Origin of the sequence: Luteibacter sp. UNCMF331Sha3.1, assembly GCF_900109915.1 — a bacterium.
Taxonomy (GTDB): Bacteria; Pseudomonadota; Gammaproteobacteria; order Xanthomonadales; family Rhodanobacteraceae; genus Luteibacter.
On sequence record NZ_FOBU01000001.1, the window covers coordinates 1,555,689 to 1,671,031 of the forward strand.

At 63.3% G+C, this 115,343-nt stretch carries 89 protein-coding genes and 1 pseudogene (2 of these 90 cut by a window edge); 35 read left to right on the forward strand and 55 right to left on the reverse strand.

Annotated features, from left to right (window positions below):
• Nucleotides 1–304: the 3' portion of a class 1 fructose-bisphosphatase gene (locus BMX32_RS06890; RefSeq protein ID WP_089976054.1), read on the forward strand. The gene continues 722 nt to the left of window position 1, outside the view; 304 of the gene's 1,026 nt are visible here — the last part of the coding sequence; its start codon lies off the left edge, out of view; it ends in the stop codon at nt 302–304.
• A 107-nt stretch (nt 305–411) separates the two neighbouring features.
• Nucleotides 412–1,335, forward strand: coding sequence for a patatin-like phospholipase family protein (locus BMX32_RS06895; protein ID WP_089976057.1), 924 nt, complete (start codon nt 412–414; stop codon nt 1,333–1,335).
• On the opposite strand, the gene BMX32_RS06900 is transcribed toward BMX32_RS06895, so the two are convergent.
• Nucleotides 1,336–1,920 (reverse strand): TetR/AcrR family transcriptional regulator, encoded by a 585-nt coding sequence (locus BMX32_RS06900; RefSeq protein WP_089976060.1) that lies wholly within the window; start codon nt 1,918–1,920, stop codon nt 1,336–1,338.
• 263 nt (nt 1,921–2,183) lie between these two features.
• Between BMX32_RS06900 and BMX32_RS06905 the strand changes: the two genes are divergently transcribed.
• Nucleotides 2,184–4,565, forward strand: a complete 2,382-nt coding sequence (locus BMX32_RS06905) for a hypothetical protein (protein WP_089976063.1) — start codon at nt 2,184–2,186, stop codon at nt 4,563–4,565.
• The gene (locus tag BMX32_RS06910) at nt 4,565–5,896 is read left to right on the forward strand and encodes a hypothetical protein (RefSeq protein ID WP_139206686.1); all 1,332 of its coding nucleotides are present in this window, start codon (nt 4,565–4,567) and stop codon (nt 5,894–5,896) included. The genes BMX32_RS06905 and BMX32_RS06910 overlap by 1 nt, the downstream gene beginning before the upstream one ends.
• Before the next feature lie 114 nt (nt 5,897–6,010).
• Here the strand turns inward: BMX32_RS06910 and BMX32_RS06915 are convergent, their stop codons facing one another.
• The 3 genes from BMX32_RS06915 to BMX32_RS06925 are packed head-to-tail and all read right to left on the reverse strand — an operon-like array spanning nt 6,011 to nt 10,073.
• Nucleotides 6,011–7,315, reverse strand: coding sequence for a c-type cytochrome (locus tag BMX32_RS06915; protein ID WP_089976070.1), 1,305 nt, complete (start codon nt 7,313–7,315; stop codon nt 6,011–6,013).
• Complete coding sequence (locus tag BMX32_RS06920; RefSeq protein WP_089976073.1) at nt 7,312–9,582, reverse strand: xanthine dehydrogenase family protein molybdopterin-binding subunit; 2,271 nt, start codon at nt 9,580–9,582, stop codon at nt 7,312–7,314. The genes BMX32_RS06915 and BMX32_RS06920 overlap by 4 nt, the downstream gene beginning before the upstream one ends.
• Nucleotides 9,579–10,073, reverse strand: coding sequence for a (2Fe-2S)-binding protein (locus BMX32_RS06925; RefSeq protein WP_089976076.1), 495 nt, complete (start codon nt 10,071–10,073; stop codon nt 9,579–9,581). Before BMX32_RS06925 ends, BMX32_RS06920 begins: the two co-directional genes overlap by 4 nt.
• A 253-nt stretch (nt 10,074–10,326) precedes the next feature.
• Here BMX32_RS06925 and BMX32_RS06930 point away from each other — a divergent pair, with 253 nt between their 5' ends.
• Nucleotides 10,327–11,175, forward strand: a complete 849-nt coding sequence (locus BMX32_RS06930; protein WP_089976079.1) for a hypothetical protein — start codon at nt 10,327–10,329, stop codon at nt 11,173–11,175.
• Nucleotides 11,176–11,541: 366 nt separating this feature from the next.
• Complete coding sequence (locus tag BMX32_RS06935; RefSeq protein WP_089976082.1) at nt 11,542–12,963, forward strand: chitinase; 1,422 nt, start codon at nt 11,542–11,544, stop codon at nt 12,961–12,963.
• Here the strand turns inward: BMX32_RS06935 and BMX32_RS06940 are convergent.
• Nucleotides 12,941–13,810 carry a LysR family transcriptional regulator gene (locus tag BMX32_RS06940; RefSeq protein ID WP_089976087.1) on the reverse strand — a complete coding sequence of 290 codons (870 nt, stop codon included), beginning with the start codon at nt 13,808–13,810 and terminating at the stop codon, nt 12,941–12,943. The two genes, BMX32_RS06935 and BMX32_RS06940, sit on opposite strands and share 23 nt — an antisense overlap.
• A 98-nt stretch (nt 13,811–13,908) precedes the next feature.
• Here BMX32_RS06940 and BMX32_RS06945 point away from each other — a divergent pair, with 98 nt between their 5' ends.
• Nucleotides 13,909–14,910, forward strand: a complete 1,002-nt coding sequence (locus BMX32_RS06945) for a zinc-dependent alcohol dehydrogenase family protein (protein ID WP_244511444.1) — start codon at nt 13,909–13,911, stop codon at nt 14,908–14,910.
• On the opposite strand, the gene BMX32_RS06950 is transcribed toward BMX32_RS06945, so the two are convergent.
• The 4 genes from BMX32_RS06950 to BMX32_RS06965 form a co-directional block, all read right to left on the reverse strand.
• On the reverse strand, nt 14,911–15,906 hold the full coding sequence (locus tag BMX32_RS06950; RefSeq protein ID WP_244511445.1) for a glycoside hydrolase family 43 protein: 996 nt from the start codon (nt 15,904–15,906) through the stop codon (nt 14,911–14,913).
• Nucleotides 15,907–16,033: 127 nt separating this feature from the next.
• Complete coding sequence (locus tag BMX32_RS06955; protein WP_089976091.1) at nt 16,034–18,142, reverse strand: TonB-dependent siderophore receptor; 2,109 nt, start codon at nt 18,140–18,142, stop codon at nt 16,034–16,036.
• A 202-nt stretch (nt 18,143–18,344) separates the two neighbouring features.
• The gene (locus BMX32_RS06960) at nt 18,345–19,004 is read right to left on the reverse strand and encodes a M24 family metallopeptidase (protein ID WP_089976093.1); all 660 of its coding nucleotides are present in this window, start codon (nt 19,002–19,004) and stop codon (nt 18,345–18,347) included.
• A gap of 67 nt (nt 19,005–19,071) precedes the next feature.
• A complete protein-coding gene (locus BMX32_RS06965) occupies nt 19,072–20,100 on the reverse strand; it encodes a CDP-glycerol glycerophosphotransferase family protein (protein ID WP_089977097.1) in 1,029 nt (342 codons plus the stop codon).
• 79 nt (nt 20,101–20,179) lie between these two features.
• Here BMX32_RS06965 and BMX32_RS06970 point away from each other — a divergent pair, with 79 nt between their 5' ends.
• Entirely contained in the window at nt 20,180–20,947 is a 768-nt protein-coding gene (locus BMX32_RS06970) for a glycosyltransferase family 2 protein (RefSeq protein WP_089976096.1), read from the forward strand.
• A 6-nt stretch (nt 20,948–20,953) separates the two neighbouring features.
• Here BMX32_RS06970 and BMX32_RS06975 read toward each other — a convergent pair whose 3' ends face one another.
• Nucleotides 20,954–22,027 (reverse strand): NAD(P)H-dependent flavin oxidoreductase, encoded by a 1,074-nt coding sequence (locus BMX32_RS06975; RefSeq protein WP_089976098.1) that lies wholly within the window; start codon nt 22,025–22,027, stop codon nt 20,954–20,956.
• Nucleotides 22,028–22,201: 174 nt separating this feature from the next.
• Between BMX32_RS06975 and BMX32_RS06980 the strand changes: the two genes are divergently transcribed.
• The gene (locus BMX32_RS06980) at nt 22,202–23,968 is read left to right on the forward strand and encodes an FAD-binding oxidoreductase (RefSeq protein ID WP_089976101.1); all 1,767 of its coding nucleotides are present in this window, start codon (nt 22,202–22,204) and stop codon (nt 23,966–23,968) included.
• Between the two features lie 108 nt (nt 23,969–24,076).
• Here BMX32_RS06980 and paoC read toward each other — a convergent pair whose 3' ends face one another.
• Genes paoC through paoA form a run of 3 tightly spaced genes read right to left on the reverse strand, consistent with a single transcriptional unit; the run spans nt 24,077 to nt 27,869 of the window.
• Nucleotides 24,077–26,275 carry an aldehyde oxidoreductase molybdenum-binding subunit PaoC gene (gene paoC / locus BMX32_RS06985; protein ID WP_089976105.1) on the reverse strand — a complete coding sequence of 733 codons (2,199 nt, stop codon included), beginning with the start codon at nt 26,273–26,275 and terminating at the stop codon, nt 24,077–24,079.
• Nucleotides 26,272–27,231 (reverse strand): FAD binding domain-containing protein, encoded by a 960-nt coding sequence (locus tag BMX32_RS06990; RefSeq protein ID WP_089976108.1) that lies wholly within the window; start codon nt 27,229–27,231, stop codon nt 26,272–26,274. The genes paoC and BMX32_RS06990 overlap by 4 nt, the downstream gene beginning before the upstream one ends.
• Nucleotides 27,228–27,869, reverse strand: coding sequence for an aldehyde dehydrogenase iron-sulfur subunit PaoA (paoA, locus tag BMX32_RS06995; RefSeq protein ID WP_089976112.1), 642 nt, complete (start codon nt 27,867–27,869; stop codon nt 27,228–27,230). Before paoA ends, BMX32_RS06990 begins: the two co-directional genes overlap by 4 nt.
• A gap of 279 nt (nt 27,870–28,148) precedes the next feature.
• On the opposite strand from paoA, the gene BMX32_RS07000 reads away from it, so the two are divergent.
• Nucleotides 28,149–28,559 (forward strand): hypothetical protein, encoded by a 411-nt coding sequence (locus BMX32_RS07000; RefSeq protein WP_139206687.1) that lies wholly within the window; start codon nt 28,149–28,151, stop codon nt 28,557–28,559.
• A 96-nt stretch (nt 28,560–28,655) separates the two neighbouring features.
• Here BMX32_RS07000 and BMX32_RS07005 read toward each other — a convergent pair whose 3' ends face one another.
• Complete coding sequence (locus BMX32_RS07005; RefSeq protein ID WP_089976119.1) at nt 28,656–29,522, reverse strand: alpha/beta fold hydrolase; 867 nt, start codon at nt 29,520–29,522, stop codon at nt 28,656–28,658.
• Between the two features lie 126 nt (nt 29,523–29,648).
• Between BMX32_RS07005 and BMX32_RS07010 the strand changes: the two genes are divergently transcribed.
• On the forward strand, nt 29,649–30,260 hold the full coding sequence (locus BMX32_RS07010; protein WP_089976122.1) for a CGNR zinc finger domain-containing protein: 612 nt from the start codon (nt 29,649–29,651) through the stop codon (nt 30,258–30,260).
• 75 nt (nt 30,261–30,335) lie between these two features.
• Entirely contained in the window at nt 30,336–30,776 is a 441-nt protein-coding gene (gene trxC, locus BMX32_RS07015; protein WP_089976125.1) for a thioredoxin TrxC, read from the forward strand.
• Between the two features lie 2 nt (nt 30,777–30,778).
• Here trxC and BMX32_RS07020 read toward each other — a convergent pair whose 3' ends face one another.
• The 5 genes from BMX32_RS07020 to BMX32_RS07040 all read right to left on the reverse strand — a co-directional run bounded on the left by BMX32_RS07020 (nt 30,779) and on the right by BMX32_RS07040 (nt 36,992).
• Nucleotides 30,779–31,879 (reverse strand): two-component system sensor histidine kinase NtrB, encoded by a 1,101-nt coding sequence (locus tag BMX32_RS07020; RefSeq protein WP_089976128.1) that lies wholly within the window; start codon nt 31,877–31,879, stop codon nt 30,779–30,781.
• 162 nt (nt 31,880–32,041) lie between these two features.
• Nucleotides 32,042–32,812, reverse strand: coding sequence for a DNA/RNA non-specific endonuclease (locus BMX32_RS07025; protein WP_244511446.1), 771 nt, complete (start codon nt 32,810–32,812; stop codon nt 32,042–32,044).
• Between the two features lie 147 nt (nt 32,813–32,959).
• A complete protein-coding gene (locus BMX32_RS07030; protein WP_089976132.1) occupies nt 32,960–34,426 on the reverse strand; it encodes an efflux transporter outer membrane subunit in 1,467 nt (488 codons plus the stop codon).
• The gene (locus tag BMX32_RS07035; RefSeq protein ID WP_244511447.1) at nt 34,423–35,934 is read right to left on the reverse strand and encodes a DHA2 family efflux MFS transporter permease subunit; all 1,512 of its coding nucleotides are present in this window, start codon (nt 35,932–35,934) and stop codon (nt 34,423–34,425) included. The genes BMX32_RS07030 and BMX32_RS07035 overlap by 4 nt, the downstream gene beginning before the upstream one ends.
• Nucleotides 35,931–36,992: an HlyD family secretion protein gene (locus BMX32_RS07040; protein WP_244511448.1), complete on the reverse strand. Its 1,062-nt coding sequence runs from the start codon at nt 36,990–36,992 to the stop codon at nt 35,931–35,933. The genes BMX32_RS07035 and BMX32_RS07040 overlap by 4 nt, the downstream gene beginning before the upstream one ends.
• A gap of 196 nt (nt 36,993–37,188) precedes the next feature.
• On the opposite strand from BMX32_RS07040, the gene BMX32_RS07045 reads away from it, so the two are divergent.
• Genes BMX32_RS07045 through BMX32_RS07060 form a run of 4 tightly spaced genes read left to right on the forward strand, consistent with a single transcriptional unit; the run spans nt 37,189 to nt 41,447 of the window.
• Entirely contained in the window at nt 37,189–37,740 is a 552-nt protein-coding gene (locus BMX32_RS07045) for a TetR/AcrR family transcriptional regulator (RefSeq protein ID WP_244511449.1), read from the forward strand.
• Nucleotides 37,737–38,276, forward strand: a complete 540-nt coding sequence (gene mug, locus BMX32_RS07050) for a G/U mismatch-specific DNA glycosylase (protein WP_089976142.1) — start codon at nt 37,737–37,739, stop codon at nt 38,274–38,276. Before BMX32_RS07045 ends, mug begins: the two co-directional genes overlap by 4 nt.
• 58 nt (nt 38,277–38,334) lie before the next feature.
• The gene (locus tag BMX32_RS07055; RefSeq protein WP_244511450.1) at nt 38,335–41,160 is read left to right on the forward strand and encodes a 2-oxoglutarate dehydrogenase E1 component; all 2,826 of its coding nucleotides are present in this window, start codon (nt 38,335–38,337) and stop codon (nt 41,158–41,160) included.
• Nucleotides 41,161–41,198: 38 nt separating this feature from the next.
• Nucleotides 41,199–41,447 (forward strand): hypothetical protein, encoded by a 249-nt coding sequence (locus BMX32_RS07060; protein WP_089977107.1) that lies wholly within the window; start codon nt 41,199–41,201, stop codon nt 41,445–41,447.
• Here the strand turns inward: BMX32_RS07060 and BMX32_RS07065 are convergent.
• From BMX32_RS07065 to BMX32_RS07075, 3 genes are all read right to left on the reverse strand, one after another.
• Nucleotides 41,444–41,845 carry a DoxX family protein gene (locus tag BMX32_RS07065; RefSeq protein WP_089976149.1) on the reverse strand — a complete coding sequence of 134 codons (402 nt, stop codon included), beginning with the start codon at nt 41,843–41,845 and terminating at the stop codon, nt 41,444–41,446. The two genes, BMX32_RS07060 and BMX32_RS07065, sit on opposite strands and share 4 nt — an antisense overlap.
• Nucleotides 41,846–41,919: 74 nt before the next feature.
• On the reverse strand, nt 41,920–43,176 hold the full coding sequence (locus BMX32_RS07070) for an ABC transporter permease (RefSeq protein WP_089976153.1): 1,257 nt from the start codon (nt 43,174–43,176) through the stop codon (nt 41,920–41,922).
• Between the two features lie 10 nt (nt 43,177–43,186).
• The gene (locus tag BMX32_RS07075) at nt 43,187–44,506 is read right to left on the reverse strand and encodes an ABC transporter permease (RefSeq protein ID WP_089976156.1); all 1,320 of its coding nucleotides are present in this window, start codon (nt 44,504–44,506) and stop codon (nt 43,187–43,189) included.
• Nucleotides 44,507–44,822: 316 nt separating this feature from the next.
• Between BMX32_RS07075 and BMX32_RS07080 the strand changes: the two genes are divergently transcribed.
• Together BMX32_RS07080 and BMX32_RS07085 are read left to right on the forward strand one after the other, a co-directional pair.
• On the forward strand, nt 44,823–45,026 hold the full coding sequence (locus BMX32_RS07080; protein ID WP_089976160.1) for a hypothetical protein: 204 nt from the start codon (nt 44,823–44,825) through the stop codon (nt 45,024–45,026).
• 864 nt (nt 45,027–45,890) lie between these two features.
• Nucleotides 45,891–47,150: a hypothetical protein gene (locus BMX32_RS07085; protein WP_139206688.1), complete on the forward strand. Its 1,260-nt coding sequence runs from the start codon at nt 45,891–45,893 to the stop codon at nt 47,148–47,150.
• A gap of 46 nt (nt 47,151–47,196) precedes the next feature.
• On the opposite strand, the gene BMX32_RS07090 is transcribed toward BMX32_RS07085, so the two are convergent.
• Nucleotides 47,197–48,051, reverse strand: coding sequence for an NmrA family NAD(P)-binding protein (locus BMX32_RS07090; RefSeq protein ID WP_089976168.1), 855 nt, complete (start codon nt 48,049–48,051; stop codon nt 47,197–47,199).
• Between the two features lie 143 nt (nt 48,052–48,194).
• On the opposite strand from BMX32_RS07090, the gene BMX32_RS07095 reads away from it, so the two are divergent.
• The 3 genes from BMX32_RS07095 (at nt 48,195) to BMX32_RS07105 (ending at nt 51,367) form a co-directional block, all read left to right on the forward strand.
• Nucleotides 48,195–49,094, forward strand: a complete 900-nt coding sequence (locus tag BMX32_RS07095) for a LysR family transcriptional regulator (protein ID WP_089976170.1) — start codon at nt 48,195–48,197, stop codon at nt 49,092–49,094.
• 585 nt (nt 49,095–49,679) lie between these two features.
• Nucleotides 49,680–50,240 carry a hypothetical protein gene (locus tag BMX32_RS07100; protein ID WP_089976179.1) on the forward strand — a complete coding sequence of 187 codons (561 nt, stop codon included), beginning with the start codon at nt 49,680–49,682 and terminating at the stop codon, nt 50,238–50,240.
• A 212-nt stretch (nt 50,241–50,452) separates the two neighbouring features.
• Nucleotides 50,453–51,367 carry an AraC family transcriptional regulator gene (locus BMX32_RS07105; RefSeq protein ID WP_170843582.1) on the forward strand — a complete coding sequence of 305 codons (915 nt, stop codon included), beginning with the start codon at nt 50,453–50,455 and terminating at the stop codon, nt 51,365–51,367.
• A 329-nt stretch (nt 51,368–51,696) separates the two neighbouring features.
• On the opposite strand, the gene BMX32_RS07110 is transcribed toward BMX32_RS07105, so the two are convergent.
• From BMX32_RS07110 to BMX32_RS07130, 5 genes are all read right to left on the reverse strand, one after another.
• The gene (locus tag BMX32_RS07110; RefSeq protein ID WP_089976185.1) at nt 51,697–52,749 is read right to left on the reverse strand and encodes an aldo/keto reductase; all 1,053 of its coding nucleotides are present in this window, start codon (nt 52,747–52,749) and stop codon (nt 51,697–51,699) included.
• Between the two features lie 15 nt (nt 52,750–52,764).
• Complete coding sequence (locus BMX32_RS07115; RefSeq protein WP_089976188.1) at nt 52,765–53,433, reverse strand: response regulator transcription factor; 669 nt, start codon at nt 53,431–53,433, stop codon at nt 52,765–52,767.
• Between the two features lie 16 nt (nt 53,434–53,449).
• Nucleotides 53,450–53,806: a response regulator gene (locus BMX32_RS07120; protein WP_170843583.1), complete on the reverse strand. Its 357-nt coding sequence runs from the start codon at nt 53,804–53,806 to the stop codon at nt 53,450–53,452.
• A gap of 99 nt (nt 53,807–53,905) precedes the next feature.
• Complete coding sequence (locus BMX32_RS07125) at nt 53,906–55,846, reverse strand: PAS domain-containing sensor histidine kinase (RefSeq protein WP_170843584.1); 1,941 nt, start codon at nt 55,844–55,846, stop codon at nt 53,906–53,908.
• Nucleotides 55,847–55,939: 93 nt separating this feature from the next.
• Entirely contained in the window at nt 55,940–56,821 is an 882-nt protein-coding gene (locus tag BMX32_RS07130) for a helix-turn-helix transcriptional regulator (protein ID WP_089976197.1), read from the reverse strand.
• Between the two features lie 247 nt (nt 56,822–57,068).
• Between BMX32_RS07130 and BMX32_RS07135 the strand changes: the two genes are divergently transcribed.
• From BMX32_RS07135 to BMX32_RS07145, 3 genes are all read left to right on the forward strand, one after another.
• Nucleotides 57,069–58,100: an alpha/beta hydrolase gene (locus BMX32_RS07135; RefSeq protein ID WP_089976200.1), complete on the forward strand. Its 1,032-nt coding sequence runs from the start codon at nt 57,069–57,071 to the stop codon at nt 58,098–58,100.
• 132 nt (nt 58,101–58,232) lie between these two features.
• A complete protein-coding gene (locus BMX32_RS07140) occupies nt 58,233–58,973 on the forward strand; it encodes an SDR family oxidoreductase (protein ID WP_089976202.1) in 741 nt (246 codons plus the stop codon).
• A 38-nt stretch (nt 58,974–59,011) separates the two neighbouring features.
• Entirely contained in the window at nt 59,012–59,914 is a 903-nt protein-coding gene (locus BMX32_RS07145; RefSeq protein ID WP_089976209.1) for an SDR family oxidoreductase, read from the forward strand.
• 440 nt (nt 59,915–60,354) lie between these two features.
• On the opposite strand, the gene BMX32_RS07155 is transcribed toward BMX32_RS07145, so the two are convergent.
• The 4 genes from BMX32_RS07155 to BMX32_RS07175 form a co-directional block, all read right to left on the reverse strand.
• The gene (locus tag BMX32_RS07155; protein WP_089976214.1) at nt 60,355–61,212 is read right to left on the reverse strand and encodes a PA0069 family radical SAM protein; all 858 of its coding nucleotides are present in this window, start codon (nt 61,210–61,212) and stop codon (nt 60,355–60,357) included.
• A gap of 160 nt (nt 61,213–61,372) precedes the next feature.
• Nucleotides 61,373–62,722 (reverse strand): AAA family ATPase, encoded by a 1,350-nt coding sequence (locus BMX32_RS07160; protein ID WP_089976217.1) that lies wholly within the window; start codon nt 62,720–62,722, stop codon nt 61,373–61,375.
• Between the two features lie 142 nt (nt 62,723–62,864).
• Nucleotides 62,865–66,620: a hypothetical protein gene (locus BMX32_RS18420; RefSeq protein ID WP_139206689.1), complete on the reverse strand. Its 3,756-nt coding sequence runs from the start codon at nt 66,618–66,620 to the stop codon at nt 62,865–62,867.
• Nucleotides 66,621–67,086: 466 nt separating this feature from the next.
• Complete coding sequence (locus BMX32_RS07175; protein WP_089976225.1) at nt 67,087–68,169, reverse strand: PA0069 family radical SAM protein; 1,083 nt, start codon at nt 68,167–68,169, stop codon at nt 67,087–67,089.
• Nucleotides 68,170–68,313: 144 nt separating this feature from the next.
• Between BMX32_RS07175 and BMX32_RS07180 the strand changes: the two genes are divergently transcribed.
• Complete coding sequence (locus BMX32_RS07180) at nt 68,314–69,852, forward strand: recombinase family protein (protein WP_089976228.1); 1,539 nt, start codon at nt 68,314–68,316, stop codon at nt 69,850–69,852.
• 1,321 nt (nt 69,853–71,173) lie between these two features.
• On the opposite strand, the gene BMX32_RS07185 is transcribed toward BMX32_RS07180, so the two are convergent.
• From BMX32_RS07185 to BMX32_RS07205, 5 genes are all read right to left on the reverse strand, one after another.
• On the reverse strand, nt 71,174–71,581 hold the full coding sequence (locus BMX32_RS07185; RefSeq protein WP_089976231.1) for a hypothetical protein: 408 nt from the start codon (nt 71,579–71,581) through the stop codon (nt 71,174–71,176).
• Nucleotides 71,578–72,675: an RHS repeat-associated core domain-containing protein gene (locus tag BMX32_RS07190; protein ID WP_170843585.1), complete on the reverse strand. Its 1,098-nt coding sequence runs from the start codon at nt 72,673–72,675 to the stop codon at nt 71,578–71,580. Before BMX32_RS07190 ends, BMX32_RS07185 begins: the two co-directional genes overlap by 4 nt.
• Entirely contained in the window at nt 72,672–77,942 is a 5,271-nt protein-coding gene (locus BMX32_RS18425; protein ID WP_139206690.1) for a hypothetical protein, read from the reverse strand. The genes BMX32_RS07190 and BMX32_RS18425 overlap by 4 nt, the downstream gene beginning before the upstream one ends.
• A 1,339-nt stretch (nt 77,943–79,281) precedes the next feature.
• Nucleotides 79,282–79,845, reverse strand: a complete 564-nt coding sequence (locus BMX32_RS07200; protein ID WP_089976237.1) for a hypothetical protein — start codon at nt 79,843–79,845, stop codon at nt 79,282–79,284.
• Between the two features lie 1,794 nt (nt 79,846–81,639).
• Nucleotides 81,640–81,993 carry a hypothetical protein gene (locus tag BMX32_RS07205; RefSeq protein WP_089976240.1) on the reverse strand — a complete coding sequence of 118 codons (354 nt, stop codon included), beginning with the start codon at nt 81,991–81,993 and terminating at the stop codon, nt 81,640–81,642.
• 82 nt (nt 81,994–82,075) lie between these two features.
• On the opposite strand from BMX32_RS07205, the gene BMX32_RS19010 reads away from it, so the two are divergent.
• The gene (locus BMX32_RS19010; RefSeq protein WP_089976243.1) at nt 82,076–82,300 is read left to right on the forward strand and encodes a helix-turn-helix domain-containing protein; all 225 of its coding nucleotides are present in this window, start codon (nt 82,076–82,078) and stop codon (nt 82,298–82,300) included.
• 479 nt (nt 82,301–82,779) lie between these two features.
• Here BMX32_RS19010 and BMX32_RS07220 read toward each other — a convergent pair whose 3' ends face one another.
• The 6 genes from BMX32_RS07220 to BMX32_RS07245 form a co-directional block, all read right to left on the reverse strand.
• Complete coding sequence (locus BMX32_RS07220; protein ID WP_139206691.1) at nt 82,780–84,801, reverse strand: hypothetical protein; 2,022 nt, start codon at nt 84,799–84,801, stop codon at nt 82,780–82,782.
• Entirely contained in the window at nt 84,798–86,654 is a 1,857-nt protein-coding gene (locus BMX32_RS07225; protein ID WP_089976251.1) for a hypothetical protein, read from the reverse strand. The genes BMX32_RS07220 and BMX32_RS07225 overlap by 4 nt, the downstream gene beginning before the upstream one ends.
• Before the next feature lie 21 nt (nt 86,655–86,675).
• On the reverse strand, nt 86,676–87,971 hold the full coding sequence (locus BMX32_RS07230) for a tyrosine-type recombinase/integrase (protein ID WP_089976254.1): 1,296 nt from the start codon (nt 87,969–87,971) through the stop codon (nt 86,676–86,678).
• Nucleotides 87,972–88,116: 145 nt separating this feature from the next.
• Nucleotides 88,117–88,356: a radical SAM family protein gene (locus BMX32_RS07235; protein ID WP_244511451.1), complete on the reverse strand. Its 240-nt coding sequence runs from the start codon at nt 88,354–88,356 to the stop codon at nt 88,117–88,119.
• Between the two features lie 161 nt (nt 88,357–88,517).
• Nucleotides 88,518–89,312 (reverse strand): ABC transporter permease, encoded by a 795-nt coding sequence (locus BMX32_RS07240; protein ID WP_089976258.1) that lies wholly within the window; start codon nt 89,310–89,312, stop codon nt 88,518–88,520.
• On the reverse strand, nt 89,309–89,965 hold the full coding sequence (locus BMX32_RS07245; RefSeq protein WP_089976261.1) for an ABC transporter ATP-binding protein: 657 nt from the start codon (nt 89,963–89,965) through the stop codon (nt 89,309–89,311). Before BMX32_RS07245 ends, BMX32_RS07240 begins: the two co-directional genes overlap by 4 nt.
• Before the next feature lie 334 nt (nt 89,966–90,299).
• On the opposite strand from BMX32_RS07245, the gene BMX32_RS07250 reads away from it, so the two are divergent.
• Entirely contained in the window at nt 90,300–91,310 is a 1,011-nt protein-coding gene (locus tag BMX32_RS07250) for a glycosyltransferase family 9 protein (protein WP_170843586.1), read from the forward strand.
• 136 nt (nt 91,311–91,446) lie between these two features.
• On the forward strand, nt 91,447–92,220 hold the full coding sequence (locus BMX32_RS07255) for an alpha/beta fold hydrolase (protein ID WP_089976266.1): 774 nt from the start codon (nt 91,447–91,449) through the stop codon (nt 92,218–92,220).
• A 141-nt stretch (nt 92,221–92,361) separates the two neighbouring features.
• Here BMX32_RS07255 and BMX32_RS07260 read toward each other — a convergent pair.
• Both BMX32_RS07260 and BMX32_RS07265 read right to left on the reverse strand, forming a co-directional pair.
• A pseudogene (locus tag BMX32_RS07260) lies at nt 92,362–94,026 on the reverse strand (MFS transporter); the annotation flags it as partial.
• A 12-nt stretch (nt 94,027–94,038) separates the two neighbouring features.
• On the reverse strand, nt 94,039–95,511 hold the full coding sequence (locus tag BMX32_RS07265) for a hypothetical protein (RefSeq protein ID WP_343123850.1): 1,473 nt from the start codon (nt 95,509–95,511) through the stop codon (nt 94,039–94,041).
• A gap of 186 nt (nt 95,512–95,697) precedes the next feature.
• Between BMX32_RS07265 and acs the strand changes: the two genes are divergently transcribed.
• Both acs and BMX32_RS07275 read left to right on the forward strand, forming a co-directional pair.
• Nucleotides 95,698–97,638, forward strand: coding sequence for an acetate--CoA ligase (gene acs, locus BMX32_RS07270; RefSeq protein ID WP_089976271.1), 1,941 nt, complete (start codon nt 95,698–95,700; stop codon nt 97,636–97,638).
• A gap of 3 nt (nt 97,639–97,641) precedes the next feature.
• Nucleotides 97,642–98,307: a response regulator transcription factor gene (locus BMX32_RS07275; protein WP_029213684.1), complete on the forward strand. Its 666-nt coding sequence runs from the start codon at nt 97,642–97,644 to the stop codon at nt 98,305–98,307.
• Nucleotides 98,308–98,402: 95 nt separating this feature from the next.
• Here the strand turns inward: BMX32_RS07275 and BMX32_RS07280 are convergent, their stop codons facing one another.
• On the reverse strand, nt 98,403–101,885 hold the full coding sequence (locus BMX32_RS07280; protein WP_170843587.1) for a hybrid sensor histidine kinase/response regulator: 3,483 nt from the start codon (nt 101,883–101,885) through the stop codon (nt 98,403–98,405).
• 240 nt (nt 101,886–102,125) lie between these two features.
• On the opposite strand from BMX32_RS07280, the gene BMX32_RS07285 reads away from it, so the two are divergent.
• Together BMX32_RS07285 and BMX32_RS07290 are read left to right on the forward strand one after the other, a co-directional pair.
• Entirely contained in the window at nt 102,126–102,746 is a 621-nt protein-coding gene (locus BMX32_RS07285; RefSeq protein ID WP_170843588.1) for a 4'-phosphopantetheinyl transferase family protein, read from the forward strand.
• A gap of 141 nt (nt 102,747–102,887) precedes the next feature.
• Nucleotides 102,888–103,631, forward strand: a complete 744-nt coding sequence (locus BMX32_RS07290) for a pyridoxine 5'-phosphate synthase (RefSeq protein ID WP_089976276.1) — start codon at nt 102,888–102,890, stop codon at nt 103,629–103,631.
• Between the two features lie 139 nt (nt 103,632–103,770).
• Here the strand turns inward: BMX32_RS07290 and BMX32_RS07295 are convergent, their stop codons facing one another.
• From BMX32_RS07295 to dnaA, 9 genes are all read right to left on the reverse strand, one after another.
• Entirely contained in the window at nt 103,771–104,175 is a 405-nt protein-coding gene (locus BMX32_RS07295) for an ExbD/TolR family protein (protein WP_029213933.1), read from the reverse strand.
• Nucleotides 104,176–104,180: 5 nt separating this feature from the next.
• Nucleotides 104,181–104,600 (reverse strand): ExbD/TolR family protein, encoded by a 420-nt coding sequence (locus BMX32_RS07300; protein ID WP_029213932.1) that lies wholly within the window; start codon nt 104,598–104,600, stop codon nt 104,181–104,183.
• Between the two features lie 13 nt (nt 104,601–104,613).
• On the reverse strand, nt 104,614–105,384 hold the full coding sequence (locus tag BMX32_RS07305) for a MotA/TolQ/ExbB proton channel family protein (protein ID WP_049808741.1): 771 nt from the start codon (nt 105,382–105,384) through the stop codon (nt 104,614–104,616).
• A 60-nt stretch (nt 105,385–105,444) separates the two neighbouring features.
• A complete protein-coding gene (locus tag BMX32_RS07310; RefSeq protein ID WP_029213930.1) occupies nt 105,445–106,107 on the reverse strand; it encodes an energy transducer TonB in 663 nt (220 codons plus the stop codon).
• Between the two features lie 198 nt (nt 106,108–106,305).
• Nucleotides 106,306–107,610, reverse strand: coding sequence for a tetratricopeptide repeat protein (locus tag BMX32_RS07315; protein WP_029213929.1), 1,305 nt, complete (start codon nt 107,608–107,610; stop codon nt 106,306–106,308).
• A 281-nt stretch (nt 107,611–107,891) separates the two neighbouring features.
• Nucleotides 107,892–110,336 carry a DNA topoisomerase (ATP-hydrolyzing) subunit B gene (gene gyrB, locus BMX32_RS07320; protein WP_089976279.1) on the reverse strand — a complete coding sequence of 815 codons (2,445 nt, stop codon included), beginning with the start codon at nt 110,334–110,336 and terminating at the stop codon, nt 107,892–107,894.
• A 68-nt stretch (nt 110,337–110,404) separates the two neighbouring features.
• Nucleotides 110,405–111,487 carry a DNA replication/repair protein RecF gene (recF, locus tag BMX32_RS07325; protein ID WP_089976283.1) on the reverse strand — a complete coding sequence of 361 codons (1,083 nt, stop codon included), beginning with the start codon at nt 111,485–111,487 and terminating at the stop codon, nt 110,405–110,407.
• Nucleotides 111,488–111,575: 88 nt separating this feature from the next.
• Nucleotides 111,576–112,676: a DNA polymerase III subunit beta gene (gene dnaN, locus BMX32_RS07330; RefSeq protein WP_029213561.1), complete on the reverse strand. Its 1,101-nt coding sequence runs from the start codon at nt 112,674–112,676 to the stop codon at nt 111,576–111,578.
• A 212-nt stretch (nt 112,677–112,888) separates the two neighbouring features.
• Nucleotides 112,889–114,244, reverse strand: coding sequence for a chromosomal replication initiator protein DnaA (gene dnaA / locus BMX32_RS07335; protein ID WP_029213560.1), 1,356 nt, complete (start codon nt 114,242–114,244; stop codon nt 112,889–112,891).
• Nucleotides 114,245–114,435: 191 nt separating this feature from the next.
• On the opposite strand from dnaA, the gene rpmH reads away from it, so the two are divergent.
• From rpmH to yidC, 3 genes are all read left to right on the forward strand, one after another.
• Nucleotides 114,436–114,570 carry a 50S ribosomal protein L34 gene (gene rpmH / locus BMX32_RS07340; protein WP_008211413.1) on the forward strand — a complete coding sequence of 45 codons (135 nt, stop codon included), beginning with the start codon at nt 114,436–114,438 and terminating at the stop codon, nt 114,568–114,570.
• Nucleotides 114,571–114,584: 14 nt separating this feature from the next.
• Nucleotides 114,585–114,965 carry a ribonuclease P protein component gene (gene rnpA / locus BMX32_RS07345; RefSeq protein WP_029213559.1) on the forward strand — a complete coding sequence of 127 codons (381 nt, stop codon included), beginning with the start codon at nt 114,585–114,587 and terminating at the stop codon, nt 114,963–114,965.
• 65 nt (nt 114,966–115,030) lie between these two features.
• Nucleotides 115,031–115,343: the 5' portion of a membrane protein insertase YidC gene (gene yidC, locus BMX32_RS07350; protein ID WP_089976289.1), read on the forward strand. Its footprint extends 1,385 nt past the window's final position; the window shows 313 of its 1,698 coding nt (coding positions 1–313); the start codon lies at nt 115,031–115,033; its stop codon lies off the right edge, out of view.

Here is a 115,343-nt window from a genome sequence, read left to right on the forward strand (position 1 = left end):
CTGGGTCGCTTCGATGGTGGCCGACGTGCATCGCATCATCACGCGCGGCGGCGTCTTCATCTATCCGCTCGACGCGAAGATCACCGCCAAGGGCGGCACCGGCAAGCTGCGTCTGATGTACGAGGCCAATCCCATGGCCTTCATCGTCGAACAGGCGGGCGGCGCGGCCACCACGGGTCGCGAGCGGATCATGGACCTGCTCCCCACGGCGCTCCACCAGCGCGTGCCGGTCTTCCTCGGATCGAAGAACGAGATCGAGATCGCCACCCGTTACCACACGGAAGCCGACCAGACCCGCGGTTGATGCCTCCCCGGCCGGGCGGCGCCGCCGCCCGGCTTCCGCCATGAACCGGACACGTGGCCGCCGCGGCCGTGCCCGATGATCCGTCAGCCTCCGACACGGTAGTCCCCATGCGTTCTCGTTCTTTCCGCTTCTGGCTCCCCCTGGTGCTGGCCGCGTGCCTCGCCGGCTGTTTCGGTGGAACCCGACCGGACACCCGTCCCGATACCGCCCTGCCCGTGCTCGCCGCGAAGCCGCGGATCGGTCTGGCCCTGGGCGGCGGCGCAGCCAAGGGTTTCGCGCATATCGGCGTCATCAAGATGCTGGAGGCCAGCGGCATCCATCCGGATGTCGTCTCGGGCACCAGCGCGGGCAGCGTCGTGGGCGCGCTCTATGCGAGCGGCATGGACGCGTTCCGCCTGCAGGAGCAGGCGTTCTCGCTCGACGAAGCCAGCATCCGCGACATGCGCCTTTTTTCAGGCGGCCTCGTGCAGGGCCAGAAGCTGCAGGATTACGTGAACCAGCTCGTCGGCAACCGCCCGATCGAAAAGCTGCGCATTCCCTTCGCGGCCGTGGCCACGCAGCTGGAGAACGGCGAGCGGGCCACCTTCGTGCGCGGCAATACCGGCCAGGCCGTGCGCGCGTCGAGCAGCATCCCTGGCGTATTCGAACCCGTCGACATCTCGGGCCGGCATTTCGTCGACGGCGGCGTCGTCAGCCCCGTGCCCGTCGATGCGGCGCGCCAGCTCGGCGCCGACATCGTCATCGCGGTGGATATCTCCGCGCGGCCCGATGGCAAGAACCCGGACAGCATGGTCGGCATCGTCGGTCAGTCGATCACCATCATGGGTCGCAAGCTCGCCGAGCAGGAGCTCGCGCGTGCCGACATCGTGATCCGTCCGAAGGTCGGCCAGATCGGCCCGACGGACTTCGATCAGAAGAACGTCGCGATCCTGGAAGGCGAGCGCGCGGCGCTCGCCGCGATGCCCGCCATCCGGGCGAAGATCGCCGAGAAGACGGCCGCCATGGGCAAACCGCCCGTCCCGGCACACTGACTACCCCGCTTGCACGAGCTCCAGGGCCGATTGCCGGCCCAGCGAGAGGATTTCGTCCGACAGACCGTCATCGACCACGGCGCGCGACAGCGACAACGAGCCCACCAACGACGCGAAGACTGCCATCGCGAGCGTGCGACGGCGCTTGCCACGCACGCTGGCGGGTAACGTCGATGCGATCAGCTCGACCATCTCCCCGTAGCCGTCGGTGAACGCTTCGCGCGTCTCCACCGGGCGGCGCGCCATTTCCGCCGACAATGCCGCGGCCACGCAGCCGCTTTCCGGCGTGTCGCGATGGTCGGCCGAGAGATAGGCGTTGATCAGCGCCCTGTAACGTTCGCCGCGCGACGCCGTGACTTTCGCGGCCATGCGCTCCATGGCGCACGTGGCGGCCACGGTCACGCTCTCGCGCACCAGATCTTCCTTCGACTCGAAGTGGTTGTAGAACCCGCCCTGGGTGAGACCCACATCGCCCATCAGGCTGACCACGCCGACGGCGTCGATGCCGTCCGCGCGAAAACGCTGTGCCGCTGCCTCGACGATCCGTTGCCGGGTCTGTTCTTTATGACCTTTCTCGTAACGCATGCTGCTTTCGCTCCCACGGGGAGTTCCCCCTGCCCGGGATCGATTGTAGCGAATCCTTGCGTATTGAAATGTCGGTATTTCGGCTATTGTCACGAGGGTTCGTCATGTGCATCGGTTGCGAATTGCCTCATGCCACCACCGCGCGAACGGTCGTCGATGCATTGATGTAAATCCCGCGTTTCCCGGCATTTCCCGATCGGAACGACGATTCGCGAAACGCGCCGTGCCACCATCCGCGCCCGGATGGTAGTCAAGGAAAAGGCATGAAGCCTTGGTGGTGGCGCCGCTTCGCGGTGCTGATGGGCGTGGGCGCCCTTGTCGTTTCGCCGTGGCTGGCAGGAGTGGGTATCCTCCTTTCGATCGGCGTGTCGCTCGATGAACTGCGCTACGGCATCGCATGGGACTATGCGCAGGTGCTCGAACAGCCCGGTTTCCGGCCAGTTGCCACACGCATGCGTGTAGCAGGGGCGTTCGGTGTGCTGGCTCTTCCTGCCATCTGGGTGGCCTGGCTATGGCGCGAACGCGAGAGCTGGCGCTCGGTGCGTGACCGCCCACGTTCACCGTATTTCCTGCGGCCCGACGAGTTGCCTCGTGACGGTACATGGTCGTATCCCGCGCAGCCGCCGCTCGCCCGCCGTGGTTTCCGGCACCTGCGCCAGCCGGCCGAGACGTCGCTGCTGATCGTCGCCGATCCGGTCGGCATCGCGGTGCCGACGCTGGGCGAGGCCGTGCTGGCGGCGACCGGACCGCTGCTGGTCGTCGACTTCGATGACATCCTCTACCGCCAGACCTCTGCGCGACGCCGACGCGAACACGAAATCGTCCGGCTCGCCCCGTTCGGCGGTGGCCTGCCGTGGAACCCGCTGGCGGCGGTGTGGACGGCGCAAGGCATCGACGACCTCGCCCTGAGAGCGCTGGCCGACTGCTGGTTTCCGGAGCGGCGGCGCATGGAGCGGGCGTTCGCGAGTCAGGTGCACGCCGCGTTCGCCACACTCGTGCACGCGGTGGACGAGACGCTGCGCGCGGACGGCGAACGCGTGCCACCCGCACCGGGCGATCTGTGCCGCCTGCTCGCGCCATGGGCAGGGCTGAATGCGCGAATGCTGGAAGCGCTGGCCGCGTTGCCGGCTCGGCGACCCGCCACGCGCGACGCCTTGCGATCACTCGCCGAGCTCGGCGACGAGCAGCTGAAGCCGATCAGCGATCGGCTGGCGGAATCGCTGCGCGTGTTCGCCTGCGACGATCTCGACGCGGGTACGCGTGGCCACGGCTTTACTTTTGCCGCGCATCGCGACAGCACCATCTACCTGCACGTCCCGCTCGCGCGAAGCGGCGACGCCGTGCCGGTGATCGAGGCGTTCGTCGCGCAATGGCGTGCGGCGGTGCACTATGCGGACGCTGCGGTCGTGATCCATGCACTGGACGTGTTCCCGCCGCTGCCCTGCGCCACCGCGCCCGACGACAAGCTGCGTTACCTCGCCTCGACCAGCTCGCTTGCGGGCCTGTTCATGCACGACGGCGACGCACCCGCGATCAGCCGACGCTTCGCCTGCCTGGCGTGGCACGCCGGAAGCGACCTCAAGCGCGCGCGTGTCGAAGCGAACGCGCTGCAGACGTACACGAGCCATCGAAGCACATCGCGCGAGGCGAAGTGCCCCGAGCCACCCGGTGCCGACGACCTGCGCAAGCTTCGTCGAGGCGAGCAACTGATCTTCGCCCCCGGCCTTTCGCACGCCGTGCGCTGCCCGAGGCCCGTCTTCTATCGCCGCTCGTTACCCGCACCCACACCCGAACAAGGAGCGTCCATGCCCTTTCCCAAGTCACTCGCCACCCTCGTGGCGACGCTGATCACCGCCTGCTCGTCGCCGGCGCAGACCGAAGAGGCGCCGGTGGCCTCGTCCAAGGCCGATGCGTGCCGGATGGTGCCCTTCGCCGAGCGCACGTCGGTATCGGTGCGTGGCGCCAACCTCGGACCGAAGCGATTTTGTTTGCTGGAGCGGTTGTTCAACGGCCCGTGGCGACCGACAGGGAACACGATCGGTTTCATGCTCAATTGGCCGACGCTGGAACCGCCGCCGCTGAACTTCGACTACATGGCAAATCAGGAGGCCTTTCTGTCGACGCTGGGCGTCAGCGTCGACTGGATCGAACGCCTCTCGGACGAGGCATATCGGCAGTATCCAAGGAACTGGATCGAGCCGCTCTTCCCCAATGACCCGAACGATCTGGTGCGTCCCATGGACAACCTGCACCTGCGTAATAAAGGCGCACCGATGCACGGACTAACACCGTACTACGCCGATCTTCCTGCCATCAGGAGTTACTTTGAAGACCGCGATGGCCCCGATACAACGGCGGGCAGGCCCGAACGCCAGCTCGACTGGTTCGTCGACATGGGACCCGAAGACATTCCGCGCACGGTGATCAAATGTTCGGTCAAGGAAGTTCCTGACGGTGTGCGACTCGAACATGGCCGCCTGGTCCATCAGCCGGAGGTGTTCCGCCGAGCGACCTGTGACCATTACTTCCTGCTGCCGGAGTACAAGGCGACCGTCAACCTGATGTATCAGCGGATCATGATGCCGGACTGGAAGCGCATCGAAGACCGGATCCGCACCTTGCTGCGTAACGGAGAACTCAACTGATGCACGGACGCCCCGGATTGACCGCGAAGGATATGTATGTCCTTCGCCATTACGCGGATCACGGCAATCGCGAGCTTTACTGGAATTACCTTGCCCAGCAACCGGGCAACGACGGCTACGGTCAGCTCGCGCTGGGCGTGGTGCGCAACGACAACATGCCCGGCGCCACGGCCAATGTTTATGCGCAGAATTACGCCCGCGATTATCATCAGAAGACCTTCACCGAGCGCGAGTGGGACAACTTCGGCATCGATCTCATTCAGCGCGACCTCGCGTTCCGGCAAAAACATCTGGAAAAGGATGAAAGCGAGAAGGCACTCAACCTTCCCGCCGATGAGGTGCAGAAGGCGCACGAGGGGGCTTTCAACAATCTCGGCATCGACGCTGACGCATGGACCCCGAACAGACTTATGAACGCTGCCCGCCAGAAGGGCGAAGCCGAAGCGACTCATCGCATTGCCATCATCGAGAGCTACGGCGGGCGCATCCCCGATCCGGAGGCGTTCACGAAGCACGTCATCGACGAGCACCTGGAAGCAGTCTGGTCGAACATGCTCGATAACGGATGCGAAGGGATCCCGCGCGCTGTCAGTACAACAAGAACCACCATCGGCGCAGACGCAATGTCCTGGGGTGGTACCGCGTCGTATCTATGGGATATGGGCCAAGCCTACCGAGGCGCCGCGAGCGAACTCCCCAACACCAATCCTCACGACATCGGGCGCGCCAACCGCCATTTCGTGCGCAGTCATGAGCATGGCGATTGGGTCGAGACGCATCCCACACCCGCGCTGGGCATGGAACCGCGTGTGACGATCCCTATCGACGAGCCGACGCGACGATGGCTGGAGGACACCCATCAGCTCCGCCACGAACGCGAAGCCGCACACGACGCCTTCCACCCGGACGACCCCGGCAAGCACATCCCGTCGCCGCACCCGCTCGCGTCGACGGGACCACGTTCAACCTTACCCGTCGCGGGCGACGATCCGATCTACGCCGCGATCCGCCATCAGCTGCCCATCGAGGTCACCGACGACAAGGCCGCCGAAGCCGCGCTGATGGCCCGCCGCGCCGGTATCCACGACGCGGATCACCTGCCACTCGTCGATCTGGATGCCAACGACATGATCGTCTGCGGCACCTGGCAGGGACGCCCCGTCTTCATGCTCGATGCCGCGAGCCCGGCACCGCCGCGCGAAGAGAGCCTCGAACAGGCCGCGCAACTCGATCAGCAGGCGCAGATGCAGCAGGACATGCAGATGCAACAGCAGATGCAGATGGACATGCAGGCCGTCGCGCAAGGGCCTTTGCTGAGTCTGAGCCTTTGAGTCGATGGTTTCTGTCGCGCAGCGACCAGCGTCGAGACCATCGGCGGTCGTGCTCGCTCATGGGTGGGTCGCTGGCGAGCACCCTTCGCGCACGAGTGCGCTCCCACAGGCTGCCTAGTTTTCGCGACGCTTCGCGACGTCGGCGGGCGTTACCTCACCCGTCTTTCCACCGAAGTGCCTGATCACGTAGTTCGCCAGCGCCGCGACCTCGGTATCGCTATAGGCATGGCCGAAGGCCGGCATGTAAACGTCGTTCTCGCCGATACGCATCTTCACGCCTTCGAGGATCGCCTCCGTGACGTTGGCGCCCTTCGGGTCGTTGACGCCGCGCGTGCCGGCGAGGCTCGCGTAGGCGGTCTGTTGTCCCGCGCCGTTGAACTGGTGGCAGCTCGCACAGGCACCCTCGAAAAGACGCAGACCGTCCGCATCGGCCATGGCGTCGTCGGCGCCCGGCGCCACGGCGCTCGATGCCGCCATCGTCTTCGGCGCCGGGTCGACGACGATCGGATCGTCGCCTTCGCGGGCCGGCACGGTCCGCAACCACGTCACCAGTGCCGCAGTGTCTTCCGGTTTCAGATACTGCAGGCTGTATTCGATCGCCTCGCCCATGGGGCCGGCGGCCGACGCGTGCCCCTGGGTGTGACCCGTGCGCAGGTATTGCGTGAGCGCCTCGTCGGACCATTTGCCGATGCCGTGCGTGGGGTCGGACGTGATGTTGTACGCGCGCCAGCCCTGCACGACCTCACCCGCCAGCGCTTCGCCGTGCTTGAGCGCGAAACCGAAGTTGCGCGGCGTGTGGCACTCGGCGCAGTGCCCGAGCGGACCGGCGAGATACGCGCCCGCGTTCCATTCGGGCGATCGCGACGCGTCGGCCTGGAAGCGCTGGCTGCGGAAGAACGCCGCATTCCAGAAGCCCATCGCCCAGCGCTGATTGAAGGGGAAACCAAGCTCATTGGGGCGTTCGGGCTGGCGGACGGGCGGCAGGCTGAAGAGATACGCCTTGATCGCCAGCACGTCGGCACGGCTCAGCTGGGTGTACGCCGTATACGGGAATGCGGGATAGAGGTGCTTGCCGTCCTTGCGGATGCCCTCGCGCACGGCGCGCACGAATTCGTCGTCGCTCCAGTCGCCGATGCCGGTTTCCTTGTCGGCGGTGATGTTCGACGAGTAGATCGTGCCGAACGGCAGCTTGAACGCGAGACCGCCGGCGAATGGCTTACCGCCGTCGTGCGACGTGTGGCAGGCGACGCAGTCGGCCGCGCGCGTCAGGTACTCGCCGCGTGTGACGGGGTCCGCGTTGGCTGGCGCCCCCGCCAGTACCGGTGCCGTACCGTCGTCGTGATCCGTGCGATTGAGGAAGACATACAGACCGGCGCCAACGATCAGCAGGACGACGACGAGGATGAGGAAACGTTTCATGCGATGCCCTCCTCGCCGGAGCGCGTACTCGCCACGCGCTCGAGCGCGTCGGGCGACGCGGCCAGCTGCGCCAGTGCCACCGGGAGTCGCCGCAGGCGAATGCCCGTGGCCGCGAAAATGGCGTTGGTCAGCGCCGGTGCCGCGATCGCGGTACCCACTTCGCCGATGCCGCCAGGGATCTCGTCGTTCTCGATCGAATGGACTTCGACCTCGGGCACCTCGTTGATGCGCAGGCTGCGGTAGTCGTGGAAGTTGCTCTGCTGGACGGCGCCGTTCTTCAGCGTGATGCCGTTATAGAGGGCGGCGCTCAGTCCGAACAGCACGCCTCCCTGCATCTGTGCCTGCACCGAGCTTGGGTTGATGGTGATGCCGTTGTCGATCGCGACGACCACCTTGCGCAGGCGCACCTGGCCTTGCGCGGTCACTTCCGCCTCGACGATCGCGCACACGTGACTGCCGAACGGCGATCCGACGGCGATGCCCCGCCCGACGCGGGCGGGAAGGGCCTGGCCACCCCAGCCGATCTTTTCGGCGGCGAGGTTCATCACGCCCAACGCGCGGGAGCCGGGTTTCATCAGCGATCGCCGGTATTCGAGAGGATCCTTGCCCGCCGCGTGCGCGAGTTCGTCGACGAAGCTCTCGACCACGAACAGGTTGTGCGTGGGTCCGACGCCGCGCCACCAGCCCACGATGAGGCCGGGGGGCATCTGATAACGCACCCACTCCACCAGCACGTTGTCCATCTCGTACGGTAGGTCGGCGGCCGATTCGATGGCGTCGCTGTCCATGCCGTCCTTGCCCATCGCCGCGGGCAGCCAGCGACCCAGCACGGTACCGCTGGTGATCCGGTGCTTCCACGAGGTAGGTTTCCCGTCATCGCCCAGCGTGGCCGAGATGCGATCGAAGTACAGCGGCCGCACGCGGTCGTGCTGGATATCCTCCTCGCGGCTCCAGATCACCTTCAACGGGTAACCGACCTGCCGGGCGAACGCCACGGCCTGTTCGACCTGATCGGTTTCGAGACGACGACCGAATCCGCCGCCGAGGTACGCGCCGTTCACCACGACGGCGTCGGGCGCGATGCCGCAGATACGGGCCGCTTCGGTCACGCAACGCGTGGGCACCTGCGTGCCGGTCCATATTTCGCATCGACCGGGCGTCACGTGCACGGTGGCGTTGAGGGGCTCCATCGGCGCGTGCGCCAGCATCGGCGAAATGTACGACGCTTCCACCAGCTTGCCTCCGGCCGTGGCTTCGCCCTTGGGTTTGCGGCCGACCAGCGCCGGTCCGTTACGGGAGGCTTCCTGCAGGCCGGCGATCAGCGTCTCCGTATCGAGCGTCGCGTTCACCCCGGGCGTCCACGTGATGTCGAGCGCCTCCAGGCCCTTTTGCGCCAGCCAGTAATTGCTCGCGACGACCGCGACGGCGTCGTCGAGCTTGAGCACGTCCACCACGCCCGGAATCGCCCGCGCCTTCGTTTCGTCCACGTGGCCGAGCTTGCCGGCGAGTTCGGGGCTCGTCTTCACCGCGGCGAACTTCATGCCCGGCACCTTCGCGTCGATGCCGAACTGCGTGCCACCGTTGACCTTGTCCGGCGAATCGACGCGACGCATCGGCTTGCCGATCAGCGTGAAGTCCTTGCGCTGCTTCAGCGTGACGGTGGCGGGCTGGGGCAGCTTGCCCGCCGCATCGGCGACCGCGCCGAAACCGAGCGTGCGACCCGACGGCGTATGCGTGATGACGCCGCGTGCCACCGTGCAGCTCGTGGGATCGACGTTCCACTGCGCCGCGGCGGCCGCGACCAGCGTCTCGCGCGCGACGGCGCCGGCCTCGCGCAGCGCCTGCCATTGGCCGCGCGTGCTCGTGGAACCGCCGGTGATCTGACCGCCGCCCAGCAAGGGCTGGCCGTAGAGCGCGTCGCTCGGCGGCGAGTGCTCGACACGGATCTGGTCCAGGCCGACGCCGAGTTCTTCGGCCAGCATCATGGATATGCCCGTATAGATCGCCTGGCCCATTTCGACCGAGGGCATCACGAGACGGACCGCGCCGTCGGCGTCGACGCGGATGAACGCGTTCGGGGCGAAGGCAGGGTTGCCGTCGGCGGCCGCGGCGGCGGCATCCGCCGGCTGGCGGCGCGCGTTCATCTGCGCGACGGCGGGACCCATGCCCGCGGTCCAGAGGAACGCGACGGCCAGGCCGCCGCCCGCGAGGCGCAGCGCGTTGCGCCGGCCTTCGTCGATCGTGTCGTCGCTCGCGCGGGCGTTCATGCGGCGCTCCCGTCGACGATCACCTGCAGGCCGTGCACGTCGCCCGTGGCCGCCTGCTTGATCGCTTCGCGGATGCGCACGTAGGTCGCGCACCGGCAGATGTTTCCCGACATGGCGACGTCGATGTCGCGGTCGGTGGGGTTCGGCACGCGTGCCAGCAACGCGGCCGCGGCCATGATCTGGCCCGACTGGCAGTAACCGCACTGCACGACGTCGACGGCGAGCCACGCCTGCTGCACCTTCGCGCCTTCGGCTGTCTGTCCAATCGCTTCGATGGTGGTGATCGCGCGGTCGCCCACCGCGGAGACGGGCAACTGGCACGACCGTACCGGCTGTCCGTCGAGGTGCACGGTGCATGCGCCGCACTGGGCGATGCCGCAACCGAACTTGGTGCCCGTCAGACCGACGATGTCTCGCAAGACCCAAAGCAGAGGCATGTCGCCGGGCACGTCGGCCTGCCTGTCCTCACCATTGATGCGCAACGTGACCATGTCGGGTTCCCTGGGCTGGGCGGCGCGTCGCAGGCGCCGCTGGCGTGATCGTGGCACGGGCAGCTTACGACGATCGCGCGGCGTCCGGTTTTGCCTAAGCCCGCGAAATTGCAGAAAACGACTGCCTTGTCTTCTCTGGTGGAAAACCGGTCCGGCGTTTTCGGACCAGTCCGATATCGCCCTGTCGAACCGACCGGGTACCTTGCGCGCGTGCCACGTCAGGTACATCCCCAACCTTCTGTAAGGAAACTCCATGCCAAACGTTTCAGGCGGACGCGCGTTCGTTCGCTCCACGCTCGCACTCCTCGCGTTGATCGTAACGACGAGCGCTACCGCGAGCCCTGCCGTGGCCGCCACCACCGGTGCCGAGGTCGCGATGCGGCTGCAGGCGAGATTCGACGAGACGGTCACGTCGTGCGCATCGAACGAGCCGGCCGTCGCCTGTTCGGGACTCCTCATCCACCAGAGTGGCGACGCGATGTCGTCCGTGCGCCGGCCGTGGCAGCTCAATCCGACGACGACCAAGGGCGGTGTGCACTTCGCCTGGCTGCGCACGGATACCGCGTTCTACACGTCGTTCGCCAACGGCTTCGTCGTCTTCCCGGCCCTGGCCAACCCGGGTTACCAGCAGCTGATCGCCCGCTGCGCCTACGTGCTGCCCACCTCGTGGTTCAACACGGATAGCTGTGGCACCCCTTGCCACGTCAAGGGCATCCTGACCGGCATGGACTGGGCCCTGGCTCACGTCCCGCCTGGCGAACGGCGTTGCGCCTTCGGTATCGCGGGTCCCAAGGCCGCGCCGGACCCGGCATTCGCCTGGATGCAGATGATCGAGGCGCGCAAGCTGTGGGGCAGCACCCTCTGGAACACGATCATCGTGACGCCCTGGGCCCCCGGCTCCGAAGGCGATCTTCCGATCGAAGCGTTCTACTACGTCGTCGACGGTCGCCCGGGCACCGGGCTCGAGGACGCCCGCCAGGACCAGCTGGACTTCATGGAGGACACCGGCCGTTGGGTGCCGATCGTCCGCTGGAACGTCACGCCGGAACTCGTGCACCTGTTCACCTATGAGGCAGCCGACCAAGCCATCGCGACGCCCTAAGCGGTCTTGATCGCCTCGTCGACCTCCGTCACCCGTGCGCGCAGGCGCGGACGGTGGCGGAGGTCGACATGCCGTCCCGTCACGCGTCCCGGCCCGGTGGTTCCCCGCTGCGATCGGCTGCAAGGCCGCCCCGCGATCGGGCGCCTTCGACGTTTTGGTATGGCCGGAAGGGGCGCACCCGAAGACATCGATGGCGGGTTCCATCCGCGGAAAGCGACGTATGTGGTGGATTCGTTGCGGTAGGCCTCTGCGCACAGGAATGCGGCGCTTTTTCAGATCAGTCTGATATTCGGTCGCCCACGCGATGGATACCTTTTGCCTTGCCGCGACCGCGGCACAGCACTCACATCCCGCCATGGAGGCCCAATGACTTCGATACCCCTCTCGCGTCGCGCAGGCGTGGCGCTCGCACTCCTCGCCGCGGCGACCGCGCTCTCTGCTCGCGCCTCCGACTACGACCCTGCGGCCACCTACACGGCCCATTGCGTCGTGACCTATAAAGACGAACTTTTCCGGGCCCGCTGGTGGGCGGGTCCCGGCGATTCCCCAGCCGCCGTCGCCAGCGCCGTCCATCCCTGGGACACGCCGTGGGAACGTGCCGCAGCGGGCACGCCCGTGGGCTGCCCGGACACGGGCGGTGGCGAGGGCGGCGGTGGCGAGCCGCCGGTGGCGCCCGGCAAGGTACTACTCAGCATGCTGCTTGCCGACGAAGCGCGGCTGACGTCCGATCCCCTCATGGCCGCGGTGCGGCAATCCATCCGCACGCTCGACAACGCGACGGTCGAGGCCGTCACGCCGGGCCGCTCGCAGAATCCTGCCAACGTGCGACGTGTCGAGGCCATCGTCGACAACGCGCGCTTCGAGCACCTGTTCCCGCTTCGTGCGCCCGAGTACACGTATCGGGGCCTGCTTCAGGCGGTCGCGAAATTTCCGGCCGTATGCGGCGATTACGCCGACGGCCGCGACGCCGAGGCGATCTGCCGGAAGACGCTGGCCACGATGTTCGCGCACTTCGCCCAGGAAACCGGCGCGCACGAATCATGGCGGCCAGAAGAACCGTACCGCCAGGCACTGGCCTACGTACGCGAGATGGGCTGGAACGAGGGCGACCGCAACGGCTACAACGGCGAGTGCGGCGGCGCCGGCTGGATCAGTGAGACCTGGCCGTGCGGCACCTACCCCGACGGCTCGTACAAGAGCTACTTCGGTCGTGGTGCCAAGCAGCTCTCGTACAACTACAACTACGGGCCGTTCTCCGAAGCCATGTATGGCGATGTGGGCGTGCTTCTCGATGCGCCCGAGCGGGTCGCGGATACGTGGCTCAACCTGGCGAGCGCCACGTTCTTCTTCTCGTACCCGCAACCACCGAAGCCCTCGATGCTGCACGTGATCGACGGCACGTGGGTCCCCAACGCGGCCGATCTTGCGGCCGGCCTCGTACCCGGCTTCGGCGTCACCACGCAGATCATCAATGGCGGCGTGGAATGCGGCGGCACCGCCGAGCACGCGCAGTCGGCCAATCGCATCGCGTACTACCGGGCGTTCGCCGCGAACCTCGGTGTGCCCGTGCCCTCCGACGAAGTGCTCGGCTGCAAAGGCATGAAGCAGTTCGCCGAAGGCGGTGCGGGCGCGCTGCCGATCTACTGGGAAAACAACTGGACGGAAACGCCGGGGTGCAAGCTGGTGGGCTACCAGACCGCGTTTTCCGGCTTGAAGCCTGGCGATTACGTGCAGTGCGTCCGGAAGGCGTTCCCGAACGTCGAGATCATCGACGACGTGACCCCGTAAGCCCCGGCACGACACCGTCGTCCAGCAGCCGATCGACCTCCGCCACGAACGCACGCAGACGCGGCACGTGGCGGAGGTCCCTGTGGTAGCCGAGCCACATGTCGCGTTCGGGCGGCGTCCCTCCGAGGTCGATGCGGCGGATGCCCGGCGTGGAATCGCCAAGCGGCGTGGGCAAGACCGCGATGCCGACGCCGAGCGCGCAGGCGCGGGCCTGCGCCTCGCGACTGTTGCTGCGAAAGGCCACGACCGCGCCGGATCGTCGTGCACGCAGCCATGCAACGTCCGGCATCGTGCCAAACGCGGTATCCATCGTGATCAGCGCCGGTACGCCGTCCGGCAGGTCGTCGGCGACATACGCCGCGTAGGGCATGGAAAGCAGTAGCCGCTGAGCGATGTCGGGTTCGTCGAAGGGCGCGATGCGGAACACGAGATCGGCTTCGCGCCGGGCGAGGCTCACTAGGCGCGAATCTGTGACGAGCTCCACCGACACACCGGGGTGTCGCCGGCGCATCGACGCCACCGCGTGCGTCAGCACGTGCGCGCCGAACCAGTCCGACGACGACACACGCAACATGCCGTCCAGCGCGCCACCCTGCCCGCTCGCCTCGCGCGCGATCCCCAGCGCATGCGCCTCCATCTGCTCGGCGTGGGCCAGCACGGCACGGCCTTCGTCGGTGAGCACGAAGCCCTCGCTGGTGCGCTGGAACAGTGCCAGTCCCAACGAGGCCTCCAGTGCGCGAATGCGCCGCCCCATCGTCGGCTGCGTCTGCCCGAGCTCGCGCGCCGCCGCGCCTAGCGTGCCGTTTCGCGCGACTGCCAGGAAAATCCGGAGGTCACTCCATTCCATACGGCACTATGCATTTATGCATGGTCGACGTGCAAGCTAGGGCGTTCTCATGCAATGAAGCATGGCCTATCGTCATAGGCAACTCACGGGAGCTCGCCATGACCACCGACACCACGATGACCGCCCTTCGCTTCGAACAGCCCGGCACCCCGCTCATGCGGGTGCAGGTCCTGCGTCCCGAGCCTGCCCCCGGCGAGGTGCTGGTGAAAATCGTCGCGGCGGGCATCAACCCGCTCGACACCAAGATCCGTGCCGGTCAGGCCACCCACGCGCGCCAGCCTGCGCCGTCGATCCTCGGCCTAGATATGGCGGGCATCGTTGAGGCCGTCGGCGAAGGTGTCGAGGAATTCGCACCTGGCGACGCCGTGTATGGCATGACTGGCGGCGTCGGCGGCCATCCTGGCGCGCTCGCGCAGTACGTCGCCGCGGATGCCGCGCTCCTGGCACATGCGCCGACGACCCTGCCACTCGCCGACACCGCAGCGCTGCCGCTGGGCTTCATTACGGCATGGGAGGGACTCGTGGATCGTGCCCGCCTGGCTACCGGTCAGATCCTGCTGGTGCATGGCGGCGCTGGCGGTGTCGGCAGCATGGCGGTGCAACTGGGTGTCGCGCTCGGTGCACGGGTGGTCGCCACCGGCAGCGCGTCGCAGCGCTCGGTCATCGAATCGCTCGGCGCCGCGTTCGCCGACTACCGGGAGATCCCGATCGACGCGCTCGTCGACGCGCATACCGGCGGCGAAGGCTTCGACGTGGTGTACGACACGTTGGGCGGTGCCACGCTCGACGCCTCGTTCGCCGCCGCGCGTCGTTACGGTGGCCACGTGGTCAGCAGCCTGGGCTGGGGCACCCATGCGCTCGCCCCGCTGTCGTTCCGTGCCGCGACCTACTCCGGCGTCTTCACCCTCATGCCGCTGTTGACCGGCAAGGGGCGCGAGAACCACGGCCGCATCATGGCCGAAGCCACGCGCCTCGCCGACGCGGGCAAGCTTCGTCCCGTGCTTTCGACGCGGCGCTTCCCGCTCGAAGACGGCAACGCCGCTCTCGATCTGGTCGAGAGCGGCCGTCCGGCCGGCAAGGTGATCGTCGATATCGACTGATCAGCGCAACGGGTGCGCTTCGACGCCATCGGTGGTCATGACGACGGGGAGAATCTTCCCGTCGTTGTCGAACACCATCTTTTCGATCGCCACCTGGCGGTGATTACCGACTTTGTCGCCCAGCGGGTGCCGGTGATACACGATGTACCACGCGTCGTCCTTCGCGACATGGAACACCGAGTTGTGGCCCGCACCGGTCGCCACCGTGGTGTCCTGCTGGAGGATCTTGCCGATGCGCTTGAACGGCCCCATCGGCGAGTCGCCGATCGCGTATGCCACGGAATAATCCGGACCGGTCCAGCCACCTTCCGACCACATGAAGTAGTACTTGCCGTTGCGCTTGAACATCAGCGGGCCTTCGACGTATTCCTTCGCCGGCGTGATTTCCTTGAACACCGTGCCGTCGGCCATCGGCTCGACACCGGTGAAGTCCGGCTTGAGCTTGACGATGTTGGCATGCTTCCAGCCACCGTAGATCATGTAATAGGTGCCGTCGTCGTCGCGGAACACGAACTGGTCGATCGGCTGCGCACGGTTATGGAACGCGTCGATCAGCGGCTTGCCGATGAGATCGCGATACGGGCCATCCGGCTTGTCGGCAACGGCGACGCCGATGCCGCCGACTTCCTTGTCGCTCTGGATGTCGTTGGCTGCGAAGAAGAAATAGTACTTCCCGTCCTTCTCGATGACGGCAGGTGCCCAGAGGGCTTTCTTCGCCCACGCGATGTCCTTCATCGCCAGCACGTTGGCGTGCTTCGTCCAGTGGACGAGGTCGGGCGACGAGAACGCGTCGAAACCGACCTGCTCGGAGTACCGCAGCGACGTGGTCGGGTAGATCCAGTAGGTGTTGTCGAAAATGGCGGCCTCGGGGTCCGCGTACCAGCCCGGGAACACCGGATTGCCCGCGTGACCCGGCGGCGGCGCCGCCAACGCGGCCGTGGACACGATCGCGGCCAGCACCGCACCCCCGAGCAACTTGCGAATCCCCATCGACATCGACCCCATCGCCTTCGAATGAAGGGTCGATCCTACCGGTTTTGGACGTCCAGAAGCCAATGGTGGGAGCCCGCCTGCTGGCGACGAGTGCCTGCCACGGGCACGCGTCGCCAGGATTCGTGCGCTTTTAGAACCGATAGCGAGCCGACCCGACGATGCTGCGGCGCGGGCCGTAGAAACAGTCGCCGCGTGCGAGGCAGCTCGCGTTGTAGCGCTGATCGGTGACGTTGGCCGCGTTCACCGCGAACCGCCATGGGCCCTGCGTGTACGCCACCATCGCATCGAACAACGTCTTCTGCGGCACTTTCAGCACGCCGGTTTCGTCGTAGTTGGTGCCGATGTAACGCGCACCGGCACCGAAGCTGAAACCGTCGCCGTCCGCGTCGTTCACATGATAGACGCCCCAGACCGATCCCTGGTTCTTCGGCAGGCCCGCGACGATCGTGCCATCGTCCGGCCGCGCCTTCGTCCACGTGTAGGTGCCGATGAGGTCGACGTGGCTGGCGATGCGCGTCGACGCTTCGAGTTCGACGCCGCGCGTCTTCGCCTTGCCGGCCTGGATCTGGTTGAGTGGATTCTCGGGGTCGGGCGCGAGACGGTTCTCTTCGCGCAGGTCGTAATACGTGGCCGTGAGCAGCGTGGCGGTGCCAACCGGCTGGTATTTCACACCCGCTTCGTACTGCTTGCCGCGCAGCGGCTCGTACGGGCGGTTGTAGACGTCGAGGCTGTCCAGCGGCTGAAACGACTCCGTATAACTCACGTACGGGACGAGACCGCTGTCGAAGCGATACATGAGCCCGAAGCGCGACGTGGTGGCGTTGTCCACGGAACGGTCGTCGCCGGTGGTCAACGTGGCGCGATCGTGACGCACGCCGACCGTACCGATCCAGTGCTCGCCGATGGTGATCTGGTCCTGCGCGTACAGACCCGTCTGACGCGTGTGACTCGATGCGATTGGCGTCACGTCCGGCGGCAGGAAGCCGTTCCGGTAGACCGGGTCGAAGAGATCGAACGGCACGGCGTCGAAGCCGTTGCCTTGGCGGCTGTCGGTGTGCGAATAGCCGATGTCGAGGCCGATCAGCAGGCGATGGTGTGTCGACGCGACGTCGAAATCGGCTTGGGCGTGCGTGTCGGTCACGAAGCGCTTGTGCCGGTCGATCGACACGTAGCTGTAACGCGCGACGGTGCGCTGGGCGTCGTCGAGGAACGGGTACGCCGGATTCGAGTACACATCCGGATACAGCGTGCGATAGTCCACGTTGTCATGCGAGTAGCGCATGCTCTGGGTGAACGTCCAGGTATCGTCGAAGCGATGCTCGAACAGCGAAGTGACGGAGCGCTGCTGCGTGTCGTAGCGATCGAAGCCCGGTTCGCTGACGAAACGCTGCGTGGGAATGTGCCCGTTCGGGTTCGGCAGCAGCGTACCCGCGTGCGGCAGGAAATTGAGCGACGTGCCGTTGTGGTCGAACTGCAAGTTCGCCAGCAGCGTCCAGCGCGTGTCCTGGTCGGGCATCCAGGTGATGGATGGCGCGATCGCCTTGCGATCGTCGGCCACGTGGTCGATCTGCGAATCCGAATCGCGATAGACGCCGATCAGGCGGTACGCCCAGTGCCCCGCGGTGTCGAGCGGGCCAGTGAAATCGAACGCCAGCTGCTTGCGTGCGTTGTTGCCCACCTGGGCTTCGATCTCGTGCGACGCCGTGAACTGCGGGCGCTTGGAGGTGAGGGCGATCAGGCCACCGGTGGTGCCCTGCCCGTACAGGACGGACGACGGGCCGCGCACGATTTCGATGCGGTCGAGGAAATAGGGCTCGGTGCGGGCGTACGCGTAACCGAAGTTCTGGCGCAGGCCGTCGAGGTATTGGGTGAACGAAGTCCCACGCACGAAGGCATCGTCGCCGCGACTATCCACGCCATAGGCGTCGGCACGCACGCCCGCGGAGTAGCGCAGCGCATCCTGCACGGTCAGCACGCCCTGATCGCGCATCTGGGCATTCGAGATGACCGAGATCGCCTGCGGCGTCTCGATGATCGGCGTGTCCGTCTTGGTCGCGCCGCTGGCGTCCGATCGCGTATAGCCGGCATCGACGCTGACACCACGCACCGCCACGGGCGCGAGTTGAACGGCCTTGTCACCTCCCCCCTGCTGCGCGGACCCCGCGTCCTGTGCGGGGGCGGCGAACGGGAGCGACGCGCTGGCGAGCAGCAACGGCAGTGTCTTCCTGCGGAGGATCATGGCGTATTCCTGGGGCTGGGCGGCGCGTCGCCCTTACGACGCGCCGTTATTGCGAATGACTCTCATTACATGATGCCCAGAAAGTCCGTCCCGCGCAATATTGCGAATGGCTCGCATTTGCGGTTGCATGGATGCAGGAATTCGCCGTCGTCCTGGCGCGTCGCTGCGGCGGCGTGGAGGCGATTGTCGCGAATCGCCCTGGTCAGGCGATGAGGAGGTCTTCGAAGAACGCGCCGATGGGCCGGTCAGGATGCGCGATCTGAATTTCCAGTATCCAGAGGCCCGGCACCGGGGTCGCGTCGAGATCGCCGAGGTTACCGGCCTTGTGCACGGCGTGCGGATAGTCGCCCACGCGGTGCCCCTTGGTCGCGTGATTGAGCCGCCAGCCCATCGCCCGCGCCTGTTCGTCGGCGAACGCGTAGAGCGCGGTTCCCGTCACGCCCTCGCGCCAGCGAGCCGCCGTGAGATCGAAGAGCTCGCGCGCCGCCGTAGCGCATGCCGTCATCTGCGCATCGCCACCCGTCACGAAGGTATCGCCCACGTCACCCTCGTGACCGTCGAACACGGGGCCAAGGTCGACGAAGAAGATGTCGTGGTCGCCCAGCCGCGTGTCGGGCGCCGAACGCTGGCGAAAGGTCTTCAGCGTGTTCGGCCCGAACCGGATGATGCTCGGATGCCAGATGCGCTGCATACCGGCGGCCGCGAGACATTCGCTGGCGACCGCCGCGGCGTCCGTTTCCGTCATGCCCGGTACGATGCGCGCCGCGATGGCACCCAGCGCGGCCCACGAGCGCTCGCGCGCGGCGAGCATGGCCTGCCGGGAAAACCTGGCACCCACGTTCTGTGCGGTTTCGGCGGTCATGACCTGTCTCCTGCGAGCGTCGCCATATCGTACATCGGCACATGTCCCATGATTCCGGACTCCGTGCTCAGCGCAGATCGAGGAGTTGCCCGATATCCCGCAGCGCCTTGAAGCGTCGCACCAGATTCAGCGGCTTGCGTTTGAGCGTGCCGATATCGCCGCGCTGGAACGCGGCGACCGCGTCGAGCACGCGTTCGCTGGACCGGCCGTCGCGATACGGATGGATGTCGTCGCCGTGCGCACGGATCGCCGCCATCAGCTCGGGCGGATGCGTGAGGGCGAGATCGATCGCCGCGTCGACGTAGTCGGGTGTCGGTACGTCGAGCATGAAGGGCTGCGGTACGCGGTTGGCGATCGTGACCACGGGCTTTCCCATCACCGCGAACTCGTGCACCACGGACGACGTGTCGCAGACGAGGACGTCCGCCGCGCGTTCCATCTCGATGAGCCGTTCGGACGTGAAGAAGCGGGCGTTCGGCGCTTCGAGTCCGCGATAGGCCGCGAACAGCTCGTCGGAGCACTTCGGATGCAGCGTGAGCAGCCACTGGCGGTCGCCGCGCGCGATCATCCGGCGCAGGGGCTCGACCATCGCGGGTGCGCTGCTCAACCGGTGACTGAACGTGGACGCGTACATCACGACCGGGCGGCCGTCGCGTGCGGGCATGTCACCGTCCACCGCCGGGCCGAACAGCGGATCGAGCTTGGGCCAGCCCGTTTCGCGAACGGCGAAGTAGCCGTGTTCGCGCGCGAGTGCCGCGAAGGGCCCCGTCGTGGACGGTCCCTGCGTGGCATAGAGATCGAAGAAGCCACGGATGGCGAAATGGCCACGATCCGGCTCGCGCTTCTGCGCGTTGAACCCGTGGAACACCTGCACCTTGATGCCGGGCAGCGCGGGCGATACCCAGTTGGCGGCGCAATACACGGCATCGGGCTTCATGGCCCGTGCGTCGCGCAGGCTGCGCACGCGGCGCTCGTCGGCGGCCAGATGCGATGCCATCGCCGCGGGCACGATCCAGCCGACGTCGATGCCTCGCGCGCGCGCCGCGGCCGCGAGCGGGCGCAGGATGGGCAGGGCATAGGTTTCGGTGGCGAACATCAGGCACGCGGCCAAGGGCGGCACTCCGCGGTGGGCGACGTGGCATTATGACGGCTCGGTACCCCTTATCCGCATACCCATGACCCGACGGCCCATTTCCCTGTGCGTGATCACCCAGAACGAGGCGGATCGCATCCGGGATTGCCTGGCATCGGCGGCGCCGTTCTGCGACGACCTCGTCGTGGTCGACGGCGGCTCGACCGATGCGACGGTCACGATCGCGGAAGAGGCCGGCGCACGTGTCGTGCATCGCCCGTTCGACGGCTTCCGCAGCCAGAAGGCCTTCGCCGTGGCGCAGGCGAAGAACGACTGGGTGCTATGCCTCGACGCCGACGAGCGCGTGGGGCCCGAACTTCGCGCGGCCATCGAGCAGGCGTTCGATGCGGGCTTCGCGGCGCCGGGCTACCGGTTCCATCGCCGCAACGATTTCTTCGGACGATTCATGCGCCACGGTAACGCGGGCGCGGACAAGGTACTGCGCCTGTTCGACAGGCGCCGTGGCGGATGGCGCGGGCCACGCGAAATCCACGAGTCGGTCACGGTCGACGGCGACGTCCGCATGCTGCAGGGCTTCCTCGACCACTACCCCTATCGCTCGCTGTCCGAACTGATGGGCAAGCAGGAGCGCTACGCGCACATGATGGCGACGGAGGAATTCGCCGCCGGCAAGCGCGCCACGCTGGGCCAGATCATCGTCAGTCCGATGTGGCGTTTCTTCCGCGGCTACGTACTCCGTGCCGGCTTCCTCGACGGTTGGCGTGGCATCGTCTACGCCCTGCTGCGCGTGGAATACGTGCGCCGCAAGTACGTGAAACTCTGGCTGCTTCAACACGGCCAGAAGGCCTGAGCCTTCTCAGAGACGAAGCACGCGCGCCGCCCCGTCGACGATGTCGCGCGCGATGTCGAAGGCCGACACCTCACGTGCCATCGATGCCGATTGTCCCGCCCATAGCGGCTGGAAGTCGCCGCGTCCCTGCGCCTCGGTGACCTTGCGCAAGGGCGCCAGCGGACCGCCAGCCAGAGGAAAGGGCAGCGCATCGGGCGACATCGGCCCGAGCTCGCGCATCACCCGGTTGACGATGCCCCTCGCCGGCCGGCCGGTCAGCACGTTGGTGATCGCCGTGTTGTCGTCGCGTGCCGTGCGCAGGGCCTGGCGATGCACGTCGACACTGGTGGATTCGGTGGAGAGCAGGAAGGCGCTGCCCACCTGCACCGCGGACGCGCCGAGGCACAACGCGGCCGCCATGCCGCGCCCATCGCCGATGCCGCCCGCTGCGATCACCGGCACGTGGAGCGCGTCGACGAGCTGGGGGACCAGCGCGATCGTGCCCGGTTGCTCGGACATTTCGTCGGTCAGGAAATTGCCGCGATGGCCGCCGGCCTCGTAGCCCTGTGCGATCACGGCGTCGCAACCGCGCTCCTCCAGCCAGCGCCCTTCGGCCACGGTCGTCGCCGTGGAGAGGACGACGGCCCCGGTGGCCTTCACGCGGGCGAGGAGCGGCTCCGGCGGCAAGCCGAAATGGAAGCTCACGACCTCGGGGCGTACCGCCTCGACCATGGCGCACATGGTCTCGTCGAAAGGCGCGCGGCCGCCGGCGGGCGGAAGGTCGTCGCCGTCCAGACCGAACTCCGCGTAGTACGGCGCGAGGCGTGCCTGCCAGCGTGCCATTTCCACGGCATCCGGCGTGCGCGGCCGGTGGGCGAAGAAGTTGAGGTTGATCCGCGCCGTCACCGCCGCCCGGAACGTCGCGACTTCCTCGGTCGCCTTGTCGACGCTGATCGACGAGCAGGCGATGGACCCGAGGCCCCCGGCACGCGCCACGGCGATCGCCATCGCGGAAAGCGCGGAACCCGCCATCGGGGCGAGGAGCAAGGGCTGCTCGATGGCGAGCAGGTCGAGAAGGCGGCGGTCGGTCCAGGCGTGCACGATGGTCTCGGGATGAACAGCGGCGGGGAGCCACCAGCATAATCCGACCGCCGGCGCGCTGCGTGCGGATTTCGCCCGGGAGCCGTCGATGATCGTGTGCCGGGTCCCTTGCCACGAGACAGGGGGCCATTCGTTGGCGCAGGATCGGCCCACCCTCCGAAGCGAACGCATCCCATGGACCGACGCACGCTGCTCAAGAACGCCCTCGCCCTGCCCCTGCTGCCCTATGCGCTGACGACGGATGCGTTCGCCGCGGTGCCCTTCGTGCGTGCGCGGCCCGGCATGAAGGGCTGGCCCTCCGACGACGACTGGGCCGCGCTCGGTCGTAAAGTGGGCGGCCGCCTTTCCGTGCCGCGATCGCCGTTCCTCGGCGACAACGCGACGCGCGCCGAAGCCATCGCCGAGGCCGGCAATCCGTTCTATATCGGCGATCAGCCGGCGCTGACCCAGACTAGCGGCTGGTTCGGTGCGTGGGACTCGCGACCCAGCGCCTGGGCACTGACCGCCGAGAACGCGCAGGACATCGCCGCGGCGGTCGAATTCGCCGGGCGCCACCGCGTTCGTCTGGTGGTCAAGGGCGGCGGCCACAGCTATCAGGGCACGTCGTGCGGCGCCGACACCCTGCTGGTCTGGACCCGCCGCATGAACGGGATCGCGTTGCACGACGCGTTCGTGCCGGCGGGGGCCCGTCCGGGTACGGTGCCGGAACACGCGGTGAGCGTCGGCGCGGGTGCGATGTGGATCGATGCCTACGATGCGGTGACCACCCGCGGGGGCCGATACGTGCAGGGCGGCGGATGCACCACCGTGGGGGTGGCGGGACTCGTCACGGGCGGTGGCTTCGGCAGCTTTTCGAAGGCGTTCGGCAGCGCCGCGTCGCAGCTGCTCGAGGCGGAGGTCGTCACCGCCGACGGGCGCATCCGCGTGGTGAACGCCTTTCGCGATCCGGACATCTTCTGGGCACTCAAGGGCGGTGGCGGTGGCAACGTAGGTATCGTCACGCGCCTGACGCTGCGTACGCACGATCTGCCCGGGCGTTTCGGCGGCGTGTCCGCCGCTATCGAAGCGGACTCCGACGAGGCGTATCGCGCGCTGGCGACCGAAGCGCTGCGCTTCTATCGGGACGCGTTGTGCAACCCCACGTGGGGCGAACAGATGCGCTTCGGCCACGATCGGACGCTGACGATCTCGATGGTCTTCCAGGGCATCGACAAGGCGACCGCGGAACGAACGTGGGCACCGTTCCTGGCATGGGTCGCCGCGCGCCCGGCCTATGCGCTGCGGCGTCCACTGCGGACCCTCGATGTCGAGGCGCGACACTTCTGGGATGCGGCGTTCTTTCGCAAGTACGCGCCGCAGCTCATCGTCCAGGATGACCGCGCCGGCGCCTCCGAGCGGCATTTCGTCTGGAAAGGCGATCGGGATCAGGTTGGCTGGTACATCCACGCATACGCGTCGGCGTGGCTGCCGGGCCGCCTCCTTGCCGACGCGACGCTCGACGCGCTCGCACGGGCCCTCGTCGAGGCGGCGGCGCAATCGAGCGTCGAGCTGCATTTCAACAAAGGCCTGTATGGCGCTCCTCAGGAAGCACTCGCCGCCACGCGCGATACGGCGACGCATCCCGCGGTGCTCGATGCGTTCGCGCTCGCCATCGTGGGGCATAGCGGCGCGCCCCACTACGAAGGTCTGCCCGGCGCGACAGTCGACACCGCGCAGGCGAAGCGCGGGGCCGCGTCCGTGAGAGCCGCCTACCAGCGGCTGCGACGCGTCGCGCCCGGTGCGGGATCGTACGTTTCGGAAAGCGATTACTTCCAGGCCGACTGGCAGGACGCGTTCTGGGGCGACAACTACCGGCGGCTGCTCGCCACGAAGCGCAGGCACGATCCCGAACGGGTGTTCGTGGTGCATCACGGGGTGGGGAGCGAGGACACGAACACCTGAAGCCACCATGTCAGTCCGTCTGTGGGAGCGCGCTTGCGCGCGATGGGTGCTTGCCGCGAGCACCCATCGCGCGCAAGCGCGCTCCCACACAAGACCCCTGCCAGCGGCTTAACCGATCGGCGGAAGCTTGCCGATGATCTTGTCGAGCGTGACAGGATAATCGCGCACGCGTACGCCCGTCGCGTTGTAGACCGCGTTCGCCACCGCCGCACCGACGCCGCAGATCCCGAGTTCGCCGACACCCTTGGCCTTCATCGGCGAGGTCGTCGGATCGGTTTCCTCGAGGAAGACGACCTCCTGATGCGGAATGTCCGCATGGACGGGCACCTCGTAGCCTGCAAGATCGTGGTTCACGAAGAAGCCGAGGCGCTTGTCGACCACCAGTTCCTCCATCAACGCCGCACCGACGCCCATCGTCATGGCCCCGATCACCTGGCTGCGCGCCGCCTTCGGGTTGATGATGCGCCCGGCCGCGCACACGGCGAGCATGCGCTCGACGCGGATCTCCGCGGTGGCGGCGTCGACACGCACCTCGACGAAGTGCGCGCCGAACGTCGACTGCTGGAACCGTTTTTCCAGATCGCCGTATTCCATCGTGTCCTCGCCGACGAGCTCGCCGTCCGCCGCGACCCTGGACAACGCCACCGTCTTCCCGCCGGCAACGACGTTCCCGCCCTCGAACGTCGCTTTCGACGGATCGACGCCGAGCTTGCGCGCCACCGCCTCGCGCAACTTCATGCCGGCGGCGTAGACGCCGGCGGTCGAGCTGTTGCCGCCCCATTGGCCGCCGGAACCGGCCGAGATCGGGAAGCTGGAGTCGCCCAGCTTCACGTCCACGCGATCGAGCGGCACGCCCATCATTTCGGCGGCGGTCTGGGCGATGATGGTGTAACTGCCCGTACCGATGTCGGTCATGTCGGTTTCGACGGTGACCCGGCCGTTGCGCTCGAGGCGCATGCGGGCAGCCGACTTCATGTTCATGTTGTTGCGGAACGCGGCGGCGACGCCCATGCCGACGAGCCATCGGCCATCGCGCGTCGAGCCCGGCTTCGCGACGCGCTTGTCCCAGCCGAAGCGCGAGGCGCCGGTGCGCAGGCATTGCACGAGCTGACGCTGTGAAAACGGCCGCTCCGGTTTTTCCGGGTCCACCTGCGTGTCGTTACGGATGCGGAACTCGACGGGGTCCATCCCGAGCTTCTCGGCCATTTCGTCCATCGCGATCTCCAGCGCCAGCATGCCGGCGGCTTCGCCCGGTGCGCGCATGGCGTTGCCCTCCGGCAGGTCGAGCACGGCGAGCCGAGTCGCGGTCATGCGGTTCGCGCCCGCGTAAAGCAGGCGCGTCTGCTGCACCGCCGTCTCGGGGCCGCCGCCCGGGAGGTCGCCCGACCAGCTCTCATGCCCGATCGCCTGGATGGTTCCGTCCTTCGACGCGCCGATGCGGATGCGCTGGATGGTGGCGGGGCGGTGTGTCGTGTTGTTCATGATTAGCGGTCGTTGCAGCGCGACCGCGACGGCACGGCCCGCGGCGCGCGCGCCGAGGGCGGCCATCACGGCATCCGCGCGCACGAAGAGCTTCCCGCCGAAGCCGCCGCCGATGTACGGCGACACGAGCCGGACGTTCTCTTTCGGGATGCCGAGGGTCTTCGCCATGTCGCCCTTGCTCCAGGCGATCATCTGGTTGGCCGTCCACACCGTGAGCTTGTCGCCTTCCCACGACGCGATCGTCGCGTGCGGCTCCATCATCGCGTGCGACTGGTCGGGTGTGGTGTACGTCGCGTCCAGCGTGACCGCCGAGGCGGCGAACGCACCCGCGAAGTCGCCCTTCGCGCTGTCCGGATCGCCGTCCTTCGGCTTCGCCGCCTTGTCCTTCGCCGTCTTCAGGTCGAACGCGCCCGGCGTGCGCTCGTAGTCGACTTTCACGAGCTGAGCGGCGGCGCGTGCCTGCTCGAACGTTGCGGCGACGACGATGGCGACGGCCTGGTGGTAGTGCTGGATCTCGGGCCCGCCGAGCAAGGCGGCCGTGTTGAACTGACCCTTGCCGAGCTTGCCTGCGTTTTCCGCCGTGACGACGGCGAGCACGCCCGGTGCGCTCTTCGCGCGCGCGGTGTCGATGCTACGGATGCGGCCCTTGGCGATACCCGCGCCGACGATGACACCGTAGGCATGGTCGGGCGCCACGTCGTGGCGTTCGTACGCATAGCGTGCGGTACCCGTGGTTTTCAACGGACCCTCGACGCGATCGACAGGCTTGCCGACGACCTTGAGCTGGTCGATGGGGTTGGTGGTGGCTGGCGTATCGAACTTCATGCCGACGTCTCCTTCGCTTCGGCGAGCGTCGCCGCGAGCGCGCGCTCCACCAGCGTCACCTTGAACGCGTTGTCGTGCGTGGTCTCCGCACCGGCGAGCAGCGCGTCCGATGCCGCTTTCGCTCCCTTCGGCAGCGCCGCATCCGCGTCCGACTTGCGCCATGGCTTGTGCGCCACGCCGCCCAGCGCCACGCGGCCGCCGCCATCGGGCTGCAGGATCAACGCGACGGACACCAGCGCGAACGCGTAGGACGCGCGGTCGCGCACCTTGTGATAAAGCTGCACGCCACCGACGGGCCTGGGCAGCGTCACCGCGGTGATCAACTCGCCATGGGCAAGCACGGTCTCGACGTTCGGCGTGGTGCCGGGCAGCGTGTGGAAGTCGGCGATCGCGATGCGACGGGTGCTGCCATCCGGACGCACGGTTTCGACCGTGGCGTCGAGCGCGCGCATCGCCACCGCCATGTCGCTCGGGTGGGTCGCGATGCAGGACTTGCTGACGCCGACGATCGCGTGCTGCCGACTGAATCCGCCGATCGCCGCGCAACCGCTGCCCGGAAGTCGCTTGTTGCACGGCTGGTTCGTATCGTAGAAATACGGGCACCGCGTGCGCTGGAGAAGGTTGCCGGCGGTCGTCGCCTTGTTGCGTAACTGACCCGATGCGCCGGCGAGGAGGGCACGCGAGAGCAGCGGATAGTCGCGTCGGATGCGTGTGTCCGCGGCGAGTTCCGTGTTGCGGACAAGGGCGCCGATCCGGACGCCGCCATCGTCGGTCGCCTCGATCGTATCGAGTTTCAGGCCGTTGACGTCGATGAGGTGCACCGGCTCCTCGACACCGATCTTCATCAGGTCGAGCAGATTGGTGCCGCCGGCGATGAACTTCGCACCGGGCGTCTTCGCGGCCTTTGCGGCGGCATCCTTGGGCGACGAGGCGCGCTCGTAGGCAAAGGGTTTCATGCCGTGCCTCCGGCGACTTCTTCGATCGCATCGTGGATGTTGGAGTACGCGCCGCAGCGGCAGATGTTGCCGCTCATCCGCTCGCGAACCTCCATGCGCGTCACCGCGGCCTTCGCCTTCAGGTCGCCCGTGACGTGGCTCGGGATGTCGCGCTCCATTTCATCGAGCACCGCTACCGCCGAACAGATCTGTCCGGGTGTGCAGTAACCGCACTGATAGCCATCGTGTTTGACGAAGGCGGCCTGCATCGGATGCATCTTGTCCGGTGTGCCGAGGCCTTCGATCGTCGTGACCTTCGCGCCTTCGTGCATCACGGCCAGCGTCAGGCAGCTGTTGATCCGTCGACCGTCCACGATCACGGTGCACGCGCCACACTGGCCGTGATCGCAACCTTTCTTCGTGCCGGTCAGATGCATGTGCTCACGCAGCGCGTCGAGCAACGTCGTCCTCGTATCCAGATCGAGCGCCTGCGGCTTGCCATTCACCTCCATCGCGACCTTCGCCATGACGGGAGGGCTCACGGGCCCGGTCGCGGCCGGTGCAGCCATCACGCGCGGGATGGCCAGCGCGCTCATCGATACGGCGCCGAGCTTCAGTACGTCTCGGCGCGTGAATTTCCATTCGCTCGTGGCAACCATGAGGAATCCTCAGCGCTGTTGGGTTTGGCCTGGACAGGCGGGGCCCGATGATTAAGCCATCCCGTATGTCGACGAACCGACATGGCGTCATGGAAAGATGCGCTATGTATGTAGACTCATAACGGCAAGCCTGACTGCTACCCATCGGCCGGCCGCGGCAGAGTCCATGTGCCACGCGAACGCATATCGGCATTGGCCCGATAGGAGCCGTTCTACCGAGCAGGCAAGCTTCGTTCGCCGGCCAGAATCGAGGTCGGCTCAACGACATGGAGGTGCAACATGCTGGACGATCTTTCAAGGCTATTCGGTGGGACGCCTACAGCTGAGACGGCGCACGCGGGTCGCACGTTGCAGGAAGCGGCGAATCAGCAGACGTCGAGTGCTGCGGAGGCGAACGGTTACATGGCAGCCGTGCAGCAAGCCGGCAATCAGTACGAGAACGATATCAACAGCTATTTCGCCAAGAACTATGGCTCGAACAAAGGTCCTGTACAAAGCGCGAGGCAGTACATATCGGAATGCCTCAAGGGCGCCGTGATCGAGCGTTACAAGCTGAATGACCCGAGGGTCATCAAGGGCATCGCGGAGCTCGCGCTGGCATTCGCCACATCGGGCTGGGAGGGTAAGGACACCACGGGAACGACGATGGGGAACTTCAAGGGTAGCTGGCCGGGCGGTGGTTTCGCCTGAGCCCGCGATCATCTGAACGCGAATAACGCCTGTCTCATGGCGAACCGGGGCGCCGCCACGGCGCCCCGGCTTTCTTCCTGACCGCACAAATTCGCGCTATGCATCCACCTCGTTCTCGAAGAACGTCGTTATCGCGTGAGCGATTTCGACCGCATGCGTTTCGAGAGCGAAGTGACCCGTCTCCAGCAGGTGCACTTCCGCGCTCGGGATATCGCGCTTGTACGCTTCGGCACCCGCGGGGAGGAAGAACGGATCGTGCATGCCCCAGATCGCCAGCAGCGGCGGCTGGTGGTCGCGGAAGTATTTCTGGAACGTGGGATACAGCGCGACGTTTGACTTGTAGTCGCCGATGAGGTCGAGCTGCACCTCGTCCATGCCTGGGCGCGCCAAATAGTAATTGTCCAGCGCGATACCGTCGGGCGATACCATCGACTCGTCGGGCACACCGTGCACGTACTGCCAGCGCGTCGTTTCAGGCGTCTGCATCGCGCGCAGCGCGTCGCGATTTTCCTGCGTCGGATCGTTCCAGTATGTCTGTACCGGGGTCCACGCGTCGCTCAGCCCTTCCTCGTAGGCGTTGCCGTTCTGCGAAATGATTGCCGTGATGCGTTCCGGGTGCGCGGTTGCGATGCGGAAGCCGGTAGGCGCGCCGTAATCGAAGACGTAAACGGCGAATCGGTCGAAGTTCACTACCTCGGTGAAGCGACCGATCACCTTCGCCATGCTGTCGAACGTGTACGCGAAGGTGTCGCGCGGCGGCATATCCGATTGGCCGAAGCCCGGCAGATCCGGCGCGATGATGTGGAAGCGATTGGCCAGCAGCGGGATAAGGTCGCGGAACATGTGGCCGGAGGTCGGGTAGCCGTGCAGGAGCAGAAGCTTCGGCGCACCCGGCTGGCCGGCCTCGCGATAGAACACATTGAATCCGTCGACGTCGGCGGTGCGGTACTGGATGGCCGTCATGGCAATTCCTGGTGGGAGGATTGATATAACCGTCTAGTGGTTGATTGAGAGGTTACGAATCGCCATGTAACTTGTCAATAGGCCTCTTGCCGGTTATTTTCGAGCTTCGCCTCCCGGACACCCACCATGACCCGCCCCTCCCCCGCCATCTTCGTGGCCGATGCCCCTGGTCTCGACTTCCTCAACTCCATCGCCACGCCGGTGGACGAGCCCGTGGACGCCATCCACGACGGCGAAGGCCTGCTGGACTGGCTTGCGCAGTCCGGCATGGTGCCGGCCGATGTGCTCGTAGCCATGCGCGACGCCGCGATGCCGGGCGAGCTGGACCGCCTTGCAGCGCAGGCCCGGAGCCTGCGCGAGTGGTTCGCCGGATTTGTCCGGAAGCACATGGGCGAGTCGCTCCCTGCTGCGGCGCTCGATCACCTCGAGACGCTGAACCGGTTACTTGCGCGCGACGAGGCCTTCGAGCGGATCGTCGCTGACGGGGATGCGCTGCGCGTCGAGCGGACGCGCCGCTGGGGCTCGCCTGAGTCGCTGCTGATGCCGATCGCCGAAGCCATGGCGGCGCTGGTGACCACGGAAGACTTCTCCCATGTGAAGGCCTGCGAAGGACCGACGTGCACGCTGCTGTTCGCCGACCACACGCGGGGCCATGCCCGCCGCTGGTGCAGCATGGCGTCGTGCGGCAACCGCGCGAAGCAGGCGGCGCATCGCGAGCGACTGAAGTCGCGTACGTGATCCCGCGAACCGGGTTCGTCCAAGTCGGCGAACCTGGCGTTCGGTCAGAATGATGCCCTTTCCGGAGACCCGATCATGGCCGCAGAACCCATCGTCTTCGCCTGCCCGCACTGCGGTGCGATGAACCGCGTGGCGCAGGATCGGCTCGCCGAGGGTCCGAACTGCGGCCGCTGCCACCAGGCACTTTTCACCGGCAAGCCCTTCGCGCTGAAGACGGACGCGTTCGATGCGTATGCACTTCGTAGCGGCGTGCCTCTGGTCGTCGATTTCTGGGCGACCTGGTGCGGACCGTGTCTCGCCATGGCGCCCCAGTTCGAAGCCGCGGCGAAGCAGCTCGAACCGCGCGTGCGGCTGGCGAAAGTCGATTCCGATGCCGAGCCGGCCCTGTCGTCGCGCTTCGGCATCCGCAGCATTCCTACGATGATTCTCTTCGCCGGTGGCCGCGAGGTCGCGCGGCAGTCTGGCGCGGTGAGCACATCGCAGATCGTCGGCTGGGTGCGCGCCCATCTGCCATGAGGTCAGCCGGCGCGATTGAACACCGGCAGTTCCACGACGAACCGCGCGCCCCATCCCTCGTTACGCGGGGCCAGGCGGATCATCCCGCCGTGCCCGTGCACGATGGACTGCGAAATCGGCAGCCCCAGGCCCATGCCGTCGGCCTTCGTCGTGTGGAAACTCTGGAACAGGGTGTGCGCGTCGGCGGCGTCGATGCCGGGACCGGTATCTTCCACGCATAGCGCGACCCAGCCGTCCACCGATGCGCGGGTGGTGACGCGAAGGCGGCGAACGTCGCTCGTCGCCCCGGTCATGGCCTGGACGGCGTTGAGGGCGAGGTTCACCAGCACCTGCTGCAACTGCACGCCGTCGCCGAACACGACCGGCTCCGTCGGATCGAGGCACGCCTCGACGTCGATGTCCCGCAGCAGGAACTCGTGGCGCAGGAAGCGAAAACTGTCCTGCACGACGGTATTGATGGCGACGGGCTGCATCGAGGTCTCCGCGCGCGATGCCATCGTGCGGATGCGACCGAGCACGTCGGCGGCACGCGTCGCCTGCTCCGCCGTGCTCTTCGCCAGTTCGCGCAGTTCGTCGAGGTTGGGAACGTCCCGTGCGAGCCAGCTGAGCATGCTCGCACTGGTCAGGGCGATGGTCGACAGGGGCTGGCTGACCTCGTGGGCGATCGACGCGGTGAGTTGCCCCAGCACCGCCACGCGTGCGGCGTGCGTACCGTCGAGATGGCCCGCCTGGTCGGTCACGAATTCGACGATGCGCGCGCCTTCGCCGTCGCTGCCACGCATCTTTCGGCGGATCACATGCACGAACCGTGGCGAGCCGTCCCGCGCCTCGCGACGCAGCCACCCGGACCAGTCGTCGAGCAGGTCGTCGCGACGGAACCCGGGGGCACGCTCGCCCGTGAGGCGACAGGACAGCCGCTCTCCGAGGTGTTCGCCCACCATGTCGTGCCTGTCCCAGCCATACAGCTGCTCGGACGCTTTGTTCCAGCCAAGTACGTGACCGCTCGAATCGAGCAGGACCACGCTATGCGGCGCGTGGTCCAGCAAGTCGTTGTCGAACGATTCCGCGCAACCGCTGCCCGTCGGGCGCGCTTTCATCGTCATCAGTGCCTATCCCATCAGAATCCAGCATGCGGGTTCGTAAACCCTCCGTGGAAGCGGTGGTTTACAGCGCGTCACTGGCGCGCCCGCAACGTCTATCGTGACGGGTGCGGACCATGACGTTCTTGCACGCTGCGGACAAATTGGCATTTTCGCGCATGGGATTCAGCGCGGCAGCGGCAGCGACAATGCCCTTGCGCGCATGCCTGCATCGAGCGCCGGAAACGGCGCGACGCCCGTGGCACGCGTCAGTTGATCGATGGACACCACCGCGCAATCGGGATTGTCCACATTCGTGCAACGCCACGCGGCGGCGCCGCGACGCGACGGCACGTAGACGGCCTTCCACGTGAAGTCGGGTACCGCGACGTCGTGGGGGCCGATACGGCGAGGCGCCCCCGAATCGAAGCCGGGGCCGGTGATCACGAAGACTTCGCCTTCGCGCATCGCCAGTTCGCGCAGCCCCGACTCGATGCGCTCCCACTTGCGACCGTTCAGCGTGCGATTCTGGGGAACCACATTGGCGAGCGAGAAACTCTGCTGTTGCGCCGTATACGTGGGCTGGTCGCCCGAAGGCGCCATGTGGCCGCGATCGTAACCACTACGCTTGTAGTCGACGAGCTGCGACCGGTCTTCGTCGGGGATGCGCGGCTCGGGGTGAAAGTTGCCTTTGCGCGGCGTGTCTTCCGCCTGGCGCACCTGCGCCGCCGTCAGTCGCTCGGCGGACCACAGCGGGCCTTTCGTCACGCCGGACGCCGCAAGGGCATACGCGTCGAAGCACAGACGCGTGGTGCGTCGCGCGAGCGTCGCATCCACGAAGTCGGGCGCCTTGCCGCCGACGAAGAACTGCGGACATGCCGTGCCGGACGCGTGCGCCGCGCCGGTGATGAACAGCAACGCAAGGACGCACCAACGGCGTCCGGGAAGAAACATCATGGAGCTTACCGACGGAAAACGGGATCGTGCATTGTTCCGATGCCCGTCCGATCGTCAAGCCCCGACGCGTTTCACCGTACGTGCCCGGTCCGTACGCCCGTTCCGCGATATGTTGCGTTTCGTGCACTGGTTCTCTCGCTCATCCGGTCAGTGCGCATCGGCGGTCGCCACCCGCCGCTCAAACGCGCCACCCGCGTTGCCGCCAAGCGCAACGGCGAGCTCCGTCGTATCGAGGTACTGCGCCGTGCGCGCGCGAATCTGGCCGATCAGGGCCCGCTGGTAGGCGCGCTCCGCGTCCAGTACCTGGAGCACGCTGGTCTCGCCCGCTCCGTATCCCGCACGACTCAGGCGGGCGCCCGTGTCGGCGGCGTCGAGGGCACGGGTCTGGGCAGCATACTCGTCGCCGTCGTGATCGATCGCCTGCAGCACGTCGGCGACCTGCCCCAGCGACACGATCACCGTTTGCCGGTAGTCGGCGAATGCCGCCTTGTAGCCATCGACGGCGCCGCGACGGTTCGCCTGCAGCTCGCCCCCGTGGAAGATCGGCCCCGTGAGCGCCGCGGCGATGCCCCAGAGCGATGCCGGTCCCGGTCCCGTCTGCGTCAACGCGGCGGAGAGTTGCAGGCGCGGGTAGAGATCGGCCGTCGCGACGCCGATCGCGGCGCTCGCGGCGTGCAGCCGCGCCTCGGCTTCGAGGATGTCCGGACGCGTGCGCGCCAGCTCCGACGGCAGGCTGACGGGCAGCTTCGCAGGCAACGTGAAATCGGCCAGTTCGAAATCCGGCGGTATCCAGTCCGCAGGACCTCTGCCAGCGAGGATCGACAGTGCATGGCGCGCCGCGTCACGCTGCTGCGCGAGCGGTGGAAGGAGCGTCTCGTCCTGCGCGAGCTGGTTCGTCGCGAGTGTGATGTCGACCTGCGTGGCGCTGCCGTAACGATGCGCCGTGCGGACGAGCTCCAGGTTGCGCCGGTCGTTCGCGATCAGCGCCTGCACCGCGTCGATCTGCGCGCGCGCCGACGCAAGGAGAATGGCCTGCGTGGCCACGTCACCGGTGACCGTGAGCCACGCGGCGTCGTAACGGTGTCGCTGCAGGGTCGCCAGGGCCTCGCGCTCCTCGACCTGTCGTTTCGTCCCACCGAACAGGTCGAAGTCGAAAGCGACCCGAGGACCGACAGAGTAGACGTTACTCGTGTGCGCGCCGAGTGAGCCGCCGCGTTGCCGACCGGCCTGCGCATCGAAGTCCACCCGTGGTTTCAGCGCGCCGCCTGCCGCGACCGCGGCTTCGTCGGCTTGAGCGATGGACGCGTCGGCGGCGTCGAGATCCAGATTGCCTGCGATGGCGCGACGCATGACGTCGTCCAGCGTTTTCGATCCGAAGACGGACCACCAGTGGCCGTCGATCGCCCGGTTCAGATCGACGTGCGGCTTGCCGCTCGCGCTGGCGTCGCCAGCGAGGTCATGCTCCGCCTGGACGTCGTAGTGCGTCGACGCGGGCGGCGAGGGACGCGCGAAGTCGGGGCCGACCATGCACGCGGCCAACAACGTGGGGGCGAGTGCGGCGAGCGCGGCCGTGCGGACGGCGTGTCCGATGAACGATGGACGCCAGGATGTCATGGGGAGGACCTGCGGGTGTCGACGGCTGCCCTGGGGTGATGCAGGAACAGCGCGAGAGGAGTGACGAGGAGGAGAGCCAGCATCAGGAGCTTGAACTGACCGATGACGGCGATGAGCGCGGCCTGTCCCGTGACCAGTTCATTGAGGGAGGCAAGGGCCGCACCCGATGACGATCGGGCCGCGCCGTAGGGATGAAGATGCTGCGCCAGGGCGAGGTGCATGCTCTGGGTGTTGCCGAAGAAGAAGATCTGCACGATCGCGATGCCGATGGTGCTGCCGTACAAGCGAGACAGGTTGAAGAGCAGCGTGCCCTCCGGCCGCAACGACGGCTCCAGCGTGCTGAACGCCGCGCGCGTGAGGCCGGGCATCGTGAGCCCCAACCCGGCGCCCTGCAGCACGCCCGCGAGCACCACGACGTTCCAGTGCATCTGCGGCGAGTAGTCGAGCATGCGCCACGTGCCGTACACCGCCAGCCCCGCGCCCGTGAGGAACAGAACCCGCGGGTCGAGCCTCGCCGGCGCGTGCCACGCGAGCAGCAACGCGCCGATCAGCGCGACGCCGCGCGGAATCATCAGAAATCCCGTGGTGTCGGCCGGATAGCGGAAAATCTCCATCAGCATCGGCGACGTCAGTGCCAGAGTCGGCAGGAGAACGAAGCCGACGGCGAAGAAGATGATCGTGGAGAGGCCAAAGTTCCTGTCCCTGAACAACGCCTTGTCGAGAAAATGCTTCTCGCGCGTCGCGATGTGCACGACGAAGAGGTACATGCCGAGCAGCGCGGCGAGGCCTTCGATCCAGATTTCCGGCGACGCGCTCCATTCCAGGCGTTCGCCGCGGTCGAGCATCATCTGCAGGCCCGCCACGCCCATCGAGAACGTCGCGAGGCCGAAGAAATCGAAGGTGGGTCGCTGTGCCGCCTTCTTCTCGGGAAGAAACAGCGCGAGCGCCAGCATGATCACCGCGGTGAGCGGCAGGCTCACCCGGAAGATCGACGGCCAGCCGTGGTACTCGGACAGCCAGCCGCCGATACCGGGGCCGCTCAACATGCCGGCCAGCGACGTCACCGTCCACACCATGCCCGTGCGCGCGTGGCGACGCGGCGGCAGGATATCGAGGAGGATCGCGAGCGACAGCGGACCGAGTGTCCCGCTCGCGGCGCCCTGCAGGATCCGGGCGTAGACGAAACCCAGCGGCGTCGTGGCACGGGTGACGAGGATCAGCGCCACCGCGAACACGCCCAGCGAGACGAGCAGCACGCGCTTCCGGCCGAAGCGCGCGCCGAGCCACTGCGCGACCGGCATCACCAGCGCGCCGGCGGTGAGGTACGACGAGAAGATCCAGCCGACCTGATCGTCCGACATCGACAGCGTGCCCTGCATGTGCAGCAGCGCGGCGTTGGGGATCGAGATGTTCACGGCCTGCATGAATGTCGCAAGCAGCGTGGCCACGACGAGCATGCCCGTCTGCGAGCGATCCGGATCGCGATGGTTGTCTGCCGCGCCGGTCACGGCCGCGATCCCCCCGTGTCGCCGCCGTCGATGTCCACGCGAGCGACGACACTGATGCCCGAGTAGAGGGCATGGCTGCCTTCGGCGGCGTCGAGCTCGAGTCGTACAGGCAGACGCTGCACGACCTTGACCCAGTTACCCGTCGCGTTCTCCGGCGGCAGGATCGAAAACTGCGATCCCGTGCCGGGGCTCATGCTGACGACGTGGGCCCGAAAAGGGTGCCCCGGGTAGGCGTCGACCTCGATCGTCGCGGGCTGGCCTGGGCGCATGTGGGTGAGATCGGTTTCCCGGAAATTGGCGTCGATCCAGATGTCACGATGGGACACGAGGGAGAACACGGTCGAGCCGTTCGACACGAAGTCGCCGACCTGCAACTCGTCGACCTGCGTGACCACGCCGTCGTCGGGCGCGACGATGTCGGCGTAGGAGAGGTCGAGCTTCGCCCGATCCAGTTCGGCGCGTGCCTCGCGCACCGCCGGGTGCTGGTCGACATCGATATCGGGATCCCCGTTCAGGGCGGCCAGGGTGTTCGCCGCTTCGTGCTGGGCGGACACCACATGCTGCCGCGCCACCTTCATGTCGGTTTCGGCACGCTCGAACGTGGACCGCGAGGCGAAGTCGGAGGCCAGCAACGCCTTCTTGCGCGCGAACTCGCGCTGATCGAAATCCCCGGCGTCCCGCGCCGACTGCAGCGCGGCCTGCTGCTGGCGGTAGGTGGCTTTCAGCGCTTCGATCTGCAAGCGCGCCGTGTCGAGGCGTGCCTGGGCACGGTCCACGGCGATCCGGTACGGCGCCGGGTCCATGCGGAACAAGAGCTGGCCCTTCCTCACCGGCTGGTTGTCCCTCACGGCGATCTCGACCACCTGACCGGACACCCTGGCGTTGATCGAGTCCTTCGCCGCATGGACGAAGGCGTCGTCCGTGGACACATAGCGCCGGTTCTTCACGTAGTGACAGGCGCCGCCAAGCGCGAGCAGGGCCGGGAGAGCGAGCATCAGGAACCAGCGGAGCCGGTTCCGGCCACGGGCGTCGATAGCGGAAATGTCTCGATTAGTCATGAGCTTGGCGTCGGTTGAAGGGATACGGATCCGTCCTGGGGACGTTCGCCCCCGGGCCTTGATATTTTTGTTCGGGCTCGCATAATATTCGGGCGCACTTCATGGGTTCAAGTTTTTTATGCAAGGTCGAACAAAATTGGATCCGCCGGGTAAAAAGGCCCGTGGACGGCCACGGGCTTACGACCCGAAGGAGGCGATGGCGCGTGCCGCGGAGGTGTTCTGGCGGCTTGGCTACGCGGCTACCTCGCTCGACGACATCGCGGCCGCCACGGGTATGAACCGCCCGAGCCTTCGCGCGGCGTTTGGCGACAAGCACGCGATCTACGTGCGTGCGCTGACCGACTACTGGACGGCGAAATTCGCGGCCATGCGCGACGCGCTCGATGAGAACGTGCCCTTGTCCGAGGCTTTGATGCGCGCGTATGACGCGGCGCTGTCGATGTATTTCTCGCCAGAAGGCGAGGCGCGCGGCTGCTTCGTGGTCGGCACCGCGGTCACCGAGGCCTACGACGATCCGGACATCCGGCGCATCGTGGCCGAAGGCTTCCTGCGGCTCGATGCCGCGTTCGAAGCCCGCCTTTCCTCCTCGCGGCATGCTGGCGAGGTGCGTTCGGGCATGGATACGAAGGGCCTCGCCGTTCTCGCATCCGCCGTCATGCACACCATCGCCCTGCGTGCGCGTTCGGGCACGTCGCGGGAGGATCTGCGCAAGCTCGCTGTGAGCGCCGTCGAGGTGATCTGCCAATGAACGCCGACGGGCATGGGCAGCTGCGGGACATCGTCGCGCCCCGGCTCGACGTGCTCTTTTGCGGTATCAACCCCGGCCTTCTCGCGATCCGTAGCGGTCATCACTTCGACGGCCGCGGCAATCGTTTCTGGCGCGTGCTGCACCTTGCGGGATTCACGCCCGAGACCTTGACGCCCGATCGGGACGCGTCGCTCGTGCGCTTCGGCTACGGCATCACCGCCGTCGTCGGACACGCCACCGCCGGTGCCGACGAACTCCGCACGGCGGATTTCATCGCGGCACGCCCCGCCTTCGAAGCGAAAATCGCGCGTCTCGCGCCCCGTGTCGTGGCGTTCCTCGGCAAGGCCGCTTACGTGGGGCTGTCCGGTCGGCACGACATCGCGTGGGGCCGACAGGCGGCGACCATCGGATCCTCACGCGTCTGGATACTGCCGAATCCCAGTGGCAGGAACCGCTCCTTTTCCCTCGAGCAACTCGTCGCTGCGTATGGCGAGTTGCATCGGGCCGTTCGCCAGGACCTCGACACCGTGGCCTGACACCCGACCCTTTCGTTATCGCGACTTCTCAACGCAGCAACGCTGCAGGACATGTCCCGTGAACGCCGTACCCCGCGCCACCCCTCTCCGCCATTTCTTCTCGCAGACCTCGTACCTCGACGCTGGCAACGCGACCTATATCGAAGATCTCGCGCAGCGCTATGAACGCGATCCCGCATCCCTTCCCCCGGAGTGGCGGAACGCGCTCGGAAACATCCCGCCCGGGCCCGCGCCGACGACGCCGCAACGAGCGCCGGTGGCATCGCCCGACGGCACGGGCGCCGTCAAGGATGCCGTCCGCGCGCAAGCGATGATCCAGGCATTCCGCACACGCGGACATTTCGGCGCGCAACTCGATCCGCTCGGGCTGAAAGCCCCCCTGCCGCACGCCGGCCTCGATCCTGCGGAACATGGTTTCGCCAACGCCGACCTCGATCGCAGTGTGTTCGTGGACGGCGCGTTCGGTCGCGAATCGATGACGCTTCGCGAACTGGAGGGCGCGCTGCGGCAGCGCTATACCGGCAGCATCGGGTACGAGTACATGCACATCGTCGATCCGGCTCGCCGCGAGTGGCTTCGCCAGCGCATCGAGCACGCGGAACCGCCAGGCGCGCTCGCACGCGACGAAAAGCTCGCCCTCTTGAAGAAGCTCGTGGAGGTGAAGGGCTTCGAACGGTACCTCGACAAGAAATTCGTCGGTACCACGCGCTTCGGTGCCGATGGCGCGGAAGCCACGATCCCCGCGCTCGAAGCCATCGTGCAGATGGCCGCGCGGCACGGCGTGACTGACATCGTGATCGGCATGGCGCACCGTACCCGCCTCAACGTGATGAGCCAGGTACTGAATAAACCGCATCGGGCGATCTTCAGCGAGTTCAGGGGCGGATCGTTCATCCCCGAGGGCATCGAGGGATCGGGTGACGTGAAATACCACGCCGGTGTGTCCGCCGACCGCGAAATCGACGGTCGCACGATGCACCTCTCGATGGCCGCCAATCCCTCGCATCTGGAAGTCGTCGATCCGGTGGTGCTGGGCAACGTACGCGCGAAACAGGATCGCAACGGGGACAGCGTGGCACGCTCCACCGTGCTGCCCTTGCTGATTCATGGCGACGCGGCCTTCGCGGGGCAGGGCGTCGTTGCCGAGATGTTCGGTCTCTCGGGGCTGGAAGGCCATCGCACCGGCGGCTCGGTTCATTTCATCATCAACAACCAGATCGGATTCACCACGAATCCCGTCGACTCGCGGTCGACGGCGCATCCGTCCGATCTCGCACGGATGGTCGACGCGCCGATCTTCCATGTCAACGGCGACGATCCGGAGGCGGTGATCGCCGTGTCGCGTCTCGCCTTCGAATACCGCCAGACGTTCGGCATGCCGGCCGTCGTCGACATGGTGTGCTTCCGTTTCTACGGTCACAACGAAGGCGACGAGCCGGCATTCACGCAACCGGCGATGTACGCGGCCATTCGCGCCCATCCCTCCACGCTCGAGATCTACGTGGAACGCCTGCGCGGCGAAGGCATCGTGACCGACAAGGACGTCGACACGATGAAGGCCGAATGGGTCGCCCACCTCGATGCGGAATTCGAAGCGAGCGACGCGTACCGTCCCGAGCGCGCCGACTGGCTCGAAGGCCGCTGGAAAGGCATCCGTTCCACGCAGGATCCGAAGGCGGACACGATCGGCGACACGGCGGCCCGAAGCGACGCGCTCGTCGATGTCGGCAGCACGCTGACGCGGGTGCCGGATGGGTTCCAGGTGCATCCCACCGTGCGCCGCTTCCTCGACGCGCGTCGCAAGACGCTCGACGAACGCGAGGGCATCGACTGGTCCACGGCGGAAGCGCTCGCGCTCGGTACGCTGCTCGCCGAGGGGACGCGGGTGCGGCTGGTTGGACAGGACAGCGAGCGGGGCACCTTCACGCAACGCCATGCCGCCATCACGGATCAGGCGACCGGCGCCCGGCACGTGTCGCTCGGCGCGGTGGCGGCCGGACAGGCACCGTTCGAAGTGATCAACTCGATGCTGTCCGAGGAGGCCGTGCTTGCCTACGAGTACGGCTACAGCACCGCCGACCCGCACGCGCTGGTGCTGTGGGAGGCTCAGTTCGGCGACTTCGCCAACGGCGCGCAGGTGGTGTTCGACCAGTTCCTCGCCTCCGGCGAACGGAAATGGCTGCGCATGTCGGGGCTAACGTGTCTCCTTCCGCACGGCTTCGACGGTCAGGGACCGGAGCATTCGTCGGCGCGGCTGGAGCGCTTCCTGCAGAACTCGGCCGAGGACAACTGGCAGGTGGCCAATTGCACCACGCCCGCCAACTATTTCCACATCCTGCGCCGGCAAGTGCGCCGCGACATTCGCAAGCCGCTCATCCTGATGACGCCGAAGAGCCTTCTGCGCCACCGCCGTGCGAAATCGATGCTGGACGAGATGGGACCCGGTACGGCCTTCCAGCCGGTGCTCCGCGACGACGCGGATACGACGGGCCGCACGCCGGGCCTGCTTCCGGATGCCGGCATCCGCCGCGTTCTCATCGGTTCCGGCAAGGTCTATTACGACCTGCTTGACCAGCGCGAGAAGCTCGGCCTGCAGGACGTCTACCTTCTTCGCGTCGAGGAACTCTATCCGTTCCCGGCACGGCGCATCGCGGAAGAAATGGCGCGCTTCGCCAACGCCGAGTGGGTATGGTGCCAGGAGGAGCCGGAGAACATGGGCGCCTGGACATACATGGCGCCGCGGCTGCGCGACCTGCAACGCGAGCTCGGCGTCACGGAGGGCGTTCGCTATATCGGCCGCGCGGCCGCCGCTTCACCGGCCGTGGGATCGAGCACGCGACACAAGGAACAGACGCTGGCCCTGCTGACGGAAGCTTTCGCCTGACGCCCGTGGGCCATGAATCCATGCAAGAGGACACGACGATGATCACAGCGGTCTTCATCTACACCGGGAGCGACATCCGGACGGCGCACGTCGAGGAGGCGCCGCTCCTGGTCGAGCGAGACGGGTTGCAGTTCTCGCTACAGGCGCCACCGCGCGTACCCCAACCGAACCCGCTCACGAGCGAGCCGGTGGCGGTGTACGCGCTGGACGATGAAACGGAGGAGGAGTTCCAGGACCTCTTCGAACTCGCCCAGAAGAACGAGCCGTTGCTCCGACTGAAGTACTAGCGGCGCCGCGCGTCGAGGCTCCAGGCACCGCCACCGAACGCGACGACCTGGAGCAGGCCGCCTGCGATGGCAAGGTTCTTCAGGAAGTGGATCAGCTGGTTCTGATCGGCGAAGTGGTTGTGGAAGAACACAGCCGCCGCCAGCGTGAACAGGCAGAGCACCGCCGCGACAGGGCGCGTGCGGTAGCCAACCAGAAGCAGTGCCCCACCCACCACCTCGACGAAGGCCGCTACGCCGTAAGAGACAGACGGCAGCGGAAGCCCTGCGGACGCGATGTACGCGATGGTCGCGGCGGGCGCCGTCAGTTTGCCGATGCCGGATGCAAGGAAGAGCACGCTCAGCAGCAGCCGACCGAGCGCGGGCGCCCACGTCGTCGATGCGTTGTTTCGGTTGTCCATCGTCTGTCCCCCGGTCGTCGTGTGGCCGCACTGTGCCACAGCGCGGACAGGGGCGCTTGTAACGACCGGCGGTCTTAGCCCGCCCGCGTCGCCGCCACCGGCGGCACGTTGGACGCACGCCTCGCAGGCGAAAGCACCGACAGTTGTCCCAGCACCAGCACCGCCACGATGCCGACGCCGATCCAGGGCAACGGCAGGCGCGCCATGTCGAAGTTCCGCATCAGCCAGAAGTTGATGACGATGGCCAGCAGCGTGCCGATGGCTGCCCCGCCTCCCGCGATGGCGAGGTTCTCCATCTGGAAGTACATGAGGATGTCGACCTTGCGGGCGCCGAGCGCACGCCGCACGCCGATCTGCCGATGGCGCTGTCCGACCCAGAAGCTCGTGAGGCCGACGATGCCCGCCGCGGTGACGCCGATCAGGATCACGCAGACCGCGCCCATCAGGATCGCCATGCTGAGGTCCGACTGGTAGGCGTCGCGCCGCACGGCCGCGAACGATTTCACGCTGTACTCGTCGAGCACGCGCATGGGGTTCGTCTTGTAGAGCACGTCCGGCGTCGCCTTCATGGCCGCGTCGAGCCTGCCGGGTTTCGCGCGCACCGCGTAGCGGGAGAAGAACGAGTTCAGCCGCACCGGCATGAGCACCGTGTTCCAGGGCACCTTCGTCACGTTCGCGGGTGCCTGGAGCGTATCGAGAACGCCCACGACGGTGATCGGATCCGTGGTGCCGTCAATATAGAGTGCCTTGCCAAGCGCACTGCCATCAGGGACCAGCTTCCGCGCCAGTGCCTTCGAGATCACCATCACCTTCGCATGGCGCGCATCCGTGCCGCCGACATGGATGACCTCGTCCGCGTGGAAGAACCGTCCCTCGACCAGTTTCGCTCCGAGCACGGCAAGGGCCTGGTCGTCGACGTCGTAATAGGACACGTAAGCGGTGCCGGGCGTGCTGCCGTCGTACTCGCCGTTGCCGGGTTTCAGCGACACCGAACCCGTCCACGAGGCGTTGTAAAGCGGAACGGAATTGGTTGGGGTCACGGCGGCGACGTCGGGCATGTTGCGCAGAGCGGCGAGGTCTTCGCGTTGCAGGGCGTCGAGCTTCGCCACACTCGCATCGTCTTCGGCGTTTTCGACGCCGACCCATTGCTGGCTGACGATGTACACGTCGCTCTCGTCCATGCCGCTCTCCCGCCCGATGGTCTGGACGCGCTGGCCGATGATGAAGATGGCGTTGCAGACGATCGCGAGCGTCAACGCGATCTGTAGTGCGATGAGCACGACGCCGGCCTTGTGCCTGCGAAGGGCCGCGAACATGGGATGCAGTCTCATGCGGTGCGCCTCAGTTCGACTTCAGCTGCCACGCCGGCTGAACCTGCGAGGCGCGCAATGTGGGATAGAGCCCGGCAAGCACGGCGGACACCACCGCCACGACCAGGGTCAGGAGCAACAGGGGCATGTCGATGCGTGCCAGCGAAGCGATGTTTCGCGGCAGCATCGATCCCATCGCCAGCACGCCGACGCCGGTGAGCAGGAGGCCGAGCAGGCCGCCCGCGAGACCGACGATGCTCGCCTCGGTGAGGAACTGCGCGTAGATCGCCGACCGCGGCGCGCCCAGCGCGCGGCGGATGCCTATCTCGCCGCTGCGGCGCAGGAACTTGGCGAGCAGCAGCCCGACGGTGTTCACGAGACAGACGATGAAAAGGCCCAGCGCGACGACGGCGGAGATCTTGGTATCCCGCGGCGCCACCTGCTGCACGGCCAGCCAGGCATTGACGTCGTACAAGCGACCGTTCGGGGCCCAGGCGAATCGCCCCGCCCGTTGCTGGTCACGCGCGTAGCCATCGAGGTATTGCCGGTAAGACGCCACGGCGGCCATGTCGTCCAGCTGCACGAGGTACGACACCCAGACACACGACGACTGCTGCAGGCTGACGAAGCCCGGATCCTTCGGGGATACGTTGCAGCTGGTACTGCCGTCCCTCGTCACGCCCGTCTCGATCGCCCGGTCGAACGGGATGAACAGGTCGTCCTTGTCCGTGGAGAAGCCGCCGCTGTTGAAGACGTCGTAATAGCGGGGCATCGGATTCCAGTCGCCCAGCACGCCGACGATCCGATAGGCCTTGCCTGCGACATTGATGGTCCGGCCGACACTGTCGGCCCCGCCGAAGAGCTTCAGGTTGAGCCGCTGGGTGATCACCGCGACCGCGGCGCGGCGCTTGTCGTCGTCCGCGCTCCAGCCGCCGCCATGCAGGAACGGTGCTTCCACCATCGGGAAGAACTCGTTATAGACCGCGTGCCCCGTCACGTTGAGCGGGTGCTTGCCCGAACCTTCGGGAACGATGGACGGCGCGATCATGTAGATCGCCGATTGCAGCCGCGCGCGGTGGTCACGCATCAGCGCCATCGCGTCGATGTAGGTCAGGGCGTCCGGCGGTTCAGTGTTACCGTCGCGCCGACCGCCCGGTCCCCATGCGTCGATCTGCGGCACGAACAGCCGCGACGACTTCCAGGGGATGGGGTCGCCCGACACCGCGCGCAGCACGGAGTAGGTCGTCATCGACGCCCCCACGCCGAAGCCGATGGCAAGCACCATCAGCACCGTAAGCCCCGGGCTGCGCTTGAGGCTGCGCAACGCCAGTTCGAGGTAATAGCCGAACATGCTTCGTTCCTTCGGTCGAGGATCCACCCTGTCCCCGGGATGCACGCCGGGGCTGGCCGCGTCGTGCGGTCGAAGACTCGCATTGCACGTGGCGTGCCAAGGGTAGCCCACCTCCTCCGCAGCCTGCCGCGCGGGGGATCGGGGACATCGTCGCCGAACAAAGTGTCCGCGGACATCCGGAAATCCGGCGAGCCGGACAGTCCGGCCCTCTACAGCGGGAGGGTCAGCACGTCGTCGGGTGAGGCCCAGGAAAACGCACGGGTAGAACGAGTGCTTACGTTGTTCCTCGGTGAGGCAATGATCCCGGTGGATCGGTGTGCCGCTCGTATACGTCGCGATGCAGGCGCCGCGCCGGCAATCGGACGCCAGCCACGCGCCGTACGCCTCGATCTTGTTTTTTCATCCCCAGGCGGCGATGGTCTTTGACGGGCGCGGCAGGCCGCTCAAACGCATGGTGTTCAGCGCGAGCGTGGACAACGTAAACACGCAAAAACCGTCGCAACGCATTTCGAACAGGTGAGGACCCTCGCCGACCGCGTAGGGGCAAGCGGGCCGAGAAAGAACGACTGACCACGTCGAAAGTCGCTCGATATCCGTCGGGTCTCAAGAGCTGCGCCATGCCCTCTGCCTTCTCAGCGTGAGATCGAATCCTTCCGTTGACGATGAGTTCCCCCGTCGCGCCACGGGCAATCGGCGCTTACACCAGGAAGGTAACGCAGAAGCGCAGCGCACCTTTCAGCTCATGCAGTTCATCAGAATGAGCCGCTTCCTGGAATTTCCTGACGCTGGTTTCATCGAGTTTCCCTTCGATCATGCTCTGCGTGCTCAACGCGTCGCGGTATCACTCCAGATCACCGTTCCGTTAACCCCAAACGTAACGGAACTCACGCTGGGAGGGACATCGATTGCGTAGTCGAAGCTACCCGACAAGCCGGGCCTCGTGGGAACAAGGAGAATTCGGAGATTCAGTACTGCCCCATCTTGGTTCCGCTCCAGACGCTCCACGGCAAGCGCGCTATGGAAGGCCAGTCCGGAAAGTCGAAGGCGCGTGTGCCCGCCAGCGTGAACCACCGTGGTTTCGAATGACTGCACGTGGTTAGCCTCGAGGACCGTCGGCTGATCGGCGAGAACGACGCCACCTACGAAAAGCGCCACGGCCAGCACACCCCAGACGGCGTGTGCTCCCCACCGGCGGGACTTTCGCGGCGCAACCTGCACTTGTGCCGATTCCATGAATACGCGTCCCTGTGGGATTTTGGCTGGATGGTAGCAGCGATCGCGACCAGGGTTGCGTCGCGATGGCCGCCCGCTCGCGGGTCTTGCGACGCTCTCGCCACGGACCGCCTGCTCTGCGTAGAATCTCCCGATCTTGAGGGGGATAAACATGGACGTCAGGATTCCTGGCCGCAGTTCGTCACAAGCCACCCATGTGGTCGCGCGACCACATGTGCCGGCATACTTCTGGTTCGGCAGCTGGGCGCTGATCCTCGCGCTTATGGTCGTTCTCGTGTTGCGCATGGCTCGTTGGGACGGCAGCCCGATGATGCTCATCCCCATCGGCCTTCTACTGGCGTTCGGTGTCCCACTGTATCTGGTGATCCGCAATCTCACCGCGGTCGCCATCGTGGATAGGGATGGCATCGAACTGCGCCGCTTCGCGAGGTACGCCTGGCGTCTTTCCCGACAGGATGTGATCGAGGCTAGGCCGACCCCGGGCATGGTCGAAGGACCTTTGTTGTTATTGAGTTCGACATCGGGCGATCGTGCGATTCCCGGCTTCCTGCTTCGGGGAATGCGCGGCACCTGGGTTGACGATCTTCGCCATGGAAGGCTCCGCCCCCGTCGAGCGAATCCTGTGTCCGCCAGACCTATCGAGACAAGTCAGTCGGCCGGCCGTTTCCCTGTCGGGGATAAAAAAGCGGCCGAGGCGTCGATCGACGGTCATGTGACCATGCTGGCAAGCATGCCATGGCAAACCCGTGTCGCCTCTTGTGTCGGTGCCGCGCTCTTGGTTGCAAATCTTTTTTTTCCGCTCGACCGTGTACTGTGGATGCTGAATGCACTATTCGCTGCTAGCACTCTCGGCATAGCGGTTGTCACTCAGGTCAGACATAACAAGATCGTGCATTCCGACAGGGCCGTCAGCCTGGTGTGTATCGGTCTGCTTCCAGGCGTTTTCTTCATCAACCAGCAGTTTGACTGGCAGACTCTCGGTCCGGGTTTTGCCAGGGTATCGCTCTGTTCAGGAGCTGCGATCCTCTTGTTGACGCTATGTTCGACATGGCGAGGATCGCCCAAGGAAAAGGCAAGAGCTGTGATCATGTCGCTATGCGCAGCTGGCGGGTTCGCCTATTGGATCAACGGGATGCTGTCCTTCGCCAATATGCGTTTCGATGAGGCCGCGCCGCAGAGCATCGAATCCGCCATCGTCCTGAGCTCGGGCCGGGACGCCACCTCGCGGTACAGGCCACCTACACGAACCGCGGAATTGGGAAGCACACCGTCGTTCGACAAGGGGCTGACTGCTCGATTCACAGACGGAACACTGCCTGCAGGAAAGCTCGTAGCGGGTTCACAGTGTGTGTTGCTGATACGCCCTCGTCTGCTTGACGTTCGCTGGGTGCAGGTCGCCGTCTGCCATTAGTTAGGAAGCGCAGCTTGCAGCAACACTCGCCGACGAGAAGGAGCGATTATCGCGCGACAAGCGCTCCGACGACGTCATCGAGTCCTGTCGTGCCTTTCGTCGCGTTGGCGCCGAAGTCGATCCACCCTTCGTTGAAGCCGTCCAGCATCCGCATGCGTGGGGTCGGGTTCTTCATGCCACTGGCGGCGAAGCGTGCAGCCCAGGTGTCGCGGGAGACTTCGCGCGCACGGACGTCGTGTCCCAGCGCCTTCGCGAGCGAGGCGGCGATATCGTCGGGGCTGACTCGTTCGGGGCCTTCAAGCTCCACGACGCGAACACCTTCACCGGTTTGATCCAGCAGGCGCGCGGCGAGTTCTCCGACATCCTTCGTGGCGACCATCGCGATTTTCCGATCGAGCGGCGCGAGGAAGCTATCGATGATGCCGTGCTTATGCGCCGATGCGATGTCCCACTGCGTGTTTTCGAGGAACCAGCCGGCGCGAAGGAAAGTGACGGGCATGGGCAGATCGCCGAGCACAGTTTCCATGCGGCCGAGCCGCGAAAGGAGATTCGGTTGCATGGCATCGGCACCGATCGTCGACAACGCGACGACGCGTGCCGGGCGGGCCGCCAGCAATGCCTCGTGGATGGATGCGATGACCGGATCGGGCGCGGTCAGGAAATCCGACGCGGGGTCGAAGTCGGGTGGCAGGAGGATGAAGACCGCCTCGGCACCTTCGAACGCACGGGTAAGCGCGGGCGTGTCGTCGATGGCAGCCACGGCGACTTCCGCACCGCGCGCCGCGAACGCCTCGCCTTTGGCGGCGTCGCGTACGACGGCGCGAAAAGGCCGGCCGGCGTCGACGAGTGCTTCGGCGAGCGCGGTGCCGACCTGACCGGTGATACCTGTGATGGCGTACATGGGTGTTTCCTGGTGATGGGTGACCGACGAGGACGATAGGCGCGTGGAAGTCGTGACTGAAGCGACCATTAGTCAGCACTTTAATGACACCGGATCATGAGTCAGACTGATACCGTGCGCTCATCGTCTTAGGGTACCCAGCCATGTCCGCCGACGGCCGCCTTCTCGGAAACCTGTCCGTCCTTGTGGCGGTCGTGGATACCGGCAACTTCGCCCGCGCCGCGGAAGCACTGAACCTGTCGCCCTCCGGCGTCAGCCGCGCGATCTCCCGGCTGGAAGCGCGGCTCAACGTGCGCCTGCTACACCGTACGACACGCTCCGTCACTCTGACCGACGAAGGCCAGCGGCTGTACGCTGAAGTGAACCCGTTGCTTTCGAGCCTGGAGGAAGCCGCACTCTCCGCCGCCGGCGATGCCCACGCGGTGCGCGGACGCCTTCGCGTCAGCCTCGACCCGATGTTCTCGTGGCAGGTGATCGCGCCGCGCCTCGGCGACTTCCTCTCGCGCTACCCGGACCTCGACGTGGAGATCGTCGCGCGAGACGACCTCGGCGATCTCATCGCCGACGGCATCGACGTCGCCGTTCGCTTCTGCGAGCCGCCGTCATCGTCGCTCGTCGCGCGCAAGCTGCTCGACACGCGCGTGCTCACCGTCGCGACGCCGTCGTACCTCGCCGCACATGGCACCCCAAAGACGCCGCGGGAGCTGACGCACCATCGATGTCTGCAATTTCGCGACCCCATCACACGTCGCCCGTTCGCATGGGAATTCCATCGACGCGGCAACGTCGTCACCGTGGACACTAAGGGCCCACTACTGGTGAACGACTCGGGCACGATGAGCGCCGTCTGCCTCGCAGGCGTCGGCATCGCGCAGGTACTCGCCGTGAGCGTGCGCGACGCGATCGCCGATGGACGTCTGGTCGAACTGTTCCCCGACTGGTCGGGCGAGACGTTTCCGCTTTATGCGTTCTACCCGTCCCGGCGGCATGCGCCACCGAAGGTGCGGGCATTCGTGGACTTCTGTGTCGAGGTGGCGGTTTGATTCTTATCTGTCAGCCGCCGCCATTACTCGCCACCACGTGACTTTCTAACATGTAGCTGACTCAAACCGGCCGAATCGAAAGGCGACGTTATCCGAAGAACGAGAGAAGAACTGCAAGCGAAGCCAGATGCGATATTCCAAAGGTGATGAGTCTGCGGACGCGCTCTGCCCACGCATGTGCTTGCCGATGCTGACGTCGTCGTCCTGATGATGTGCGCAGCGCGGTAGGGTTGGCCGACGACCACCGCGGTATGGCACATCACTTCTTCGGGTGGATGACACACGCCGAGTTCGGGCAAGCAAATGAGCCGGACGCATCGATTGATCGTTTTGTCTGGAATGGATCGAAGGTACGTGGCGTTCCAAAGTTGCACGGATGCGCAAAAAGACGTCGATTCGACAAGACCTTCGTATGAGGCCGCTGAACCAAATCGCCACCATCGAGCATACGATGAGATATCTGGCGGCGCGGCGGCGCCGAACCGATAGTTTCGACACACTCCTCTCGACGATCAGACCGAGCCCGGAGTGCGCCAAAACGAAGCCCGTTCGGGCACGCATCGGTTCCAGCCAAGAGGATTTTCCATGTCAGACGTCATCATCACCGACAAGCAGCTTTCGTCGTCGGCCTATTCCGCTGTCATCAACGCGCCCATCGAGAAGGTCGATATCGCCGAGTGGCTTTTCAGCCTCCCCGAGGCCGAGTATCAGCGTTGCTGCGCCCCCGATCACATCTCGGCCGGCAGCACGACCACGGACGACGGTAAGCGGATGTCGATCAACGTCGAAATGATCGGCCAGACCCTGATGGTGCAGCACTACGTTGCCGAGGTCGCCACGCCCAGTCTGTGCAAGATGGTATCGACCTCCGACGCCTTCACGCCGAACGGTCGCACGCGCGTCCAGGTCATCTGGACCCTGAGCGTCAGGAAGATCGACGACAAGACCTGTGAATACACCAACAGCGTCGTGGCCCATCCGACCGAGGAGTTCCTCGACTTCATCGCCAGGCACGGTACACCGTTCGAAGTGGCCGCCGACGCGCGTCAGCGCGATGGTGGCGATCACAACAGCCGCGAGACGCCGATGTTCGCCGCGAGCATCGAACGTCGCGCGCTCGCGCGAAACGCCTCCAGGGCGGCCTGAAGCCTTCACGGTACGGCGCATAGAGCTTCTCCCCAGAAGATGCTCCTTGCGTTCTTCAGCGAGGCGCCTCGGCGATGACCGCCGGGGCCAACCTCGTTGCACGACTCCGAACGGCATCGCAGGCGGTGAGCGAGCCAGGTCTTGAACTGCACGGTGCGACGCGAGTAACGTTTTCATCTACGTCGTTGGTACCGCAGTTCGAAGGCCGTCACATGTCCGCACAATTGAACCGGTCGATGCGCTACCTGCGTGTCGCAGATACGCAGCCGCTGAAAGCGACGGCCATGAACCGGAGCGGCGTGAGCGTGACCCGGCTGACGTGTCCAGGCGGCGGCCTTGGCCCTACCGATCCGCACGCGTTGGAAAGCGCGGTCATGATCTCGCTGCAACTCCAGGAGTATCAGGGCGAGCTCTGGCGCAATGGCCGCTGGATCCCCATGAGCACATGGCACGCGGGTGAGTTTTCGGCGTATGACTACAGGGATCGCTGGAAGGCGAATCTCCTGAGCGCGTTCGACTGCATCAATTTCCATATTCCGATGGGCGCCTTCGATGCGACCTCGCTCGGCCTTCGCCACTCTGTGGAACATCTGAACGTGGCGCCCGGACAGAGCATCGGCGATCCGATCGTCGACGGGCTCGCCAGAGCGCTCGCTCAAGCCGCGACGAGCCCTCAGACGACGAGTCGTCTATTTACCGATCACGTCGAGTTGGCTCTACTGACGCATCTCGCCACACGCTACGGAAGTTCGTCGATCGATGCCCGTCGCGCCAGCGGAGGCCTCGACCCCGTCACCCTGAACCGCGCGAAGGAGCTGCTCTCCGCCGATCTGTCGGGTCAGCTACCGATCGCCGAGCTTGCAGCGGCGTGCGGCGTGTCGAGTGGGTATCTCATTCGGGCGTTCAGGACATCGACCGGCCTGCCCCCGTACAAATGGTTGCAGCGCCGTCGCGTCGAAGTCGCCATGGAGCAACTGTCAGGCACGGCCCAGCCAATGAGCAGAATCGCGTGCCTGTGCGGCTTCGCCGATCAGAGTCATTTCACACGAGTGTTTCAGAGCATCGTCGGCATGACGCCAGGAGCCTATCGTCGGTTGCATGGGCCGGGCTCAGCTGCCAGGGGTTGATGCGGGTTCGGTGCATTGCCTGTCGCGCGTTCAGAGACACGTCAGAAGAGTTCCCCTTGCGGCGAATGCACCCGCGGCGCTACGAACTTCGACGTATTCAGTACCGTATCTCATCCCGATGCAGGGCTGCTCGTCGCACTCCACGCGCACACGCTTGCAGATGGTGTCCGCGAAGACACCCTGCCCACACATGCGTGTGGCGAGGTTCGAATCGCAGTCCTTGCCGCCGTTTATCTCCTGGATAAGGCTGAAGATGTGCGATGCACGGTCCGGCTAACGTCGGCAACCAATTGGCGTCCGACAGTCTCGATAGTGCAAGATCGCGTCGTTCAACGTGCTTTGCCAGCCCACAAGTCCACTGGACCGAGGCGATCCGCACCCTGCGTTTCCAGCATCCAGCCCGGATATTCTCGGGGAAGCTCGCTTGCTTCGGACAGCGATACAAGTTCGTCCTCCGTTAGCTCGATGTCGACGGCGGAGAGGTTGTCCTCGAGCTGGCTGAGCCGCTTCGCGCCAACGATCACCGAAGTCACAACATTCCGCGAAAGCAGCCAGGCCAAGGCGATCCGCGCGATGCTGCAGTGTCTGGAGCGGGCGATAGGCTCCATGGCGTCGATCACGTCCCACGCCCGGTCCTTGTCCACGATAGGGAAGTCGAAGGCCGATCGACGGGATCCCTCGGGGTTCTGATTCACGCGACTGAACTTTCCAGACAACAATCCACCGGCCAGCGGACTCCAGACCAGTAAACCGAGCTTCTGATATTCCATCAGGGGGACGAGTTCCCGTTCGAGGTCGCGCCCCGCAATGGAGTAATAAGCCTGCACTGTTTCGAATCGCGCATAGTCTTTGGCGGTCGCGATGCCGTTGGCCACCGCGATACGCCAAGCAGCCCAGTTGGACACCCCGATGTAGCGCACCTTGCCCTGTGTGACCATGTCATCGAGCGCACGCATCGTTTCCTCAATCGGCGTCAGGACGTCAGTCGCGTGGATCTGATAAAGATCGATGTGATCGGTCTGTAGCCGTTTCAGACTGGCATCGACGGCATCCATGAGATGACCCCGGGACGCACCTACGTCATTTCGACCGTTGCCCATGCGGCTGTAGCCCTTGCTTGAAAGCACAACCTCGTTGCGGGGTACGCGTAAATTTTTCAATGCCTGACCAAGGGTTTTCTCACTCTCGCCGGCGGAATACACGTCAGCCGTATCGAAAAAGTTGATCCCTCCATCGAGACAGGCTTTCACGAGCTCGTCGGCGCCTGGCTGATCGACATTGCCGATATGCTTGTAAACACCACCCGCGCCGCCGAACGTCATGGTGCCGAAGCACAGTCGCGAGACCAAAAGTCCGGTGTTTCCTAGCTGCTTATATTTCATGATTTTCACCCGTTATCAGTCAATGGATTGCGCTCGGCCGTAGCGGCTCTGGTTTTCGCGCGCACCGAGCTTCTCTGCCATGCGGACAAGATCGGCGAGTGAGTCCGCCTTCATCTTTCTCATGGCGTTACCACGATGAATCTTCACGGTAATCTCGCTGATGGCGAGTTGCCCCGCGATCTGCTTGTTCATCAGTCCTGCGGCGACCAGGCCAAGAACGTCGCGCTCGCGTGGCGTCAGCGTGACAAAGCGATTGCGAAGTTCGGCATGAGCGCCTTCATCCCTTCGTCGAAGTTCCCCGATGCCAATCGCTTCTCGGACCGCCGCAAGGAGTTCCTCTTCGCGAAACGGCTTGGGAAGAAACGTGATCGCACCGGCACGCATCCCACGTACCGTCATGGGCACATCGCCATGGCCGCTCATCAGCACAATGGGAATTGAATGCTGGCTCTGCAGGAGTTCTTCCTGAAAATCGAGGCCGTTAGCGCCCTTGAGCCTGACGTCCAGGATCAGGCACGCTACGGCCCGGCAGCCATTGCGGCCTTTGAACTCCGCGGGGCCACTGAATGTTTCGACCACGTGGCCACACGAACGCAGCAAGTTTGCGATGGACGATCGCACGTCCTCGTCATCATCGATGATGCATACCGGCACGTCGATTTCGTCGTTCTCGGAATCCGTCATGCTGTCCGCCCTTTCGCTATTGGTTTGCCGTGTCACCGACCAAGGCGGTGCGTATGAGAACCAGAAGGTTTTCCGGGTCGACCGGCTTGCACAGGAATGCATGAACGCCGAGCTGTGTCGCCTGCGCGCGAGCTTCCGCCGTGCCGAACGCGGTCATAATCACCACCGGAAGATCCGGCCGCCGTGCCCGCACCTCCTGTAGGAGGCCCACACCGCTCATGCCCGGCATGTGGAGGTCGCTGACAACGAAATCCGCTATGGGCAACCGCTCCGACGACAGCAAGTCCTCGGCGGCGCGGAAGGTCGCCACCGACATGCCGACGGAAGCGAAGAAAGAGGCAATGCTCTCCCGGACCCCGTCGTCGTCGTCCACAATGCACACGCGTGCCTGTGTAATCACAACCTTATGCCTCTCACACCTTCCGCAACGTGGTCTCCATCATGGCGATTTCGGCTGTGAGGCCAATAACATCTAGATATGAGTAGCAGCGACGCCACGCAGGACAGTGCAGGCCGGCAAGCTGAACGCCACCGTGGCCCCGGCGCCTTCATTATTCTGGGCCCAGATGGTCCCGCCACCGGCCTCGATAATGGTTCGGCAGATGGACAGTCCCATCCCCATCCCGTCCGACTTCGTGGTGAAAAACGGTTCGAAGATCATCGTTCCCTGGCCATCCGGAAAGCCGGTTCCGCAGTCGCGCACGTGAACCGCCACATCGCCGGCCGGAAGTACCTTCACGTAGACGCAAAGCTCTCGCGCAGATCGAGTCGAACTCGCCATCGCTTGGATGCCGTTGATGATGAGGTTCACGAGCACCTGCTGAATCTGCACCCGGTCCGCGCGGACTTTCGGCACCGGGGCGACAGGGCGCTCCCAGACGACCTGGACGGCCTGAGCTGCCGCCTCACGCCGGGTGATTGAAAGTGCACCGTCGATCAGGTCAAGAAGGTCCACGTCTTCGGCTTGCGGCTCGGCCTTTCGAGCCAGAGACCGGACCCGGCCGATGACTTCCGCGGCGCGCGTTCCGTTTGAGACGATGCTCGAGAGGCACTTTTCTACCTCGTCCAGGCGTGGCTCCTCCCGATCGACCCACCGGGTGGCCGACTTGGCGTAGTTAATGATTGCGGTCAGTGGCTGGTTGACCTCATGCGCAATCGACGCAGCGAGTTGTCCAAGCATGGACACGCGCCCAGCATGGGCGAGTTCCGCGGAGGCCTGTTCAAAGCGCGCCCGGGCTTCGTTTCGCTCAGTAACGTCGAACGCCATCACCAGAACATGCGACCAGTTCCGACCCTCGGGAAGGAGCGTTACCCTGAGGACGATGTCGACAGTCCTTCCATGGAATGTTTTCAGGCGAGTCTCCGCTTCGACCGAGGTCTCCCCATCTGCCAGGGCAGCCAGGATGGTCGAAAACGCTCCCGCACCAGACTCCAGATACCGCCCGCAAAGATTCGCCCCGGCCAGCTCTTCACGGTGTCGCACCCCGAAGAGATCTGCGGCTGCCTGATTCGCATGGCGAATCACCCCCGACTGTATGGCGGGGCCAACAATCTCAGGGTGCGACATTAGCCAAGGGCGTAGATCGCCCGGCGGGGCCGCATGAAGCACCGTCCCAACGGTTTGCGACCAGTCGGACTCCCACATAGCAAAGCCGGCGGAATCGAAAATCGCTCTGTACCTTCGCTCGGACGCAAGACGTTCGGTGTCCGAGCGAAGACGCGCAGTGAGGTCGGAACTCGATTCAATGACGCCGACGGGACGGCCCTCGGGGTCACGACGGAGAAGCCAGCGACTCGCCAGTACGAGACGGGTACCATCGCGGCGGGTGCGGACCACCTCGCCCGACCAGTGACCGTCCGTGCGTAGACATTCGTCTACATCGAGATCATCGTATTTGCAACGCAGGAGCTCGCTACTTTTCTTCCCCAACGCTTCGTGACGTGCCCAGCCGTAGAGCAGCTCGGCGCCCACGTTCCAATAAAGGATAACGTCCTCGTTGCTCCGGATGATGACCGTATCATGCGAAAGCTCGAGGATACGCGCCTGCTCACCCAGGGTCGTTCGCGAGGACCGGTCACGAAGCGACAGTAGCGTGGTGATTCCGATCGCTACCAGGCTGACCACAAAGCGCGAGTAGGCGCCGTTGGTCGGGTGCGAAAGATGCCCGATCAGGAACGCGGCGGTCGTCAATAGTCCGGTTGCGATGCCGCTGGCGATGACATAACGGCCGCCGAGCGGCGCGACCACGAGCACGACGGCAATGTAGAGAACGGCTACCGCGCCGTCGAGCGACTGCCGCAAGTCCAGTGCAAGGATACAAACGGTAAGCGTGGTCGCCGTGAGCAAGAGCACAGGTCGGCGCACAGCCGGAAGATCGTTTCTGACGAGTGCAACTGTATTGTCCGCCGACATCGACCTGGCCATCAGCAAGCGTCGATGCATTTTCGGCAAACGGGGTTGCGGTGTCGCTCGTGAAATTGCGCCCCACTGTCGCCGAATTGCGGATCAGCGAGACTTTCGCGAACGAAATGCCTGCGGCGAGACACCGTACGCCCGACGGAAGGCCACTGCGAAATGGCCCGGATTACCATACCCGCAATCCAGGGCGACGTCGGTGACGCTGCGCGCGTGGTCATCCAACAGAACCCGCGCCCGTTCCATGCGGAGCCGCGTCAGCCGCTGAAACGGGGTTTCGCCGAAGGTGTCCTTGAAGACCCTCAGGAAGTGGAACTTGCTTAGTCCGACTTCGGCTGCCAATGCATCAAGACTGAGATCGAACGACAGCGAGGAGCGCATCAACGCGTCAACTATCGCCATGCGCCCTAGATCCCGGCCAAGCGATCCCATGGGCCGAATCCGGGCGTGAAACTGAAGCAGATGGTTCGCCAGAAAATGTACGGCGGAGTCAGCGTAAAGACTGGGCATTTTCAACTCGACCGCGCGGCGCAGGCTCAGTAGTACCGACTCCACAACGGGGTCGGGGAAGGTCAACTGATGGGGGAGACGAATCTCTTCCGTCCACGAGGGGTCGAGCTTCGCGACGTCTGCAAGCGTCGACGCAGGAATGTGCAACTGCAGTGTCTCCTGCTCTCGCGCACCCCACCACCGAAGACTGACCTCCTCGCCGGGCGCAGTCATCCCGATGTCGCCTTTGGCATAGCGAGCCCGCTGCCACTTGCCGGCGTACAGACCCTCGATCTCACAGCCTCCGCGTGTAACCAGCACGATGAGGTGGTCGTTGGTCGGCGCGGTAACAAGGCTCTCTACTTCGCTGGGCTCGTCATAGCTGCGAAGCAGCAGGTCCCTCCATCCGAGCTCCCAGCTGCACAACGACATGCGTCCGTGCAGTGCCTGACTGGCGGCCACGCTCTGCGGTGAAATTGCCATCTCGATGTCTCCGTGCCAACGCGCGGGGAGCGATCCCCTACCTAAATATTAGATCGAGTGTCGGGCCGGCGGATCTTGTTCGTTTCACGCCTGAATTCAGGCATCTACGGGCGTCCCGTCAGCATCGCGCCCGGTTGTAACACCTAGGCATGAATTGTCGGCATGCGATCGCCTGAGCCTCAATGTTTACGCCGACATTGGCACCAGCGGCCCTTGGCCCATGCGAACAATTCCCAGGAAAACCGCCATGAATCGCCTCACGAAGATCGCGTCCCTTCTCATTGGAGCAACTGTCATGACCCAGCCCGTTCTTGCCCAGGACATCGCCAATGACTCCCACCTCGACCCGCAGGTGAAGCAGTTCCTGGAGAAGATCAACAAAGACCCGAGCCCGTTCTGGGAGCTGCCTCAGCCGAAGCCGCAGGACATCCTGACCGGCATTCAGGAGCAGACCAAGGTCGACATGTCCGGTGTGACGACGACCGAGCGCACCATCACCCAGAACGGGCAGACGGTGAAGATCTACATCATGAAGCCGAACCACGCCGTCGCAAAGCCGGGCGTCCTGCTTTTCATCCACGGCGGTGTCTGGATCGTCGGTAACTTCGAGAACCACCAGCGCATCCTTCGCGACCTCGTCGTCGGGTCCGGTCAGGTCGGCGTGTTCGTCGAATACACCCCGCTGCCCCAGGCGAAGTTTCCGACCCAGCTCGAGCAGTCTTACGCCGTGCTGGAATGGATTGCCGCAAACGGCAAGGAACTCGGCGCCGACGGTAGTCGCATCACTGTTGCAGGCAACTCGGTGGGCGGCAACATGACTGCCGCGCTGACACTCATGACCAAGGATCGCAAAGGCCCGAAGATCGACTACCAGGTCCTTCTCATCCCCGCCACCGACGCCAGCGTCGATACCGACTCGTATCACCAGTTCGCCACCGGCCACTTCCTCGCCCGTGACTTCATGAAGTACGGCTGGGACCTGTACGCACCGGACGCTAAGACCCGCGATAACCCGTACGTCTCGCCCCTGCGCGCATCGAAGGAAGAGCTTACCGGCCTGCCTCCGGCACTGGTCATCACCGCGGAGAACGACCCTCTTCGTGACGAGGGTGAAGCCTATGCCCGCAAGCTGAAGGAAGCGGGCAACACGGTCACGGCCGTTCGCTATAACGGCACCATCCACGACTTCGTCTTCCTGAACGCACTGCGCGAAGTTCCGTCGACGAAGGCAGCCCTTCAGCAGATCAGCGAAGGCATTCGTGAGCATAACGCGAAGTGATATCCGAGGCGCGCGCTCTCGAGCGTGCGCCTCTCCTCTCGCGAAGTTGATTCGAGGGTTATCCGCGTAGCCAGGGATTCCTCAGGGTACACGCGGATCACCCGTCCACCATCCTCTGACGGAGTTAGAAACATGAGCAGCACTACGGGTAAGGTTGCCATCGTCACCGGTTCGTCGCGCGGCATCGGCGCGGAACTGGTTGTCCGACTTGCGCGCGACGGGTTCAAGGTCGTACTGAACTACTCGGGCAACGCCGAGGCGGCCAACAATATCCTGGCGGCGATCAAGGCAGCCGGTGGCGATGGCATCGCGGCACAGGCCGATGTCTCCGATCCGACGGCAGTCAAAGCAATGTTCGATGCCGCGGAATCCGCTTTCGGTGGTATCGACGTGGTCATCAACTGCGCGGGCATCCTTACCCTCGCAAAAATCGAAGACTTCGATGACGCCACCTTCGACAAGGCCATGGCCGTCAACGTGAAGGGCACGTTCAATGCCTGCCGCGAAGCCGCCAAACGAGTCCGTAAGGGTGGCCGTATCATCAACTTCTCCACGAGCGTGATCGGCGTGCGCCTTCCTACGTACGGCGTCTATGCCGCGACAAAGGGCGCAGTCGAGGCTCTGACGTCGGTGCTGGCCCAGGAAATGCGTGGTCGCGAAGTCAGCGTCAACGCGGTCGCGCCGGGCCCGGTCGCCACCGAACTGTTCCTGCACGGCAAGAGTCCCGAACTCATTGACCATATGGCCAAGCTGAATCCCCTGGAGCGTCTCGGGCAGACGAATGACATCGCAAATGTGGTCTCGTTCCTGTCAGGTCCGGAAGGCGCCTGGATTAACGGTCAGACCATCCGCGCAAATGGCGGCATGTGCTGATGGCGCGATCGATTACTACCCCACTAGGGAGCCATAGCATGAGCAAGAAAGTTATTCTGATCACCGGTGCGTCCAGCGGCTTCGGTCGCCTCGCCGCTGAGGCTCTGGCCAAGGCTGGACACACCGTCTATGCGTCCATGCGCGACGTCGCCGGACGCAACGCCACGAGCGCCGAGGAACTGGCGGAAACGTCTCGCCGGGATGGCATAGATATCCGGGCTATCGAGCTTGACGTCCAGTCGGAGTCGTCCATCGACTCCGCGGTGAGCAAGATCATCGCCGACAGCGGCAAGATCGACGTGATGGTTCACAACGCCGGCCACATGGTCTTTGGTCCCGCTGAAGCGTTCACACCCGAACAGTTCGCCGAACAATATGACGTGAACGTCCTGGGCACGCAGCGCGTCAACCGGGCGGTGCTGCCGCACATGCGTGCCGCAAAACAAGGGCTCTTGCTCTGGATTTCGAGCAGCAGTTGCGCAGGCGGGACGCCCCCGTATCTGGCGCCCTACTTCGCCGCTAAGGCGGCCATGGATTCGTTGGCCGTGATCTACGCCCGTGAGCTCGTCCGTTGGGGCATCGAGACAACCATCGTTGTGCCCGGCGCCTTCACCAAAGGCACGAACCACTTTGCCCATTCCGGTCGCCCGGACGACAAGGCGCGTCTCGCCGAATACGAAGCCGGCCCGTACAAGGATTTCGGCGAGCAGGTGATGACGGCGTTCGCGGAGATCGTGCCCGAGGACGCCGACCCCGCAGGTGTTGCAGCCGAGATGGTGCGGGTCGTCGATCTACCCTTCGGCAGCCGCCCGTTTCGCGTCCACTACGATCCCACCGAAGATGGCGCGAGCATAAGCTTTCCGGTAATCGATCGACTGCGTGCAGAGATGCTGCATCGGGTTGGATTTCCCGATCTGCTCAAGCCGGCCGATCTAGCCTGAGCGTGTCAATCGGCGACGCCGTCGAGGCGTCGCTCCCGGCGTCCTCACTTACATAACACAACCCCCCTCATTGAAATACGCGGATTGCATTCGTCGCGGCGATAGGGGGGAGGGCGCTGCGAGCCTTGCGTACGTCCGGGTGATATTTGAGACAGAGATCTTTCACGATAAGGGGCACGACTATGGGCTGGACAATTAGCATATTTCACGTAGATTGCACAAAACGGTGAGTCGAGACTTTTGCCACTCCTTCATTGAGAGAAGTCAGGCTAACCACTCCGTACATGCATGATGGAAGCGTAGCGTCGCTGGACGATGCGGTGGATCGCGAGGTCTATTATCGTGGCCTTGATACGGGGTATCCCATTGGTCTGACCGCACAAGAGCGGTCCGATCTTCGGGCGTTCCTGGAAACGCTATAAGTTGTTCGTAACGCGTGTCTAGAACAACTCCCCCTGCGGCGAATGCACCCGCGGCGCCACGAACTTCGACGTATCCAGCACCGTATCCCAGGCCCTATGCAAGCCTGCCTTGCGTACGGCCACCTGCACACGCTTGCGGATGATGTCCGCGAAGACGCCCTGCCCGCGCATGCGCGTGGCGAAGTTGCTGTCGTAGTCCTTGCCACCATTCATCTGCTGGATGAGGCTGATGATGTGCGCGGCGCGGTCGGCGTAGTGCAGGTCCAGCCACTCGCGGAAGAGTTGTTTCAGCTCGCGCGGCAGACGAATGCAGGTGTAGCCGATGGAGTTCGCGCCGTTTGCGCCTGCCTGTCCGATGATGGCTTCGAGGTCTTTCTCGTTCAGCGCGGGAATGATCGGGGCGACGAGGACGCCGACGGGGACGCCGGCGTTCGCCAGCGTCTCGACGGCTTTCATGCGGCGGTGGGGTGCACTCGCGCGCGGTTCGAGTTTCGCGGCGAGTTTGTTGTCCAGCGAGTTGATCGAGACGAAGACCTGCACGAGGTTTCGCTCGGCCATCGGTACGAGGATGTCGAGGTCGCGTTCGACCAGCGCGTTCTTGGTGACGATGGTGCAGGGGTGGTTGCACTCGTTGAGCAAGGCGAGCGCGGCCCGGGTGAGGCGCCAGCGTTTCTCGATCGGCTGGTAGGGGTCGGTGTTGCTGCCGATGTTGATCGGCTTGCAGACGTAATTACGTCGCGAGAGCTCGTCGCGCAGGATCGACTCGAGGTTGGTCTTGGCGAAGAGCTTCGTTTCGAAGTCGAGGCCGGGCGAAAGGTTGAGGTAGGCGTGCGATGGCCTGGCGTAGCAGTAGATGCAGCAGCATTTTATGACGATCTAGAAAGTGTTCACTTTTGAACGGAGGGCTCGAGCATTCGTTGGATTTCTATCCGGATGCATAGTCCCGGCCCCTTCGGTAGACTGGCCCGTCGGTGCCTGACCGCCCGCTGGTGCTGATGTAAGCATGCTTAGCCGTTAGATACCTATGCCGTAGCGCCTAGCGCTTGTCGCGCGACATGTTAGGAATGAATCGCGAAGTATCAATCCACCGTTTTCGTTTAGAGAACCGAGGCGCGTGGACTAAGGCCTGCGGCGGCGGGTCAAATTGCTGATCATCCAACTCAATTCCGCGCGAAGCGGCTGCCATCCGAACATATCCTCTAACCATCGATTCCTGGAATCGATGAAGTTTTCGCTCGGGGGTCTGTTCTAGGATGCACGCATGAGACGGCTCTCTAAGTTTTCTGAGTTGGCCGGTGAACTTGGCACGATCGAGGGCAGGGACCTCCAATGTCTCGCAAATCTGCGAATAAGACAGCCAGATGGCGTCTGTCGTTCGCTCCAGGTCGAAAGCGTCGGCGGCAGCCCAGAGAACGAATGCCGCTTGATCTCGGCCTTTCGTTGCTTTGTCATACGGTTGCCTTAGACCAGCATGGACGGCACCAGTGGCTCCCGCAAAAGCCTTGTGTAAGTGCGGCAGAGAAATATCATGAGATTGCTTGTCCCCATACCAGGCCCATAGCAAGTGCTCTGTAAGAAGATGGACGTAGTAAGGAAAGCCGTTGCTTACGCTAGCGATACGATAGGTCACGCTTTCGTCAGCAAAGACAAAGAAGTAATTCAATGCTGCCTTAACGACATCTATGCGTGCTTGATAAGGCAATCGTTCTAGCTCAATAGTTTCGAACTGACGCTGTGCGGAACCGTGCGACTCTAATAGTTCATCAAGTACTGCCGCAACACCGGTAAAGATCAACTTGACAGACGATTTCCGATCTCCGAGCGCTTTAACGAGTTCCGCGAACCGATTGCGTTCATTCGCATCCACGATTAGATCGAACTCGTCGATGACTGCAATAGTCTTGCTCGAGTAAGCAGAAAAAGCTGCGTCAAGGCGGTAAGCAGCACCTTCAATGTCGGCCGGATCCCGAGCTTGGGGCTTGGTAATCTCTATCTGGCCGCCGACGTCCAGCAGCTTAGCGCTCACCTTGGCTTCCTTCCTCGTCGTGATGGTTCCATCGATCTCGGTTTGTGTTGCGCGAATCAGGGATCCTACGACGCTTGAAAACGTGTCTGAACGTCCGCACGACACCTGTAACGGCGGCTTGTCACTAGACTGCCACGCAGCAGCTGCTGCATTTGCGAGCGATGACTTCCCAACACCACGCTCACCATAAATGAACACTTGGCGACCTGGAGCCATAAGGCAACGACGTATACGTTCGAGCTGTTCATCGCGCCCAAACAAGAACTCCTCCGACTGGATCGGCGAGGCAGGCGACAGGACTGCATGAATTCGTGCACCAAATGCGGATTCGTCATCATGGCGAGGATCGGTATGTTCCATCGGTATCAGCACCAAGAGAGGGGATAAACTAGTCTTACGTAGTCAGATGAAGACTATTTGCGAATGGGACCGAACCACGGGTGTCGTGAAGGTGCAAGCTGTCGCGGGATTCGGACTCATGAACATGACCGACTCGAGAGCTTCAGCGGCTCATCTTGTCCTGCTCGGCTCTTATATCTTCGCCCGCTGCCTGGCTCTCCCAGTCCTTTGCCACTGATGAGAGAAGCTGTGACGTACGTGGATAGCTCTTTGCCAAGGACGCGAACTGCTTGTAGCGCGCAGCCAGAGCACGCTCCTGCTTTCCGCCTTCGTAGGGGCTCTTCGAGTACACACCTCTCTTGTTGAAGCATTCCATACGGAACCCATCTAGTAGCGACTCTGTGGATAGCTCTTCAAGCACTTCACACACTGGCGCAGACGGCCATAATTCGCCTTCGGCCACGGACGGCGAATATGCCAAGAGCTTTCCAATATAGGTGTCAGCAATCTTCGCGCGCCCCAACTCCTTGGCTAACTCTTGAGTACGCGCCACCCAATGATAAAGCGTGCCCGCGGACTCAACATGCTCGATTTGACCAGGCACCTTGGTAAATGCGCTAAGAATTCTGAATGAATTCGTCGCTTGTCGCGCCTCCGCTTCGGTCCCCTCTCGTGCAGGCTCGTTTTCCGCCCTAAATACGTGGCTCAACAGGCCAACGAAGAACTCCGGATCGGTTGCTAATTTGTCATAGATCGCCAACGGCATCTTCTCGTACTCAAGCAAAGGGAAATACGCATACTCGAAGCCGACCAATTGCTGAACGTCGACGTCAACACGCTTCTTCAGCTCAAGGAAGGCTGCCTTGAGGTAATAGCTGAGCATCGTACCCCCACCCTCAACCGCATCGTCTGATCCACTCGCAAGACCGGATCGCATAACGTCGACCAATGTCTTCGTCGGAAGTCGGTTCAGACTTCGATGAGCGGCCGCTAGTACATACATCGGCCGGCCGACTCGCATTAGTTCGGCCACTCCACGCAAGAGAAGAGCTTCGTCGTCCTCTGGGAGAAATCTCATGTTGATCCAATATTGCTGTCGAATAGCGTCGCCAAGCTGCTCAACAAAATCCCACGTCTCATGGTTCAATGACCAGCCTGCCACCAATGCAGCAGCACTGTGAGGGTCATCCGACCACCCTGTCGCCATGCTTACAACCCGTGATCGCCATTCGGGGTCCACCTGCAGGCCTGCTAGTGATGCGAATGCCATTACGTTGCCCGGATTGCCATTCGCACGAGCAGAAATAATGATGTTTTCTAGATCATCGCCGGACAGAGGCAAATCAAGCAGAACTGGTCCAACTAGCTCCGGAATCTTCGCGGTAGAGAGAACGCTAAGTACGCCACACGCACCTTCTTCATAGAATACGGAGCGCAATGCAGCCACCCGGAGTTCTCTCAAGCGCTTTTGGCTCGTATCTTCCGAAGCCCTGCTGATTGGAAGCCATTCATCGAAGAGGCGACGCGCTTCAACGAAATGGCTCGCGGGACCGTGTTCTTCTAGTAGTTCGCGCAGACGTTCAATCGCGTGCAGAGGCACCGAATCGTCATTAGAGTCAGTGGAGAGATAGTCTGCGCGACTGACCAACTCGCGTATCTCACCAAGAACATTTTCTGGAGCATCGGCATCCAATTGCTGAAGAAGGATTTCGGTAGCGTCGATAACTTTAGAGCTATCTTTTTCGCTCATGAATGGAATGTGAGAGAGCAGCTCCGCCACTCGCACTGAATCGCCTTGAGCCAGAGTTACGGCTCTATCGACGACCGCCGAATGCCCATCCCACACAAGGCCGTAGGTGAGGACTTCTTGGTCCATTGGGCGCGGATCGCGCAGCCGCGGACGGTGAGTATCGACGGACGAATCGTGCGGGTTCGGCATAAGCCTTAGCAAGAGTGCCCAAGAAACGACGGGGTATTTTGCTATCAGCTGATCCAAACAACCGATTCGCTGTGCAAGGTCTCCATAGGTACTCGGAGACCACGGCAAGAGAATCTCGCGCAGCGAATTGATCGGGCGATTGCCATACTTTGCAGTTTCGCTCACATCGATGGCGGCTAAGCCACCTAGAATGAGAACTGCGCGATCAAGATACTCAGAATGCCATGCGAGCCCTTCTATCGCCCAGATAAGTTCTACATGAGGGCTGTGCTGGGCAAACAAGTCTTGGCCTGAGTCGACGAAGATAGAGGATAGCGACTCATTCTGGCCCTCGAGCATAGACTCGAGGGCCGACATAAAAGGACTGGGAGCAGCCTCCGCAACCAGGGCAGCCTGTTGTCCAAGGGCGATAATCCATTCATGGCTACGCCCGAGGTTCGGGAGCGACCGAACCACATTGTCAACATATGTCTGAGGAGAACCCTCATCCAATTGGAGATCCACGACGCTATGTAGGCACGCGATCAGGAGCAGCGTCATAGCAAGCCCATCTCTGAGCGACTTGCTGTAGTCAGCGGGCCATTCGCGCCCAGGCCGGAAGATTTCATCGCGGGAAGGAACTGGCGCTGCGTGTCCGAGAACTGTGACTGCAACCTCTCTCAGCCGCTCTAGATCACGCTGCGTGAGGAGAGGGGCATAGAAAGTAAATGCGTCTACCGGTGCACGCACTTGCCACTGACTGCTCACCCTGTCCAATGGCGGATCATCGTGCAAAGCGAACGCACGAAACGTCTCCTCGAGGGAGTGGTAGTCGCTAAGGCCCGAAAGTTGGGCTACAGCCTGGCAGTCCAACGGCACGCTGGAGACCCATCCACCTGCGAGCAGTGCCGGTTTGAGTGATTGCGCCTGAGCAACCCAGGCAGGATTCTCAACTGGCTGGTCAGAGAATATGCGGGAAAGCACGGTCAGGCTACGTCCGCAGCGATATGCCAGTTCGTACCCTTCTTCGCGGGACATACCCATTGCAAGGAATCCTTCAGCCATTGCTGCTGCTGAAGATCGTTTCATCAGGCCCAGACGGCGAGCCTGAACCCCGGTCACGGCATACGCGGTTGGCATGCGTGACGATAGCCAACCAACAGACTCTCCTGCCCCCTGATGAGCAATTAGATTCAAGCTTTTGTCGCTGAGCTCTCTGGCAGCATCAGCCGTTTCCACGATCAAAGTGCGGAGTTCGATAGCCTCTCTAACTTCGCTTGGTGCGCTTCGGATGGCAGCGACTGCGAAGGCTATTCCATCGACCGCCGTTTCGACGCAAATGGGAATGGCTTGAGCGGCTGTGTTCTGCAGCTTCTGAACGAGCTCCTCGGCATCGTCAGTACGATCTCCGATCACAACCTTTTCGTTAAGGGGTATCTTGAACCTTCGGCTGTACATCTCCCAGAACTCGTCAGTACTGAGTGCACCTACTCGTGGCGCGCTGCCGAGCACATTCCGCGCATATCTCGCAGCGACTGCGGGGAACTCATCCAGCCACTGCACCAGCTCAATGGCATCGATATACTTGACTTCCTTCCAAACACCTTCCGCCGTACGGCTTGTCTCCCACGCAACCAGAGTAGTTCTCGGCGTGTCCCAAGGCTCGAGATTTACGAGAACAAAAGTTGTCTCATGCTGTTCTTCCGGCGACAAGCCCGATGCTTTTGTTCGCTTGTTGTAGTCGTCGGTAGCCTTGCGTTCGCCCGCACCTGTACCGAATTCCCACTTAGATTTTCCCTGTGGAACGGCTTTGGCGGCCTCGGCCGTTTCCAAAACGCCGTCCCAGCCGCGCACCTGCCCTTGGTCACCACCGGGAAACCGGAGACGCCTCCAGTCCGGAATGCTCGCCTTGATGAGGTGCCGAACCAAATTTGGAAGCTCGGCCCTTGCATCAACACGCTCAGCCCATGTGGCGAGGTCCGATACATTGATCCATTTCATGCAAGTGCTCCTTTCGCTTCTGCAGTTCAAGTTTGTCCGAAAGCTTTTCGGGGTGACCCTTCGAACGACCTCCAAGCAGCCGCTATAGTAAGTGGTATGTCACTGCCCATGCGTCTTGAGTTCATCGCCGGGAGTGACCACCCCGGCGTGGATTGGTCACTCTTGCGATGTACCGAATGTGGCAACGATTTTGAAATAAGTTCGCACGGGCGGCCTGCGCATTATCGAAGACTTAGATCAGCTCCCACCGGGCCGATAGCAGGCGCCGAGGGGAGGTTGACATTCCTTCATGCGACAAAAAAAGGCCCGTTCTTGCTGGCCTTATCATTTTGGATCGCTTGGGCGTTCGCTCAAATCGGTCAGTGGCTCGGTTGCGGGTAGCATAGTCAAGGCGATCGGCAATGTACTCAAATGCGGTAGTCGAGCAAGTCGCGTCGATATGTAGTAACCGATCGGCGTCTAGATCTCAAAATAGCTCACCTTGCGGTGAACAAATCCTCGGCGGCACGAACTTTGACGTATCCAACACCGTGTCCCAAGCCCGGTGCAGGCCCGCCTTCCGCGAAGCCACCTGCACCCGCTTCCGGATAATGTCCGCAAACACACCCTGCCCGCGCATCCGCGAGGCAAAGTTGCTGTCGTAGTCTTTTCCGCCATTCATCTGCTGGATGAGGCTGATGATATGCGGAGCTCTATCTGGGTAATGGATCCCCAGCCACTCCCGAAACAGCTGCTTCAATTCATGCGGCAGACGAACGCACGTATAACCGATGGAGTTAGCTCCGTTAGCAGCGGCCCGCTCGATGATGCTCTCGAGGTCCTTTTCGTTCAACGCCGGGATGATCGGTGCGACCAGCACACCCACTGGCACGCCGGCGTCTCGCAACGACTTTACCGCCTGCAACCGACGATGCGGTGCCGACGCACGTGGCTCCAGCTTCGATGCGAGCTTGTTGTCGAGCGAATTGATGGAGACGAACACTTGCACCAGGTTCCGCTCAGCCATGGACGCGAGGATGTCGATGTCGCGCTCGATCAGCGCGTTCTTGGTGACGATGGTGCAGGGATGGTTGCATTCATTGAGCAGAGCCAAAGCGGCACGCGTTAACCGCCACTTTTTTTCTATGGGCTGATAGGGATCGGTATTGCTTCCTATGTTGATCGGCTTGCAGACGTAGTTCTTCCTCGCCAGTTCCCCGCGCAAGATTTCGGCGAGGTTGGTCTTGGCGAACAGCTTCGTCTCAAAGTCTAGGCCGGCCGAAAGGTTGAGGTAGCCGTGCGAGGGCCTCGCGTAGCAATAAACGCATCCATGCTCGCATCCGCGAAATGGATTGATCGCTTGATCGAAGCCGATGTCGGGTGAGTCATTGCGTGTAATCACCGAGCGGGCCAGCTCTTCGCGTGTCTCGGTCTGCGGCCGGCGCTCGTCCTCTTCCCGGTACCAGCCGTCGTCTTCGGCCACGGCGCGGGTCCTCTCGAACCGACCCTCGGGATTCGAGGCCGCGCCGCGCCCTCTGTGGGCCCTTATCATGGGAATTGGCGTTGACATTGTACAAATGTACAGCAGCAACGTCTCAGATGCAGCGATTTACCGGGGCTCTGAATACCCCAATGCCCTAAGCGGCAGTTTGTTGAGAATCCAAGGGCGTCGGCGTAGGTTTGGGCATGGCAGGGCTCGATAAGGGCTCTACACATGACGAAGCTGTCGCCTCCTCAGAGCCGCGCCTCCCTTATGGACGTCGCGCAGTACCTACGCATGTCGACGGAGAAGCAGATCTACTCGCCGGTCAACCAAGCCGCAGCGATCGCTCAATACGCCCGAGCGAACGGAATGAAGGTCGTTCGCACCTATTCGGATGAAGGGCGCAGCGGCGTCCGCCTAGAGGGTCGACGCGCACTTCAAAGGTTGCTGGAGGATGTGCAGGCAGGCGCTGCAGAATTTGAAGCGGTCCTGGTTTTAGACGTCAGTCGATGGGGCCGGTTTCAGAATGTCGACGAGGCCGCGTTCTATGAATTTCTGTGCCTACGCCATGGGGTCAAGGTGGTCTACGTCGCTGAACCGTTCGCCGCGGACAGCTCACCGCTGTCGGCGATGTTGAAGGGCCTCAAGCGCTCCATGGCGGGTGAGTATTCACGCGAGCTTTCCAGCAAAGTTTTTGCCGGACAGTGCCGGTTGGTCAAGGCGGGATATCGTATGGGCGGGCCCCCTGGCTATGGCCTGCGTCGCCAACTAGTCGATGCCGAGGGCCGACCTAAGGCAGTCCTTCAGCCTGGGGAGCGCAAATCCCTAATGACCGACCGCATCCGAATTGTATTGGGTCCGCCAGACGAGCTACGCGTTGTCCGATGGATCTTCAAGCAATCTGCGGCTGGCGTCTCCTGCAACGCGATCACGCGGAAGCTCAACGCCAAGGGGATCCTCAACCAAGCGGGGCGCAAGTGGAGCTTTAATGGAACGCGAGAGCTGCTGGACGATGAGCGTTACATTGGCACCCTAGTGTTCGGGAAGACAACTAAGGCGATCGGCCGCGTCAATGGCTCACGCTCGCCGGACCGCGAGCTAAGGGTGCCTGATGCGTTTCCCGCACTTGTAACGCGCGAGCTTTTCAACGCCGCCAAGTTGGCGCGTGAGGATAGGAACCGCAAGCCGAGTGCTGAAGCCATGCTCGAAGGAATGGAGCTTGTCAAAGCCCGGCATGGGCGGATTACTAGCCGGCTGCTGGATACGAGTCCCGAGACACCGACGGCGCAGTCGTATCTGCGGCGCTTTGGCAGCCTACGGGAGGCCTACCGGCAGATCGGCTATTCCCCTGTGCGCGACCTCGACTATGGGAACATCAGGGACAAGGTTCGTCCCTGGCGGCGGAGTGTCCTGGCCTGTGTTCGCGAGATGCTCGAAGATGATGGCGCCGAAGTGGCAGAAGACGGGTGGATACTCGAGGTGGATGGTGTCTGGACAATCGGCGTTCGGCTCTTCCAGGCCAGTCATTATCACGGAAAGAGCAGGTGGGAGCTTAGGCCTACACGTCGGTCAGTCGACGTCATCGTGGGCGCACGGATGGCGGTGGATGGATCAGTGCCTCTCGACTATGTGGTGCTACCTCGTGTCATGGCGGACTGCTGGCCGCAATGGGTGAGCGACCCTCCGTCGCCGGCATCCAATTTCTTTATCTTCCCCTCGCTAGGCTTTCTGCAGCATCTCAGCCGGATCTCCCGTCATGTATCAGAGTGAACTCACCCGACAGGCCCGCGACACCGCCAGGCTTGCCGATTACTCAGCGGCAGCAGGCGCGGCATGGGCGCAGTGCGGCGCGCTCGTCCAGGCACTCTGGTCCATACGTGACGCACCCGACTTCGCCTTGGCGCTCGGGCCGTGTGCAGGCCTGATCCATGACCTTCCCGCTCTTCTGGTGCGCTCCAAGGATGGCTCACGCGTCGACGCTGTTCTGCAGCTGGCCGTTGCGCGCGCGAGGCTCAAGCCGGTAGTTGCGCAGGTAGAAGTGCTGGGATGGCTCGCACGGAACTATCCCGACGCCTTGGTAACCATATTACGAGTCGTGTCGACGGACGCGGCGAGCGGTCGTGCTCCCCGATGGGCTCCTACCGGAATGCGGCGCGCCCGACGGCAGTCCGCCTGTGACTTGGGCATGTTCCGACCGCGACGCGGGGGACGCCCGGGTATACCGTGAGGACCGACGTAAGCATCATTTAACCGATCCATCAGTTCGCAACGTGCCTTGCAGCATATCCCGCCGTCTCGTGATTGATTAATGGGCCGGAGACGGAAGCGACCGCCGCAACCCATGTCGACTGCGGCTGACGAGCGCAGGGTACCAAATCCATACCTGATAGCTGCGGACAGATGTCATGGGGAACCAGACTCTCCGATTGGATCGAATCCAACATCGTCCAAGCTGTTCGCCAAGGCAAGCATCGCTTCTCCGTATCCACCGAGAGGAACGCTTCCTGGCGGGCCAAGGCGACAAAGAACACGAGCTGCCATCGCCGCCACTTCGGTGAATCCGGCGTCAGCTGCCTTTCCCGCCACCAGTTGAGCACGGAACCGAGCTTCATCGAAATCAGTGCTCAGAGCGGCCTCATTCATTGCCGCCGCGTCACGGACGATTCCGGCTATGGTCAATACGTTGGCTTCTCGTGCATCCATTAGGGAATGGATAACCGGGTCCACAGGTTGGCGTCTAAAGGTCCCATACTTGGAGCACTCCGTCACATCTCTGAGATTCGCACCTCATAACGTTCGCGCAATGCATAGCATCACGGAGATCGCATGACTCCTACACGGTCGAAGGCGGCAGCGTGGTTTGCGTGCGTGGAGAGCGTAGTCATCTATGTAATGGAGACGGCCTATGTCGATCGACGATGGCGTGCATTGGTGATCCTAGGAGCGAACAGGTAACGGCGTCGCCGTAGCCACCTCTTCAAAGTAGACGACACGGCCGTGATGGCTATAACTTTCTTCCCGGTACGTAGGTTGTGCGTAAAGGCTCCATCTCTTGCCAGCTGCAGGGCGCCAAGCTCGGATCCCGGACTACTCATTGCTGACAGTGTAGACGACAGCCAGCGGCAACAAACCCAAGGGTGTTGAAAAGTTCTTCAGTCGGTGCGTGCTCAATCTCGAATGAACCTAGAAACTCGGGAAGCTCGACCGTCAAGAAGTACGAATGGTTCCAGACCTGCACCTGAGACTCTGTAAGCGGTAAGTTGTGCAGGAAGTTAAGGATCGTCGTAGCTTCCATGTCGTTATGACTATCGTATGCGGCTAGAGCCTCCGGTAGCCAGATCTCTAGGAGCGAACGGGTCATCGGCACCTCGATCATCGGTAGCGCTTCCAGGCTCGCCGCCAGAGCTTCGCGGACATCAGCTGTGTGCTTTCCGGCCGATACGAGATTCCGACACGTGATTAAGTTGGCGCGAATGTCGTCAGGCACATCAATGTTCATGGTGTGAAGTCCAGATCGTCGGCGTTCTTGTACGCGCCGAATGGCAGTTCTTTTTTTATGACGGGGACTTCCTTGACTCCTGCCCTCATCGCCGCAACAAAGCGATTGTTTCCATCGACGATATAAGATGCGCCCTCGTGCTCTGTTACCGTCAGCGGAGATTGCACTCCGCTCTCTTTTATCGAGTTTGTAAGTGCTTTCATGGCTCGGTTACTCATCGTTTGTCCGTGAGTTGGGCGAAGGTCGCCCAACTTGGCCATCGACCTTGCCGTATTCGACGCGGCGATGGGAACCTCGGACCCCGTTTCTAGCGCCGTCATAGCCTCACCACCGCCGGCGACGGCTTCGGTAAGAGCACCGCCCTCAATTATCGTCGCGAGACCCTCTAGAGCGATAGACGCCTCGCCGAGGAACGCCGGGTTTGCAGCGACGTTGGGAAGAATGAGTTCGTCGTTAACGAAGCGTACACCGCTAGCGACGTTGCCAGGAAAGTTCTCGATGCCTTTACCAATCCCGCCACAATGCGACGGACTGCTGACGCAGGCGGCCTCCCGACCGTTAGGATCCACGTTCGTTACTGGATTTCCCGCCGCGTAGGCGTAGCGAGAGAACTGGAGTGGATTTCCTGCCCGGACCTCGTTAGGGTCAGGGCCGAAGAAACGCGCAACGATCGGATCGTAGTAGCGCGACTGCATATACACGAGACCCGATTCGGAATCGTGAACGTGACCGGTATATCCTGGCCCGTCCTCTTGGGTTCCAAGGATCCGCGCGCCGTACGGACGGTAGTCCGCCATTGAGATTACTTCGCCTGAACTGTCTGCCGTAACTAACGGTGTTCCTTGGTGATCAACGTAGTAGTAGACGACAGTCTCGGACTGTGCGGGAGCCGCAAGAGCTCCTAGCACTACAATGAGCACTGCCCCCCAGTGACTACTCAGGCCGTAGCTCATGCAGCGGATCTGATCACGTGCCTTTCCGAGCACACGGCACGCCGCGATGTATAGATGATCAGCGCACATCGCAACTCTCCGATAGTAGGCACCGTGCTCGGGCCGGGCTTCCCCATGCTTTCGAACGATTCGATGGGTCATCCTGCGATTACTCCTGACCAGGCTGAGCATCCCTGGTCATTGCAGGCCCTGAGCTGATAGGTGTACTTCATCTCGTACGGAACTGTACCTGCTTCAACTTGGTTTGAGAGACCGGTGCCGCTGTATACGATTTTATTCAACTTAATGTTGAAGATCTCGTACCTCGTTGCGCCAGGTGATGCGTTCCAATAAATCGTCAAACGCTCGGACCTACCAACTACCGTGTCATCCATGTGTATGCCCACCGGCACAGGAGGCACAAGCGACACCGTAACCGTCGACGTCCCACTGAATGGACCACAGCCGCCCGCATTGCATCCTTGCACGCGGTAGCCGTAACTTCCCGCCCCCTTACCGCATACGTTCAGAGCACCGGATCCGTCGTTTGCCACAGTGTTGAACACTCCACCGTTGACCTGCTCCTGCATCACATAGTAAGTCGCCCCTGGCACCCCGTTCCAATTAACCGTGTAGCACCCGTTATTGCTGGAGGCAGGGGAAGATATACCGGGTGGCTGCGTTGGGGCGATCGTCACTGATGAGGTACCCGTCGGACTGTACGGCCCGCAAAGTGTTCCATCTGTGCTGTTGCAAGCCCTGACGCGGAACCAATAGGTACCGCTTGCGGCAGCCACACTTGAAGTTGACGTTGCCGAGCCATAGTAGACGTCGGAGTAGTTGGCACCGTCGCTGCTACGCTGAAGCGCGTATGTGAGTGCGTAGTTCGAAGTAGACCAGCTAACAGCAATCGGTCCTGTACTTACACCCTGAACGCTCAGCGCGGAAGGAGCGTTCGGAACGTGGCGCAACGTAAGCGAGGTGCCTTGCTGCCACGAACTGCAGCCGGCGGCATTACACGCTTGCACCTGAAAACTGTAGACACCGTCCGCCGCGGATGAAACAGTCGCATTCGTCGACGAGCCGGTATACACGGATATCCACGTGCCGCCCGTCACCATCTCTTGCAGCGTATACGATGAAGCGGCGGGTGAGGCGCTCCAGGTGATCGTGATCGACTGCTGGTTTCCGGACGACGAAGCGCTTAGGTTCGCAGGCGCCGCAGGCGCTGTAGGAGGCGGGATTACGGTTGTCGTGACGGCCGAACTCCAAGCGCCGCAACCGCCTGCGTTGCATGCACGAACCTGGTAATCGAAGTCTCCTGCTGATGAGTGCGAAACGGCTTGGCTCTGCGACGAAGTCGTTGCGATGGTCTGCCAATCAAGCCCGCTGACTCGCTCTTGGAGATCGTAACTAGTAGCTGTCAAAATACTCGTCCAAGACACGGTGTAGGCCACATTTTCACGAGTCGTTTCAGGCGCAGAGAGCACGGGAGACGCAGCTGGGGCCAAGAGCGACTTCCTGCTTGCAACAAGTTTTGTTCCAAGGTGAATGTAACTCGTGCCCTCACCCGATCTTGGGTTGTACTCCCAAACCAATGTTCCTGCGCTATTGTAAGCGTAGTAGGTTGTATCGTCTGTCGTCACCGACTTAACGCGGCGACCCGACGCGTCGTACATAAAGTGCCCGGTAGTCGAGAACGCTAGGAGGCGATTCGCCAGATCGAACGCGAAAGCCTGCCCGTCTCGGTTCACCACATTGCCCCTCTCATCGTACGCAAAGGAGTGGGGAGAGGTACCGACTATTGAATCCAGGCGGTTTCGATCGTCATAGCGGTACGTATTGACTGATGCTCCATTAACGATAGAAGCAAGATTGTTCCGTTCATCGTATGTGTAGCTCTCCGTACCCCACAGATCAGAGCTTGAGCTACTGAGACGATTCAGTCCGTCGTACGTCATGGTGCGCGAACGATGAAGGTCGGTCACATTCTCGATAGCCTCTACGTTGGCATTCCGATCGTACGTCAGTGATTCCTCGAGTGTCGATCCAGCGTCAGTACCGTATGAAAACGCGCCCAAGAGCTGTCGGTCGTTCAGTCTCGCCTTGTAGATTGCGCCGTTAGCCAGACTATATTGCTTCACTTGGCCATTGGGGAAATAGGTGACGCCGCTGAGGTACCGTCCTGCCGACGTCGGCTGTCCTAATGCATTGGGCGAGGAATCGACGACTTCGCCGTCGGGGAATTGGATGAAGCTCGGAGCCGCGTTAGCGTCGTACCCATAGTTGATTGTCCAGCTATACGCGTCCACGGCCAAAACTTCTGTCGTGAGTAGTCCACGATGGTTACGTCCGAAGGTCCACGATACCTGCCCTCGGTTATCTGCAGTCCCCGTTGATGTATCAGAAACGGCATGGGATACGTTTCCAAGCGGATCGTAATCGAAGGTCAGAGCGAGCTGACCGGCCGGATAGAGCTGAGTGGTGATCCGGTTCATGGCGTCGAACGAACGCGTAGTTTTGTCCGACTCCATAACAGAGTCGTACCCACACCCGGAGACATCGCGTGCTTGACCCGACGCGGTCCAGACCGGATTGCCAGCCTCATCGTATGCCGTAATCTCGCTTCCGGTCTCAGGATCTGTCGTCCGACATACTCGATTCTGCTCGTTGTAAACGATCTTCCTTGTTAGGCCGCCTTGCGTGACCTCGACGGGATTTCCATAAATGTCGCGCACCATAGTTTGCGACACTACAGGCGCCCCGAAGGCATCACTTGTGCTGATCGACTCGGGATGCGCGAAATCGGGCTCGTCGAAGCTCTGGAACGAGGTGATCGATTGATTTCCGTTGGCGTCGGTTATTCGTTGCACGCCACCCACAAGATAATCGGTCAAAGTGGTAACGCCGCCGGATGAAGGGGTGAGCTCTGATGATTGGCTAACCGACACCACTCGTCCAATCGGATCGTATGCCGTCGTGGTGCCCTGTGACAGAGCGCTTCTCTCCTGCATACCGTCTGCTGGATATGACTCAAACAGCTTCTGACCTTTCCAGTCGTATTCTGTTCGTGCGGTGACATAAAGGGCGGCAGACCCGGCTTCAGATTTTCCGATGAGGACCGGGCGAAGCATCGCGTCGAAATCAGTACGCTCGCTTCGGTTGCCCTGCGTCTTTGTGCGCACCCAGTGACTACCGCCCATTCCCAAGGCGTCGGGCGAGAAATTGTACGTATATAGCTCAGACGCCCAAGCTTGATTGTCGTCGCTAGGGTAATCAACCCGAGCGATCCTTCCGATGGGATCGTAACTGTACGATGTCGTTCCGCCTGCTTGATCTGTTACCGAAACAACTTGGCCGAACCCGTCGACATTCACGGTCTCTGTCGTCCCGTTAGGATGTTGCGCGCTTCTATCTGGAAAGGTAATCGTGTGTGGTACACCGAGCACGTATTGATCTAGCATCGTCGTGTTCTGGCGGGGATCGGTGAAGCTCGCGAGCTGTCCTTGCCCATTGAATGAATACGACATTACACGCTGTCCGAAGCGATCACGCGAGGCCAGCATGAAGTTTGCGTCGTAGTTGTTCAGCGAGATGACCTTCCCATCGTCGATATTCGTCGTGGCTACGGGGAGTCCGATGATGCTGCGTTCCGCGTTATCCAAGAAGGTGTGACGCTCTCGAAGCTGCTTGTCCGGATGGAGGCTGCTCCAGCGTGTCGTCAATGAAGGCCTGGCATACGCGTCGAATTCCAGTGCCTGCCATACATAGTTGACATCGTCCTGCGTGACCATCTTTTCGGATTGCGGCGCTTCCTGCTCTTGCCGCTCCAAGTTCGCCATGACGTTAAAGCCTCCGCCATACTTGACTGGCCATGGGCCCTGACCAGCGTCGGCGTAGGAGAGCGCCTCAGTGCGCACGGCTGCACCGCTCGTGTCCGCGCCTTTGAAGTAGGCGACCTCTTTGAGTTTGCCCTCTGTCGCGTCGGCGCGATTTGAGAACGTGTAACGAGTGGTGTCGAAGCTTGGACTCACGACTAGCGTGACACTAGTCGAGTCGCAACCAGCTGTCTCACACGTCGCCAGCCAGCTCGCTGTTGCAAGCGGGTACGAATACGTCCATCCCAGAGGGCCGACGGCCGCGCCGGAAAACGTTTTCGATGTAAGAGCAAGATTGTTCGTGAATCTCGGCCGCATCTCGGCCCCCTGGCCGCTGGGCGTGTTGGCCGAGCAAGCCTCAGGAACGCCAGCACGAGCATGTCGTGTTGGGTGCATCTCAAAACGACCCTGTAGGCCGCTAGGCGCAACTACTACGCCAACTTGCGAAACGTCATTAGGCTGCGCGACATCATTGCAGTGGCCCGGAGGCGCGGTTGACTTGACGTCATAGGTCAAGGCTGAGAGGTCATAGTTCCAGGCACTTCCGTCTGGTAACGTTACGCTGGTTAGAACTTGGCCGTCGGCGACGGCTGTGTAGCCGTATGTCCATGTGCGCGTGCCGCTTGAGGCAGTGACGACATTTATTCTCGCGACGTGAACGCCGTCGCCAGCATACTCAAAGGTCACTTGCCTACCATCGCTTGCGACGATGCTGGTTAGCTGAGCACCATTCCAGTTATAGGCAAGCCAATTGCCGAAGCGATCTTCCATCCGCGTTGCGGCCATCACCCCTAAGTTTCGGATAATTCCGAAGTCGCGGGCAGGTCGATAGAGTAACTGATTCAACCAATACTTCTGTCCGTTCGGGCCTACCGCTAAGAAAGCTTCGCCCTCTTCACCATTAGCAGTCGCCGATAGACATCCTAGGTTCCAGTGCTCTTTGGAGACGGCCACGTAACTGGTTCCGTCTACCGTCGGAGCAGGGGGTGATGTAGCAACGCGTTTCAGCATATCCTGATCAGCGCTACCTGGGATCTGAAGCGTATAGCCCTGGTTCCACCATGCAGAGGGTTCTATCGGGTCAGTGCCAGGGCGGCCTACTCGTTGCTCGGGCGGCGTGCCAAAGTTCGTACAACGATCGGTCCGCGCAATGGAGTTGACCAGCCACCCGATTTGGTTTGGCCCCTGGATGATCGTGTTCTGTGCAGAGGTCAAGGTTGTTAGGCGCGGAAGATCTAGATCCCAGTCGCCGAACTCCGCCGACGACCAGCGCACGGAAGCGTCACCGTCTGCGTGGAAACTGCGGCCCACTTCGATCGTTGGGCCGGTTCCTGGCACTGATATGTCGACCACGTGGAAGGATAAGCCACCGTCGAAGAGGTTGACCGCTTCACCGAATGGATTCTCGCCTAGCGGCTGTATATCGGTCTGAACCTTGACGAGCTTCTTGTACTCATCTTCCGGATTGGTCGTCGCCGACTGGGCTTGTCCGAGAGACGAAGCGCAGAGTAGTACGACTGCCAGACACCACCTTCCTGAGCGGAAAGCCATCTACGACGCCTTATCTGAAGTGTGATGTGTCGCAGCGTTGCGCTGCGCCCCTGTTGTCAGCGCCTTCGACGTTCAGATGTCTTAGAGGCCCCAAGCAGTGACGAACGCTATAGAAGCGTAAGCCGGGGTACAACACCGCAAGACCTTGCGAATTGATGCATACGAGGCGTAAGGCAATGAGAGGAAAAGAGTTCCTGTGCTACGACTCAGCCGATGTAGTCCTTCGCCTACACAAGCTGGAGCGATATCCTTACGTAAGGCGCTTTTCCGTTCTGCGGCCTTCGCAGTGTCATGGCGCCCCGCTTCCGCGCCAGAGAAGAACGAGATCTGAGGTGCGTTACGGCCTGTCAATGAATGCAGTTCTGACCTTTCGGGACATATCGCATACTTGCGGCTAGTTTCGGACTCCCGAGCGCATGTCTTGGCGAGCTGATGCACGACCGCCAACGGCATGCCGTGTTCGGCGGTGCCTCGTTAATTGGAGCGACGCACCCATGATGTTGCTTCGCGGTAGCCAGATGGTCGTGGTCATAGGGCGGTCGACGATATGCCGCACCGGCCTCGGTAGTGTGGACGGCGATTGCGTTGCTCGCGGTTCGTGCCGCAACTCGGCGCAGCGTCTACTCTCCGGAGTAGGCAAAGGCTAGGCCCGAACGTTTCCGATTTCGCGTGCAACCCGGTGGGCGATGGACGAGGCCGCCCTCGCGCGCGAAGTGGACGAAGCACGCTTCGCGCCCGCTTGGTGATCAACCAAGGTGGGTAGCAAGCATGTACTGTACCGTTGAAGCGACGCTCCGCGTTCCTGTCCTGCTCAGCCGGCCGAATCCGGGCCGATACTCGGCTACGGCGAGGCTGTGCTCGCGCTGCCAGCACGCTTGACGGCCTAGGCTTCGACCCCATCAAGAATTGCCGCAGCATGCGTCAGGGCATGACGACGTTAAAGCGAAGAACGTTCGAAACTGCTCAATCGAAGAACCACAACCACAATCGTGTCGAGATGCCTCTGCTCAGTTCCGCGCCTGACATTGGTCAGGAAATGACGGCGATCGCAATGCCCATCTTCATACTTCTCAGCGGCAGGTGACCGTCTGCCGCGGAAACGGCGGCTCCTCTTTGGCCACCGGACGCTGCGACTACGACGGTCGAGCGGACAAATCCGTCGCCTCAAGAACGCCGGTGATCGTGTCCATGTTGGTCGAGGCGCGCTTCGATCACCGTTTGCGGAACGGGATGGGACCACATGCATTGGCGCTCAAGGCAAATAACCACACGACGGTCTTGTAATTTTGCGATAACCGCTCTGGGCTTGTTGCCTCCTCGGACTGCGTCCCAGACACGGCTATTCACTGTCGTTGTCGAGCATCAGAACTTGCCTACCCGCGGCGTCCTTTATCACGCGTGGACTTTGAGGCAGCAGGAAACATATATTCTTGGAATCGACACATCCCGAGATCTTCCCCCGGAGGACGAGTGACGCGACATCCACGCTCGTGCGTGAGAACGGCGCAATGTATAGGACTGTCAGAACACCAGTAGCGAGCATACTTGCTATGGCGAAACCACCTATGGCGAATATCGAACGCCTAATAACCTTCGAATAGGCCCTCGCCGCGTGTTTCAGATCGCTAAGCGTCGTCCCCGCATTCTTCGCCGAAGTCAGCGCCTGACGTACGGGTTTGGCGACTTCTTTATCGACCCGCTGTACCTCGGTAGCGATCGCTGATTTCGCAGCATTTAGTGCAGCGTCAACTACGTCATGCTTGGCCGCTTGCAAATCTGTCACGGCGGCCTCAACCATTTTTCGCAACGCGTCTAGATCTTGACGCTCTGCCTCGACGAGGTCGATCAGGTTCATCAGTGCCGCGTAACTGTTCTGGATGTATCTATCTGGAATGTCTGCCATCACCCGAGCTCCGGTCCGTCGTATCGTCTTGCGTGTCGCTGAATGTCCTTTGTGATACGTGCATCTTGCTCAAGCCTAGCGCGGTCGATCGCCTGATTTAGAGAGGCTTGAAAGGTCTCGATTTCGTGTCGGACACGGAAGAAGTCAGAAATGTCGGGCAGGTGCTCGAAGCTGAGGTTCCCACCTCGAAATGAAAGTACGACCGCCCCGCCGCCGCCTCCACCGGTCCGTCTCGTCAGAGGACCAAGGGCCTTATAAACCACCTGCAGGTAGGCGGCACAGTCGGCAGACGTCGGGAGAGCACGTGGGTCTACCATTGATACAGCCAGTTCCTCGCAGAGCTGCTGAAGATTAAGTGCTCGTCCGGGCCCGCCTAGATACGGCGATGCGGTGATCGTCGGTATTGACTGAGGGCGCGGTGACGACTCGACCAACCAATGCACCTTTAGACCTACCGTTTGCAGTCGTGCCACGTCAGGCTCCGCCTTCAAGGCGACCTCGAGCGATCTACGTTTTTTTGCCTCTTTGGGGTCAGCGTTACCCGAACGCTTGAATTCGATTAGCCTGACCATCGACGGAGATTGCAGGAGAACGTCCGCGAGGGACTTATCTAGGGGCGTTTGCTGCAGAAGGCTAACCGCGCTCGCGAGGGGTCCATCGCCCAGCCGTGTTCCTATCTCGACACCCAGTCCATAAAGGAGCGTTCCAATTACGGTGTTCTCGTACAAGTCCATCGCTTGATTCCTTGGCTTCCGATTCCTATTACGAAGGCTATCGGCCGATTAGATTGTGTCTTGAGCTGCTCATCCCTTCAGGCCCCTATCCAAGCGAACCTAGGGAGGAACGCGCGCTCGAAGCCTAAGACAGAAGAGTCGTTCCAAGGCACAACTGTTCTCGCGAGCTCCGCTAGCGGTTTGGTCTCTGGTCGGCATGAATTGTCCTCGCGCATCCAGCCGTCGTCCCCGGCCTGGCGCCCCGTCGTCTCAAAGCGACTTTCGGAATTCGAGGCTAAACCGCGCCACTTTTGGTAGTGGCTCCTGGGGTTGGATCAGGCATCGTGCGGCTGGACGTTAGGCCGATCTATCGCGTTGCGACCCCGACATAGCCGGAACCTACGCCGGATTTTCAACCCATGGGTGGTGGAAGCCCGAGGCTGAGAAGTTCTAGTTTGGGTGTCCATTTCGAGCCTCGCGCGTGCCGCTAACCTAGGCCCCAGATGCACTTGTCAACCAGCCAGAGCTGATGGTCAATTGGTATCGCGTAGGTCGGCGCCAGAGGCGGACTTGCCCCTGTCTACCTCGTTCCATCGAAGGAGGTCGTGTGGCGTTCCTTCGAACCGTACAACGAGGGGACCGTCGGGCCAGGTATTGGTCCAAGCAGCCTCTAGCAGCAGCCGCGCGTCTGTCTCCGACGGCAGCACACGCCCCTCCCCTTGGCGAAGTTCGACCCAAACAGCCTTTCCCTCCCTAGCCCACCCGGAGTGGTCTAGGAGCGTTGTAACCGCCATTGACGTGAATTGATTCCCGCGCCAGAACAGCCACAGAGGGGCGCCATTGGCGTCCAAAGGCGGAAGCGGAATCTGTTCTAAGGCTCCCGTGACCGGGTCGAAGCCAGCGCGGCCCAGGCGAGCGGTAAGCTCCCCCGAAGGCGAACCCAGGGAACTGACAACGCATAGCCCCGGCTCTTCGACGCTTTCAATGACATCGCTCAGCGGTCCGCTACCAATTCGTCCACACCGTGTCCCGCTGCGGACAAACCGATGATAGAAACTAACGAAAATTGAGGGTCCGAAGATCATCGTGCCGGACCTGCGGGGTCTGCCGTCTCCCGACAATGCGGCAGCCGGCTCTCGATGTAGCTCTGCATCGCCCCCCTCGACCGAAGAGCAGGAATGGGTACGGTCTCTTGGCGAAACCTAGCCAACTCGATCGCGTAGGCCATCTGGGCGGCCGTCGGCTCTTTCAAATCCCAGTCGATTAGATCAAGGAGCAGCCGATTAAACTCGTCCGAGATACGCCGCGAAAAGGCTTCCCTGACGTCCTTCGATCCAAGGCGCTCGCACTGAAGCTGTAACGCTACGGCGAGCGGAGGGGCGAGATCCAGCTCCAAACTGAGGTCAAAGCCCTGAGCAATCAGGTAGACGGGCATCGTGCGGACTCCGTTTCTACATATATATAGACTACATCTAAGGGCGTAGTCTTAAAAGTAGCGGAATTCTAGCCTCGTCGACATGGACGAGGTCAAAACACTAGCTAGGCTAAGCAAAGCAATCCTCCAGCTCCGGACAGCGATGGGGGTTAGCCAGGAGAGCTTTGCTGATTCGATTTCGATGCATCGCGCGCAATACAGCAAAATTGAACGCGGCGAGATAAACGTTACGATCCTGACCCTTCGCAGAATTGCAAAGGGCTTGGGAACGACCGCGGCTGATCTTCTAGACCAAGCGAAAATCTAGCTCCTTCCTCGCCGGACATGCCGTCGAGCTAGCGCGCGGCAATCCCAGTTCACAATGCAGTTCGCCACCACGGACCAGAGGTTTCGGGTTCTACCGGCGCCCTGGCATAGGACGCAAACGCGTCGCTTCGAGCTCGGCGCGCAATCGGGTAACTTCTAACTGCAACACAGCATTGATGCTGTGGCACATTGCCAGCTGCTGCTGCAGCGACGTCACCCGCATCACTGCGGCTCGCAGCATGGTACGTGCCTGGGTCGCGGAAGGGCCCCGCTCTATAATCGTGCGTATCTCTTCGCGCACCCTCGGCAGGGCGCACCCCTTGTGGCCGATGAGGGTTCGGCTTCGTCCAGCCTCTAGCGCGACCACCGCGTACGAGATTTTCAGCTTGTTCGTCCCGTGGCGGCGCAACAATTCAGGATGGGTCGGCTCACCTGCAACCAGTCGTTGCAGAGCCGCGCGAAAATCCTCCTCCGCGCTGGTCACTTCGCCTTATTTCCGAGTGATCGCACCATCCGCTTTGCAATAGCCAAGCGCTTGCGCAGGACCGTCGGCGACCGCTCACCAGCAGCTACGTACTCAGCCGCGCTCGTTTGCAGCATGTTCAGACGCTTCTCCCAATAAGGAAGGTGGCGGGTTGAAGCTACGAATAGCGGGCATCCACTGCACGTTGATGGGCTCTGGAACGCCATGTTAGGTGACCGCTTCGCCCATGACTGCGTCTGGGCCATTGTGTTACACCGTGACTTCCTAGGATTCAGTGAGATCCCGCAGTGCCCATACTCTAGGTCGATTAGCCGAATATCCTCGTTAACAACCGCTACTTCGAAGTCTTCTTCGTCACCTTCGGCAATTGGGAATTCGAGGATCTCGCGCACAAGTGGTCCGGCCACGGCAATTTCGCCGTTTGTGACTTCTCGAAAGAAACGAGCCGTGCTTTGGACAGAAGCTGCATCAAGCGATGACACGAGAGAAGCATCGTTTCCTATATAGCGGCGCTCCGTCATTGCCACTTGCATGTGTTTGTAATGGCGCGATATCGCTTCAATCAGACGGTGGTCAATTCGATACACGAATGTAGCGAACGTTGTCCTCCAAAGATGGCCACGAAGCTCATCGTTCTCGTGGAAGCGGGCAATGTCTGCCGAATCTAGCTGATTGACATCACAATGGTCGACGAGGAATTGCTTCTGTAGGTTGCTTAGATAGTCGGCGGTTGCAAAGCCAATCGACTCAGAGACTCGCGGGAAGCCACGCGCACTGCTGAAGGTCAGGATGAGATTCGGGCTTCCCGCTAGGTCGCGCCAACGCGCATATAGCCGATGAAGCACGGCCAACGCGCGCACTGGAGGTGGCAGCTCGGGACCGCCGGCGATACGGCTACCGACAAGCCACTCGGCTTCTCGCTTATGGACCTTCAGTTCTGCGCTACGCACATAGAAGTGCTCCATCATCCCGTCGCGGGACGTACGAATGTGCACGCAGGACGGAAGGTCGGTGTCAGGACCGGCGGTATCCCGCAGTCCATCGAGTTCCGCAGCGCGTAGACCGGCGCAAGATTGCAGGGTGATCACACATGCGGCCTGAAGGCTTGTGACCAATCGACGTACTATCTGGCGGCCCTCGATATTGAAGGTGCGCCCGTCGCGGTACGCGCGCACGTAAGCTGCACCGTCGAACCATGGGCGACCGGTCCGCTCATCGGTGGTGAAAGCAAAATCATCGATCGCCTCGCGGCTTCGCTCATAAAAACGGGAAATCGCGTACTGACTTGCACAGGGATCTGGGGCATCGCCGCATATGGATTCCTGAAGACGGATAATGTCGTCAGCTCGATCAGTGATCCAGGTGAACGCATTGGTCATAAGGAGTAGCGCGACTTCGTCCGACAGCGGCTGAAGTTTCTCGCCGCGATGGAGGTCCAATCGGTGTTTTACGACGCTTTCGATCCCTTCGCCACGAAATGGCGCAGACGCTGGCACAAGAATGCCATACGCCTGCAAGGCGGCACGCTGCCGAAAGACGTACCGGACAAAGGCCAGGCGTCGACACGCCGAAGCGTACGTGATCTGCCGTGGACGCGTGCGCTCACCGAAATGTGTCTCGTGCGTTTCAAGGAAATGAATCAAGAATCGCTCGGACGCCTCATCGTCCATCTGAGTGAAGTCAGTCATTCCCTCAGCAACCATCCATCTGGCACCGCTCTCGATCATACCCATCATCCCGCCCAGTGCAGTGCCAGCGATTGGTTTGCCACCCCGGGGGTCGTAGATCATCGTCCAGATGAGCATTTTCAGGTGGTATAGAAGGGCGGCGTAGAGCGGATCAAGCAGCGATCCATCGGCCGTCACGGCGATATCCCAGTCGAACGTCAACGCTTTGGGATGGCGTGCTGGCGGTCGGTCGGCGATACGCCACTCTGTATCGTCAAAGCGAAACCAACCGGTTGGACTATCAGGCCCTCTGAGGTCTGAGGCTAGATGCGCATGCGCTTCGTAGGTCATTCGATCACCGGAAGAGAAGGAAGCAAGCGTTGTGCACCGGCGGTAAACACAGGTTCCGGGAATGCAGGCAGCCACACCTTTATAAGTGCCTCGTAGGCGTTGCCCCAACGGGCATGGAACGCTGCGTCGCCCATCGTCGGTCGCAGTTGGAGGAAGCGCTCGGCAAGCTGACCGCATCGGGCCGCCGCGCGAGTATCGTTGAGGTCGATCATGGCCATCGGGCAACCAGGACATTCCGCAAAGGCGGTGCACAATCGTCCCTCGCGTTGGCCCGCAATCGGGCTCGCATAGGGGTCGACACATCGAAACCCGTCCGTGGCAGCAGTCGCGTCATACCCCTCAGGCATGTCTCGAGGTTCCACGCGCCCATTGCTTATAGCCCAGCGTTGGTGGCGTTCCATGGCATGACCAAACTGACGTTGCCGCCGCTGCAAGGTTTCGCCCTTCTGGTAGTGAGTACGCGTCGTGTTCAAACTCTTGTGATCCAGAAACGTACCGGTCAGTGCGGTATCGCCAGAGGAATCTTCATCAACCAGATCGGCCACGTCACCGCGTATCTCTCGCAGCCCTGTCCAGCGAAAGCCGCCGTCTTGACAGAAATGCGTCATGTGCCGTTCGAACTCTGTTCTGCCGCCGCGCTTTTTCACCATTGCGTACGTGTCGAGCTCGCTCGGGTCCGCTCGGTTTCGCCCAATGAAACAGAAAAGGTAGCGGGTATATGGATGATCGCTGTTTTCGCGAAGGTAGGAAGTCCACCGAAGAAGGAAAATGAAGACGTTTCCAGGACTCGTCGGATCGTCATCGACGGGGTACCTTTTCTCAATCGGGGATCCGCTCCCAGTCTTAACGACCTTGGCTCGCTGTTTTACCGTGGCGACATGTACCATGTCCCCGCCGACGCGTCTGTAGTGCTGAACTTCACTGGCGTCAAAATCGACAAGCGCCTGGAGATTGATACCTGTGGCGTGGGCTAGGTGGTAGACGAACGCACAAAGGTCTGCTGCGTAAGGACCAAAGTTTCGGATCATTCGGCGGTAGCCGTAGGCCTGAATTCGGCGGAATTCGGTTGGGTGCTTTACCTGGAGATGTTGCCGCTCCGGAAGCGCAGCACCGAACTTCATCTTCGCCTCGCGCACAATCAACCCGGCCACCGCGCGTTCTCGCTGAACGGCGCTAAGTGAGCCATCTTGCAAATACTGTTCGGCGAGTCGCTCGTCTTCCCAAAGACCCTCAACGAACTTCATTGTGGCAGCGACGGATTGCCTGCAGTGGACGTAGAAGTCCAGCGTTTCGTCTCGGGACTTCTCTTCGCGCTGAGGCCTGACCTCGCCACGTGCCGCTCCTGGCCAAGGGTTCTCACGCACCTCGCTATCAGTTGGCAACGGCATGCCTAATTCACGCATCCCGTCCAACAGTTTCTTCAGAATGCTCAATCGATGGAATCGCGTGTTGTATCCGAGAACATAGGTTCCGTCGGGAGCCGTTCTACTTAGGCTTTCGTCGATGTACCGGTTTATCCATTGTGTATTGAGGTCACTCACGGCAAGCGTGCCAGCGCTACTTGTTTCGCGCGCGAAACGCACGATCCCGTGCTTAAGATTGGTCATCCAACCCGTATAGGTGGCGATCCGATAGCCGGTGGCAAGGTGCGAGAGAACCTTAGCTGCGTCCTCCCAAAGTGTCTTAAGTTCGAGAAGAAACGAGCAATCAATCCAGAGTTCGCCTTCACGGTCTGTTGCCGACGCCAGAAACTCGAGACGGCCGTCCTCAGTTCTCAGCGCCGGACGCCCGTTCGTATTTGGCGACACCGAGATGGAGTCGAAGCGCCTCTTCGATTCGCCTAATTTAGCCATGTTTTTTCGCCATGCCAGTATTCATATGTCGCACAATGCGTTATGACTTTCGCTCGTTCGCATGGCAACCTCGTGCTCCAACTTCTGGTATGCACGTCCATAGATCTGAGCCTCGAATAGAGTTACGGCTTTTAGATAGATGGTCTCGGTGGTCTCGCGGCTCGTGTGACCCAGCTGACTTTGAATATATTTGACCGGGTCTCGATCGCCTGCGCGTTTGCGCTCTATCCAAGTCCAGATGGCGTAGGTGTGCCGCAGATCGTGAAATCGGAACGTCCGATCGATGCGGCCTTCCATCTTGAGTTTCGGCTGCGCCTTTCGATACGCCTGCCAGATTGATGCAGGATTGGTCGGGAGGCCTGGGCGTGTGCGCGAGCTAGCCGGATTGACGATCAGTGTTTCGCAGCCAAAAGTTGCGCGGGCATGTCGCGATTCGAGGGCCAGATGACGCTCGCCTTCGATATATTGCTGAATTTCCTTGAGGAGCCAACTGGGAAAGAGAACGCGGCGCCACACGCGCCCCTTCCCGAGCAGACGGACCGGAATCAATACATAGTCGTCCCCGCGCGTGCGTTGCAGTGCGGGTGCGAGTTCGGCCATCAGCAAGCCGGCTACCTCGGCGCGCCTCAGCCCCGTGTTCAGAACAATCTCGGCCGCTAGGCGAAATCTCGAGCTGGCGTTACGCGGACTCGCCGCATGCGCTGACGGAAGCGGCCCAAGCGCCGAAAGAATTGCACGGGCTTCGTCGAAGGTCATGAAATTGATGGTGTCGTCCCGCTCGTGCTGACCGTACGTGCGTCCGGCGACTATAGAGGACACCGTCCGACGCCCTATAACAAGGTCCTCCACCGGGAAGCGGCATGCAAGTCGCCCGTCTTGCTGCAGCCATAACACGAAAGCCCGAATATTCTGCATTCGACGAACAATCGTGTTACGCGAGTAGGGCTTTCCTGTAGCCGGGGAGGCGCGGAACATGCTGCTCGCATACGACTCGATGTGAGCCGGTGTAAGTTCGCCAGGCTTCACACGCACGGCGTCCATGAAATCGTAAAAGTCCTTCAGGTCGCGGACGCAGGCCTCGCGAGTGTTGGAACTGTGCCTAAGCCTCGTTGGCCGACTAGGTAGGCCACGCACGACGTATCTTTGGTCGACGAATGCGAGTGCCGCCTCCACCACATCTTGAGTCTTCATCGAAACGAGGAAAGGCAATCCGTCCGGCAACTGACGTACCGCACGCGCTCGTAGGTCACCCGTCATCGCATCGGTGAACGCAGTCCAGGCAATCCCTGCCTGGACTTCCTGGAATGTCGGTTCCACTGCGAATCCCTATTCGTGAAGGGTCGCAATTCTGGATGTCGAGAGAGCAGAACTTCAAGTGTTCAGTCTCGGTAGGCAGTACGCCTTCAGTGTTCAGTAAATGCAGCGCCTAAGCTAGGTGTGCCAACGCTGCGAGGGTGAACACTCAAAGGAAGGTCATACCGTGTTCGCACCCGCGATAGGGGTTCGTGGCGTGGTCGAATCCGATATCCGGTGAGTCGTTGCGGGTGATGACGCTGCGGGCGAGTTCCTCGCGCACCTCGGTGACGGGCCGACGGTCGTCGTCTTCGCGGTGCCAGCCATCGTCCTCGGTCTGGTGACGCGTCGGCTCGAACCGGCCTTCGGGATTGGAGGCGGCACCGCGGCCTTTGTGGAGGCGGGTCATGGGGATGGCGTCGGACATCGTACAAATGTACGTCACGACGGTCTCAGATGTCGCGATACGAATAGGGATCGAGCGGAAGACGGGACGGCCATTTGTATCGTGCGGCGCGCGGAGGGACACCCCGGTGCGTCGGCTGCATAGCCGTGCATCCGGGTTCTCTTTTAACCGTCACTCAGCCGGTCGAGCCGAAGGCGCTGACGCTCGTCGGTCAGCCGGCCCAGTACGAGGCGCACCGAGAGGATGGCGGCCAGCCCGCTGCCGCCGGCCAGGAGCAACATCAGCACGATCTGGTAGGTCGCGGCCTGCAGCGGATCCATGCCCGCAAGCACCTGGCCGGTCATGATGCCTGGCATCGTGATGATGCCAGCCGCGCTCATCTGATTGACGAGCGGCACCATCGCACGGCGCACGGCACGTCGTTGAAGCTCGCCGGTCGCCGTGCGAAACGTATGTCCCAGCAGCAGACGAGCCTCGATCGCGGGCGCGTCCTGCGTCACGGATTCGAGCACGCCGGTCATGCCGATGCTTACGGCGTTGAGCACGTTGCCAAGAAGAATGCCCACGACGGGAATGACGAACTGCGGTGGCCAGCCGGCGCCGGCGGGCAGCAGGCAGACGAGCGCGAACAGGCAGGTGAGAAGGGAGGGTGCGGCGACGCTGGTCAGGCTGGCGACGAAATGGCCGCGATGCAGGCGCTGCCTTGGTCGCGCCGCGGCTTCGCGTGCCGCGGCCAGGGTCATGGCGAGCACCAGCGTCGCGGTCAGCCACGCGGCGTCCACGGCGAACACAGTGCGCAGGATGAACCCCAGCGCGACGAGCTGCACGACCATCCGCAACGACGCGATCGCCAGGGCCCGATGCATCTGCAGCCGCATCATGATGGACAGCATGGCGTCCAGCACCACGACGACGGCGGCTATGGCGATATCGCCTGCGTGGAGCGGCAGCGCGTTCATGCCGTTCGGAGGGTTCCGTCTTCGATTCGATGGATCGTGCTGGCGAGCCGCGCGGCCTGCACCGGATCGTGGGTGACGATCAGCATCGCCGTACCTCCGCGCTGGACGTCTTTCAGGCAGCCTTCCACAGCCAGCGCGGCATCGGCGTCCAGGCCGCTGGTCGGCTCGTCGAGGAGGAGGACGTCGGGTTTTGCCACGAGTGCCCGCACCAGGGCCAGGCGTTGACGCTCGCCGGTGGAGAGCCCGACGATGTTCCGCTCGAGGATGTCTTCCGGCAACCGCATGGCGACGCAGAGGCGCGATGCTTCGGCGAGCGCCTCGTCCGGAAAATGCGCGGCGACCGTGGATGCCCACCAACCCGACACGGCGGGAACGAGCATGACGCGGCGGCGCCACTCCGGTGCGGCGTAGGTCTCGCGCGCCTTTCCGTCCAGCACGACATGGCCGCTTCCGGGGTCGAGATCCACCACCTGGCGCAGGAGCAATGTCTTCCCGGCGCCAGAGGGTCCCATCAACGCCACACAACCACCCGGAGCAAGAGCGAACGACACCGGGCCAATCCGCGCGCCACTCAGCTCCTCGACGATCAGTCCCTGTGCCCTCTCGTATCGGCTTCGCGGCGAAGGAGACGACAGAGAGCTGGAGAGCGACATGCATGCGTTTCCAGAGGCGGCTTCTTCCATAGTGAACCGTCTGCCTTAGCTCTTCCTTGCGTCGAGGTGAACGGGCCGTTGGCGCGGCGGAATAGTGCCATGCGCGACATGCTTTCGTGGTTTGCAATCTTGCCCGACTCTGAACGGAGAGCGCGGGCGGTATCTCGTCGACAGCTTACCCTAAGGTTACGGCGGCATCGTACGCGTACTCCCGGGCCATCCGGTCGACCGTTGAAGAGCCATGTCGAAAGCACACGTCACTGCGCGTCCCTCTGTCGCGACCGCCACACGCCAGCCGAACCATCATCGTGTCCAGCAGCTCCGGCGCAGGATCGTGGCGTGGCTGATCGGCAAGGTCTTCCCATCCGCCCCGAACGAGGTGAGCGAGGGTACGCTCCCGCACACGGGAATCCAGCGTGTACTGGTGTGCCGCCCCAATCACCGCCTCGGTAACACCGTCCTGACGACACCGCTCATCGCCGAACTCGAGCGATGGTATCCAGGGGCGGAGGTCGACGTCCTGAGTGCCGGCCCCGCAGCGTCGAGCGTGTATGGCGCCTATGCCGCGATGGGGGAGATCTACGCGCTCGACCGTCGGGCCATTCGTCATCCGTGGGCCACGTGGCGAACCCTTGGCGCGTTGCGCACGAAACGATACGACCTCGTCATCGATGCGGCGTCGGGCTCCTCGTCGGGGCGCCTGGTGACGGCGATGGTCCGTGCGCGCTTTCGCGTCGGCGTCGGGTCGACGGCCCATGGCGCACCCATGCATCTGGCCGCGCGACCGGTGCACGCGTTGCGACGCGCGCTCGGTGTTCCAATGGGGACGACGGTTCCCTCGCTCGACCTGCGCCTGTCGGAGACCGAGCGTGCCAGTGGCCGCGCCACCCTGAATCGCGTTCTGAAGGTGCAGGCGACGAGCGACGCCCGCGTCCTGGCCATCTTTCCGAACGCGACCGGTGCCAAGCGCTACGACCAGACGTGGTGGACGACGTTCCTTGCGGAACTGGATCGCGCCGCCGGGCCGTTTCGTATCGTCGAACTCGTCGCGGCCGATGGAGCGTCCCGCGTCGGCAACCTGTATCCGACGTATTTCACCAGTGACCCGCGCAAACTGGCGTCCTTCATCGACGCGGCCGGCCTTTACGTGAGCGCGGACTGCGGAGTCATGCACCTGGCCGCCGCCACGACGGCGCAGACGATCGGCCTGTTCGCGAAGACCGATCCATCCCGTTACGCCCCCTACGGCCCTGGCAACACCGCGCTCTGGACGGGAGACGACGGTGCCGCGACGGTGGCTCATCGTGCAGCGGGACACATCCTTCGCCGCCGTCACAGCGACTGAGGTCGTGCCCGGATTCTGCGACACGGGTCACGATCGGCGCTGCTTCGTCCCATTTACCACCGAAGCGGACAAGGCAGGACGCGGACCGAATGGTCCAATTCGGGGTGTTCCCAACCCAAACCAAGGAGGTCCACCCATGTCTCGTTCCCTTCTCCGTGCCGCGCTCGTCGCCGCGATGGCCGTGAGCCCGGCCGCGTTCGCCGCCGACAAGCCGACCATCGTCCTGGTCCACGGCGCATTCGCGGACGGTTCCAGCTGGAATGGCGTCGTCCAGCAGCTGCAGAAGGACGGTTACGCCGTCGTCGCGCCCGCCAACCCGCTGCGCAGTGTGAAAACCGACGCCGCCTACGTCGCGGACGTGGTCAAGAGCATCAGCGGCCCGGTCGTCCTGGTCGGTCACTCGTACGGTGGTGCGGTCATCAGCGAGGCCGCCGAAGGCGTGGCGAACATCAAGTCGCTGGTCTACGTTGCGGCGTTCTCGCCGGAGATCGGTGAGTCCTCGGCTTCGCTTTCGGGCAAGTTCCCGGGCAGCACCCTGGGCCCGACGCTCGCGCCGCCGATCCCGCTGTCGGACGGCAACAAGGATCTCCTGGTCGCCCAGGACAAGTTCCCGGAACAGTTTGCGGGCGACGTGCCGCGCAAGGAGGCCGTGATCATGGCCGCCGAACAGCGGCCCATCACGGAGGCGGCGCTCAACGAAAAGGAAACGGCCGCCGCTTGGAAGCACATCCCGTCGTGGCACATCTACGGCTCGAAGGACAAGAACATCCCGCCCGCGTCGATGAAGTTCATGGCGGAACGCGCGAAGTCGAAGCAGACCGTCGTGGTCGACGGCGCATCGCACGTCGTGATGATCTCGCATCCGGACCAGGTGGCGAAGATCATCGAAGCGGCGGCCGAAGCGAAGTAAGCATCGATTCCCCGGGGCGTTCGGTGCGTGCGGAGACCCCTGGTCGCTCGTATGTTCGGGCTGGCGAGGTGATCGCACCCACGTGGACCGAGGCCGTGACGACGAAGGGGGCGGACGATCGTATCGTCCGCCCCCTTTCTTTCAGTCCTGGATCGGGACGTCTTTCGTCTCTTTCAGGAAGAAGAGGCCGACGAGGAACGTCATGACCGCTACGATCACCGGATACCAGAGCCCGTAATAGATGTCGCCCTTCCACGCCACGAGCATGAAGCCGATGGTCGGAACGAAGCCGCCGAACCAGCCATTGCCGATGTGGTACGGAAGGCTCATCGACGTATAGCGGATGCGCGTGGGGAACATCTCCACCAGCCATGCCGCGATCGGGCCATAGACCATGGTGACGTACAGCACGAGGATCGCGAGGAGCAGCACCAGCATCGGATAGTTCGCCTGCGAGGGGTCGGCCTTTTCGGGATAACCCGCCGCCTTCACCTGCGCGGCGACCTTCGCCGTGAATGCCTTGTTCTGAGCCGTGAACGTCGCCTTGTCGAGCTGACCGCCCTCGAACGAGTCGATGATCTCGTCGCCGATCTTCACCGTCGCGAGCGCACCAGCCGGTGCGTCGGCATTGGTGTACGGGATGCCCTTCTTGGCCAGCACGCTCTTGGCGACGTCGCACGAGCTGGTGAAGGTCTTCTTGCCCACCGGATCGAACTGGAACGAGCACGCATTCGGATCCGCGGTGACGACGACCGGGGACGATGCCGCGGCCGCTTCGACGGCGGGATTGCCGAAGTGGGTGAGCCCCTTGAAGATCGGGAACATCGTCAGCGCGGCGATCAGGCAGCCTGCGAGCACGATCGTCTTGCGGCCGATCTTGTCCGACAACCACCCGAAGAACACGAAGAACGGCGTTCCGATGAGCAGCGCGCCGGCGATGAGCAGGTTGGCCGTCGTGCCGTCGATCTTCAGGCTCTGCGTCAGGAAGTACAGCGAGTAGAACTGGCCCGTGTACCAGACCACCGCCTGGCCCGCCGTGGCGCCGAGGAGCGCGAGGATCACGAGTTTCAGGTTCTTCCACTGGCCGAAGGCCTCCGTCAGCGGCGCCTTCGACTGCTTGCCTTCGGCCTTCATCTGCTTGAAGACCGGCGACTCCTGCAACTGCATGCGGATGTAGACCGACACACCGACGAGCACGGCCGAGATCAGGAACGGAATGCGCCAGCCCCATGCTTCGAACGCCTCGGTGCCAAGGCCCAGGCGCGTGCCCAGGATCACCAGCAGCGAGAGGAAGAGGCCGAACGTCGCCGTGATCTGGATGAAGCTGGTGTACAGACCACGCTTGCCCTGCGGTGCATGTTCGGCAACGTAGGTCGCGGCGCCGCCGTATTCACCGCCCAGCGCGAGGCCCTGCAGCAGTCGCAGCAGGATGAGCAACACGGGCGCGAGCACACCCATCGTCGAATACCCGGGCAGCACGCCGACGAGGAACGTCGAGGTACCCATGATCACGATCGTGATGAGGAACGTGTACTTGCGTCCGATGAGATCGCCGACGCGACCGAACACGATCGCGCCGAACGGTCGCACCGCGAAACCGGCGGCGAAGGCGAGCAGCGCGAAGATGAACTGGCTCGTCTCGTTGAGGCCGGTGAAGAACTGCTTGCCGATGATCGCGGCGAGCGAGCCGTAGAGGTAGAAGTCGTACCATTCGAACACCGTGCCCAGGCTGGACGCGAAGATGACGCGCCGGTGGCCCGTGCCGATGTTGCCGTCGGCGCGGAGGCCGTCTGCGGTGGTTGCCATGAAAACTCTCCGTCAGAACTTGTAGAGCGCGTTGAGGGTGTACTCGTTGCCGGAGGTCCTCTGGCGGCCGAGACCGTTGGTGGTCGTCGAATTGAGCTTCGAATGGATCACTTCGCCGCTGAAGTCGAAGGCACCGACGCTGTACTGCAGGCTCAGCGCCTGCTGGCGGTTCTTCAGCAAGCCGGCCGTGTTCGGTGCGCGCCAGCGCAACACGTCGCCTTCGTCGAGCTTGCTGGCGGCGACGAAACCGAACACCGTCCAGTGCTTGTCGAACTTGTAGCCGAGCTGCAGCCAGCCGCCCTTGTCCTTGATGTCGCCGAACTGCGAAAGATCGCCGAAGATCTGGCCGATGGCGTTACCCGTGTAGACGGCGCCCTTCACGATGAAGTTGCCGGGCATCCACATGCCGCCGACCTCCACCGCCGTGCTCTTGATGTCGCTCTTGATCGGCGTGACGGTTTCCCCGTCGACACCATGCAGGTCCACGCGGCTGTAATGGCCCGCGGCGAACACCTGCCAGTTCTTGCCCTTGGCGGTGATGCGCGCCTGGATCTGCGGCTTGAAGCCCGCGTTGCCGGCGGTGAGGTAGTTGGTGGTCAGGCCCGGGCCGCTCCAGCTGCCTTCGTAGGCACCGAGGTCGAAGCGCCATTTCACACCATCGGAGCCGTGGTTGAGCTCCTGCATCCACACGATGCCCGGATAGCGCCAGCCGATCAGGCCGGTGCCGTAACCAAGCGGGAACGCGATGTGCGACAGCGACTGCGGCACGTAGTCGAGCGGGAACAGCAGCTGCCACATCTGACCGATGCGGAACGTGGTGCCCGTGTCGACGTTGGTGATGTCCATGTACGCCTGGCGCAGGCGCTGCGCTGGCTGCTGCTGGCTGTACGCGCCCGTGCCGTTGAATCCGCCGAAGAAGTCCATCTCGATGCGGCCGGAACCAGCCCAGCTCTCGTTGAACTTGCCGCCGGTGAAGTCGAGCCAGAAGCGCGTGTTGCGCACGTCGACGCCGGTGATGGAGTTGGCGCGGCCCGTCGGGCCCGGTAGCGGGTACTCGGCGTTCTGGCCGTTGCCGTACTGGTAATTGGCGTCCTGCTTGAAGCCGCTGACGTTGATGAAGCCATGCAGCGCCACCGAGACGCCCGGCGCCGAGCTGAAGGTCGGCTTGGCGGGCACGGCGGCGACGGTCTTCTCGACCTTGGCCACCTTCTCATCCGTTTGCTGTACCTGCGTCTGCGCGGCCTGCGCCGTGGCCGTGGCCTGCGTCGTGGCGGCCTTCTGCTCCTGGATCATCGCCTTGAGCTCGGCGAGCTGCTGCTCGAGCTGGTTGACCCGGGATTCGAGTTCGGCCTCGCGGCTGGCGGATTTCTTCGACTTCGACTGCGCGTGGGCCACGTCCGGCAATGCGGCCATCGGCAGCATGAGGGCACAGGCGACACTGAGGGCGATGGCCTTGCGGCCACCGGATCGGATCGTCTTCATCATGGTCTCCCCAACCATTGGCGGGTCGAGCATGTGACACGTCCGTTGGTCGTGCCATTCGCCAAAGGTCGAACCTCGACCAAAGTCGTAGCGGTATCGCAGCTTTATGTTGCGTCGCGACGCTAAACTTCGGCCATAGCCCGACGCACCCATTCGGTATCGCCGAAGCAACGTATCGCAGGAGCCAGCATGTCCGATCTACACCCGGTCGATCCGGCCTTCGCCGCCAAGGCACGTGTCCGGAAAGACGACTACCAGTCGATGTACGCGCGTTCCGTCCAGGATCCGGAAGGTTTCTGGAAGGAGATGAGCGAGCGGGTGGACTGGATCGAGCCCCCGACGAAGATCAAGAACGTCTCGTTCGACCCGGACGACCTGCACATCCGCTGGTTCGAGGACGGCAAGCTCAATGTCGCCGCGAACTGCCTGGACCGCCATCTGGCGCAGCGCGGCGACAAGACCGCCATCATCTTCGAAGGCGACGACCCGGGCGAGTCGCGCACGCTGACCTATCGCGAACTGCACACCGAGGTCTGCAAGTTCGCCAATACGCTGAAGAACCTTGGCATCGTCAAGGGCGATCGCGTGGTGATCTACCTGCCGATGATTCCCGAGGCCGCGGTCGCCATGCTGGCCTGCGCGCGGATCGGCGCGATCCATTCCGTGGTGTTCGGTGGCTTCTCGCCGGACTCGCTGGCCAGCCGCATCGGCGATTCGAAGGCCAAGCTCATCGTGACAGCCGACGAAGGCCTCCGCGGTGGCAAGAAGATTCCGCTGAAGGCCAACGTGGACGAGTCGCTGAGCCGGCCGAACACGAACAGCGTCGAGACGGTGATCGTCGTGCGCCGCACGGGCGGCGCCATCCAGTTCCAGTCGCCGCGCGATCGCTGGTACCACTCGCTGATGGAGGGGCAGTCCGCCGACTGCGCGTTCGAGCCGATGGGTGCCGAGGATCCGTTGTTCACGCTCTACACCTCCGGTTCGACGGGCCAGCCCAAGGGCGTGCTACACACGAGCGGCGGCTATCTCGTCTATACCAGCCTCACGCACGAGCTGGCGTTCGACCTGCGCGAGGACGACATCTACTGGTGCACGGCCGACGTGGGCTGGATCACGGGGCACAGCTACGTGGTGTACGGTCCGCTGGCGAACGGCTCGACCGTCGTCATGTTCGATGGCGTGCCCAACTATCCGGATTTCAGCCGTTTCTGGCAGGTGGTGGACAAGCACAAGGTGACGCTGTTCTACACCGCGCCTACGGCCATCCGCGCGCTGATGCGCGAAGGCGACGCGCCGGTGAAGAAGACCTCGCGCAAGTCGCTGCGCGTGCTCGGCACCGTCGGCGAGCCGATCAATCCGGAAGCCTGGAACTGGTACTACCGCGTGGTGGGCGAAGAGCGCTGCCCCGTCGTCGATACCTGGTGGCAGACCGAAACGGGTGGCTTCATGATCACGCCGCTCCCGGGCGCCATCGACCTGAAGCCGGGTTCGGCGACGCTGCCGTTCTTCGGCATCAAGCCCGCCATCGTGGATACGGATGGGAAGCCGCAGGAAGGCGCGTGCAGCGGCAACCTCGTCATCACGGATTCGTGGCCGGGCCAGATGCGCACGGTGTACGGCGACCACCAGCGTTTCGTCGAGACCTACTTCAAGACCTATCCGGGCAATTACTTCACCGGTGACGGCGCACGCCGCGACGAAGACGGTTATTACTGGATCACGGGCCGCGTCGACGATGTCATCAACGTCTCGGGTCACCGCATCGGCACGGCCGAAGTCGAGAGCGCGCTCGTCGCCCATCCGAAGGTCGCCGAAGCCGCGGTCGTCGGCTGCCCCCACGACATCAAGGGTCAGGGCATCTATGCGTTCGTCACCCTCAACGCGGGGGAGAGCGGCAGCGAGGAGCTGTGCAAGGAACTGATCGCGGGCGTGCGCAAGGAGATCGGCCCCATCGCTGCGCCGGATCACCTGCAGTGGGCGCCGGGATTGCCGAAGACACGGTCGGGCAAGATCATGCGCCGCATCCTGCGCAAGATCGCGGAGAACCAGCCCGACCAGCTCGGCGACGTGTCCACGCTCGCGGACCCGGGCGTGGTGAAGAATCTCGTGGAAGAACGGCTGATCAAATAAGCCATGTCCGACGTCCTGATCGCCGATGACCACCCGTTGTTCCGCGATGCCCTGCAGCGCGCGGTGCTGACGGCGGTGCCCGGCGCCACCGTGCATACCGCGGACAGCGTTCCGGCGCTCTTCGCCCTGATCGAATCGCTGCCGGAGGCCGATCTGCTGCTGATGGATCTGCACATGCCGGGCGCGCGCGGGTATTCGGCGCTCGCGCACATCCGTGGGCAGTACCCGGGCTTGCCGACGATCGTCGTGTCGGGTCATGAGGAAGGCCAGATCGCCCGGCGGGCGCTCGCCCACGGTGCGTCCGCGTACATTCCGAAGTCGGCGGCGGTCGAACAGATCGTCGAGGCGGTGCGCACCGTGCTCGATGGCGATGTGTGGCTTCCGCACCAGCTGGTCGGCGGAACGCTCGAACTCCGCGCCGACGAGGCGGAGGTCGCGGCGCGCGTCGCGTCGCTCACGCCACAGCAGTTCCGCGTGCTGAACATGATCGCGGAAGGCTTGCTCAACAAGCAGATCGCATACGACCTCGGTGTCTCGGAGGCGACGGTGAAGGCGCATATGACGGCCATCATGCGCAAGCTGGGTGTGTCGAATCGCACGCAGGTGGCGCTGGCCGCGAGTCACCTGGATGTGGAGAAGGAAGCCTTTCCGGGAGCGGCGGAGATCTGACGCTTGTTCGTGGGAGCGCGCTTGCGCGCGAATGGGTGCTTGCGGCTAGCACCCGTTCGCGCGCAAGCGCGCTCCCACAGGATGATGTGCTCTCGTTATGCCGTATGCGTGCGCGCCCGCTTCGCCAGCGCCACCAGCAACGCGCGCAGTGCCGCCGGGCGGACCGGCTTGTGCAATAGCGGATACCCCAGCATGCGTGCGCGCTGCTTCAGTTCCGTGCTGCCATCGGCGGTGACCATCGCCGCCGGCGGCATGTGTCCGAGCTTTTCGCCGAGGAGCTGCAACGCCTCCAGGCCATCGATGCCGTCGCCGAGGTGATAATCGGCGAGGATCAGGTCGACGTGAGTCGAGGTGAGCACTTCGAACGCGGCGTCCGCGTCGATCGCCACGCGACAGTCCACGCCCCAGCGACCGAGCAGTGCGCGCATGCCTTCCAGGATCGTCTCGTCGTTGTCGAGGCAGAGCACCGTGAGCGGCAGCTGCTCGCCGCCGGGCCGCACGACCGACGGGGCGCGCTTGCGTGCGACGTTCTCCGCGCGCGGCACGGTGATGCTGAAGCAGCTGCCGTGGCCGACGTCGGATCGCAGCGAGAGCCGATGTTCGAGGATGCCGGCGAGACGGTCGCAGATGGACAGACCCAGGCCCAGGCCTTTCTCGCCCCACGGCGACGGTCGGTCCAGGCGCTGGAATTCGCCGAAGATGCGCGCCTGCTGTTCGTCGGCGATGCCGGGTCCCGTGTCCCACACTTCGATGCGTACCTGATCGCCACGCCGACGCACACCGAGCACCACACCCCCCACGCGCGTGTACCGCAGTGCATTGGAAAGGAAGTTCGCGACGATGCGACGCAGCAGCTGCGCGTCGGAGCGGACGGAGAGCGACGTCGGCACCACGTGCAGCGTCAGCCCGCGCTGTTCGGCGACTACCGCGAACTGCTGGCGTAGCGAATCGAAGAGATCGGCGAGCGCGAAGGGGATGACTTCCGGTCGATAGCTGCCGGCATCGAGGCGGGAGACGTCGAGCAATGCATCGAGCAGATCTTCCGCGGCACGGAACGAAGCGTCGATGCGTTCGGCGAGCAGCGCCGCCTCGCTGTCCAGTCCGGGCTGCTGGCGAAGCGCCGAGGTGAACAGGCGCGCCGCGTTCAATGGCTGCAAGAGGTCGTGACTCGCCGCGGCCAGAAAGCGGGTCTTGGACGCGTTCGCCGCTTCGGCTTCGCGACGCGCGATCGCGGTGGCATTGAGCGCGTCGGAGAGTTCGGCGGTCCGATCCTCCACGCGCTGCTCCAGCGTCTCGTTCGCGTCGATCAGCGCTTGTTCGACGGACTTGTACGCGGTGACGTCCGTGAACGTCGTGACGAAGCCCCCGCCGGGTAGCGCGCGGCCACGCATCTCGATCACCGTGCCGTCGGGTCGCACGCGCTGGAACACGTGTGGCGAGCCCGCGCGCATGTAGCGAATGCGTTTCGCGACGTGCTCGTCGACCTCGCCCGGGCCGCATTCGCCATGCTTCGCGTTCCAGCGGATGAGGTCGGCGACGGGGAGACCGACGTACACCATGCCTTCCGGATAGTCGAACAGTTCAAGGTAACGACGATTCCACGCGACGAGGCGCATGTCGCCGTCGACCACGCTGATGCCCTGGGACACGTTCTCCAGCGTCGTCGACAGCAGCTCGCGGTTGAAGCGCAGTTCCTGCGACGCTTCGTCCATCAACGCCATGGCCTCGGCGATATCGAGGCCGGTGCCCGAGAGCGCGCCCATCAGGATACGCCGCGCACTGGCGGCGCCGACCGCGCTGGCGAGAAGACGCTCGGTGAACTGGATGAGCGGTCGGTCCGCGGAATCGGTGGGGGAGAGCGTCACGCCATGTCGCTGACCGTATTCGTTGAACGCGCGTACGGTCACACGGTCGCCGACGATGCGGCCCGCGATGGTGCCCAGGTCGCGCACGGTGACGCGGCCGCGCCAGTCGCCCGCGCCGGTGGCGCTGCGCACGTACGGGTCCACGAAAAGCGCAGCGTGCAGGCGCTCGGCCACGCTCGGGCGAAAGCGCAGCGAGATGAAGATGAGACAGCCGACATTGAACAGCAGCGACCAGAACGTGCCGTGCGTGACGGGCTCCCATCCAGTGAGGTGGAAGAGTTCGGTGGGCTTGAGCCAGCCGAAGCCGAACGGTCCTTCGTCGATCCAGCGTCCATGCAGCCACCCGGCGCGTGTCATGGCGGGAAGGAGGAGCGTGTAACCCCAGACGAGGAAACCGGCGAGCAGTCCGACATAGACACCGACACGGCTTGCGCCGCGCCAGTAGAGTGCCGACACGATCGCCGGTGCGAACTGTGCGACCGCGGCGAACGAGAGGAGGCCGGTCGCGGCCAGGTTCTCGGCATCGGCGATGATGCGGTAGTAAACGTAGGCGAGCGCCGCGAGCACGACGATGGCGATGCGTCGCACGAGCAGCACGATGTTGGACAGATCGCCGCGCCGCTCGAGGTCGAAGCGACGGATGCGCAACAGCGTGGGCATCACGAGATCGTTGCTGATCATGGTCGCGAGCGCGACGGCGGCGACGATCACCATGCCGGTCGCGGCGGAGAAGCCGCCGACGAAGGCGAGCAACGCCATACCGCCGTCGCCACGTGCGATGGGCAGATTGAGTACCCACGCGTCGACGTGCCCCTGTCGCACCATCGGGATGCCCATGCCAGCGCTGACGATGGGCAGGACCGCGAGCGAGATCAGGATCATGTAGACCGGGAACAGCCATCGCGCGCGATGGAGATCGCGCGGATCCTCGCATTCGACGACGCCGATCTGGAACTGGCGTGGCAGGCAGAACATCGCGCAGAACGCGAGCAGGGTCTGCGCGACGAAGCCTGGCGGCATGCTTCCCCGCTCTATCTGCGACACGGGCGCGCGGATCGTTTCCGCGAGGCCCGGTCCATGCAGGTAGGCGTAGACGCCGATCGCGACGAAGGCGAGGAGCTTCACCAGCGACTCCACCGCGACGGCCAGCATCATGCCGTGATGATGTTCCGTCGCGTCGATGGTGCGCGTGCCGAAGAGGATGGCGAACACGGCGAGCAGGGCGGCGCACCACAGCGCGGTATCGCCGAACCACCAGGCGGAGTTGCCCGCGCCGAGCACGGCGAACGACATCGCCACCGCTTTGAACTGGAGCGCGATATACGGAATGATCGCCACGACGGCGATGAGGGCGACCAGTGCCGCCAGGCCGTGCGACTTACCGAATCGCGCCGCGATGAAATCGGCGATCGACGTGATGTTCCGCTCGCGCGCCACGAGCACGAGTCGTTCGATCAGGCCGAAGCCCAGCACGAAGAGAAGCAGCGGACCGAGGTAGATCGGCAGGTACGCCAGGCCGGAGACGGCGGCGGTGCCGACCGCGCCGTAGAACGTCCACGACGAGCAGTAGACTGCCAGCGCGAGGCTGTAGACGAGCGGGCGGAGTCTGGGCTGGCGAGGGTAGAGCGGCCGACGGTCGCCGACATACGCGATCGCGAACAGCATGCCCACGTAGAGCAGCGCTACCAGCAGCAAGAGCCAGCCTGCGATCACGAGTCGGTATGTCCCCTTTGGGCTTCGGGGTCATTCTAGGGGGTAGGAGGCGTCGGCGTCCTTCGCGAGGTTGCCCGCTACCGCGGGTTCGCCAGCAGGCTGGCTCCCACCATGCCATCGTGGAGGCTCTGTCGAGAACCCAGCCGCCTGGCTTCGCTCCGCCGTGGATGCTTTGGTGGGAGCCAGCCTGCTGGCGATTCGGTTTGCCTCGATGCCCGGTCGTACCTCAGGATGATGCCGATGACGCAAGCGATCCCCGAACTCACGGAGCACGAAATCCACATCTGGCGCAGCACCTGGTCCGGCGGTGCCGGCGAGGCCGCGTTCGCGCGACTGATCGGTGGCTACGCGGGCACCGACGCTCCCGCCATCGCGCGTGGTGAGCACGGCAAACCGTTTCTGCCGGCGCCATTCGACTCGCTCGGTTTCAACTGGAGCCATAGCGGGGACATCGCGCTGCTGGCGGTGGGCCGGGGCGCACCTGGCTTCCAGCTCGGCATCGATGTGGAGACCGTCCGCCCGCGGCCGAGGGCGCTTGAACTGTCGCGGCGATTCTTCGCACCCGACGAGACGGACGCCCTCGCGGCACGTGAAGGCGACGAGCGTCTCGGCGCGTTCATCCGCCTCTGGACGGCGAAGGAAGCGGTCCTGAAGGCCCACGGCGGTGGGCTGTCGTACGGGTTGCACCGGGCGTCGTTCCGGCTCGACGGCGACGGGATCATACCCTTCGCATTCGAGGGTGAGATCGCGCCGGCATCCCGCTGGCAGGTGCACCCGCTCGCGCTGGGCGCCGACGTCATGTCGGCCGTCGCATGGCGCGGCGAGCCGCGGCGAATCCGCGTCTTCACATTTGCACTTTGAACCTTTGGCGGTCGACCCGTGTCTTAGTCCATGTGTGTGGAGTGAGCCGTGGAGTGCGCCACAAGGACGTGGCGAGTTATGCTGGGACGACAGTCATTACGCACGTCGCAATGGTGGCGTGCGTTTTTTTATGGACCGTCGATGACCCTACTCAGCGTCAACCTCAACAAGATCGCCGTGCTGCGCAACTCGCGTGGCGGCAACGAACCCGACATCGCCACCGCGGCGAACACGTGCATCGACGCCGGGTGCGGTGGCCTCACCGTCCACCCCCGACCCGACATGCGCCATGTCACGCCGGCCGATGTACGCACGCTGGCCAGCCTGCTGCGTGGACGCGTGGAATACAACATCGAAGGCAATCCGTTCGCGGGCCCGCGCGGCGCGTATCCTGGCCTGCTCGCGCTGTGCCGTGAAGTGCGTCCGACGCAGGTCACGCTCGTGCCCGATGGCGACGGCCAGATCACGTCGGACCATGGCTTCGACCTCACGAAGGACATCGAAATGCTCAAGCCCGTCGTCGCGGCGTTTCGCGAGATCGGCTGCCGCGTCAGCGTCTTCGTCGACGCCGGCGGCGAAGGGTTCGAAGACGCGAAGGCGATCGGTGTGCAGCGCATCGAACTCTACACCGGACCGTATGCCGAGGCGTTTCACGACGGCGACGCGCGCAAGGAGCTCGCATCGTTCGCCGAGACCGCGCAACGCGCGCAGCAGGCGGGTCTGGCGGTGAATGCCGGCCACGATCTGAGCCAGGCGAACCTTGGCACGTTCAAGGCGGCGATCCCCGGGCTGGCCGAGGTGTCGATCGGCCACGCGTTGATCAGCGAGGCGTTGTACCAGGGCCTCGCGCCCACGGTGCGCGCGTACCTCGGGATCCTGAAGTAACGCCATTCGGTGGGAGCCAGTCTGCTGGCGCCGGGGGCTTACCGCGAGCGCGCATCGCCAGCAGGCTGGCTCCCACCAAAACCTGGCCATAAAAAAACCCCGCCGGGAGGCGGGGTTTCTGGTCTTACCGGACGACCGATCAGTTGTTGACGAAACCGATCTTGGTCAGGCCCTGGCCCTTCGCGTCGGAAAGCACGCGAGCCACTGCCTCGTACTGAACCGCGTCATCCGCGTCGATCTGCAGTTCCGGCTGGTTCGACTGCTGGGCGATCACCGCGATCTGAGCCTTGAGGCCCAGCTCGTCGACCGGTGTGTCGTTCCAGTACAGCGAGCCATCCTGGCGAATCTGCAGCCGGACGGGATCCGGCGGATTATCTGGGTTGACGATGTTCGGGTTCGGCTGCGGCAGATCGATCTTGATCTTATGCGACAGCATCGGAGCCGTGATCATGAAGATGATCAGGAGCACCAGCATCACGTCGACGAGCGGCGTGACGTTGATGTCCGACATCGGGCCACCAGAGTTGCCTGAGCTGAATGCCATGTTCGTTACTCCCCAGCCTTGCCGGTCGACATGAAGCCGACGTGGACCATACCGGCATCCTTGGCGTCGCCAAGGATCTTCTTCACCACACGATACTCGGTGGTGCGATCGGCACGGATCTGGAGTTCCGGCTGCGGCGACTTCGCCGCCGCAACCGCGAACTGAGCCTTCAGTTCAGCCTCGCTGACTTCGCCGTCATTGAGGAAGTACGTACCGTCCGGCTTGACCGCGAGATCCATCGGCTCGACCGGGGTGTCATCCTTAACGTTCGGATTAGCCTTCGGCAGATCGATCTGGACCTTGTGGGACATCAGCGGTGCCGTGATCATGAAGATGATCAGCAGAACCAGCATCACGTCGACGAGCGGCGTGACGTTGATTTCCGACATCGGCCCACCGGAGTTGCCCCCGCTGCTCATAGCCATGGGTCAGTTCCTCTTACTTCTTGACGACGGCAACCGGAGCGGTGCCTTCGACGCGGGCGCCCGTGGCGAAGAAGTCGTGCAGGTCGTGCGCGAATTCGTCGAACTGGGCGTAGGTCAGGCGGTTCGAGCGCATGAAGAAGTTGTACGCGAGCACGGCCGGGATAGCGGTGAACAGACCGAACGCGGTCATGATCAGCGCCTCACCGACGGGGCCAGCGACCTTATCCATCGACGCGGAACCCGAAGCGGCGATACCGATCAGTGCGTGGTAGATACCCCACACCGTACCGAGAAGACCGATGAACGGAGCCGACGAACCGACCGTGGCGAGCAGGGTCAGGCCGCCTTCCAGACGCAGGCTCTCGCGAGCGACGGCCTGGCGCAGGGCGCGATCGATGAATTCCGAACGCGACAGCGTCTCGGCGAGGCGACCGCCAGCAGCCTGCTGGTGGTGAGCGACGGCCGAAGCGGCATCGAGTGCGATCTTCGAGAACGGTTCGCCCTTCGGCTGCTCTTCGAGCATACGAATGGCTTCCTGGGTCGACGAGGTGTTCCAGAAGCCCTGGATGACCTTGTCGGCGCGCGAACGCACCAGGCTGTTACGGATGAAGTTGGCGACGATGAAGTACCACGAAAGCACCGACATCGCGACCAGCACCACGAACACAATCCAACCGAGGAAGTCGAAGTTGTGGATGAGGTGGTCGAAGCCCATCTGCTTCAGGGCGTCGGCATTCGAGTTCTGACCTGGATTAGCAGGCTGAGCGGAGGTGTCTTGCAACATAACGCTACCCTTGGGAAGTCAAGCGTGAACTTAAAGATGTAAGTAAGTGTGAGGACTAACTTACAGCTGGTTTAGGTTGAACGTAACGGGGACACGTGCATAGCCTTCGACGGCCTGACCGCCTCGCTTGCCCGGGTTGAATCGCCAGTTCCTGGCCGCATCCTGCGCTGCCTTGTCCAGTTCGCGGAAACCGCTCGACTGGTCGACCTGGATGTCCTTCGGCGAACCGTCGACACCTACGAGGACCAGAAGAACCACCGTACCTTCATGCCGCTGGCGAACCGCCTGCGGCGGATACTTTGGCGGGTTGCGCTGACGGTACGACAGATTTTCGCTAGGCGCGATGTCGGCCGGCGGTGCTGGCGGCGCGGGAGGCGCCGGCGGCGGTGCAGGAACGGCATTCGTGCTCGCCTCTTCCACGGCAGGCGGCGGCGGAGCCGGCGGCGGCGGTGTCGGTGGCGGTTTCACCTGCTGAATAATTTTCGGCGGCGGCTGCTTGGGGGGTTCCGGCGGCGGCGGCGGAGGAGGCGGGGGCGGCGGCGGCGGTTCGATGAAGTCGACCTGTACCACCTTCTCTTTCTGCTTTTCCTGCGTCTTGGGCGGCGCCATGGGCGCGACCAGCAGCAGGAAGGCAAACGAGTGCAATGCGATGGCTACAGCCAACGCACTTGTGCGCCCCCAACTGAACGGCGCTTGGCCGGTTGATTCGTTACTTGAGGCCATCAGTCACTATCAAGAGCTAATCAAGCGGAAGTGAGCCCGCACTGCTCTTCCGGCGTTCGGCGGGTTGACAATGCCGAAAACGCAGGTTTCTGCAAGCGGAAAGATATGCAAGTTACACCAGCATATGGCGTTTGTATAGCACCTGAAGGGAAGATTTATGACGGGTCACAAGCCTTACTTTCGGGGCTTTACAAGCGCTTACTTACCGGTACCTGCGGTTTTCAACCAGGCGTTGGCCTTGGCAGACGTTTCGGGGTCCTGCGCCGCCTTTTTCATGGCTTCGATGGCACCCGCTTTGTTCTTCAGACCACGCTCGGCTTCCGCGAGCACCATGTAGGCTTGACCCTTATGTTGCACACCCTTGCTGATGGCATCCGTCGCTGACTTCTTGGCGGCGGAATACTGATTCTCCTGAAGCTGCACACGCGCGACCTTCAGCGCCGGCTCGCCGTTGGTGGCGACGGCCGCAGCCTGCGTGTAGGCGCCGACGGCATTCTTCATGTCGTCGCCAGTGACGTAGGAGTCACCCAGCAGGTTGTAGTTCTCGCCGGTCTTCTGGACCACGCCCTTGTCGAAGCCTTCCTTCAGCACGGCCGCGGCCTTGGCGGCATTCGCCGCCTGGCGATCGGTGTGCTCCTGACCGTCGATCAGGTAGACCTTGGCGAGATTGACGTACTGCTTCTCGTCCTTGAACGCGCCGGCGCTGCGGGCCTTCTCGAGCAGCGCGATCGCTTCCGGATACTTCTGCGCCTGGATCAGCGACGAGGCTGCGTTGTTCAGCGTGGTCGCGTCGTTCGGATTCTTGGCGAGCGCTTCCGTCGCGAGCGCGGCGGCCTTGTCACCCTGACCCGTCTCCGAATAGCTGGCGGCGAGGATCTGGTCCCACGAGCCCTGCGGCTTCGCGTCCGGCATCGACTTCGCCTTGGTGATGGCGGCGATGGCTTCCGGGTACTTCTCGAGACGGTAGTCGATGTTGCCTTCGAGACCGTAGGAGTCGGCCGTTTCCTTCTTGCCCTCGGCGCGCCATTCCTGCAGCGACTGCAGCGCCGGTGCGTACTGCTCGTCGGCCACGAGGAACTGCGTGTACATGTACTTCAGCTGGAAGTACGTGTCGTTCGGCATGACGCCGATGTCGAGCGCCTTCTTGAGGTCGACGATGGCGCCCTTGACGTCGCCGTCGTTGTACTTGAGGTTCGCGATGCCCTGGAGCGCCAGCGCCTGCGCGTACTTGCTGCTGGTACCCGAACCGTCGGCGATCGGCGTCAGGATCTGGAGGGCCTTGTCCTTCTCACCGTTGTTCGCGGCGTCGAGACCTTCCTGGATGGCCTTCTGGTCTTTTTCGCTCTTGAGGTCGAGCTTCGGCTCCGAACGCGTGGCGTTCGGATACAGGACTTCCTTCTTGGGCTCGTCTTTCTTGCTGTCGCGCGCGGATGCCGCGCCGCCGACAAGGGAAAGCGCGATGGCCGTTGCGAGTGCGAACTTCGAGAAGGAACCCTGTTTCATTGACTCACCTCTGTTGTAGGAGTCGGCGCACATGGCGGCTCTCCGGGGGACTACAGAGGTTAACCCGATTCGATTCCTAAGAACAAGTCGCAGTGCAAGAAAAAAAAATAACCAAAACAATGACTTGTTAGAAGAATGTTTGTACTGACGGTTTTATGGGCCAAAGGTTGGCTTGAAAACGCCATTTTTGTCCACGCGCCGATCGGGCCCGGTGGGGAGCAAAAAAAGGCCCGGTCGTCGCCGACCGGGCCTTCGATTCGCACCATACGGACGCGTATGCGTCAGATGTCGAGGTTGGCGACCTTCAGTGCATTCGCTTCGATGAACTCGCGACGCGGCTCGACGGCCTCGCCCATCAACATGGAGAACATCTGATCGGCGGCGACGGCGTCTTCGATGCCCACCTGCAGCATGCGACGGGTCTCCGGGTTCACCGTCGTTTCCCACAGCTGCTCCGGGTTCATTTCGCCGAGACCCTTGAAGCGCTGGATCGTGCGGCCCTTCTTGGCTTCGTCGAGCAGCCAGTTACGCACGTCGGCGAAGCTGAGCACACCACGCGATGCATTGCCGCGGCGAACCACGGCACCCGGCTGGAGGCCGAGCTGCGAGAGCTGCTGCGAGATCGACTGGATGGCCCGGTATTCGATGCCGGAGAAAAAGGCCTGCGGCATGATCCAGGTGTGGCTGAGGCCGTGCTGCATGCGCTCGACCTCGATCGCGGCACCCTGCAGTTCGTTCAGCGTCGGACGGAAACGAAGCGCGTACGTCGGCTTGCCGAGGCCACTGGCGCTGAGGCGCGTGGCGAGACCGTCCAGCCACGTCTGCATGGCGGCCGCGTCGGACCACAGTCCGTCCGCCATCGGGGCGTGCTCGATCATCGCCGTCAGGGCCGCGACATCGAAGCGGTGGCTGAGGCGGGCGATCTGGTCGAGCGAGCTCTGGTAGTCGCGCAGCAGCTTCTCGAGCGTGGCGCCATCGATGCCGGGTGCGCCCTCTTCCGGCACCAGCGAGGCGTTGTCCACGGCGCTGGCGATGAGGTACTCGTTGAGGACGGCGTCGTCCTTGATGTACATCTCCTGCTTGCCCTGCTTCACCTTGTACAGCGGCGGCAGGCCGATGTAGACGTGGCCGCGCTCGATCAGCTCCGGCATCTGACGGTAGAAGAAGGTAAGCAGCAGCGTGCGGATGTGCGATCCGTCGACGTCCGCGTCGGTCATGATGATGATGCGGTGGTAGCGCAGCTTGTCCGGGTTGTATTCCTCCTTGCCGATACCCGTGCCGAGCGCGGTGATCAGCGTGCCGACTTCGGCGGAGGAGATCATCTTGTCGAAGCGGGCCTTCTCGACGTTGAGGATCTTGCCCTTGAGCGGCAGCACGGCCTGCGTGCGACGGTTGCGACCCTGCTTGGCCGAGCCGCCTGCGGAGTCACCCTCGACCAGGAACAGTTCGGACAGCGCCGGATCCTTTTCCTGGCAGTCGGCGAGCTTGCCCGGCAGGCCCGCGATATCGAGCGCGCCCTTCCGGCGCGTCATTTCGCGGGCTTTGCGAGCGGCTTCGCGGGCACGGGCGGCGTCCACCGCCTTGGAGGCGATGTTCCGGCTTTCCGACGGATGCTCGAGGAGGAACTCGGCGAGCTTGTCGTTGACGACCTGCTCGACCGCGGTCTTCACCTCGCTGGAAACCAGCTTGTCCTTGGTCTGCGACGAGAACTTCGGATCCGGCACCTTGACCGAGAGCACGGCGATCATGCCTTCGCGCATGTCGTCGCCCGAGAGGCCCACCTTGGCGTTCTTCGCCAGGCCTTCCTTCTCGATGTAGTTCTGCAGCGTGCGCGTGAGCGCGGCGCGGAAGCCCGTCAAATGGGTGCCACCGTCGCGCTGCGGGATGTTGTTGGTGAAGCAGAACATCGTTTCCTGGTACGCATCCGTCCACTGCATCGCGACTTCGACGGTAATGCCTTCCATCTGGGCGCTGAAGCTGATGACCGTGGGATGCAGCGCGGTTTTCAGCTGCGCCAGGTGCTGGACGAAGGACTTGATGCCGCCCTCGTACGCGAAGATGTCCTTGCGGTCGTTGCGCTCGTCGACGAGCTCGATGGTGACGCCCGAATTGAGGAACGCCAGCTCGCGCAGACGCTTCGCCAGGATGTCGTAGTGGAACTCGATGTTGCTGGTGAACGTGGCCGGGCTGGGCAGGAAACGGACCATGGTGCCGCGACGATTCGTGTCGGCACCGGCGGCGATCGGCGCCACCGGTTCGCCGTGGGCGTATTCCTGGCGGTATTCCTTCCCGTCGCGCCAGATGGTGAGCCAGAGCTTCTCGCTGAGGGCGTTCACCACGGAGACGCCCACGCCGTGGAGGCCGCCGGACACCTTGTACGAGTTCGCGTCGAACTTACCGCCGGCGTGGAGCACGGTCATGACGACCTCGGCGGTGGACCTTCCCTCTTCCGGATGCGTGTCGACCGGGATGCCACGGCCGTTGTCGGCCACGCTGGCGGAGCCATCCTGGTGGATGGTGACGGTCACGTAGTCGCAATAGCCAGCCAGGGCTTCGTCGATGGCGTTGTCAACGACTTCGAACACCATGTGGTGCAGGCCCGTACCGTCGTCGGTATCGCCGATGTACATGCCGGGGCGCTTACGGACGGCTTCCAGGCCCTTGAGGACCTTGATGCTGCCGGAGTCGTAGGCGTTCGAATTCGTCGGATCGAGAGGTTCGTTCATGCGATGCCTGGTAATGGCGCCAGAGAGCGGCCCCGATGCGGCGCGGAAGCTTCGGGACAGTCGGTCGATTATAGCAAAGCCGTGACCGAACCCTGTTCCACGTGGAACACAGTCACCGGCTGCTCGGCAAGGGCGGAAGGGATCTCCGTTCCCGTGACGAAGACCTGGACGTCGCGGCCTAAAAGCTGCGCGACTACCCACTCTTGATGGGTGCGATCGAGCTCGGATGCAAGGTCGTCGAGGCAGACGACAGGCCATTCTCCGCGGATCTCCGCGTGCAGCGATGCCTGCCCCAGAAGGCAGGCCAGAGCACAAAGCTTTTCCTGCCCACGAGACAGATGCTCGCGCATCGGCGCGTGTTCGAAGGCGATGGTGAAATCGGCTCGATGGGGGCCGACGGTGGTATGCCCTCTCCCGAGGTCGCGGAGACGGCGCTCGGCAAGCGTGGTCGCCAGATCCGCCGCGTCGTCCCATCCGGGACGATATCGGACGGTGAACTCGCCCAGTTCCGGCAGGACGTTGGCCATGAATGCCCGGACGTGAGGCATCAGGCGGTCCATGTAGTCACGGCGAAACGTGGTAATTGCCTCGCCCGACTGGCTCAATTCGGCCTCCCAGGGGGCCAGAAGCCCGGGATCGAGGTTTCCACCCACGCGAAGGGCAGCGTTTCGCTGTTTCAGAGCCCTTTGATACCGACGCCATTGATTCACGAACGCGTGTTCCACGTGGAACAAACCCCAGTCGAGAAACCGGCGCCGTTCGTCGGACGGGCCCGCGATCAGGTCGTGCGAGCCTGGTTCGAAGCAAACGACGGCGCACTCCTGAACCAAGGCGCCCAGCGATGCGGCCGCATCGCCGTCGACCCTTGCCTGCCAGCGACCACTTTCTCGGCCGAGGCCGAGACGACGCGTCCTGCCGTCTGCCGTGCGGACCTCGGCGAACACCGAAAGCACCGAAGCGCCTCGCTTCAGCAGCACGTCCCGGGACCCCGCCCGGAACGAGCGCCCATGCGACAGCAGGTAAGCGGCTTCGAGGACGCTCGTCTTGCCTGCGCCATTCGGCCCGACGAAGACGTTGATGCCCCCAGCCGGCGTCAACGACACGCCCTCCAGGCACCGCAATCCACTAATCCGCAACGACTCGAACTTCATCCCGCCGGTTTTCCCCGTTCCATAACGAACGACGCCGGGGTGTCGAAGACATCCCCGGCGTCGTGGCCGAACTCTAACGCGAGACGCGTCAGAGGCGAAGCGGCATCACCACGTGGCGAGCCTCGTCGTTGCCCTCCTCCTGCAGGAGGCAGCTCGACTGGGCATCGCGGAGGTTGATCCGCACCTTGTCGCCGCGAAGTGCGCCCAGCGCGTCCAGCAGATAGCCCACGTTGAAGCCGACCGCGAGATCGTCGACCACCGTCTCGGCTTCGACCTCTTCCTGAGCTTCTTCCTGCTCGGGGTTGTGGGCCACGATCTTGATATGACCGGGCGTCAGCTCGAGCTTCACCCCGCGGTACTTCTCGTTCGAGAGAATCGCGGCGCGCTGCAGGGCGCTGCGCAGCACGTCGCGCTCGATGGTGGCCGACTTGTCGGCACCCAGCGGAATCACCGCTTCGTAGTCCGGGAAACGGCCGTCGATCAGCTTGGAGGTGAAAACGACACCACCACGGCGCACGCGCAGGTGATTGCGACCGAATTCGAGTTCCACCGAGCCTTCGCCGGATTCGAAGAGACCGATCAGCTCGTTGACGCCCTTGCGGGGGATGATGATCTGGCGGCGGGCCGAAACCGAGCTCTCCAGCTTCGTTTCCTTCAGTGCCAGGCGATGGCCGTCCGTCGCCACACAGCGCAGCGTATGTTCCTGGAGATCCAGCAGCATGCCGTTGAGGTAGTAGCGCACATCCTGGTTCGCCATGGCGAAGGCCGTGCGGTCCATGAGATCGCGCAGGACTTCCTCCGGCAGCGTGACCCGTTCGACGAGTTCGATCTCGTCGATCGTCGGAAACTCCGAAGCCGGCAACGTCGCCAGCGTGAAGCGGCTGCGACCGGCGTTGAGCGCCACGCGCTCGCCGTTCAACTTGAGGTCGATCTTCGCGCCATCCGGCAGCGCACGAACGATGTCGAACAGCTTGCGCGCCGGAATCGTGATTTCGCCTTCCTGCACGCCATCGGCGGCGGTGGTGGCGATCATCTCCACTTCGAGATCGGTACCCGTGAACGAAACCTCGCTACCGGAGGCGCGAACCAGAAGGTTGGCCAACACGGGCAGCGTCTGGCGGCGTTCGACGACACCCACCACTTGCTGCAGGGGTTTGAGCAGTACTTCCCTCTGGATGCTGAATTGCATGCGTCCCCTACTCCTGCTTTTAGTTTTTAAGATTTATTTAGTGGTTGTAGTAGGGCCAGTGGATATCTTGAAAAGTCTGAAATCATATTGAATTTCAGATATTTGCGTGTTGATATCGATTGGCCTTCACGTGCGGTTTCGTGTGGGTGCCTTGTGGATAACTTCAGGCCTCGAAACGATCCTCTGTCCATCCACCTATTATCCACAGCTTCTCAGCCCGTCAATATACGGATGAGCTGTTCCCAGTCCTGACGCATGCGCACGTCTTTTTCGCAGAATCCGCGGATCGTGCGGCACGCGTGCAGCACCGTCGTGTGGTCCCTGCCCCCGAATGCCTCTCCGATCTCGGGCAGGCTGTGCTCGGTCAGTTCCTTGGAGAGGGCCATGGCCACCTGACGGGGACGCGCCAGCGAACGCACACGGCGCTTCGAGAGCAGGTCGGACAGGCGCACCTGGTAGTAGTCGGCCACCGTCTTCTGGATGTTGGGGACGGTGACGGCCTGTGCATGCGTATTAAGGAGGTCGCGGAGCGTTTCCTCGGCGAAGTCGGTCGTGATGGGCTTGCGGTAGAAGTTGGCCCGTGCCGCCAGCGTGTTGAGCGCGCCCTCGAGGTCGCGCACGTTCGAGCGGATGCGCTTGGCCAGCAGCATCGCGACGTCTTCGGACACTTCCATGTCCTTTTCCGCCGCCTTCGACAGCAGGATGGCGGCACGCGTCTCGAAGTCCGGCGGCTCGATCGCCACCGAAAGGCCCCAGCCCAGGCGCGACTTGAGGCGCGGCTCGAGCTTGTCGAGTTCCTTCGGGTAGCGGTCGCAGGTGAGGATGATCTGCTGCTTGGCCTCGAACAGCGCGTTGAACGTGTGGAAGAACTCTTCCTGCGTCGTGTCCTTGCCGGCGAAGAACTGGATGTCGTCGATCAGCAGCGCGTCGACCGAACGGAAGCGCCGCTTGAAGTCGTCCATGTTCTTCTGCTGCAGGGCCTTCACCATGCCGCTGACGAACTGCTCCGAGCGCAGGTAGAGCACCTTCGCGCCGGGATTGTTCTGCATCAGCATGTTGCCGGCCGCATGCATGAGATGGGTCTTGCCCAGACCGGTGCCGCCGTACAGCAGCAACGGGTTGTACGCGCGACCGGGATTCATCGCGACCTGCATCGCCGCGGCCTTGCCGAGCTGGTTCGACTTGCCCTCGACGAAGGTTTCGAACGTGTAGTGCGGATCGAGGTTGTGCACATGCGGTGGCTCGGGCGCGGCTTCCACCACGCGCGGCGCGGCGTGTGTCGCAGGCGGGGCGACGGACGACGCCGGCCTCGCCGGTGCCGGGCGCGCGGCCGACGAGCCGACTTCCAGCCGCACGGGCAGGGCGCGGCCGGTCAGGTGCTCGACGATCGACGCGATCTTGCCCAGGTACTGTTCGCGGACGGTGTCCAGCGAATACGGATTAGGCGCATACAGGTAGAGTCCGGTCGCATCCTCCCTGGCCTGCAACGGCATCAGCCAGGTATGGACGTCTTCGGACGTCAGTTCGCCTTCAAGACGCTCGAGACAGCGCCTCCAGAGATCACTCATCGGGTATTCTTGCCACAGAAGAGGCGCGTGCGCGCGGGGTGGACGACGAAGTCTACCAGCCTTCCGTCCCGGCCTCGGATTCGCCGTCGCGCCCTGCGACGCTTTCGCCCGTTCTCCAAGCGGTTGACAGTCCTACGGAATGTCACGCATACTTTCGGGCCTTTTTCCATCTTCACTCGGACGTCAGCGCCATGAAGCGTACTTTCCAGCCCAGCAAGCTCAAGCGTGCCCGCACGCACGGCTTTCGCGCCCGCATGGCCACCGCCGACGGCCGCAAGATCCTGAACGCCCGTCGCGCGAAGGGTCGCAAGCGCCTGATCCCGTAAGCGGTCCGCCGGTCGTGCGTGCCGCAGCCATGCCGCGCGATGCGCGGATACGCCGCGCCGCCGACTTTGCCGCCTTGCGAACAGTCAGCGGTCGCCTCGGCGGCCGCTGTTTTCTTTTGCGCTTCGGAAACAACGACGGAGACACCGCCCGCCTCGGGCTGGCCATCTCCAAACGTTGTTCCAAACGCGCGGTCGATCGCAACCGGATCAAGCGCCTGGCGCGTGAGGCTTTTCGCCGTGCCCGCCCCTCGCTCCCGCCTGTGGACATCCTGGTCATGGCCCGCGATACAGCGGTGAACGAGACCGGCGCGACGCTGCTTGCCGAGCTCGATGCCCTGCTTCGCCGTATCCGGCCGTTGAAGCGCGAGGGTGCCGACGGCACAATCGCGCGTTGACCTCGTCGTTCTTCCCGCCTTTCCCGGCCATGCGGCCGGGGCGCCATTCGGATCTGGCCTAAGCAATGAATCAAACGCGCACGCTTCTCTTCTTCGCGCTCATGTTCGTGGCGTACCTGCTGTGGACCGAATGGGAGAAGGACTACGGCCCGCAGCCGGCGGCTCCCACGCCCGCGGCGCAGACCGATGCCGGTAAGCCGAACGCCGACGCCAGCATCCCCGGCGCCGCGACGCCCGCCAGCGTGCCGGTCGACGCCAGCGCCGCGGCGACGGAAGGCAAGGGCGAGCTGGTCACGCTGTCGAACGACGTGCTCCGCCTGACGATCGACACGCGCGGCGGCAGCATCGTCCGCTCCGAGATGCTCGCCTACCCGGCCG

What these genes read in the sequence shown, in the direction of transcription:
- BMX32_RS06895 (WP_089976057.1), top strand. Translation starts at nt 412, where the DNA reads ATGCGTTCTCGTTCTTTCCGCTTCTGGCTCCCCCTGGTGCTGGCCGCG.
- BMX32_RS06900 (WP_089976060.1), bottom strand. Translation starts at nt 1,920, where the DNA reads ATGCGTTACGAGAAAGGTCATAAAGAACAGACCCGGCAACGGATCGTC.
- BMX32_RS06905 (WP_089976063.1), top strand. Translation starts at nt 2,184, where the DNA reads ATGAAGCCTTGGTGGTGGCGCCGCTTCGCGGTGCTGATGGGCGTGGGC.
- BMX32_RS06910 (WP_139206686.1), top strand. Translation starts at nt 4,565, where the DNA reads ATGCACGGACGCCCCGGATTGACCGCGAAGGATATGTATGTCCTTCGC.
- BMX32_RS06915 (WP_089976070.1), bottom strand. Translation starts at nt 7,315, where the DNA reads ATGAAACGTTTCCTCATCCTCGTCGTCGTCCTGCTGATCGTTGGCGCC.
- BMX32_RS06920 (WP_089976073.1), bottom strand. Translation starts at nt 9,582, where the DNA reads ATGAACGCCCGCGCGAGCGACGACACGATCGACGAAGGCCGGCGCAAC.
- BMX32_RS06925 (WP_089976076.1), bottom strand. Translation starts at nt 10,073, where the DNA reads ATGGTCACGTTGCGCATCAATGGTGAGGACAGGCAGGCCGACGTGCCC.
- BMX32_RS06930 (WP_089976079.1), top strand. Translation starts at nt 10,327, where the DNA reads ATGCCAAACGTTTCAGGCGGACGCGCGTTCGTTCGCTCCACGCTCGCA.
- BMX32_RS06935 (WP_089976082.1), top strand. Translation starts at nt 11,542, where the DNA reads ATGACTTCGATACCCCTCTCGCGTCGCGCAGGCGTGGCGCTCGCACTC.
- BMX32_RS06940 (WP_089976087.1), bottom strand. Translation starts at nt 13,810, where the DNA reads ATGGAATGGAGTGACCTCCGGATTTTCCTGGCAGTCGCGCGAAACGGC.
- BMX32_RS06945 (WP_244511444.1), top strand. Translation starts at nt 13,909, where the DNA reads ATGACCACCGACACCACGATGACCGCCCTTCGCTTCGAACAGCCCGGC.
- BMX32_RS06950 (WP_244511445.1), bottom strand. Translation starts at nt 15,906, where the DNA reads ATGTCGATGGGGATTCGCAAGTTGCTCGGGGGTGCGGTGCTGGCCGCG.
- BMX32_RS06955 (WP_089976091.1), bottom strand. Translation starts at nt 18,142, where the DNA reads ATGATCCTCCGCAGGAAGACACTGCCGTTGCTGCTCGCCAGCGCGTCG.
- BMX32_RS06960 (WP_089976093.1), bottom strand. Translation starts at nt 19,004, where the DNA reads ATGACCGCCGAAACCGCACAGAACGTGGGTGCCAGGTTTTCCCGGCAG.
- BMX32_RS06965 (WP_089977097.1), bottom strand. Translation starts at nt 20,100, where the DNA reads ATGTTCGCCACCGAAACCTATGCCCTGCCCATCCTGCGCCCGCTCGCG.
- BMX32_RS06970 (WP_089976096.1), top strand. Translation starts at nt 20,180, where the DNA reads ATGACCCGACGGCCCATTTCCCTGTGCGTGATCACCCAGAACGAGGCG.
- BMX32_RS06980 (WP_089976101.1), top strand. Translation starts at nt 22,202, where the DNA reads ATGGACCGACGCACGCTGCTCAAGAACGCCCTCGCCCTGCCCCTGCTG.
- paoC (WP_089976105.1), bottom strand. Translation starts at nt 26,275, where the DNA reads ATGAAGTTCGATACGCCAGCCACCACCAACCCCATCGACCAGCTCAAG.
- BMX32_RS06990 (WP_089976108.1), bottom strand. Translation starts at nt 27,231, where the DNA reads ATGAAACCCTTTGCCTACGAGCGCGCCTCGTCGCCCAAGGATGCCGCC.
- paoA (WP_089976112.1), bottom strand. Translation starts at nt 27,869, where the DNA reads ATGGTTGCCACGAGCGAATGGAAATTCACGCGCCGAGACGTACTGAAG.
- BMX32_RS07000 (WP_139206687.1), top strand. Translation starts at nt 28,149, where the DNA reads ATGCTGGACGATCTTTCAAGGCTATTCGGTGGGACGCCTACAGCTGAG.
- BMX32_RS07005 (WP_089976119.1), bottom strand. Translation starts at nt 29,522, where the DNA reads ATGACGGCCATCCAGTACCGCACCGCCGACGTCGACGGATTCAATGTG.
- BMX32_RS07010 (WP_089976122.1), top strand. Translation starts at nt 29,649, where the DNA reads ATGACCCGCCCCTCCCCCGCCATCTTCGTGGCCGATGCCCCTGGTCTC.
- trxC (WP_089976125.1), top strand. Translation starts at nt 30,336, where the DNA reads ATGGCCGCAGAACCCATCGTCTTCGCCTGCCCGCACTGCGGTGCGATG.
- BMX32_RS07020 (WP_089976128.1), bottom strand. Translation starts at nt 31,879, where the DNA reads ATGACGATGAAAGCGCGCCCGACGGGCAGCGGTTGCGCGGAATCGTTC.
- BMX32_RS07025 (WP_244511446.1), bottom strand. Translation starts at nt 32,812, where the DNA reads ATGATGTTTCTTCCCGGACGCCGTTGGTGCGTCCTTGCGTTGCTGTTC.
- BMX32_RS07030 (WP_089976132.1), bottom strand. Translation starts at nt 34,426, where the DNA reads ATGACATCCTGGCGTCCATCGTTCATCGGACACGCCGTCCGCACGGCC.
- BMX32_RS07040 (WP_244511448.1), bottom strand. Translation starts at nt 36,992, where the DNA reads ATGACTAATCGAGACATTTCCGCTATCGACGCCCGTGGCCGGAACCGG.
- BMX32_RS07045 (WP_244511449.1), top strand. Translation starts at nt 37,189, where the DNA reads ATGGCGCGTGCCGCGGAGGTGTTCTGGCGGCTTGGCTACGCGGCTACC.
- mug (WP_089976142.1), top strand. Translation starts at nt 37,737, where the DNA reads ATGAACGCCGACGGGCATGGGCAGCTGCGGGACATCGTCGCGCCCCGG.
- BMX32_RS07060 (WP_089977107.1), top strand. Translation starts at nt 41,199, where the DNA reads ATGATCACAGCGGTCTTCATCTACACCGGGAGCGACATCCGGACGGCG.
- BMX32_RS07065 (WP_089976149.1), bottom strand. Translation starts at nt 41,845, where the DNA reads ATGGACAACCGAAACAACGCATCGACGACGTGGGCGCCCGCGCTCGGT.
- BMX32_RS07070 (WP_089976153.1), bottom strand. Translation starts at nt 43,176, where the DNA reads ATGAGACTGCATCCCATGTTCGCGGCCCTTCGCAGGCACAAGGCCGGC.
- BMX32_RS07075 (WP_089976156.1), bottom strand. Translation starts at nt 44,506, where the DNA reads ATGTTCGGCTATTACCTCGAACTGGCGTTGCGCAGCCTCAAGCGCAGC.
- BMX32_RS07085 (WP_139206688.1), top strand. Translation starts at nt 45,891, where the DNA reads ATGGACGTCAGGATTCCTGGCCGCAGTTCGTCACAAGCCACCCATGTG.
- BMX32_RS07090 (WP_089976168.1), bottom strand. Translation starts at nt 48,051, where the DNA reads ATGTACGCCATCACAGGTATCACCGGTCAGGTCGGCACCGCGCTCGCC.
- BMX32_RS07095 (WP_089976170.1), top strand. Translation starts at nt 48,195, where the DNA reads ATGTCCGCCGACGGCCGCCTTCTCGGAAACCTGTCCGTCCTTGTGGCG.
- BMX32_RS07100 (WP_089976179.1), top strand. Translation starts at nt 49,680, where the DNA reads ATGTCAGACGTCATCATCACCGACAAGCAGCTTTCGTCGTCGGCCTAT.
- BMX32_RS07105 (WP_170843582.1), top strand. Translation starts at nt 50,453, where the DNA reads ATGTCCGCACAATTGAACCGGTCGATGCGCTACCTGCGTGTCGCAGAT.
- BMX32_RS07110 (WP_089976185.1), bottom strand. Translation starts at nt 52,749, where the DNA reads ATGAAATATAAGCAGCTAGGAAACACCGGACTTTTGGTCTCGCGACTG.
- BMX32_RS07115 (WP_089976188.1), bottom strand. Translation starts at nt 53,433, where the DNA reads ATGACGGATTCCGAGAACGACGAAATCGACGTGCCGGTATGCATCATC.
- BMX32_RS07125 (WP_170843584.1), bottom strand. Translation starts at nt 55,846, where the DNA reads ATGTCGGCGGACAATACAGTTGCACTCGTCAGAAACGATCTTCCGGCT.
- BMX32_RS07130 (WP_089976197.1), bottom strand. Translation starts at nt 56,821, where the DNA reads ATGGCAATTTCACCGCAGAGCGTGGCCGCCAGTCAGGCACTGCACGGA.
- BMX32_RS07135 (WP_089976200.1), top strand. Translation starts at nt 57,069, where the DNA reads ATGAATCGCCTCACGAAGATCGCGTCCCTTCTCATTGGAGCAACTGTC.
- BMX32_RS07140 (WP_089976202.1), top strand. Translation starts at nt 58,233, where the DNA reads ATGAGCAGCACTACGGGTAAGGTTGCCATCGTCACCGGTTCGTCGCGC.
- BMX32_RS07145 (WP_089976209.1), top strand. Translation starts at nt 59,012, where the DNA reads ATGAGCAAGAAAGTTATTCTGATCACCGGTGCGTCCAGCGGCTTCGGT.
- BMX32_RS07160 (WP_089976217.1), bottom strand. Translation starts at nt 62,722, where the DNA reads ATGGAACATACCGATCCTCGCCATGATGACGAATCCGCATTTGGTGCA.
- BMX32_RS18420 (WP_139206689.1), bottom strand. Translation starts at nt 66,620, where the DNA reads ATGAAATGGATCAATGTATCGGACCTCGCCACATGGGCTGAGCGTGTT.
- BMX32_RS07175 (WP_089976225.1), bottom strand. Translation starts at nt 68,169, where the DNA reads ATGTCAACGCCAATTCCCATGATAAGGGCCCACAGAGGGCGCGGCGCG.
- BMX32_RS07180 (WP_089976228.1), top strand. Translation starts at nt 68,314, where the DNA reads ATGACGAAGCTGTCGCCTCCTCAGAGCCGCGCCTCCCTTATGGACGTC.
- BMX32_RS07185 (WP_089976231.1), bottom strand. Translation starts at nt 71,581, where the DNA reads ATGAACATTGATGTGCCTGACGACATTCGCGCCAACTTAATCACGTGT.
- BMX32_RS07190 (WP_170843585.1), bottom strand. Translation starts at nt 72,675, where the DNA reads ATGACCCATCGAATCGTTCGAAAGCATGGGGAAGCCCGGCCCGAGCAC.
- BMX32_RS18425 (WP_139206690.1), bottom strand. Translation starts at nt 77,942, where the DNA reads ATGGCTTTCCGCTCAGGAAGGTGGTGTCTGGCAGTCGTACTACTCTGC.
- BMX32_RS07200 (WP_089976237.1), bottom strand. Translation starts at nt 79,845, where the DNA reads ATGGCAGACATTCCAGATAGATACATCCAGAACAGTTACGCGGCACTG.
- BMX32_RS07205 (WP_089976240.1), bottom strand. Translation starts at nt 81,993, where the DNA reads ATGCCCGTCTACCTGATTGCTCAGGGCTTTGACCTCAGTTTGGAGCTG.
- BMX32_RS19010 (WP_089976243.1), top strand. Translation starts at nt 82,076, where the DNA reads ATGGACGAGGTCAAAACACTAGCTAGGCTAAGCAAAGCAATCCTCCAG.
- BMX32_RS07220 (WP_139206691.1), bottom strand. Translation starts at nt 84,801, where the DNA reads ATGACCTACGAAGCGCATGCGCATCTAGCCTCAGACCTCAGAGGGCCT.
- BMX32_RS07225 (WP_089976251.1), bottom strand. Translation starts at nt 86,654, where the DNA reads ATGGCTAAATTAGGCGAATCGAAGAGGCGCTTCGACTCCATCTCGGTG.
- BMX32_RS07235 (WP_244511451.1), bottom strand. Translation starts at nt 88,356, where the DNA reads ATGACCCGCCTCCACAAAGGCCGCGGTGCCGCCTCCAATCCCGAAGGC.
- BMX32_RS07240 (WP_089976258.1), bottom strand. Translation starts at nt 89,312, where the DNA reads ATGAACGCGCTGCCGCTCCACGCAGGCGATATCGCCATAGCCGCCGTC.
- BMX32_RS07245 (WP_089976261.1), bottom strand. Translation starts at nt 89,965, where the DNA reads ATGTCGCTCTCCAGCTCTCTGTCGTCTCCTTCGCCGCGAAGCCGATAC.
- BMX32_RS07255 (WP_089976266.1), top strand. Translation starts at nt 91,447, where the DNA reads ATGTCTCGTTCCCTTCTCCGTGCCGCGCTCGTCGCCGCGATGGCCGTG.
- BMX32_RS07265 (WP_343123850.1), bottom strand. Translation starts at nt 95,511, where the DNA reads ATGATGAAGACGATCCGATCCGGTGGCCGCAAGGCCATCGCCCTCAGT.
- acs (WP_089976271.1), top strand. Translation starts at nt 95,698, where the DNA reads ATGTCCGATCTACACCCGGTCGATCCGGCCTTCGCCGCCAAGGCACGT.
- BMX32_RS07275 (WP_029213684.1), top strand. Translation starts at nt 97,642, where the DNA reads ATGTCCGACGTCCTGATCGCCGATGACCACCCGTTGTTCCGCGATGCC.
- BMX32_RS07285 (WP_170843588.1), top strand. Translation starts at nt 102,126, where the DNA reads ATGACGCAAGCGATCCCCGAACTCACGGAGCACGAAATCCACATCTGG.
- BMX32_RS07290 (WP_089976276.1), top strand. Translation starts at nt 102,888, where the DNA reads ATGACCCTACTCAGCGTCAACCTCAACAAGATCGCCGTGCTGCGCAAC.
- BMX32_RS07295 (WP_029213933.1), bottom strand. Translation starts at nt 104,175, where the DNA reads ATGGCATTCAGCTCAGGCAACTCTGGTGGCCCGATGTCGGACATCAAC.
- BMX32_RS07300 (WP_029213932.1), bottom strand. Translation starts at nt 104,600, where the DNA reads ATGGCTATGAGCAGCGGGGGCAACTCCGGTGGGCCGATGTCGGAAATC.
- BMX32_RS07305 (WP_049808741.1), bottom strand. Translation starts at nt 105,384, where the DNA reads ATGTTGCAAGACACCTCCGCTCAGCCTGCTAATCCAGGTCAGAACTCG.
- BMX32_RS07310 (WP_029213930.1), bottom strand. Translation starts at nt 106,107, where the DNA reads ATGGCCTCAAGTAACGAATCAACCGGCCAAGCGCCGTTCAGTTGGGGG.
- BMX32_RS07315 (WP_029213929.1), bottom strand. Translation starts at nt 107,610, where the DNA reads ATGAAACAGGGTTCCTTCTCGAAGTTCGCACTCGCAACGGCCATCGCG.
- gyrB (WP_089976279.1), bottom strand. Translation starts at nt 110,336, where the DNA reads ATGAACGAACCTCTCGATCCGACGAATTCGAACGCCTACGACTCCGGC.
- recF (WP_089976283.1), bottom strand. Translation starts at nt 111,487, where the DNA reads ATGAAGTTCGAGTCGTTGCGGATTAGTGGATTGCGGTGCCTGGAGGGC.
- dnaN (WP_029213561.1), bottom strand. Translation starts at nt 112,676, where the DNA reads ATGCAATTCAGCATCCAGAGGGAAGTACTGCTCAAACCCCTGCAGCAA.
- dnaA (WP_029213560.1), bottom strand. Translation starts at nt 114,244, where the DNA reads ATGAGTGATCTCTGGAGGCGCTGTCTCGAGCGTCTTGAAGGCGAACTG.
- rpmH (WP_008211413.1), top strand. Translation starts at nt 114,436, where the DNA reads ATGAAGCGTACTTTCCAGCCCAGCAAGCTCAAGCGTGCCCGCACGCAC.